Genomic DNA, 110,283 nt, shown 5'->3' with positions numbered 1-110,283 from the left:
GCAATAGAAGGGCTGATCTCAAGTGAGCTGAACTCTTTTAGACGTTGTTGATGTGAACAGGAAACCCCTTCATCTTGAGAGACTATTAGGCCTTTCTCTGACTTGAGTCAATAAAAAATGACCCCCTTGTAAAACCAAGAAGGTCATCCAATTGATATTTAGATGCCGCTGGTTAATTCACCTTCACTGTGTCCATTGAATCCAAGGCTTTCGAGACACTCCTGAAATCAAACCCCATACTCCTCAAAGCATGCCAGAAGTGGCCCTGTAGGAAGAAAAAGGCCAAGTAAAAGTGTGTATTTGCAAGCCAGGCTCTTGCCGTATGTCCATCGTTCAATACAGGCACTGTGTCACTAAAATAGGGTGAGAATGCAAAGTTGAGTTTTAGAGCTTCGCCGTAGAATTCAACTGGGTAAATCGTTGTGTTTTGTGCACACCATATGCTTGTGACAAACCCCATGAGCGCGATTCCTGCAAGTGAATAGGAAAGGATTGCCTCTCCGGAGTAGATCAGGATTTTCTTGAAGGGTCCAAATGGGCTTGTAATAATGTGCCAAACCCCACCAATAGTCAAGATAAAGGCCAATACAGCATGGCCACCCATTACGTCTTCTAAACTGCTAATAGAAAGGAAATTCGTCTGATAGCTCCACACCATTCCCAGGTCAATGTTGGGCTCAACCTTGCGAACTGCGCCAATGGCAGTGTCATAGATTCCGTGGTGCTGAGCCCATTCAACAAAAGCAATTGCACCTAGGCCTAGAAAGATGAGATGGTGGCCAAGAATAAAAGTGAGCTTTTTGGGATCATCCCATTCGAAATGGAATTTCTCTGCACGTCCTTCTGCCTTGGATAAATCCTTGGGAGCTCTGAGGGTGTGCCAAATACCAGCAGCTCCTAATACCGCAGAAGAGACCAAGTGAAATGCGGCTATAGCAATGTAAGGCTCTGTATTAGTGATAGTTGCATCTGCACCAAGGCCTAAGCCCAATGAAGCCAAATGAGGGAGAAGGATTAATCCTTGTTCCCCCATGGGCAGCAAAGCGTCATAGCGAGCCAACTCAAAGAGTGTGAATGCTCCAGCCCAAAACATGATGAGGCCTGCATGTGCTGCATGAGCAGCAATGAAGGAACCAGAGCGACTGGCGACTCCTGAATTGCCTGCCCACCAGTCATAACTGACTGATGGCTTCCCATAAGATTGCATTTGTTGATTTACTTGGGCAGTCTCAGATTAGATAGCCAAGTGACGCAAATATCCCAACCTTTAACATATTTTGATTGAACAAGTTGACCGTAAATATGATATCTAGTCCTGTTCAATTGTTTCTCTTTGCCGTTTGATATTTTTCCTGTGTTCTACTGCATGATGCTGGCTGGCGCCGCAAAATGCACTCTTTCTATCTTCAAAAGCTACTTTTGCAGGTGTCAAATAATGCCAAGGCGAGATTCATGCTCGCGTATTGTTTGGAATTACTGTTTTGAAATGGCCCTGTCAGAATTTGAAGTCATTGTCGGTGGTTTGACCTCCATCCCAGTGCTTGCAGGGATTTTCTTCTTGATTGAAAAAACATATGGTTCAAAGAATTATCTAAGGAAGCCAGTTAAAGCTTCGCCCGCTTCCAAGGCTGCTGCCCCTAAGGCTGCTACTTCTAAGGCTGCTACTTCGAAGCAAAAAGATGGAGCCGCAGTTCAGTCGGCCTCAACTAAGAACATATCAGCGAAGCCGAAGGCATCTGTTGCGGTCAAGAAAAATGCCGCTCCAACGGCTCCATCCAAATCTGCTGAGGTCGAGTCCAGTCAGTCAAAAGTTTCTACTCCAGCCAAAAAAAAATCCGTGAGCTCTAGAGACACTTCCTCTGAAAAGATTGATTCAGACATGCCAAAAAATCCTAATGAGGAGGCAAATAAATGACTTATGACTTTATCTGAATCTACTTTTATAAAGAAGGGTCAAATCTCAGTTGTCATTCATGGACATGTTATTGATGCACTAGCCTTGCGAACAACGACATGTCTATTCATTCTCTAGTGAATTTTTCGCCATAGTCTTTGTTGAGGCTATGATGATATTTTCGCCTTTATATTATTTAATTCTCTTGCCCTCTTAGATGAAAAATGTCCAAAATCTTTTCTTTACGGCAAATCGAAGCCAAAGGCCAATACTAACTAACATTAATGCTAAAAAAGTTAGGCCCATACCCCATAGGGTGGTCTTTTCAACGCCCAGAAAATCAATGCAGTGATAGTAGGCTCCAAATAAAAAAAATACGAAGCCTATCGCTCTAAAGTTTTCGAGCTCGTAAGGAGAGTTTGTTGATTGTTGCATGAGTCAATCGACGTATTGGTTGATGAATGTAAACCAAAGAATCATTATGGCTAATGCTGATGGAATAAGTGCCAGTAAAGCACTCTCTGGCTCACTTCCGTTGCTGATTAATGGAAAGACCACAAGAGCAAAGAACGATATGAATATTGCGTTGAGGATTGCTCTAGAGCGAAAATGTGATGCCATGAAACCTGCTGTTTTTAGCTTGAATGCATTCGCAAGCGTTTCCATTTATCTGGTTGCCAACTTTTAGATTTTAGTGTCTCTGTTTTGAAGAATCTGCATTCTTATACATTGTCGAGAATCATCTGATCTCTATAGGGTTCTTTTTGTTGTTTTCAAGGGGTTAGCCATTGTTAATGACAAGATATGCTGCCCTCGGCTTTGATATGTCAAAATTTAGCTCAGTTTAGGCAAGCATCTATGATTTACAGGAGGTTTTCCTCGCTCTATCCTTTTGTTAGATTTTAAAAAATTTAGCTTTTAATTGATATCAGTGAAATCATCAATTCAGTGATTTTTTGTTCTTAGCGTTTAGATTTAGAGGCTAAATTTTACCGTTAAAACCTTGATTGATTGCCTTGTCATGGTTGCAATTCGAGAGGTAGCCACTATCTTGCTGTCAAGACCGACGATTGATTCCTTGACTCTTTCTAATGTTTTGAATCATGCCTGCAAGAAGATGCCGTGACCACATTCTTATAGCTTGTGTTGCCGTAAGAAAGTAGTGCTGAAAGTAATCAATTAAATTCAGCAGTGTTGTAACTGCTCAATAACTGATCTATTCTTAAATCAATAGGAACCTACGGTTTTTGGTTAGAAAAGATTGGCCGTACTCACTAGCGAGCCCCAAAGATGGCGTATTGCTATGTTTCCTCCGATACCAAGTACAGCAATGAATGATGCGAAATAAAAGAGCTGAAAATGTCCAGCTTTGCTACTTGGCATCCAGACGTTGGTTTCTGCAGTAGGTTTCACCCAAGACCTACCTGGGAAAGAATTCCCTGTCCAGTTAGAAGCTCTGTACCTAGGCCAATTACAAAGCCCAGCATCGCAAGGCGTCCATTCCACTGCTCAGCAAAGGATGAAAAGCCAAATCTTGAATCGCTCATTGAGTTAAGAAATCTGAAGATACTGTAACAGATTATTGCGCGCGCTGGCCGGTCTGCTAGCTGTGCATCCTTCTTTCAGGTTGATTCCATGGAAGGATCCGCCTTTCTTGGTGCTTGCTGCGAGTGGTCTGCCCAAAGCGATTGTCTGAAAAATAGTGCTCTTGCTGTGCAGGCAATGAGTGATTTCCCACGTTTGCATCCCAACCAGTGGTTGTTGGCTATCTGTTCGCTAAGAATGAATTCGTTTAGGCGTGTTTGAATTTACTCTCTGTGAAGCACCATTTCTCCAGACTGAGTGTTGACCCCGTCCAAAGAGTGACCTTTCTATCTTTCTCCTGTAGCAGGCTTGTTTGGCTTGAAATGTTCTCAATAGGTGTGACTTATGGACGTAATGCTTAAGAAAGTGAGGCCGTTCCTCTCATTTCTTTGACATGTAGTATTCAGCCTTCCTAATGAATAGGAAGTTTTTGGGTCAGACTACAAAGCTAGTGCCACTAAGCCTTCTTCGCGGGCTATTTAAGTCACTTCTTTTTAAGGAGTTGGTTAGACTAATCAATATAGAAAGTTTGTGATAGATAGCCAAGTGTTGGCAAGAACTGACACAGTGTGAGCGGTTAAGACTAGGCCACACTCCCTAATAGAGGTTCAGCAACTCTGCCGATGGGATGGGTCTTCCTTTCTTGACATGGAGTTGTGACTGCCTTTACGCGCTTATCTGTTTTTTGTCATAGATGGAATCCGAGACTCAAGGAAAATTTAATTAGTTTTGATCCTCCAATGAAGCCAATTAAAAGACGTAATCATCCTCAAGTGAATGCAAGCAGTTCGATTGGCATTTTTGAAATAATCTCTAGCGACACAAGTTTAGGCCTCGATGAGTGGACACCATCAAAAGACGAGCTTGAAGGAGACATCAATGATGCTATTGAGGCTATAAGGTCTACTGTGTTAAACCTACAGTTAAAGATAAAAGCTTCTGACAAGTACATACTCGGATTGCTAGATGTCGTGGCCGATGATTACAGAGCTCAACGGCCATCAGGGACCAACTAAATAGCTTCTTTTTGATCAATGCATCACTACCACTGTGCATTAATCACATCAGGGATTGGGGCGTTTCCGATTCTCAAACTCCCAATGCATCGCCTTCCACAATAGTTAAGTGAAGAATGTATTCGGAGTTACCCAAATATTTCTAGGCTTCCTTGAGCTAGGAGGTGGGATCGGTTACCCCTGTTCAGCAAAATCACCACTAAAATGAAAAAGTGTGTTTATCAGATGTCTGGTAAGTGACAATCATGAGCGAGTTAGCTGTAAATCCAAGGTCGATCTTCTAAGCGTAGTGTGAAGTCTTGACTTGACGATCGGGGATGTACTTTAGCCTTAATGATTCGCTTGGAGTCTTGTGGATTGTCGACTATGTGCTTGAGTTTTTCCATGATTGGACCGGAACTAAGAAAGGTTATTATCCTTAATTGTGGTCTCGCCCAGTTTTTCTTTTTTCATGAAATCTAAAGGCAGTCCTCCGACAATAGTTATTATTGCTGGAATGAATACCATCCCTACTAAAAGAAGCCCTATAGGCTGCTTTTGGTCGTATTCCCTAGTCGCCGCGTAAATGGCTAAACTGCAAATGCCTGCATATACCGATATTGAAATTATAAGTTTTTGCACTTAAGTTTTTGATTGGCTTCCCAGCTTATGAAGCATCCTGCCCTTTCATGATACTGGCGACTGCTTATAAGCCTGTCTTTGGCTACATGGCCATGTGGATAATGATAGCCGTTTTTTGCTGTAAGTTTTCATCAGCAAGGCGACATTGCAATCAACGAATTTGGAGTTCTCTAGGCTTAAATCTTAGTATTAATTGAAATCAGCTCCAGATGAAATTGGTTTTAATCACGGTCAACAACAGCAGTATAAGTAATGTTCTTTACTGCAACTCGTATACGTCATATTCTGCCTATATACTCACTGGACTTTTCACTGCTCACTTCTCTTGTGTCAATGTTTGCCAGTTTTCAAAAGTGTAGTCCTCTGGATCTGGGCTGGGCGTCAGTGATATTGGCTTCAGTCTTGTCAATGGGGCTAATCCACCTGTTGTTTTCATGATGAAATGCAAGCAACAGCCTTGCGGATTACAACAAGTGCTGATTTCTAAACGCACAAAAAAAGTCGCCCTGTCCAGGAGCGACTTAGTTCATGCGCCACCGTGTTGACCAACCGGTGCCTTCTTCCATTAAAACCAGCTCATAGCCAATAGTCCGAGCGACACGAACATTTTCATTGTTCACTTGTTATTAGCGGGGGTAGCCAATGCAATTCGCTTGATCGTTCTCGAATAGATGTGATTTGGCACAAACTCAACTCGGCAAGCTTTTAGCGAAGACTTCTCTAGTGATCTGGTGACGTCTGAAACCAGTCTTACTGATGAATACTCTCGGATCTTTCGTCCTAGCCTTTGGACTAACAACTGAGCAGATATTGTCAAAAGCTGTTGGTCCCAATCAACTGTTAGCGCTGGCGCGCTTCAGCTTGATCGCTGGGTCAGGGTCTTTGATGATTCTCAGGTGAGCAGAGCAATGCAGACTATTAAAGTTGTCAGCAATTCCTCGCTGGAGTGGTGATGGATGTAGTGGAGGGGGTACGGTTTATCTTCACGAGCATAAGTTAGGTAGGTCAGGTTCTACTTTGCATATGCTCTAATACCCCAGTAATGCCATAAACGTCAGCGGCGTCTTGGTTAAGCTCTTCACTAAGTTCATCGTTTCGCAGCCATTAGAAGAAACAAAATTTTCATTTCTATGTACAGCCACAGATTTTCTCGCTTCATATGTCTATCTTGGAAAATGTATTTAATGGTTTTTTATGCCATTGATGAATTGGATCTTCAACATTCTTAGCGGCCGATAGTAGATAGACAAAATACGGCTCAAATCTTTCTATCTTTCCCATCGTTTGCTAAAACAGTTCGTAAGACTTGTCCTCTATTTGATTATCTTTGCTTTGGCTCAGCATCTTAATGGATTGGTATTTCTTGGTTAGAATCAAGAGTATGGATCTTATGTCATGAATGATTGGATTCAGGCAGACTCATAATTCTGCAAATGAACTAGAAATAATTTTACTGCTCTTCCTCTTCTTCTTCCATTTTCATTACTAGTTCTTTATTTTCTTCTGAATAACATGTTTTCATGAAATCCCCAGGAGTAAAACTGTCATAGCTCTCGGCTTCGAACTCAATTTCTCCACTTTTGATTTTTTCTAATACTTCATTTGGACCCAAGCCAGAGGGTGCTCTTACAGTGATGTGATAAACGGTGGGAAATCTTAGTGCCCAGGAGTAAATAGCCAAGTTAGAAAGATAGAGGCTCTAAGACTCTATCTTTTGCCGCTTCATTTTTGCTATGTCATCTGATTCATCTGTATGTAATTCAATTGCAACTCCCGTTCCACATCACTTCATGGGTGGTGGGCGTGATTATACATATCGTTGCCTAACCCCTATTGAGATATTTAGCCTTTAAGATTGTGCTTGTTTTCGGTTCTTGCGTCGAATTTCAGCAGAATCCTCTTTGTTAACTATTGTGGCTGAGGAGAAGTGAGTTTTGATATATTTCCAAATCATTTTTAGCAGTGATCCATTCGTCTAGAAAATTGGATGTTTGATAATCTTTCCAGTTCATTTCGCATGCAATGACACGAGCATGTAATGCTCTTTCTGTTTTGGTCCTAAATCGAGTCGTGCCGCTATCAAGAGGAGCTGTTGCAAAATAATACCAGTTTGGTGTAACCATAAACTCCTCCAATCTCCTCCATCAAAGCGTATGAATGCCATCTAAGGCTAACAAAAAATTCTCTCCGTGCATTTTATATGACAAACAGGCGTTTCATGTAAGACGCAACTAATACACTGTCTTTCCTGCTAATTGATCCACTCTGCTGTAAGAAAGGCTTTAATTATCTTGGTGGTGGTATGTAAAATATTAGTGTTAGGCATCTAAAGGCTATGGATTGGCGAATAATTGCTGTTTTTACACCTATTGTGCTAGCTATATCATGGGCTGTCTTTAATATAGGGCGTGCAGCATTGGGTCAGCTTCAGCTGGCTATCAAGAATTTCAAGAAAAACCAATCCTGAATTGTTTTCTTGGCTTCGCCAAGCCTTTCATGGCATTTTATACGTTGGAATTTCGATGTAGATATCTGAGCTTTTTCAATGATGAGCTCAAGTGTTTGAATATTCTTCAATGTTGGTCGAAAAAGTTTTAATATGTTTTTCCTCTTGCTCATTGGTAGAGTATGCTTTCTGGTTTGCATCCCGTTAGAACTTTGATTCATAGATTTAGCACCATCCTCCTGTCTTTGCTGTCTTCGTGAAGTTGTTGATGAGGTTGCTACTTTCTATCTATGATTCTTTGGGGTACTGTTAAATAGTAGTTCACCTCTTCTCCACTGCGTTGGAGAAGAGGTGAATGGATATTAATCAGTTTGTTGGTCATTTGCAGTTAGAAGCGAATAGAGTTTTAGTAGAAGTAAAATGTTTCTAGTACTTCTAGCTCATCATCAACGAGTTCCATTGCTATCACGCTCATCTCATTCTTTCTTGCAATTATGTCAGCCCAAGCCATCTTTGCTAGTTCAAGTGTTTCGTAATTGCCATAGATTTTTTCATCTTCTACATCGCATTGAAAGATTTGATAGGGAGGCATGGTCAAGCTATGTCAGGTGATTTGAGGGCTTTTTGGTCCGATCTGTAATTGGATTGATTGTAAGTGTTGTTGGCATGCATTGGTTGGTAGGTATAAGGTTATCACTCAATTTGCTGTCATCTGCTACTTTTGAATGTTGTATAGTTTAATAGTTTTGGAAGCCTAACCCTTCATGCTGGAGAAGTATTGATCCATCTATTTCTCATGGTTCTTCTATTTCTTGAGGCCTGGCCTGCTGAACTAGCTTATGGAGATAATCAAGTTTTGGTCATTGGCACATGGGTCTTTATGTTGACAACGTGTATGGCTCTTTTGCTTGGTGCGATTTCCATGTTTGAAGAGGATATTCCTGAGCCAGGTAGAAGGAATAAAGTGAAGTGATGAAGGATTAGGTCGATTTATAAAGTTATAGGTTAAGCCTTTAATAGTGCTAAGACGTTAAGAGGCTTTCGCAGAGTTGGCGCAAAGAGTGCTCTTGATTTTTGTCGACCTACGTTTTTATCTTGAATTCTTTATTTGTTGGCTTTTGGGTTGTCATTCCATCAATTTGATGTGCCGGCGATAGCAATTTTTCTGTTTTTGGCTTTCCACTTCCTTGTAGAGTTAACCTCTTAAGTGGAGATCGGCTTATTGTAGGTAGGACGATTTATGGTTTTAACGCCTTTCTTTATCGATCATGGTTGGATTATGGCTGTGAGCGAAATTGACCATGTTTATCCTTTTAACTCTGCCTCATATGCTCAGTTGGTCAGAGTGCATTGCTAATTGCTTGCACCGGTGTGAGTTTCTTCCTTTGGGGCTCTTAATTGGTAGTCAGCAGGCTTTGTGTGCTTCTGCGCGCGGCATGCTCTAACAAATCGCCAATCGATGATTGGTTTCCCTCTTCAGTGGTGGCTATGAGTGGTGCAAGCAGCGCTGGAGTTCTTAGATACAGCCTATTTTGCTGGCAAATCCTGTGCCTATTTATTACATGGTGAACCTTAACTGGGATTCCCAATCATGAACTCTCCAACGGAGCATTCGATCTTGCTAGGTATTCCGGAAGCCTGTTCAAATAATTCACTGCTTCCAAAGCTTAACCCGCATGGTGCGAGCCCAAGAGCTGTAGCGACAAGATACAGTTGTTGGTAAATTGATCCTGCATCTTTCAGGATTAAGGAATAGGCAAGTCCGGTCTCAGAATGAAGACTTGCATTCCTTTCGTAGCGTGTAGCCATCACGATTAGTACGTCAGGTTGCTTGCCTTGGCTAGGTGATATCGAATCTGCCTGCGGTGCTCGGCATGTTGTATTGACAGCCATCTCAAGCATGTTTTGGCAGGGTTTGCTGAGATCACTTATCTTCCCTAGGCAATGATCAAAAGAGTCGTAATGATAAAAACCTGGGCTAACTCCGATGCACTGTTTAATACACAGATAAAGCTCGATCGAATGGAGTCCACCAGCACTTGCGACAGGCCTCAGCAAGCCTTCGTAGGATCGAGGTAATGCCGGATCGCAGAGGATTTCTTCTCGGGTATGCATCGAATGCCAGAGCAGATTCCCTAATGCTTTGATTGAAATTGGATGTGAAGTATAGGTGCGAATTGTTTTCCTTTTTCGAATTATTTGATAGAAGTTTGAGCTTTGATTGTCGATCGATGGTTGCGGTAGTGATATTGTGCTCAGTACGATTCTTTGATTTCTGGCTGGTGGGGATTCCTTTTTGATTACTTTTGGCAATAACTCTTCTTGGTGTAGATCAATTGTATGGCGACGCGTATGGTTGTGAAAGTTCAGGTCTTGACTGCTCCAGCCAGCACTTATGGCTTCTTGGTCGATCTCTGCATTGTGCTCAGAGTTGCAGATTCCAACCACGCCCGATGAGAGAAATAGCGAAATGATGTCTTGATATTGAACGCGTAGGTCTTCTGGTAAGAGCGGGTTAATGCTTCCTAGCGTGCAGGGTGATACGAGCCTCTGGATGAGTGGGTAGAGCCGATGATCTTGTAGGCGTAATGTTGTTGGTGCTAAAGGAGATGTGATATTAAGGCCGTTAAGGCAGGGCTGAATGCTCGTAAATTGTGAAAGTTTGAATTCTCTTCCCTCCTCTGGGCAGGTTTGTTGCTTGAGCCCGGGATTGGTCGGTAGTAGCCGCATGGCAACGCCATTGCACCCACTGATTTCGTGAATCAACAAGCCTTTTTTGTAGAGCATCTTGAGCTGCATGCCATGCTCCAAATTTGGAGTGGCGGATCCTGTCTTGTTAGGTGTTTCTCGGTATCGATTGCTCTCAATTCCTTCTTGTGAAAGCTCTTTGAGAAGTTTTTTTAGGGATTCTTTTGCGTCTTTGAGGAGCAACGTTTGACGATCGGGATTGGATCGTGTGGCATAAGGGGTCGTGATAATGATGTCATTATTGTCAATGTTGATGTCTATCCCTTTGCGAAATAAGTATCTCGGCATTCCGTTGACCTTTTGACCTTGATTTGAGACTTTTGGGTGGAGTTGTGTCTTGGATGCTGAACGCTGTCGTTTAGTTGGTAGAAATTATTGGTTTGGGATTTTTCTAATCCATGATTTGCATACTTCGTTGACTAAATGATTTTGGACATTAAAAGGCAATCTTGATCAGCGCAAGCAGGCCATGGGATGACGAGGTGGCACATCCAGTGCTTTGGCAACGCCTGGATGACAAACAGACCCCTGCACCGTATTAAGTCCCGAAAGCAATTCAGGGCGTTCTGTGACTGCTTCCTCTAAGCCTCGCCCTGCGATGCCAACGATGTAAGGCAAGGTCACGCTCACGAGGGCTTCGGTGGAGGTGAACGGCACGGCTCCGGGCATGTTGCCTACGGCGTAATGCTGAACACCGTGAATGGTCACGGTTGGGTTGGTATGCGTTGTTTCACGGCTGGTGGCGATGCATCCGCCTTGATCGATAGCCACATCAACGATCGCTGAGCCTGGTTTCATCCCTTTCACCATGGCTTCATCCACCAGCGTTGGTGCCCTGCCACCCGGGGTCAAAACGGCGCCAATCAGCAGATCAGCGGTGGGGATCAGTCTTTCGAGAAGACCACGGCTGCTCACCACGCTCATCAGGCGTCCGCTCCGATAGGCCTCCAGGCTGCGTAATCGTTCGGGGGAGCGATCCAGAAGCATCACTTCTGCATCCATGGCAGCGACGAGCCGTGCTGCGTTCCACCCCACGGTTCCTGCACCAAGAACCACCACGCGCGCTGGTTGCACACCAGTACAGCCTCCAATTAAGACACCTCTGCCACCTTGCGGGCGTTCGAGTAATCGAGCCCCCACCTGCGCTGCAAGCCTGCCAGCGATTTCGCTCATGGGCGCCAGCAGTGGCAGGGTTCCGTTTTCCAGTTGCACTGTTTCGTAGGCAACGCCCGTAGTACCTGCCGCGAGAAGGGCTTCTCCCACCTCTGGGTAAGCCGCCAAGTGCAGGTAGGTCAACAGCACCATGTCATTCCGCAAAAAGCGGAATTCTTCAGGCTGCGGCTCCTTCACCTTCACGACTAAATGAGCGCCCCACGCTTGTTCTTGATCCACGATCTGTGCGCCTGCAGCGGCGAAGGCCTCGTCATCAATTCCTGCGCCGGAGCCCGCACCGCTCTGGATCCGCACCTCCAGTCCATGGGTTACGAGCTCTTTAACGGCATCCGGTGTCAGCGCGACGCGTTGCTCATCAACCTTGATTTCTGTGGGGACTCCAATGGTGGCCATCGGAGCCGTCAGTACGGATTGAGCCATGGCTGCCGAAGACGATCCTTCAATCTGACCCTGCTTAGCCGGATTGGCCACTGGTCTATGCGTCTTGAAATCAGCGGGAGGCGATCGGGAGCCTCCAACCGGTTCCAAAGGCCTGTCGACTCACTTTCAAAACAGGAGGGGCTTGGCGACGTTTGAATTCCGCGCGACGAAAGAGTTGTTCAATCCGTTGCACGTCAGCCGGGTCATGACCAGCTGCGATCAATTGAGTGCCAGAGCTGTGCTTTTCAATCAGATCCTTCAGAAGTGGATCGAGAGTGGAGTAGTCGGGAAGGGAGTCACTGTCCTGTTGGTTAGGACGTAGCTCTGCACTAGGAGGTTTATTCAAGATCTCCAGTCCGATCAAGTCGTTGTGCACTGGCAGTCCCAGCGCTTTTCGGGACGTCTTGGAATCAGGGCTGTCTAACCAGCGGCAGAGAGAAAACACCGTTGACTTGTAGAGATCGCCGATCACCGCCAACCCGCCATTCATATCGCCGTAAAGGGTGCAGTACCCCACCGCAAGTTCTGATTTGTTGCCCGTGGACAGCAACAGCTGCCCTTGCTGGTTAGCAACGGCCATGAGCAAGGTTCCTCGAATGCGCGATTGCAGATTTTCCGCCGTAACGCCTGACGGTGCTTGCTCTAATGCCGGGGTGAGGGTGGCCTCAAAGCCCTGCATCAAGTCTTGTATTGGCAAAGTTGAGGTAGATATTCTCAAGCGTTTTGCAAGCGCCTCTGCATCATCAATTGACCCAATGGAGCTCCAGGGAGAGGGCATCAGCAATGCCTGCACGCGGTCTGCTCCGAGCGCCGCTGCTGCAATCACAGCGACAAGTGCTGAGTCGATTCCGCCACTAAGCCCCAGCAGGGCGCGTTGAAAACCGCATTTAGAAACGTAGTCGCGCACGCCGAGCACAAGGGCCTGGAACAGTTGCTCAAGATCTGCGCCTTCCGAGGGGTATGTCGTGCCCACCGTTGCGGCAGAACTCCTGTAGGTGCTGTCCCAGCAGGCGATGGCTTCGCGGCAGGTTGGAAGTTGCAACTCCACCTCACCGTTGGCTGCCATGACAAAACTGCCGCCATCGAACACCAATTCATCGTTGCCGCCCACCTGGTTCACATAAACCACTGGGCAATCAAGACGTTGGGCGGCGCGGGCGGCGAGCTGATGCCGAATCGATGCTTTGGTTCTGCCGAAGGGGGACGCGGAGAGGTTCAGCAACACATCCACTTGCTCTGGGATGAGATTGGCGATTGGGTCCGGTCCCACCAAGCGTTGTGCTTGAAGCGCGTCCTCAACCCATAGGTCTTCGCAGATGGTGAGCCCTAGGCGCCAATCCTGTCCTTCAGCTTTAAAGCTCAGAACACTGGCTTGGTTGGCAGGTCTGAAATACCGCGATTCATCAAAGACGTCATAGGTGGGGAGGAGTTGTTTGCGAGCTACGACGCGCCAACCGTTTGCCTCCACGAGAGCCGCCGCATTGAAGAGTCGGGGGTGTTGCTGGTCTGGTGCAGGCTCCACCACCCCCACCAGCAGGGCAGTCTGCGGCAGGGCATGGCTTAGGCCCTGCTGCAGCTGATTGAGGGCCTCGCTCTGCTGTTGGAGATGTGCAGGACTCAACAGCAAGTCTCGAGGGGGGTAGCCCCAAAGGGAAAGTTCTGGGCTCACCACCAACGCAGGAGGTGTGTTGTGCGCCTGATCGCTGATTTCGAGACAAGCCTCTACCAGCCGCTTGGCGTTCCTAGACAGATCTCCTACCAGAGGATTGGTCTGGGCCAGGGCGATGCGCATGGCAATTCAGGAAGGTGCGTCTTGGAGTCCATAAAGATTGTGCTGCAAGAGGAGGGGCCAGAGCGGTTTTGGGATCTGATCTGCAGCGCTCGTGTGACGAATGCTTGAGCTTGCTGTTGCCGGAATCTGCAAGGGCAGCACGGTGATCTCTGCGCCGAGACGGCGGAGTTGTTCGAGGTGTTCGGGTTCCAGCGGCCACCCCTTTCGCGGCACCACCCCCAGCCGGCAGCGCTTGAGCCAGAGCTCGCTTGACCTCCACTGGGGGATCTGAACGGCCAGATCACTGCCCACAACAAAGCAGAGCTCGTGCTGAGGCCATCGATGTGCTGCTCGTTCAAGCGTGGTGATGGTGTACGGGCTGCTGAGTGTTTGGTCGATGCTGATCCGTGGGTTATCGATGGCCATGACCAAGGCCTGGAGCAGCTCGCTACGGAGATCCAGGCTGGCATCGTGGCGTTTTAATGGGTTGTCGCTTGCCCAGGTGGCGACGCGTTGAAAGTGATCCAAAAGGCCTTCAAGAAGGGCCTGATGCCCGAGCGTTGGTGGATCGGCACTGGTGCCGAGCAGGGCGATGGTTGCGGTCATGGCAAGATCCCGTCGCGCCGGGGCCGAATGGGTGGCTGTGGCCACTCTGCAAGCAGGCGTTGCATGTTGGTATCGCTGTGAACAAGGCGCCGCATGAGGGTTGTCGGTGCTGGATTGCCCCGTCGTCCTCGACCACGTTGATCGACCAGCCAGCGAGCGGTGAGCCTTCCAGTTCTGCGTGTGGTGTGCACTGCGAGAGCCGCCTGGGCGACGGCGACTGGGGCGGCTGGACCCAGGCTTAAGCCCCCGGAGAAGGGGGCGGCGATCAGCAAAAGTTGCCTGACTCCAGCTAAAGCGAGCTGAAGCCCCAGTTGGACGCCTCCCAACAGGGCGTTATGCCCGGAGAGCCGTTGCATCAGCCGCCGTGCCGCTGGGCCTCCCATCGGCAGTTCATAGAGCTTGCAGAGCTGCACCACTAGGGCGGTATCGCAGGCCATGCCTCCAGCCAGATCGATTAACACGAGAGGATTGGCCGCAACCCCTGTGGCCTTCAGCGCTGCGTAGCGGCCGATGAGGCCTTGTGCATCTTGACGTCGGCGCTCCAGTCGACCGAGTTCCAGTTGTTGTTGGAGCCGTTCGGCTTGGCGGAGCGCATTCAAGGCCAAGAGGGCTTGGCCTTGCTCTTGCAGCAGATGGATGACAGAAGCGCTTAGCGGGCTCACGACAGCTGGTTGGCGTTCGCTCCGAATTCGGCCGTCGGACCGTTGGATGGCTTTGCGAGGGGCGGCTGAAACGGCAATCGGTTGAGGAATCCGTGCGGCATGGTTGCGCTGACACCGCTCCTTGATCCTTTGGCTGATGCTTTGCCGGAGGCTGGCGAGTTGCTCTGGAGGACAACAATCACTTCGGTTCAGCACGGGAAGCACTGGTTTGCCACTGTTCATTAATGTCTCCAAGGCATCGAGCTCAACCCTGCTGATGTCGGCATCCAACACGAGAAGCACAAGATCGGACTGCAGAGCTACTCGCGCCGCCAGACGCGCTCGCGCCGCTGCTGCAACCTCATCGATTCCTGGTGTGTCGACAAGTTCGATCGTGTTGAGACCAGAAATGGAGATCGCCCAAGGCAACGCCTGTTGTTGTCGGGTGCAGCCGTGGGCGACATCAGTGGCCAGTAGTTCTTGGCCGATCAACGCATTGACGAGGCTTGATTTGCCTACCCCTACTCGGCCGAAGACTGCGACGCGCAGGTTGCGATTCGACAGGCGGTCCAATTGCAGATCCAAGCTCCTGAGCGAACCCGCCAACACGGTTTGCTCCCGTCGATTGAGCTGGAGCTGAGATCGCCAGGTTTGCAGCAGTGACAGGCACCGCTCCGTTGTGGATGTAGGCGAGGACGCCGTCATCACGACCCATTCGCTCCCGCTGATTTGCGCCACCAGCCTGCGAGCACGGCCAGAACCGCATCAGGGCCAATGACCCCAACAAATCCTCCGAATTCATCCACTACAACTCTCACCCCGCTGTTGTCGCGGCGGAAGGCTGTCAGCAGTCGATCGGCGCGAATCATTTCAGGCACAAATTCGACGGGTTCACTGAGATCTGCCGGGGTGAGTTGACCTTGGTTTTGGACGAGTGCCGCCAGCAATCGATCCCGACTTGCAACCCCCAGAACCTTGTCCACGGCATCACCCAGGACCACCCACCATTGGGCCTCATTCTCGAGCAGGGCGGACCTCAGCTGCATCAACGTGCTCGCTCCGTCCAAGCTCGGAGCAGCAACCCTTGGTGTCATCAAATCCCTCGCCGTGAGGTCGTTGAGCTGAAACACCTTGGCGATCATCGCCGCTTCATCAGCTTCGATTTGGCCGGTTTGGGATCCCATCCGTGCCAGCAGTCGTATCTCCTCTTCGTCAGTATTGAGTTCGCTTTCCTGGGTAATGGCCGGCAGCAGCCTCTCCAGCAGAAGGACAAGCGGACGCATCAGAACGCCAAGCAGGTGCAAGACCGGTGCACTAGCGAGTGAGACAGGCAGCGCCAGTCGGGTGCCGATCGCCTTGGGCAGGATCTCCCCCAAAAGAATCACCAGCACGGTGAGACCAATGGAGAACAGGGGTAGAGCCACTGCGCTGATGCCCATGTCTTCGAACAGCCAAGCGGCGTAGCCACCGAGCATCAAACTGCCGAAAATATTGAAGCCGTTATTCGCAATCACCAGCACCGACAGGGTTCGACCGAGTCGCTGACGGAGCTGGGCTAATCGCCGCGCACCGGCAATCGGTTTGGATCGACCCGCGAGTTCGAGAACGCGAACGGGGTTAACGGAGAGCAGAGCCGCCTCAACACCAGAACACAAGGCGGATCCTGTGAGGACCACGACTACCAGCAGAATCAGGATCAGCAGGTCGTGAGTCATGCCTGGGTGCTTTGCCTGCCATCCTGACGTTTACCTGGTGCACTGTCTCCGTCGTGGTTCATAGTTCGCTCCCAATTGATGCTCAGGGTTACGCCGAGCGGCGTCAGCGGTTCATGGCCCATCTTGGCGGTGCGGCTGCTGTAATTCCAGCGGCAACCCTGGTGACTCACCATGCCGACTGTGAGTGGCCCTTTCGTCAGAACAGCGACTTTTGGTACCTCACAGGGTTTGATGAGCCGGATGCCGTCGCCCTGTTTTTGCCGCATCGTCCTGAAGGTGAGCGCTACGTGTTGTTTGTGAATCCTCGTGAGCCCGGAGCCGAGGTATGGACGGGACGGCGTTGGGGTACGGAGGGTGCTGTGGATCAGTTCGGCGCTGATATAGCTCATCCGCGCTCTGAATTGGCCACACATCTGCGTGGGTACCTGAAAGATGCTGAGGGCATCGCCTTCCGCACAGGTCATCACCCGGCGGTTGAGGCCGTAGTGCTCGAGGTTTGGGCTGAACAATTGGATCGCGCCTCGAGACGGGGAGCCGCGGCTCTTGGGCTGGTGGCGCCCTGTCCGGTTTTGCATGAACTTCGCTTGCGCAAAGATCCAGCGGAGCTCGATCGGATGCGTGAGGCGTGCCGCATCTCAGCCGAGGCTCATGAGTTGGCGCGTGCAGCAGTCCAACCAGGGATGAGTGAGCGACAGGTGCAAGCCCTCATCGAGTTCCACTTTCTCGATCAAGGGGCACGGGGGCCTGCCTATGGCTCAATCGTTGCAGGAGGTGATAACGCTTGCGTTCTGCATTACATCGATAATCAAGACTTGCTTAAAGACGGTGATCTGTTGCTGATTGATGCCGGGTGCTCAATCGGTGACTACTACAACGGTGACATCACCCGCACTTTCCCTGTGAATGGCCGCTTCAGCGGTGAACAGCGAGCTCTCTATGAGCTTGTTCTGAGTGCTCAGGAGTCGGCCATTGCCACCGTCAGGCCTGGCGGAACGGCGGAGGAGGTGCATCAGACCGCCTTACGACAACTTGTGGATGGTCTGCTGGATCTCGGACTCTTGGCTGGTGAGGCTGATGGAATCATCGAGCAGGGTGCCTACCGCCATCTCTATATGCACCGCACCGGGCACTGGCTTGGTTTGGACGTGCATGACGTTGGTGCCTACAGGCTTGGTGAGCATCACGTGGAGCTTGATCCAGGCATGGTGCTCACAGTGGAACCTGGTCTCTATGTCAGCGACCGGCTACCGGTTCCGGATGGTCAGCCTGAAATTGATGAATGCTGGAAAGGGATTGGTATTCGCATTGAAGATGATGTGGCCGTTCTCAAGGATGGCTACGAGGTCTTAACCGCAACAGCCTTGAAGTCGGTTGCCTCGATGGAGCGATAAAAACGTTCAGCTCACCACTTGCAGGGAGATCCAGACCAATCCCACGGATAAGAGCATCAGGCCATCGAGATCGCTGACTCGGCCGCTGAGAGGGCGAACCAAAATCAGTGTGAGAATCAGCAACACCGATTCCATCGGATTGAGACCGAGGATCACGTTGGTGTTCGTCAGTTCTCCAATGAAGAGGACTGCTGGCACGGTGAGGCAAAGCGTTGATAAGGACGATCCATAAAGCGTATTGAGAGACCGTTGCACTTCTCCTCGATTGGCAGCTTGGAACGCATTGAGCGCTTCCGGAGTCACGACGAGAAGGCCCACCAACACACCACCCAGGGAGCTTGGGAGCCCGAGGTCGGTGATGCCAACTTCGATGAGGGTCCCCATGGATTCTGCGATCAGGACCAAGACCAATAGGCCGAGCGCCATGAAAATGGCGCTACGCATCGCCGGTTTGTTGTCGCCATCTGATGCCTCGTCCAGCTCATTAGTTGCCTTGGTTTCTTGCAACTCCAACTGCTTGGAGGCCTCAAGAAAAAGATTGCGGTAGGAGCCTGTTTGGAAGCGCAGGAAAGCTGCATAAAGCCCAATCGCTACAAAGGTGAGAAGCCAGTTGATTGGAAGTGAAAAGTTGGCTTCCGAGCTGTCAGAGCTGAAATTAGGAAGCACCAACACAAGCACGCTCATCGTCGTGATCAAGTTGATGTAGGTGGAGGCACCGCTTTGGTTGACGGTGGCCATGTCTTCTGGTTGGAAGGGTTCCGTAATCCCGGATGTTTGAAATCGTGACGCCAAAATCAAGGTGATTCCCTTCACCCCAGTGAGCACAATCATCAACACCGAGAACATCGAATCCCTTGCCAACGTGGGATTGCTTTCTCCGCTCAACATGGTGCTGGTGACAAGAGCCAGCTCGATCAAAATCACCGAACCTGTCAGTACAAGCGTCCCAATCGGTTCGCCCAGCTTTTCGGCGAGATGATCGGCTTGGCTGGCAATGCGCCTCGCTAGCAACAAAATCAAGAGGCTGAGTCCCCCTAATCCGCTTAGAACAATCGTTGGTGATTGCAGCAAGATCCACTCCAGGAGATGGGTGGTTTGCAGGCCGATCAGGACGACCACTCCAAGCAGCAAAGGCCATTCTTTGCGCATCAAATTTGATTGGGATCCCAGTTGAGTGCGGCCTTGGTATCGGTCAAGATCAACTCTGCTCCTGCGGCTCGTAAGTTCTCTTCGTAGCGCGCTCGCGCCTCAGATTGCCCTGGGCTTTGTAGGTGTGGGGGGACAACAGCCAAGCTCAGCCAACGCTGCTGTGGGAGCTGGTCCTTGGCGCGCATCACTGTTTTGACATCAGCCACGGTGTCTCCGAGATAGGCAATCAGTGGTGCGTCGGAACCGAGGCTCGAATCCAGAAGGGTGCTTGCCAGCCTGATAAGTCCTTCGGGATCTGGTTTGTCGGGTGCATCACCCATCGCGATCAGCGGGGGATCTACCAGACCTAGTCGCGTCTCCAACACGAAACGAGCCGAGGGTGGTTCTGCACCACTCACAAATCCCCATCTACAACCTTTTTGATCGAGAGTGTCAAAGAACTCTGGATTGACAAGCAAAGGCTCATCTCGGATGAACCCTGTCCAGGACGAAGGATCGCCTTCTGGGTCGCCTCCGAAATAAAAGCTGTTGAATATCTCCACCAGGTCCTCAAAGGCCGGCAGTGACGCCTGATTCTGCTGGCCATCGCCTCTACGCCGTAGCAGTTCCAACGAGGCTTTCCAATCGTTGTTCCAGCAGCCCTCAGCCTTCAGAGAATCGATCGTCGCTGATTCGGGGCGCCAGCCGCTGTAGTGATTGACTGTTTCTACAATCGCCCTTCGATAGCTGCCGCCTACGTCACGGATCACTCCGTCGATGTCGAAAAGCAGCAAAGCCCGCGGTGCAGGGGTATTGCTTGGACGGAGGTTGTCCATTGCCTCGAAACTAGGGGTTTGTCGCATCGTGCTCGAATTGCTCGGCAGCGGCTGTTGTGTGAGGGTTTTGCAGTAGGGCGCTAGCGATTTCCGGGCTGATTGTGAAGGTGTCGCAGCCGCCGGCGGCTAGGGCAACCAGATCGTTGGGGCTGCGAAGGCTCGCGACTAGCAAGCGAGTGTTTGATTCCAGCGCATGCAGTGCACGTTGCATTGTCAGCAGTTCGCTATGGCCATCTCGCCCTTGATCGTTAATGCGACCTAGGTAGGGGGCGATGTAGTTGGCGCTAAGTGCGTCTGCCAGCAAGACCTGGGCGGCGTCGTAGCAGGCGGTGAAGGTGATCTGAATTCCACGACTGATCAGAGGGCGAGCCGCGACCAGACCTGCACGGGTAACAGGCAGCTTCACTATGACTACTCCTGGTGCTATGGATGCAAGTTCAGTGGCGCATGCTTCGAGAGCATTTGAATTGGCTCCCCAAGCTTGTAAATGCAGTTCCCTCACTCCAAGTTCTAGCGCTGTTGCACTGAGCTCCTTCAGGCTTTGAAAGTTGCAGGCCCGCTTGGCGCGGCGCAACAGCGTTGGATTGGTTGTGATTCCGGTGAAAAGCCCAGTTTGCCACCAGTTTTGCCAGTCTTCAGGGTTGGCACTGTCGAGTAGCAGACGCAAACTCATAGAGGAGGGAGTTGCGACTACTGATAGGTTAGATCTTTGTCCTTCATCCTTGAGCCCTGACACCATGACGGTTTCCGAAGGTGCTGCCGTCGACCAGGAGGTCGCAACAGAGGCAGCAGCAGCTGATGCTGCACCCCAGGCCGACGCAAAACCCGCGGGTGAAGCAGCTCCCCAGGGTGAAGCTTCTGATCAGCAGCAAGAGCCGAAGGAAGGCCGTCCAGTAATGCGCGGTGGCAGTGCAGCACTTGCTTCTGCCACCATCGATGCGGATGGAGTTCCTTCTGGCTATACCCCAAAAGCTGATGAGGGACGCTTCTTGTTGAAGATCCTGTGGCTGCCTGACAACGTGGCTTTGGCTGTTGATCAGATTGTCGGTGGTGGACCGAGTCCGCTGACGGCCTATTTCTTCTGGCCTCGTGAGGATGCTTGGGAGACGCTCAAGAGTGAGTTGGAAGGTAAGAGTTGGATTACCGATAACGAGCGTGTTGAAGTTTTGAATAAGGCCACAGAAGTGATCAACTACTGGCAAGAAGAAGGCAAGGGTAAAAGCCTTGATGAAGCCAAGCTCAAGTTCCCAGACGTTACTTTCTGCGGTACCGCCTGATCGAATCAAGATTTTGGTTTCTGGATGGCCAAGCTCTTCGCCCCGTTACGACGGGGCTTTTTAATGCTTTTTACGATGTTGCATGTTTACCTTGATTCTGGATAAAACTTCAATTCATAAAAAAGCCCCCTTAAAGGGGGCGATTATTCGCAATCGGCAATCGATCGTTGCGTTTTTTTACAGCCTTAAGTTGACTTGCTTGCTTGGGCACGAGCTCTGGCCCGTTGAAAAAGTTGCTGCGCTTTTACTTTTTCAGGAGTGGAAGGCTGACCTTCGAGCTTGGTGACGGCAGTGCGAGCAGCTGAAAGATCGCTTTCAGCTGATGTGGAGTCGATGTTGACGCCGAGTTCAGCTGAATTCACCAAAACGGTGACATCATCGGACTCAACTTCGGCAAAGCCACCCATTAGGGCAATGGATTGCCAATTGCTGTTGGTACGCACTCTGAGAACTCCAACGTCGAGCGCTGCGAGTAAGGAGACGTGGCCAGGAAGAATGCCGACTTGACCGGTGGTGCTGGGAAGGATCACCTCATCGGCCGAACCATCGAACACGCTCTGGTCTGGTGCCAGAACGCGGAGGGTGAGGGACATGGAAAGAAGGCTGCGGAGAGTTGGAAAGCGTGTTGGTGGTCATGCTCGGGGCGCAAGCGCCCCGATAACGATCACTTGGATTCAGCCGCGATCTTCTCGGCTTTGGCTTTGACTTCGTCGATGTTGCCAACCAGATAGAAAGACTGCTCTGGAAGGCTGTCAAGATCGCCAGCAAGAATTTGATTGAAGCCACTAATTGTGTCTTCTAGTTTCACGTACTTGCCAGGCATGCCGGTGAAGATTTCGGCAACGAAGAAGGGCTGGGAAAGGAACTTCTCGATTTTGCGAGCACGATCAACTGTCTGGCGGTCGTCTTCAGACAGTTCATCCAAACCAAGAATGGCGATGATGTCCTGGAGCTCTTTGTAACGCTGAAGAGTCGATTGAACCGCACGTGCTGTGCGGTAGTGCTCGTCACCCACAACTGCTGGCTGAAGCATGGTGCTTGTGGAATCAAGAGGATCCACAGCGGGGTAGATCCCCTTAGAAGCCAAGGCACGGTTCAGAACCGTTGTGGCGTCGAGGTGAGCGAAGGTTGTGGCAGGTGCCGGATCGGTCAGGTCGTCAGCAGGCACGTAAACAGCCTGAATTGAGGTGATGGATCCTTCCAGCGTGGAAGCGACTCGCTCCTGAAGAGCACCGACGTCGGTACCCAGTGTGGGTTGGTAGCCCACAGCTGATGGCATCCGACCCAAGAGAGCGGAAACTTCAGAACCGGCTTGCACGAAGCGGAAGATGTTGTCCACGAAAAGCAGAACGTCCTGCTTGTTCACATCCCGGAAATGCTCGGCCATGGTCAGAGCTGAGAGACCCACGCGCATACGAGCGCCAGGAGGCTCATTCATCTGGCCGTAACAGAGAGCCACTTTTGACTTCGAGAGATCGTCGGCGTTGATCACGCCGGATTCCTTGAATTCTTCGTAGAGGTCGTTGCCTTCACGAGTGCGCTCACCCACACCGCCAAAGACGGACACTCCGCCATGTTCTTTAGCGATGTTGTTGATGAGCTCTTGAATCAAAACGGTTTTGCCAACTCCGGCCCCACCGAAGAGACCGATCTTGCCTCCTTGGCGATAGGGAGCCAGGAGATCAATAACCTTGATACCGGTCTCGAAAACCTTGGGCTTGGTTTCCAGTTCAGTGAGTTTCGGTGCTTCCCGGTGAATAGGAGACGTGACGTTGGTATTAACGGGGCCTTGCTCGTCAACGGGCTCGCCGAGCACATTGAAGATTCGGCCCAACGTGGCTTCTCCCACAGGCACGGCGATGGGTGAACCTGTGTCCAGGGCTTCCATGCCGCGAACGAGGCCGTCGGTGCCACTCATGGCCACCGCGCGGACTCTGTGGTCACCAAGCAATTGCTGAACCTCGGCGGTTAAGCCGATGGCTTCGCCTGCAGTATTGGTGCCTTCAATGCGCAACGCATTGAGAATTTTCGGGAGTTTGCCGGCTGGAAATTCCACGTCCAGAACCGGTCCGATTACCTGACGGACAACGCCCTTGGAACCGGTAGAGGCAGGAGCAGCAGCGGCCATAAGTAAGGAGATGTGAGAGGGATGCGCAACAGGACGATCCCTTCCTGAGCGGCAGAACCTTAACACTGTCTTGATGTTGCTCCGGCTGTTCGGTCACCCGCACAGCTCACCACTGGTGTAAGACCCATGAACGGATCTAGTTTTGGCACTCAGCGACTTCGAGTGCTAACTCGCATCGTTTGAGTGGCGCCGAGCGCCCTGTCCCTGCTTCTCAAATACTTATGGCAGCTGTTTCCCTCAGCGTCTCCACCGTTAAGCCTCTTGGAGACCGCGTCTTCGTAAAAATCTCTGAATCCGAGGAGAAAACTGCAGGCGGCATCCTTCTTCCCGATACAGCAAAAGAAAAGCCTCAAGTGGGCGAAGTTGTTCAGGTTGGTCCTGGTAAATCCAATGACGATGGCAGTCGTCAGGCCCCTGAAGTCGGTATTGGCGACAAGGTTTTGTACAGCAAGTACGCCGGCACTGACATCAAGCTTGGTAGCGACGAGTACGTGCTTCTGTCCGAGAAAGACATCCTCGCTGTTGTGGGCTGACCGCAAAACCTCTGAGTTTTATCTCAGAAATCACTGAATTTTCCTCTTAAAACTTTTTAATCGCCTCTTATGGCTAAGCGCATTATTTATAACGAGAACGCTCGCCGTGCTCTCGAAAAAGGCATCGACATTCTTGCCGAAGCTGTCGCAGTAACCCTCGGTCCAAAAGGCCGCAATGTGGTACTCGAGAAAAAATTTGGTGCTCCCCAGATCATCAATGATGGAGTCACGATCGCTAAAGAGATCGAGCTTGAGGATCACATCGAAAACACCGGTGTTGCTCTCATACGTCAGGCTGCATCCAAAACCAACGATGCTGCTGGAGATGGCACAACAACTGCCACCGTTTTGGCTCATGCCATGGTGAAAGCAGGCTTGCGCAATGTGGCAGCCGGCGCTAACGCAATCACTTTGAAGAAGGGTATTGATAAGGCTTCCGATTTCTTGGTTGGAAAGATTCAAGAAAATGCAAAGCCGATTGCAGACAGCAACGCAATTGCTCAGGTTGGCACAATCTCCGCCGGCAATGACGAAGAAGTTGGCAAGATGATTGCTGACGCCATGGATAAAGTTGGCAAAGAAGGCGTGATTTCTCTTGAAGAAGGGAAATCCATGGAGACCGAGCTTGAGGTCACTGAGGGTATGCGTTTCGATAAGGGTTATATCTCCCCTTATTTCGCAACAGACACGGAGCGGATGGAAGCGGTTCTTGATGAGCCTTACATCCTCTTAACCGACAAAAAGATCGGATTAGTACAAGATTTGGTTCCTGTGCTTGAGCAAATTGCTCGCACTGGAAAGCCTCTTCTGATCATTGCTGAGGATATCGAGAAAGAAGCTCTCGCCACCTTGGTAGTGAACCGCTTGCGCGGTGTGCTCAATGTGGCAGCCGTGAAGGCTCCTGGTTTCGGTGATCGCCGCAAGGCAATGATCGAAGATATGGCAGTCCTGACCAACGGTCAGTTGATCACGGAAGATCAAGGCCTGAAGCTCGAAAACGCCAAGCTGGAGATGTTGGGTACTGCCCGTCGCGTTACCATCAACAAAGACACCACCACCATTGTTGCCGAAGGCAATGAGGTTGCTGTAAGCACGCGTTGCGAGCAGATCAAGAAGCAGATGGATGAGACCGATTCCACCTATGACAAAGAGAAGCTTCAGGAGCGTCTTGCCAAATTGGCTGGTGGCGTTGCTGTTGTGAAGGTGGGAGCAGCCACCGAGACCGAGATGAAGGACAAGAAACTTCGTCTCGAAGATGCCATCAACGCCACTAAAGCAGCCGTTGAGGAGGGCATCGTTCCTGGTGGTGGTACAACCTTGGCTCACATGGCACCAGCCTTGGAGGAGTGGGCAGCCTCCAACCTGTCCGGCGAGGAGTTGATCGGTGCCAACATCGTGGCCTCAGCGTTGACTGCTCCTCTGATGCGCATCGCTGAAAATGCTGGCGTGAACGGTGCTGTCGTTGCTGAAAACGTCAAGTCCAAGTCCTTTAACGAGGGCTACAACGCGGCCAACGGCGAGTATGTCGACATGCTTTCTGCAGGCATTGTTGATCCTGCCAAGGTGACTCGTTCAGGTTTGCAAAATGCTGCTTCGATCGCTGGCATGGTGTTAACCACAGAATGCATCGTGGCTGATATGCCAGAGAAGAAAGAAGCTGCTGCTGCTGGTGGCGGTATGGGCGGCGACTTCGACTACTAAGAGCTGGTTCCCGGCCCTGATTTCAGCCCCCTTTGAAACGGGGGCTTTTTTAATGGATGGGTTGACAACCTTTGCGTTTTTCATGGTTAAACGTTGGTTCCGTGAGTTCACTGATTTTTTCTTCCAGAAGGGCAACGCCTTGAATTTGGCGATTGCCGTAGTGGTGGGAACGCAGTTTCAGCAAGTTGTGGATGCTCTTACGCAAGATCTGCTGATGCCCTTGTTGAATCCGTTGATTCGCAATGGTGGTTGGGAGGAATGGGTGCTCCCCTATGCCGGCGGGGAGCTGCTTCTTGGCAAAGCGATGAACGTGTTGCTCAATTCTTTGATTGTGGGTTGGGTTCTCTTTTTGATTGTGAAAGCGATCAACAGATCCCAGCGACTGACCTCACGTGGGCTCGATCAGATACGCAGCGTGATTCCCTCAGAGGCTGAAACCTGATCAGAGTCGACCGATTCACGAAAGCTCTTTGAAAATGTTCAGAGTGAACAGTTTGGGTGCTTTGGTTTGCAACGGTATCGATGAATACAAAAAAACTTTGTTGTCGTCTCGTCTTCGTCGATTCCTCATCGCCTTATTGGTGGTGCCAGCGCTTCAGCTCTTAAGCGCTGCCTTGCTTCCTGCCTACGCCGGAGATACGGCACTTTTGGCAGCAGACAACACCCTGATCCTGACGTCTTCGGCTTTGGTGCTGTTGATGACGGCTGGTTTGGCGTTTTTCTACGGCGGGTTCGTCCAGTCTCGGAATGTACTCAACACGATGGCGATGAGCTTCGTGATGATGGGGCTTGCCACTTTGGTGTGGGTCACCTTTGGGTTCAGTCTGGCGTTCTCCGATGGGGGTGCCTTGCAAGCTGTTGTGGGTAATCCGTTCTCCTTTGCATTGTTGGAGAACGTGCCACCGGTTTGGGATGGACTCGCGATTCCCGGTCTCACCTTTGCGCTCTTTCAGGGCATGTTCGCGATCATCACTCCCGCTTTGATCTCGGGTGCTCTGGTGGAGCGGATCAGTTTCAAGTTTTGGTGTGTGTTCAGCCCTGTTTGGTTGTTGCTGGTCTATGCCCCTCTCGCTCATATGGTTTGGGGTGGGGGCTTCCTTGGTAAAGATCTTGATTTTGCGGGTGGAACGGTGGTTCATATCAGTTCTGGAGTTTCGGCTTTGGTGCTCGCTGGGCTGATCGGCTGCCGCCGTCAGTGGCCTCACTCCGTGCGGCCACCCCACGATGTCAGTCAGATTCTTCTGGGAACAGGTCTGCTCTGGTTTGGTTGGTTTGGTTTCAACGGTGGAAGTCAGCTGGCAGTTGCCGGTGCAGAATTGCCATTTACGACAACGCATATTTCGGCTGCTGCAGGCTTGGTGGCTTGGTCTTTGATTGAGACTTGGAGGAGCGGTAAGCCCACCGTTGTTGGTATGGCCACAGGTGCTGTAGCTGGTTTGGTTGGTGTGACCCGGCTGCCGGGTTTGTAACCCCTGGTGCGGGGATGGCAATCGGGGTCATTACTTCGTTGTTTTGCTTCGCCTCAGTTCAAGTCAAGGTGAGGCTTCGATTTGATGATTCTCTCGATACCTACGCGGTCCATGGTGTAGGTGGCACGATTGGCGCGCTGTTAACGGGTGTGTTTGCCAGTTCTGAATTAATTGCTGGGCATCCAGCTGCCAAAGTGCTGGCAGAACAGGGAAGGGGTGCTTTGATCGTTGGACAACTTCAAGCCGTGTTAGTTGCGTATGGACTGGCAGCGATTGGCACGTTCTTGATCGCTTTTGTTTTAAGGGGGCTGGGCCTGCGATTCCGGGTGACAGAAGAAGCGGAAAACTTGGGGATTGATGTGGAGGCCCATGGAGAAGAAGCCTATGCCGAACGGGTTGGATCTCCTCAGTTCCAATGAAATCGATATAGCAGCTAGCTGTTCCTCTACTCATTGAGTGATGAATATCTAAGGCCAATAAATGCCTTGGGTATTTATCGCTGTTTTGGAAGATTGCGGTGCAGACTTGTGAAAACAGAATTAAATATCACTTGATTTAATCTGGTTTTGTTGCCTTTATGTTTTCTTGTAGGCCGCTTGTTTGATTTTAAAGGGATTGTGAACGGTGAAGGTGAATTGCCTCAATGGAACTCGAATTAGCCGAGCCAGCCTGCACTCAAAATGACAGCTAAGGCTAGAAAAAATGAGAGTGTTGTCCAGGTAATGCGATCGAGCGTTGCTTCTGCACTGCTAGAGCTGGTGAACGATGAGCTTCCACTTGCCGCAATCCCTCCCATTCCATTCCCTTTGGGACTGTGCAAGAGAACAAGAAGAATCAGAACGGCGCCACTGCCGATCCAAACCCAAGAGAGAACAGTTGTAAGCATGTCTAGATCTTACTTAAACGGGTTGGGGCAGTTTGGTCGTGGCTGGCGCAGAGGCTTCGATCGGTTCAATCAAGGAGGTGCCCGTCATGGCTTCGGGTTTGTCCAAATTGAGTAGCTGAAGAAGCGTTGGCGCTATGTCGGCCAGCCCCCCATTCTCACGGAGGCGAATTGAATTCCCGAACCCTGGAACCTTGCGTTTCTCTCCCTCGATCAAGATCACGGGTACAGGATTGGTGGTGTGTGCCGTCCAGGCTTGACCATCCGGTCCTTGCATCCGTTCAGCATTCCCATGGTCTGCAGTGATCAATAAGGTGCCACCCATGCGCCCCACGGCATCCAGAAGTTTGCCGATGCAGCGATCAACAGTCTCAATCGCTTGTGTAGCAGCTTCCATCATGCCGGTATGCCCCACCATGTCGGGGTTTGCGTAGTTGATCACAACGAGAGAGTGTTCACCCTGCTGGATCGCAGCAACACAGCTTTCGGTGAGAGTGTCGGCTGACATCTCAGGAGCTTGGTCGTAGGTAGCGACCCGGGGAGAGGGGACGAGGTGCCTCTTTTCTCCTGGGAGGGGTTGTTCGATTCCCCCGTTCATGAAGTAAGTGACATGGGGGTATTTTTCCGTCTCTGCTGTGCGGTACTGCTTCAGGCCGGCATCAGCGACCACCTGCCCCAAAAGCTGGTCGAGTGATTCGGGTGGAAAGACCACAGAGACCGGTAGGTCAGTTTCATATTGGGTAAATGTCACCACATCTAACGTTGGCTGATGAACGCGCCTGAAGCCTTCAAATTCCTGCAGTGAGAGGGCCTGAATAATTTGTCTGGCCCGATCTGGACGGAAGTTAAACATCAGCAACGCATCACCATCTCTAAGTGGATCGTCGGAGAAGCGAACGGGTTCTAAGAATTCATCGGTGATGCCTTTGGCATAGCTGCTGACTAATACAGACGCGGGGTCATCCTCTTGACGGTCCAAATCAGGATCGGTGAGAAGGGCATAAGCCCGCTCTGTTCTCTCCCATCGATGGTCACGATCCATCGCCCAGTAGCGCCCACAGAGACTGGCAATTCGGCCAATCCCATAGGTGCTGATTGCAGCTTGGATTTTGCTCAGATGTGTTGGTGCACTTTGGGTTGGTGTGTCTCGTCCGTCGGTGATCGCGTGGATGGCCACGTTCTTGAGACCCTCTTCTGCCGCCCATTCGAGAAGCCCACAAACGTGATCGACGTGGCTGTGGACTCCACCATCGGAGCAGAGACCAAGCAGATGGAGGGTGCCACCAGTTCTACGTAGACGTTCGGCGACTGATTGAAGAGCTGAGATACTGCCAAGTCGGCGCTCGCGCACAGTTTCACTGATACGCACCAATTCTTGACGGATGATCCGCCCGGCTCCGATGGTGAGGTGCCCTACTTCTGAATTCCCCATCTGACCGTCGGGGAGTCCCACATGGGATCCGCTCGCTTCAATAAGGGCGTGGGGATAGGCATGCCAGAGCGCATCGATGACAGGAGTTGAAGCGCTGCGGATGGCGTTGTGTTCAGCGGAGTCACAAATTCCCCATCCATCGAGGATCGCAAGAACCACAGGTGCAACGGGAGCGTTGCGGAGAAGATTTCCTTCGAGGTCGTTCGGTACGTTCACTCCGTCAATCTCAGTTCTTAAGTCCCTCTACAGAATCAAGTTACCTCCCTGCTGCCCAAAAGGTTCTGATTCTTGCCTTTCAGGTTTGCAAAAGCTGATCGTGCTGGGGAAAATCGTTCATACACTGATCGCCTTAAAAAAAAGCGATGGCTGATCGAAACGCTGGTGATGATCGGATTGAAATTCTCTCTGCGGATGAGTTGCGAAAAACCGTAACGCGTCTGGCGTCTCAGGTTTTGGAGTCTGTGCCAACCGTTGAATCTTTGGTGCTTCTGGGGATCCCAACCCGCGGCGTTCAATTGGCTGGTGTCATTGCCAGCTCCTTAAAAGATCAGAGCGGACACGTTGTGGCCACTGGCACCCTCGACCCCACCTTCCATCGTGATGATTTAGGTCGAGTGGGTGTGCGCATGGTCCAGGCCACCGACCTACCCGTGAGCGTGGAAGGAAGAGATGTTGTGCTCGTGGATGACGTTGTCTTCACGGGGCGAACCGTAAGAGCAGCGTTGGAGGCCATCCAGGCCTGGGGTAGACCACGCCGAGTTTCCTTGCTCGTGATGGTGGACCGAGGCCATCGGGAATTGCCAATTCAGCCGGATTTTTGCGGCAGGGTCGTGCCGACGCGTCGATCGGAAACCATCGAGCTGCGTCTTCTTGGCTTGGATGGAGAGGAGGGAGTTTTCCTTCGACGCGTGAATGAAAACATCCCTGAATAATCTGGCTTGCCTCAACTCGCCGAGGTCAGCTCGTCCGCGCGGAAGTGTGCCTTGTAACGGCCAAAAGCCACAACGACGGGAAGAGTTGGGCTGATTGGACGTCCCTTCCAATCGTCGAGAACCTTGAAAACCTCTCCCTCACTTCCTTCCATATCGAAACTTTCTCCACGATGTTGGGGGTGGTTGAAAACAACAACACTGGTGGAGACGACAACCTTGTCACCCGGCTGCATGGACGTCCGTTCAAGTCAGGCGATTGTCTCACGGAGAGTTGGATCAAGGTCCCTTAGTCCTTGGCCTTACACAGCGTCTCAGGGCCGTCTTCAATGATGGTTCCGCCTAGATCGCTGCAACCGGCCATAAAGGCTTCCCAAGGAGGAATTCCTTCGAGGATGTGTTTCTCCACTGCGTCGTTCAACAGATCTCTCGCCACAGTGTGAGCCGGTAAGGCTCCATGGCTCTGGTGTTCTTTCTGGTCCCTTAAATCGTCAATGGCCTGCTCTACTTCCTGACGCATGGGTTCGGCTTGGCGTTGCCACCAGGGATGATCGAGCTGGTTGAGGGCGCTGAGGGCTTCCCACCACTGATCTTGGTTCACATGCTCTCTCAGCTGTTCAAGCTGAAGGCGATTGCGATTCCAGCTTTCTTTGAGGCTGTCACTTAAGCGGCTTCCCGGTCGACCATCGTGCTTCTCTAGAGGACGAAGCATGGTCAAGGCCTCGTTTAATTGGCCCGCGCGAAATTGAGAGAGAGCTTGTTCGCGCAGCTCATTTCTCCAGAGCTTCAGCTGCTTTTGATCTTGCTCTTGTTGCTGCGGAGAGCCAACGCCTGAATTCACGAGCTGCTCTTGAAGAAGCAAAGCCTGACCTGGATCCGCTGGATCCCAAGCCTGCTTAGCCAGTCTTCGGCGACAAATGGCAAGCTCTTCAGGTGCTTTCTGCCCGAGCCAACTCAAGGCAGCTAGCTGCTCTCCGTAGCGCAAGCAGGCTGGGAGGTTATCCGTTGAGAGCGCATGACTCAATTTCCGCGGTAGCTGTTGTTCCCATAAATAAGCTCCACTGCAAATTGTTCCGACTCCACCAAGAGTCGCGATGATCCAAAAATGGGGCAGGTGGCGTCGCAGCGCCAAAATCCAAAGCCTCTTTAGACGAACTCCTTTCTATGGAGGGGAGAAAGGACTCTCAACTGTGTGTGGACGGACCGTTCACTGCACCGTTATCAGCGTGCACGGTTCGATGGCTAACCCCGTTCTTAGATCTTCTCCTCCTACGACCAGTTGAGCATCGTCATCAAGGTGAAAAGCTAGGCGCATACAGTCTTCTCCTGGTTGACCCAGTGGATCTAGCTCAAGGCGAATGGTCTTGCTCAAAAGAGGCCGAATGGTGTCCGGGACGTTGCTGTTATCCCTAACGGTTGGGAGCCCTCCGACGAACACCACTTCGTGTCGTCGGTCGCCTTGGGGTTCACCGAGTACGAGTTCAAGCTCCTCTTGATTGTGGCGGCTTGCGCTGAGGTTCAGCACTAAGGGTTGTAGAGAGGGCCATGGCTGGCCGCTTAGAAATAACGGATGCCAGTGATGGGAATTACTACGTCGATCCCAACACCGCAAATAGACACCTTTTTGAAGAAGATCTCTGATCCTTACCCCAGGGGTCAGATTGAGCGCACCAGTGGCCACCGCTTGAACGGGTGGTGGTGTCAGCAAAGGCACAGGACGCATCTTCTCTGATAACCATTGGCGCATAAGTGGAAGATGGGCTCCACCACCAACGGCGACGACGGCGTTGAGGTCTTCTGCCCTGCAGCCTTGCTGGCGGGCCGAGGCCAAGGTGCGATCGAGAAGACCTTCAAGGACCTTGAGCAATCCACGGCGCTCTAGAAGCGCGTGAAGTTGGTTGCGATTGAGCGACAAGGTGATGGGTTGTGCGAGTTCGATGCCGCTGGCTAATTCACTGAGGGTCTCCTCGTCTCCGACATCGGGGTTGCTGAGGTGGCATTTCAAACGCTCAGCTGCATTCAAAAGACTCGTCTGACTTCTCAAAATGAGTTCGGGATCGTTTGGGAGAAGGTGATCCAGGATCCAGTGATCCAGATCCCTTCCTCCAAGGGCGATCCCGGCTTTCCCTAAGACCCTTGCCGAGCGCAGAGTTTGTTTGCTGTTTTTGAGGTCTCGTCCCCGGAAGCGCAGCAGCTGTGCCAGTGGAGCTGCCCTTCCTTCGCCTCCTTCTAAGGCGACAAGGGAGAGGTCCAATGTGCCACCACCAAGATCCACCACCAACAACTTTGAGCCTGCGGGCAGTCCTGCGCCCATGGCCGCGGCTGTTGGCTCATCAACGAGCGCTACCTCTTCAACCGGAAGGCTCGTGCAGGCCTGCAACAGCCATTGCCGATAACCAAGCGCTTGATCAACCGGGGCTGTAAGCACCAGCCGCTTTACCGATAGTGTTGATGGCAGGCGTTGCCAGATCTGGTGCAAGAGAATTTCGCCAGCTTGCTCAGGGCTGAGGGGATGAGATGGCAGGTCGGATTTGTCTGCAACGCCGATCCAGCGTTTGAAGTCACGATGTAGTTCTAGAGATGTTTCATCGGTGAGTCCGCTGTCTAGGACTTGCCGTCCTACGAGAGGTTGATGATTGGCACGAGCATTGCTCCATATAAGGCTTGGAACTTCTCCCGCTCTTTGACTGATCGGTGCGAGCTCAAGGAGTTGAGGGGGGGAAGCGCTGCCATCTTGAAAGGCCACCACGGTATTGGTGCTCCCAAGGTCGATGGCAAGTGTTCCTTGAGCGGAAAGATGAAGGTTTTTCTCGTCCTTTGTGGGCTGAACCTCAGCCATGGCCATCTTGATAAGAAGTCAAGGCTACGGGGCCTAGCGATGGATCGGTTGAGACGCCTGGTGTTTTCCTTTTACAGGGAGGATCCAGAGATTGAGGCTGAGTTGCAGCCGTTGCGTGATTGCCGCATGTCCCGTAGTTGGGGATGCATTCGAATTGAGTGCATGGATGGCCAACACCTTGAAGAGGTGAGTGGTTTGATGACGCACCTGAGACGTCCACTCCTCGCGATGGGCTTAGGCCGCCAGATCGTTTTGCGAGTACCCGGTCGCCCCCAGCGGGCTTATCCGATGCAGGTTCCGTTTCACAGCGATTTGCTCACTTAGAGTGAAGTGTCGATGATTAGACAGAAATGATTTCTGCAGGTGTGGACTCAAAGGACCTCGCGAAGCGGGGTGAAAGTTTGATTCGTCAGTCCACCAATCGTTATCTAACAACAGTCAAGATCGCTTTTCGCGCGAAGCAACGTCGTTTTGACGACTTTGATGGCCTCCTCGAAGAATCAAGTGTGAAGCCGGTCCATCGTGCAATTGTTGAGCTCTCCGATGAGCAAGATCAGCCCGATCTATTGCCTGGATGATCCAACAGGAGGGGCCTGGCTGGCGTCTCGCCCGTGACTTAAGACGAAACGGCTTTCCCTTCCTTATTGGAGGGGAGTTTTGGGCCGTCGAGCTGACTGAGATGGAAGCAAAAGGGCTGCATGCCCTTCTCATCGGGCTTGACCAACAACACAAGCTGATCCGTGATCAGTTGATGGAGGAGGAATCCATCACTCTGGAGTTGGACCAGCAGGAGTGGTGGGGATGTCTTGAAGGCACCCGAGATCGCTGGGGCCTTCAGGTGGTGCTTCAAGGCAATGGGATGCAGCGGCGAGGACTGGAGGGTTCTTGGCCTCCTCCCGCCGCCCAAGCTTTCTTAGCTGCTTTAAGAACAGTGTGGGATTGAACATCTGATTAGTTGGTCTAATCAATCAGTCTTTATTTATTTCTCCACGAAGATGCAGGGCAAACTGCACAGCTTTTCCACAGGGTGGCGCGTGATTTTTGAGTTGCGAGCTTCATCCTGTGGAAAAACATAAGTTCTTGGGAATGTGTGGTATTGGCCGAGTGCGGTGCGCGGGTTCCCTGAGTAAGGCCTAAAGCCAGTTCCACACTGCGTTTGTGGCATGAATCTCGTGGAGAGAGTGGTTGCTGATTGGTGAATTCGCCTCTCTTGGTGGCCCCTTGTGCTTGTGGAGAACAGGCCATAGATTCCGGCGTGGTGATGAAGGAGACCGGAGTGGTTCAAGGCCAATTGGAGACCGATCAGATTGTTGATTCCGCAGCAGTGCTTGCGGTCGAAGCAGCGCCTGAACTGGTTCAGGGCGACGACGTCGTTAGCTTTCAAGCGGAGATGCCTTTGCCTTTGCACCAGGCAATGGCTGACTTTATTGAGCGTTGCCCAAATTGGGATCAGTACCGACTTGTTCAGGCTGCATTGGCTGGATTTCTTGTTCAGAACGGTGCCGACTCCCGAGAGCTCACCCGTCTCTACGTCGGCAACATGTTCCGTCGTGACTCTCTTCGCCACGGTGTTTGAGTCCGGCAGCTCGCCATCAATAGAAGGGCGCTAAACGGAAGGCTGAAGAGCAGCCCGAGGCTCGCAGCCATGAGACCAAGCAAGTTGATGCCTAAAAGAAGTCCTAGTAAGGCCAACACTTTGAGGCGATTGACTTGAAAAAGTTTGCGACTGTGTTCCATCGCTCGGAGTGGGCGATATCCGTGATGGATCAGTAATGGAACGGAGAGGAGTTGGCCAATCAGCCAGATGGCGATACCGACACCACCCAACATGACAACCAAGCTGGCGAGAACACCGCTGTGGGGTGCCAAAAATCGACTCAAAAGGCGAATTGAACTGATTCCACCAATGCCGATAAGGACCTCTAAAACCACAAGGCCGCAGGTCTGCTTCAGCATCCAAAGAAATCGACGTCTTGCAGTGGGTTGCTCTGGGTCTCGATCCAATCCCCCGGGTAGGTGTTCGTCTGCCAGCTGCAGCAGAGCTAACAGGGGGGCTAGCGGAACAAGTGCTGCCATGACGAGCACAAGATCGCCGGTATATCGAACGAAGCTATGACTACTGAGTTGGAGATCTCGTGCGACCACACCTAGGCCCATCAGGCAGGTCAGCATCAATGCTGTGAGCCCGATGAAGGACCAGGGAGCTTTCTTAAAGCCGATCCAGGCCCTTGGAATAATGGTGGCAATCGGCAGTCGCTCAGCAGAAATGCCTATGAGCGGATCATTGAAGTGGTCCAAGTCTTCTTAATAAATCCATCGCGATTTCTGTGTCAACCGGAAGAATAGAAAGTCGATTCCCGCGACGAACAACAGTTAGTTCATCTGCTTGGTACGACTCGCGCAGATCATCAAGGGTCAACATGTCAGAAAATTGACCGCGATAGGCGAGTTTTACGCAATCCCAGCGTGGAGAATCCTGCTTGGATGCAGGGTCGTAATATTTAGAGTTAGTATCAAACTGCGTTGGATCGACGAGTCCAGTTTCAGTGACTTCCATCAGACCCACAATCCCCGGTGGCTTGCAATTGGAGTGATAGAAAAAAGCCTGATCTCCGACTTTCATCTTTCTCATGAAGTTACGGGCTTGGTAATTTCTAATTCCATCCCATAAGGTGACTTTCTCATTCCTCAAATGTTCAATGCCATAAACATTTGGCTCGCTTTTCATAAGCCAATAGGAGGAGGTAGTCATCATAAGAGGCTTGAGAGTGAGGAATGCTGGAAGTGCATTGGAAAGATTGCATTCAAGGCCGTCCTCGAAGATTGCCTTGTGAGCCATGCAATTTTAGCTGTCAACCTTAACGATGCCAGTGTGGGTGGATTTAGTGGCTGACTGTCCAGAGAAGAGTCGTTTGGTCCTGCGCGTTTGGCCTTACGCCTTGGGCATGTGGACTGATTTTTAGAACAGGAATATTTCTGGTGAATGGATCAATAATGGCTCTCTGCTTGATGGCAACATCAGTTTTGGCGTTCTCCCTTGTCCTCTGATTGATGGTGGTGAATTGATTCCAGTGGTGATTTGTTGCCACCGTTGTTTGTGTTGTTGCTAAGTCCTTCCGGGATTTTGCTTCGTAATGGAAAGATTCGCTGGCTTGGAAGATGTCGATGATTTGTTTTGATCACGGTTCAGCTTCCATCGCTACGTTCATTGCTCCCACGATCTCGTTCTTCGATTGGTCATTTGTGCATAGTCTTATTGTTGGCCTAATGAACGGATTGCTGGATCAGCTTTTTGGAGTTGATGGCTCCACGCTGATTGAGCGTTTCTTCACTCAGTAATTGATGAATCTGGAATTTCTTGTTGCCATGTATTGCAAGTTTTCCAGCTTCTTTTGATGCTCATGATTGCCGCATGGCTTTCGTATAACGGGAAGAGTTACTCCAGGCGACATTAGGATGATCATTGCTCACCCTTTCGTCGCAATCTAGTTTGTTTTTTTTGATCAATAAGACCACGTTTTAATGGCTGGGAAGGTTTTGGCTCTTTTAAAGGGATTGTCTGTACTGAGCACAGGTGGTTTCGACTGGTTCAAATCTCTGGCCGTTTTCATTGGGTTGAAGTCCTAGGCGGTCGAGTGCTTCAACGGCGTCAATTTTGTCAGCGTTGTATAGAGCGCAGGTTTGTTGGTCTCTGGCTCCCTGCGAGCCGCAAGACATCAAGAGGCTCGTGAGGGTAAGGGGAAGAAGTTGTTTTAACATTTTTATTGAACGCGTTTAGTGCATTTGCCTGGTTCGGTTTGGAGTTTCAAAATAATTCTTGGTCGTGCGACAAAAGGTTGTATGAAGCAGGTAATGAGCTGTTGGTGATTCCTGGTGTGGGGTTTTTGATTGTTTGAATTGGTCTCAGATTATGAAAGTCAATATTGGATGAACTGTTGCTTCGGTGGGCTTTTGATTGGTGCTGGATTAGTCTGCTTGCGTCAATTGGTCGCGGGTGTGTTTCTGCATTATCTCCCTAAAATAATTTCCTCGGGCTTCGAAATCCTTGTATTGGTCGAAGCTTGCACAGGCTGGCGATAACAGGAGAGACGCAGCATTCCTGTTTCTCCCCTGCTCGATTGCTGCCGCCACAGCATCCGCCATGGTTGGGTGAGACGTCACGTCTCCTGTATAGCCGGAGTTGCGAATTAGCCCCAATAAAATATCTCGGTCGCTTCCAAAGAGGGCGATCGAACATACCTTGTCGTGTAGTAATTGCAGCCATCCACTGGCATCACCTTGCTTGGATAATCCACCAGCAAGTAACGCGATCGGGCTAGGCACGGCTTGAAGGGCAACGGCTGCCGCGTCGTAATTCGTGGCTTTGCTGTCGTTGAACACGTTCATGCCGTGGAGCGATCCCAGACTCTCTAGGCGATGTGGTACTCCCGGGAAGCTGCGCAACCCACGCTCGATCGCTTGTGCTTCTAATCCAGTTTGCAGGGCAGCTGCCGTAACGAGCAGCATATTTTGGCGATTGTGTTCGCCAAGCATGGCGAGCGCATTGGCTGGAAAGAGTGCACCTTTTTTGCTGCAAACAAAACCTTCTGGATTAATCCAAAGCTCAAGATTTGAAGGCTCACATTTGTTTTGTGCAGAGCTAATCCACTGGGCGTCTGGCCAGTCAGCATGCCTGCTTTGAAGATCAGCGTCGTCGGCATTGAGAACGGCATGCTCGGAGCGCTGAAGCAGCCCTTTTTTGATGTCTCTGTAGGCATCCATGGAGCCGTGGCGTTCCAAATGGTCAGGAGTCAGAGTGGTCCAAATACCGATGGTTGGTCTTACTTCAATCGCTGATTCAATTTGATAACTACTCATCTCCATCACGATCCAGTCCGGTTTGGTCTGGGCTGGATCCATACACTGCAGCCCTAATTCGGCGGCGGAATCGCCCACATTTCCGGCCATTGGCGCATACAGTCCAGCTTGGTTCAGAACGTGATGCAGCAAATGCGTCACGGTGGTTTTGCCGTTTGTGCCTGTGATTCCAATCCAAGGGCACTTGCAGAGGGCTTGCCATGCCACGGCCATTTCACCTCTCACGGTGACACCGTGATCTCGAAGCTGCATCAAGGTGGGATGGTCCCAGGGGATCCCTGGGCTGATCACGACTTGCTCAATTTGATCCAACCAGCGCTGAAAGCTGGAGAACTCCAGAGGGCATCCCAACTCGGTTTGAATGCCTTGATCTCTCAGTTGTTGCGCCTTGAATTGTTGTGCGGGACCGTCGTCCCTTTCGAGCACAACGACGTGATGGCCTTGAGCATGAAGGAGGCGCGCTGCGCCGACCCCGGAGCGGCCAAGCCCCACGATCAAGCTGCATGCCATTGTCCAACTCCTGTCCCTAAAGGGAAGTGGGCGATACTGGAATCGAACCAGTGACCCCTACCGTGTCAAGGTAGTGCTCTACCTCTGAGCTAATCGCCCCCAGCTCTCAAATTTGTCCTTTGAGATGGGTGGTTGATGAATGGCTCAACCAGGCACTGAAGTTAGCAGTTGGAGTGCCGTTTTAATCCACTTCACTCACTGGCGGAGGATGTCAACGCGCCATCGCTCGCGTTTTGTGCGTTCGATGTTCATGACCTCGATGCTGCCTCTGTCTTGAAGTTGCAGGCGGTCTCCCACTTTTAAATCGCGACTTGCCAGCCGTACCGGTTCCCAGTTGAGCCGCAAGCGCCCCTCTTTGATTTGTTTGACGACTTTCGATCTGGAGATGCCAAACCCTGCAGAGGCAATGGCATCAAGACGGCATGAGGCTTCAACGCTGCTCAACCGGCGAGCGACTCTCTGAACAGGCCATTGCAATCCTTCAAGTGGCAGGGATTCGCAGGTGATGATCACCTCGCGAAGGCTGCCTTGTTGCCCTTGAAGCACGGCCGCGGCTTCTGGTGTGCAAATGGCCTGGGCACCTCTATCTCCACGAATCCATAGATCACCGAGGGACTCGTCAGCCACCCCGATGCGATGCAGAGCAAGACGCATCTCATCGGGCGATGTTGGATCGAACAGGAAATTCCCCTCCACATTGAGACCAGCTAGAGGGCAATGGGGCTCAGGATCTGGGGAGGCTGCATGTTGAATGAGCAACCGTTTGCGCTCTGCTCCTGGGTAGCCGCCATCACGGCTGATCTTCAGCTCTGCAAGTGACTCCAGCTGATTGGCATCTTCCAGCATTAAAGCTGAGAGAAAGGGACTCCATCGTGGTTGCCAGGTCCGCAGAACATCTTCAGCTAGGTCGATCAACGCAGCCATCGTTGTGGGATGCCTGCAGGACCGAAGTAGATTTTCGCGCGGAAGGCTCACAGTTCGCTGAGACGAACCACTTGTTGTGGACGTGCTTTTTGGACGGTTTGCCAAGGCAATTCCATCCCAGGCCTCGTTTCTAAGAGCAGTAGCCAGCAGCCTTCGAGGTTTCGATTGCGCAGGATCCTGACGCCGTCCTCGTTTTCAGACGGGACACTGGCTGCTGCTGCATAGCTACCCATGAGGCCTGCCCCCATTCCGAGCAGTCCTCCAATAAAGGTTGCTCCCCATGGTCCAAAGCTTGCAAAGGTGTCGAGCGTGGTGATCTGGGTAAAGGTGCAACCGGCGAAAAACCCGAAGGGCATCAACCAGCGCGCCATCGACTTCTGACGTCGACGGCGCGCCAGGCTGGGGTTGAGCAGGTCGACATCGTCCATCACCTCTGCAGGCAAATCAGAATCAGAGATGGATTGTTGTTCCTGTGGTTCGGATCCTTCCCTGGGGGCGGGTGCCACGAGGGCGACGCGAAGCAATGGCGTGCCTTGGTCTTGGAGCGACAGACGAAGACGGTCGGCAGCAGTGCGCTCATTGAGTACCAGAACGCAAACGGGCATGAAACAACAGCAGCCGAATCATCATTCTCTCTCGGAACAGTTGCTCTTGGAGCCGATTCTTTTAGAACTGTTCGGGCTGGAAGACAGTTGGGGAAGAACCTTCGGGTTGATCTCTACAGTTAATGGTGGCTTTCTTCCGCCGCTGGATGACAAAAGTTCTCGTTTCAGACCCCATTGATCAGGCGGGGCTCGACATCCTTGGCCAAGTGGCTCAAGTGGATGAGCGCATTGGATTGTCATCGGAAGAGCTCAAATCGATCATTGGTGATTACGACGCCCTAATGATCCGTTCAGGGACCCAGGTCACAGCGGATGTGATTGAGGCTGCTGATCGGTTGCGGATCATCGGTCGTGCCGGCGTGGGGGTCGACAACGTGGATGTGCCAGCGGCTACGCAACGCGGGGTGTTGGTGGTGAATTCACCCGAGGGCAACACGATCGCAGCGGCAGAGCATGCGCTTGCGATGTTGCTATCGGTGTCTCGTCACGTGCCTCAAGCCCATGGCTCGATGCGTTCAGGGGCTTGGGATCGCAAAAAATATGTCGGGAATGAGCTCTATAAAAAACTTCTCGGCGTGGTGGGGTTAGGCAAGATTGGGTCACACGTTGCTCGCGTCGCAAAAGCGATGGGCATGGAGGTGATCGCATTTGATCCATTCATCTCTGCAGAGCGTGCGCAGCAGATGCAAGTGCGGCTCACCACTCTGGAAGCGCTGTTCCAGCAGGCCGATTACATCACTCTGCACATTCCTCGAACACCCGATACCGAAAATCTGGTGAATGCCGAGCTGCTGCGCACGATGAAAAGTACGGCACGGATTGTGAATTGTGCACGTGGTGGAATTGTTGATGAGCCTGCGATCGCGGAAGCCATTGAATCCGGGGTGATCGCCGGGGCAGGTTTGGATGTGTTTGCGTCTGAACCGCTAGCTCAGGACTCACCCCTGCGCGCCGTGGAGCGAGGACTTGTCTTGACTCCTCATCTCGGAGCATCCACCGAAGAGGCTCAAGAAAATGTGGCGGTGGATGTCGCCGAACAAATTCGTGATGTCTTGCTGGGGCTGCCTGCCCGTAGCGCCGTGAATATCCCTGGGCTCAGTGCCGAGATCATGGAGCGCCTCAAGCCCCATCTCCAACTAGCGGAGACCCTCGGTTTGCTGGTGAGCCAACTCAGTGGTGGTCAGATTCAGGAGTTGGAGGTGCGCTTGCAAGGTGAATTCGCCAGCCACCCCTCACAACCTCTTGTGGTTGCTGCTCTTAAGGGCTTGCTGAGCACGGCGTTGGGAGATCGGATCAACTATGTGAATGCATCGCTGGAGGCCAAAGGCCGCGGCATTCACGTGCTTGAAATTAAGGACGATGCCAGTCGCGATTTTGCAGGTGGGTCGCTGCAGCTCACCACGCGCGGTGGTCAGGGAGGTCACAGCGTGACCGGTGCGGTGTTCGCAGACGGTGATTTGCGTGTGACCAGTATTGATGAATTCCCCGTGAATGTTCCGCCTAGTCGTCACATGCTGTTCACTAGGCACCGCGACATGCCAGGCATCATTGGCCACCTTGGCTCTCTTCTTGGAGAGCACAACGTCAACATTGCCTCCATGCAGGTTGGGCGTCGAATCGTCCGTGGTGATGCCGTGATGGTTCTCAGTATTGATGACCCGATTCCGCCTGCTCTCTTAACTACCATCCACGGCATTAACGGCATTCAGGAAGCTCACCCCGTCACGTTGTGATGTGGTGGCGCCTCTCCCTTCCTCTGCCTCCCGTCCTTGAGGAGTCTCTCCTTTGGAAGTTGGAGTCCCTTGGGCTGCATCGTTTGGCTGTTCAACATGCCCCAGAGTCGCCAGATCAGCGCACGTTGCTCGCATGGCTACCGGCATCTGAGTGGCCGCAGGATCAACGTAAGCAGTTGCTGAACAGTCTTCGCCCGATGGCGGACACGTTCGGACTTGCCTTGGCAGACCCGCTTTGGGAGGAGCTGGCCGACGAAGACTGGAGTCTCAGTTGGAAAAAGCACTGGCAACCGGATCCTGTGGGTCAGCGCTTGTTGATCCTTCCTGCATGGCTAGAGGTTCCCGAGGAGCACGCCCACCGCTTGGTTTTGAAAATGGACCCAGGAAGTGCTTTTGGGACAGGAAGTCATCCCACCACCCGCCTCTGTCTTGAAGCTCTTGAGGCGATGCCGCCACACCACCAGCGGGTGGCCGATTTGGGCTGTGGGAGTGGAGTTTTGGGCTTGGCGTCCTTGGCGCTTGGCGCGGATGAGGTTTTAGCTGCCGATACCGATTCACTCGCGGTTCGAGCAACGACAGATAACGCTGCTCTCAATGGTTTGAAGGCTGCGCAACTCCGCGTTAGCCATGGATCGATCGACAAGCTTGCGACTTTGTTGAATGGAGACGCGGCGGATTTGCTCCTTTGCAACATCCTGGCTCCGGTGATCGAGGCTTTGGCTCCTCAGTTCACTTCTGTGCTCAAGTCCAATGGTCGAGGACTTTTAAGTGGCCTTTTGTTGGATCAAGCACCTCGGCTGATCGAGGTTTTGGCTGAATGTGGCTGGCAGGCAGAGCTGATCGGGGAACAAGGACGCTGGGGATTGCTCGAAATCAAGCGCATTTTTTGATAAGTCCTTCTTATTGATGCTCCGTCTTTGATTGGGCTTGAATGGAAAACCCTGATGAATCCCGTATCAAGGCGTCTGTCCGATATAGAAAGGACCGGTCCAGCAGATTCAGATCGATCCGATCTCTGCGCATTACATCCATCCATGGCTTCTTATAAGGTCACCCTGGTCAGCGAGAGCGAAGGCCTCAACAAGACCATCGAAGTTCCTGACGATCAGTACATCCTCGATGCTGCTGAAGAGCAAGGTATCGATCTTCCCTATTCCTGCCGTGCAGGCGCTTGTTCCACTTGCGCAGGCAAAATCACTGCAGGCACTGTTGATCAGTCCGACCAGAGCTTCCTGGACGACGACCAGATTGAAGCTGGTTTCGTTCTGACCTGCGTGGCTTACCCCACCTCTGATTGCACCATCAAGACTCACGCTGAAGAAGAGCTCTATTGAGCCCTTTAGCTTTGAGTTGAGGACGCCCATGGGCGCGATCGCTTTGCCACCCTTGCGGGTGGCTTTTTAATGTGAGTACGGCTCTTAGGCTTTGGTCATTTCCGTGACACCTGTTTCTGCCCTTCGTTCTGATGTTCAGGCACTGATGGAGCATGGATCGGTGCATGCCAGTCCAGGCGGACAGTACAGCTTTCGGGTGATTGGTCCCTGTTGTCGTTTGTTTGATCGTGAGGAGCTGCCCTGGCCCTGTTGTCGCTTGGCTTGGCGAAGCAAGGAGCCGAGTTGGCGCAGGGTGGGGCGCCGGTTCGTACCGGATTTGGCCTCGAGGCGCTGCCCCTCGTATTCCGTTGAGTTGCTCCAGCCCGGCTCTCGTCCTACAGCTACGCTTCTAACTCTTTTCTCGATGCGTTTGACACCTGAGTTGCAGGAGTGGTGGTATAGCCGTTTACCAAAATCAATGGTCGATTTGAATGACACACCCCCGGAGCCTTTTGTTGAAGAAAGGCGGTGAAACGACTCTTCTAGCCAGGCTTTATTATTCGGATTAGATGTTGTGAAGAGAGATGAGTTTGATCATTGTTATGCTTTTGAAACTTATTTGCTATTGAATTGTTTCTGCCATCAGCCGATGTCATACATTCTGTGATGTATAGGGTTGATTGTTGTCGATGTTTTTTATTTTGATAAGCCCATTGGAGGCGGCTCTGATGCCGTAACTCTGGCCTTTGCAAAAAAACTAATTTTTCTCTTTGAGGATAAAGTAAAGAGGCATGGCTTGTCCTCAGATTGTTGTTAATTGCTGTCTTGGTTTGTTAGCTCTTCTGTGATGGTAAGGTTGATGTCTGAATGCTGAAGCCTGAGATTAATTAACTCCTGGTATTCTTTTGATTCGTATGCAGTGACTGCTTTCTCTTTTGAATCAAACTCAACAACAATATTCACTGAGCCGGGAGTCCCTTCCCGTACATCAGTTTGAAGATCGCGAATGAGTAAGCGTGCGCCCACTGTTGGTAGCCAAGCATTGAACTTGTTAATGAAGGGAACCATTCCCAAGGGGGTGTGAATAGTGCCAGTCACAACCCAATATCCTTTTGCCATGGAATTAAAGTTTGGAAAAACATAATTTCTCTCAGGTCCAGTAGGCGTGCCCGAAAGGGACTGAGAGGAATTATGCAGTGCTATGAACGAAAAGTATTTTAACAGGTCTAAGAATTCTGTGAATCTTCCTTTCCTTTGGCTGAGAGATTTTCTTGTCTGGAGAGGAACATATCCTGCGTGCAAAACAAAGGATATGTTCCTCTGATTCGCTTCCTTAAGAAGAAAACGCGCTATAGGCAATCGTGACAATGATTCGGGTTACTTCGATGATGCCGGCAATTGTAAGAACAGTTGCTGATTTTCTGATCCATGCTGCAGGCTTTCCTCTCTTCAGGATCAGGTTTGCTCCTGAGAAATTCAGTTTTGATGCATGCGGGAAGGCAATGCTCTCTGCTTTCCCTGTTTTTAAGCCTTGGCTCAGCTTTGAGCTGATGCCTATGGCTTTATCGCTGTAGGCATATCCAAGACAGATCGCAGCCGTTCTGTTGAATGCTGATTGAGCTGATCCTGCTTGCGAAAGCCAAGACCTCATGTAAGGAACTGTATGCCGTCCGAATGTTTCTGCATATTCTGCTGAGTCCAGCATTGAATCAATCACAGCATGATGCCCGTTCGCCGCTTGGATCTCAATGTTTTTTGTGATCTCACGTTGATCATGAGGTGTTCTGCCTAAAATATGTTTGAAATCAAGCTCAATCGTTCTTTCTGGTGAGCATTTGTCGTAGAAATTTTTCTTGTAGAAATCAGATTTTGCGAGCCCGCGCACGAAATCTTGAATCGAAATGCGACCATCTTTTAATTGTGCTTCAAGAGAAGAGGATCTCTCGTTGTCCATGACATGTGCATTTCCATAGACGTGTTGATAGGCAGCGCTTATCGCTTTCTCCAGTGCCTCCGGAGAGATGTCTGGAAATTCCTCGAAAGTGACTTTAGTCCCGCATTGATCGTGAAGGCGAGGGCCGATAGCTAGTTTCATTCCTTCGCACTGTCTTCGCTGGAATTCGCTATTGCATAGTGCTGCGGACTGGGATGATTTAGTCTGTCCACTCTTAAATGAGATAGAAGGCTTCGTTTCGCGTTCACCGCCAAAGCTTGTGATGACTGACGTGGAGGACAGCATTGTTGAAGAGACTCCAAATTCCTTTCGGTAGAATTTATCTTGAATGGGTTGTAATATTAGGCAATCTGATTAAAATTTTTTGTTTCGCAAGGTAGTAACATTTTATTTAAGACAAGTTAATAGATGTTTATTGCCTTTCCGTTTTTGCCTTTGATGGGATCTCTTTTTTTGCGGTCGCTCTCTTCAAGGTTTGGGATTCTTTTGTCGCTGGCTTGCATGCGTTATCTATGCATAAATAAAGAGCCTCAGGGAAGCCCTGAGGCTCTTTGCTGATTCTTTTTGTGGAGTAATTATCTAATCAAAAGATTAGAAGTAAATTTTTCCGCCGCCCCAATCGACACCCAAGACTTTGGGAGCCACCAGGATGTATCCAGACATCAGGCGAAGATCTTCATCGGTGAGATCACGCATTGCGGGATAGAGGTCGCGGCTGCGCATGCTGGGATGTAAATCGGCAATGCTGTATTCCCCGTCATAGGACGTGGGGTCTTGGAGGTAATCCACGAGAGACGCAACGTTGTCACGGGCTGGAGTGGCCAGCGCAAGCGTTTCAGTATCCAGGCCCACATTCTGGTTGGTTTTGGTGATGCCGCCGGCATGGCAGGTGCCGCAGCTGACGTTGAACACCTTCCGCCCTGTCTTGATTTCCTGCTCACTGAAAGTGACCAGGGCGCCATCGCCGTCAGCTGGCACCGTGAGGGTCTCGGCATCCCACTGGGCGGCCTGGGCGGGGGTACTGATCATCAGTCCAAGCAGCACTGGCAGGGCGATCAGCAGTCGATTCAATGATCGACGCAATGTGGAGAAAAAAGAGGCCATGAAAGATGTCAGAGACTGACGTAGACAGCGCACCAAGTCCTTGTATCACGGGGTGGGATGCGGATGAGGCACTAGAGGGTCTAGTGATCACGAACTGTTGCAGCGCGCGACCGCTCATTTCGAGGGATTCACGTCCACATTGAGGAAATCCCTGGCCAAAATTGTGTTCGGGAAAATGGCACTAGCCTCGGCGACTAAATCGTCTGCTGTGACTGCGTTTCCAGGGGCATAGCGAGGGCTGAGGTGGGTCAGTGCCAACTGCTTAACACCGGCTTCCGCAGCGGTCTGGGCCGCCATGGTGCTTGTGGAGTGTTGCCTCTTGAAAGCCATGTCGGCTTCGGCATGGGAAAAGGTCGACTCATGGATCAGGAGGTCGGCGCCCTGAGCCAACTGCACAGCTGCTTCGCAGAAGACGGTGTCGGTGCAATACACAACGCTTACACCAGGTTGTTCTGGCCCGCATAAGGTCCTGCCATCGATGGTTCGACCGTCGTCCAGCGTGACCGATTCGCCGCGCTTCAGAGCTGCATAGACAGGCCCCGGCGGGATCTGTAGCTCTCGCGCCTTGTCGATATCAAAGCGACCTGCCCTTGGTTTTTGTTCGGCTCGATAGGCGTAGGCAGGAACGCGATGGTTGAGAGGGGCCGCGGTCACGATCAGATCGTCGTCTTCAAACACAACGGTGTTCTGTTCCGCTGCTTCGCGCACGCGATGGATTGCAAGCGGATAGCCGATGCGGGTCGAACTCGTGCGCAGAACCCCTTGGAGATAGGCATCCAAGGGGTCAGGGCCGTAGAGGTCCACCCCGTTGCTTGTGCTGCCAAGCCCCAAACTTGCCAACAGCCCTGGGAGGCCAAAGACATGGTCACCATGCATATGGGTGATAAACACCCTCCTCAGTTGGGAAAGGCGCAAGTCACAGCGCAAAAATTGATGTTGGGTTCCTTCTCCGCAGTCGAACAACCACAGTTCTGATCGCTGTGGCAAACGCAGCGCCACAGACGAAACATTGCGACCACGAGTGGGTACGCCTGAACTGGTTCCAAGAAAGGTGACCTGCACGTCTCAACGCGCTTAACCGTCAAATCTGCCATGGGGACCTAGCCGCTTCCGAATCATCAGGTCACACTGAGCTGCCTGGTTCTGCTTGCAGTGATCACTCGTACGTCAGCGTTCTTTCCTCTGCTGACTGCTTCCTTGGCCATGCCGATCGCTTTGATGGCGCTCAGCTTTGATCAGCGAGTTGCGCAGGCGGAACAGGAGCCGTCGATGCGGGTGCTGCTGTCTCAAGCTCCGGTGGTGAGGCTTCGTGCAGATGGAGATCAGCCCTTTCTGGTGCGGGGTCTGAGTGGCGGCAATCAACACATGCGCTCGCTGGAGGTGAGTCTGCGAGCGGGGCGCTTCAAGATCAGTGGTCAAATGAGCGACGGGTCGTCTCGCTCACTGTCAGCTCGCTCTGCGATCGAGGTGCAAAGCGACGATCCCCGTGGGATTTGGCTCGGCTCCCGGCGTTATCGCGGGCGGTTGCAGTTTTTAGTGCGTGGCGGCCAGGTGCAGGTGGTGAACCACCTTGGGATTGAGACTTATCTGGCCAGTGTTGTGGGGAGTGAAATGCCTCATCGTTGGCCGTTGCCGGCTTTGCAAGCTCAGGCTGTCGCGGCGCGCACCTATGCCCTCAGGCAGCGCGGGAAGGCAGGAGACTTCGATGTGAAGGCAACCGTGTCCAGCCAGGTGTACCGCGGGGTTGAATCCGAAACCCCCAGCACGATCGAGGCCGTGGAAAGCACGCGCTCTTTGGTCTTAGTACATGCTGGTCGGTTGATCAATGCTGTGTTTCACAGCAGCTCTGGTGGTGCAACGGAACCGAGTGGTGAGGTTTGGCGCAATCAACTTCCCTACCTGGTCAGCGTTGCGGATCACGATCAGCACAGTCCTGTGCATCGTTGGAACAAACGTTTTAACGATGATCAGCTGCGGGATCTCTTCCGTGAAACCGGAGGTGTCAAACGCTTGCAGGTGCTTAAGACAAGCTCAACCGGTCGGGTGCGTACGGCGCGTGTGCAAGGCCCCCGTGGCTCTTTGGTCCTAACGGGGAGGGAGCTGCGCAAGCGACTCGGTCTCAAAAGCACGATGGTTCAATTTGAGCTCATCAATGGCACCACCGCGTCTTCAACCGCATCTGCTCGGAGAGCCCGCCAAGCAGCGCCTCAAGCATCAACTCACGCAGCCCCTCCTTTGATCGGTCTATGGCAAGACTCCGCAAGTGGTCCTGACACCACATCAAGAAGCTCAGGCCGACTGGCGTCTCTATTGCCACCACCGCCTCTTCCCCCTCTCAACCAGTCAGCTTTTAATCAGCCACGTCCTGACTTCAGGGTGGGTGAGATGGTTCTCGAAGCGCGTGGTCAAGGCTTTGGACATGGTGTTGGGATGAGTCAGTGGGGAGCCCATGGTTTGGCGCTTCAGGGTGCTGATTTTCGTCAGATTCTTTTGCACTACTACCGCGGGGCTGAGATTCGCCCCTATCGCTCTAGTGATGATCCAGCTGTGGCGCTCCGGCTCCGTTCAGAGTCAGCCTGGTGGAGTTGATGTCATTGGCAGTTCATCGTGCTCAAGATTTCAGACACGATCACCATCGTGCGCAGGCGCAATCCTCTGCAGCTCATGGAGGCTGTGGTTGATCAGCTTGAGCAAGGATTGCTGGACTCTCTTGAGCACCAGGCATTTCGGCCCCTGGGCTTGGCGACTGGACGCACCATGGAGCCGCTTTATGCCGCATTGGTCTCGCGTTTAAGGGATTGGCCTAGGGATCGTCTAAAGCTGTTGCGTCAGCGTTGGCTCAGTTTCAACCTTGATGAATATGTGGGTTTGGCACCGGAGCATCCCAGTTCTTTCTCTGCCTTTATGGGGCATCACCTGGTGCGTCCACTAGGGCTTAATCCGGCTCAAGTGTCTTTACCAGATGGAGCTGCTGCCGATCCGGAAGCGGCTGCTGATCGCTTTGCGGCCGAGATCCGCAGCGCTGGGGGGATTGGCTCGCAGCTTTTGGGATTGGGCAGCAATGGACATGTGGGATTTAACGAGCCCCCATGTGGTCCAGATGTGCGCTGTCGTGTGGTCAGACTCAGCCCAACCACGCGATCGCAAAATGCCCCTGCTTTCGAAGGCAGTCCAGCGTTGGTGCCAGAGGAAGCGATCACCCTGGGCCTACAAGAGATTCTGGCGGCCAATGAACTTCACCTGATCGTGACGGGCGCGCCTAAAGCGGGGATCCTGCGCAAGGCTTTGGATCTTGATGGTGATCCAGAAGTGCCTGCCAGCTGGCTACAGCGTCACCCAAAACTTTGCTTATGGGTGGACGATGCGGCATGGGGTGCGGAAGCGTCGTGAACCGATGACGACGCCCCAATGGCGATTTTGGATTGACCGTGGTGGAACATTCACGGATCTCGTGGGTCGCGCCCCCAGTGGTGAGCTTGTGGTTCGCAAAGTGCTCTCAGAGCAAGCGATCGACCGTGGTGACCCCGCTGTTCGTGCCATCCGAGAGGTGATGGGTTTGCCTGCGGCAGTGCAGATTCCGCCGGGTTTGATCCAGGAGGTGCGGTTGGGGACAACAGTGGCGACCAATGCCCTGCTTGAGGGGTCAGGAGAGCCTGTTCTGTTGATCACCAACCAGGGTCTGGCGGATGTGTTGTTGATTGGTGATCAGCATCGCCCTGATCTGTTCGCTCTGGAGATTCCAGCTCCGAAGTCGCTGGCTGCGGCAGTTGTTGAATCCGGGGGACGATTGAATGCCGACGGGCAGGAGGTAGAGCCGCTCTGCCTCGATGCAGAGCTGGAGAAGACGCTCCGCGCTCATCGGAGTGCCGGTATCAAGGCTTGCGCCATTGCCCTAATGCATGCCTGGCGTGAGCCCAGTCATGAGAGGCGACTGGCTGAATTGGCGCAAACGCTGGGTTTCACCACTGTTGTTTGCTCCCACCAGGTGAGCCCATTGCCGCGTTTGATCCCTCGGTCTCAGACCACCGTCGTTGAAGCGGCGGTGGAACAGGTGCTCTTTCGCTATCTCCAGCAAGTGATGCAGTCACTTGGAGGGCAGACACGGCTGCGGGTGATGACGTCGAGTGGTGCTTTGCAGGGGCTTGAGCAACTGTTGGCGAAAGACACAATCCTGTCCGGCCCCGCTGGAGGAATGGTCGGGGCGGTTGCTGCTGCTCAGGCTGCGGGTCTGGAAAGTCAGGCGCTTGTCGGCGTCGACATGGGTGGCACCAGCACCGACGTGTTTTGTTTGCCAGCAGGAGCCTCTGACAAGGACTGGGAGCGCAGCGCTGAGACCAAAATTGCCGGCCTCGAGCTGACTGCTGCACGACTACCGATCCATACTGTTGCCGCAGGTGGTGGGTCGATCATTCGCAGTGATGGCGATCGTTTGCAGGTGGGTCCTCGCTCTGCGGGTGCTAGCCCTGGACCAGCTTGCTATCGCTGTGGCGGCCCCTTAACCATCACCGACGCCCACCTCTTTTTGGGTCGTTTACAGGTGGAGGCCTTCCCACCCGTGTTCGGTCCGGCGGCTGACTTGCGTCCGGATCTGGAGGTGGTGCAGCAACGCTTTGGGGAGCTTTCTTGTCGCTTGGGACGCGATCCGGAGTCGCTTGCGGAGGGAGCGCTTGACCTCGCGGTGGAAACGATGGCTGGTGCCATTCAGCAGGTGTCGTTGCTTCGTGGTCATGACATCCGTGCTGGGGTGCTTGTGGCCTATGGCGGAGCTGCCGGGCAATTGGCATGCCGAGTGGCGGGAGTGCTGGGGCTCCGCCAGGTGTTGATCCATCCACTCGCTGGAGTGTTGTCGGCTTTTGGCCTGGGTCAGGCCCGCCTGAGGGAATGGCGTCAGGTTGTTGTGCGGCGTCCTCTTGACGCGGACTTGTTGGCGACCCTCCCTGGAATGATTCGTCAGGAGGTGGGCTTTGCCGAGGAGAAGCTGCAGGCAGCTGGAGCAGGCCATGCGTCTCAATTTGAGCAGCGCATCCGCCTTGAACTTCGGGATATTGGGTCTGAACAGGGATTGCTAATTCCGATCGCTGAACTCAACTCAACTTTGCAACTTTCAGAGTTGGAAGGTGAGTTTGACCAAGCCCACCGTCAGCGCTTTGGATACAAGCCTCCTCGCACCGCAGCCTTGATGTTGGAGCGGTTGGAGGTTGAAGTTTTCACCGCATCAGCACGCATTGAGAACGACAGTCAGATGGCATCAGCGCCGCTGTCGGGATCTGGAGCTCTCAGCACAACAGCCACCGTTCACTGGCCTGGGCTGGGTTGGCAGGAGGTTCCGGTGGTGCAGCGCTGTGATCCGGCGCTGCATCAGCCTTTGCAGGGTCCAGCTTTGATTCTTGATGCCACGGGCTGCACCGTGCTCGAGCCCGGTTGGTCGGCCCGCTGTAACTCCGCTGGAAGCTTGTTGCTCAACTCTGCTGAGCTTTCGGGTCAACGGTTAGCGCTGGATCAGGTTGTGGATGTTCCAGATCCGGTGGAGCTGAGCCTGTTTCATCACCGCTTCATGGTGATTGCTGAGCAGATGGGGGAGCGGCTTCGGCAGACGAGCCGCTCTGTGAACATCCGCGAGCGGCTGGACTTTTCTTGCGCGTTGTTCGATCACAAGGGGGCCTTGGTTGCCAATGCGCCCCATATCCCAGTTCATTTGGGCTCCATGGGTGAGGCGGTGGTGGACCTGCTCAACCAAATCCAACGCGGTGAACGCTCGCCGCTCGAACCGGGCGAAACAGTGCTCAGCAACGACCCGTATCACGGAGGAACCCATCTCCCAGACATCACGGCGATGACCCCTGTTTTTGGACAGGGCAAACAGCCGAGCTACTACGTCGCTTGTCGCGGACATCACGCCGATGTGGGAGGACTTACGCCTGGGTCCATGCCCCCGTTTAGTCGAGAGATTGGAGAGGAAGGTCTACGGCTTCGCAACTGGTCACTTTTGCGGGGGGGGCGCTTGGATGTGGATGGCTGGAACGCGATCTTGAAGGCAGAGCGGCAGCCACCGCGCTCTCCGGATGTGCTTTGGGCGGATTTGCAGGCTCAGGTGGCGGCCAACCGCCTCGGCGTGGATCATCTCGAACAGTTGATGCTGCGTGAGGGACCTAAGCGCGTCAGTCGTTATATGCGCTTTGTTCAAACCCATGCGGCGGAAACGGTGCGAAGTGTGATCAGTCGTTTGACGGATCAGGAGTTCAGCGTGGAGTTAGACCATGGCGGCCGTTTGGAGCTCGCTTTGCATGTTGACCACAAAGCCCGAACGGTTTGCCTGGATTTCACTGGGACCAGCCCTCAGGGAGAGCACAACTTTCATGCTCCGCTAGCGGTCACCAAAGCCGCTGTTTTGTATGTGCTGCGCTGCTTGGTGGATGAATCGATACCCCTCAATGCGGGTTGCTTTGAACCACTCACTTTGGTGGTCCCGCAGGGATCACTGTTAAATCCCCTCCCCCCAGCTGCAGTGGTGGCAGGCAATGTGGAAACCTCTCAGGCGCTTTGCAACCTGTTATTCGCAGCGATGGGTGTGATGGCCGCGGCGCAGGGAACGATGAACAACCTCACGTTTGGAGATGAACGATCTCAGTACTACGAAACGATTTCTGGGGGTGGTGGGGCAGGTCCGGGATTTCAGGGTTCATCCGGCGTACAAACCCACATGACCAACTCCAGACTCACGGATCCTGAAATCCTCGAGCAACGATTCCCTGTGCGTTTGGAACGCTTTGAGCTGCGCCGGGGTAGTGGGGGGAAAGGACGCTGGTCAGGTGGTGATGGACTTGAGCGTGAGATTCGTTTTCTTGCTCCGATGACGGTGGCTTTGCTGTCTGGATCTCGCCGGGTGGCGCCATTTGGTTTGGAAGGTGGGCAGGCAGGTGCTCTGGGGATGACTTGGTTAAGTGAAGGTGGAGGCCCCTGGCAAGAACAACCAGGCTGCTTCGAGCAGAGGGTTCAAACGGGTGATCGACTTTGGATTGCAACACCTGGTGGTGGTGGTTGGGGGATGGCAGAACCAACGCGATCAATCAAAGGATAATTTTCTTCGAGTTGCTAAAAGCTCATCTCCCTTTTTTGAAGTTTCAAGTGGGATTGGAATTCATTATGCTGACCAGCTTGAACGAAATTTTAATTGTAATTGTTAGAGGAAATCATGGTCTTCAGAGTTTTCATCTTGACCGGCTTGAATAAATAGAGCGCTCAGGAATGGGATGATGCAGATGCCAACGAATAATTCCATGGAGCTAAGCTAGTTGTCTGCTAACCATGCACCGTGACAGCCATAGGGGGCGTATTGGTTGTTACTTAGGCTGTCTTGTTTGGTTAAATCTGATGCTAGTTTCCTGGAATGAGTATTTTGACTTTTAGGAGCTTTGTAGCCATTGATGCGAATTGCCCACAGCTGGTTTTGGCTTTCTTTGTGTAGTGGGGTGGATCTTTTGCCTTTCGAATGAACTGCGTGAACTGTCTTCAAGAGAGAAGGGGCCATCACTACTCAAGGCATGAGATTCATGATTGATTTCCTCGGCCTTTGGTTGATGTGATTAAGGTAGTGATATTGATTTATTTGAGTGCTTGTTTTAGCGACGATGGTTGCCATCAGAACTTGCTTGCTGAGGTTGTCTTGTCTTGATGAACCTCGTGGAGGTCACTCGTTCTGTAGGTCATCCTTTTGAGTGAATGGCAAGACATAGAGCTGCGGCCTCTGCACCCATTGGATGAAACGGCCTTGTCCGGAGTGATTCGGGCAGCACTTGTTGAATTTGGTGCTGATCGACCCGGTTTTGCTTGGCAAGATCCGGAGCTTGATGCCATGAGCAAGACCTACGCCGCGCCTGGATGGATTTATTACGTGGCAGTAGAGGGTGGGAATGTTGTCGGGGGAGCTGGAATTGGTCCTCTAATTGGTGTGGAAGCCACTTGCGAATTGCAGAAGATGTACTTAGCTCCTTCAGCACGGGGGAAGGGTGTTGGTTGGCGGCTTATGGGGAGCCTGTTGGAACAGGCTCGTGTGCTGGGCTATCGCTGTGTTTATCTCGAAACTCTTTCGGGAATGGCGGCGGCTCAACGGCTTTATTGGGCTTGGGGATTCCTAAAGATTGAACAGCCCCTTGGTCAAACAGGGCACGGTGGTTGTGACTGTTGGTTCCTCAAGGAACTGCATGGACCTGGGGTTTCTGGATAGCTGAGATTTACTGCTGAACATCAGGAATGAGGATGGCAAGAACAAGGAGGGCCCTTCATCCAGATCCTTTTCCCCTAAACAACTTTACTTGTTATTCTTTTTCTCCTCTTTTAGGTCGATGCCAAGATCTTTCATGGCTGAAATCGTATCGCTCACGGCTGGTACGTAGGCAATCCTTCGTCTAACTTTGTCGAGCAGATTATTGAGCTTGGCTCGCATTAATTGTATTATTTTCAATGTTGTCCTCCAGTTTCAGCTGATGGCGCCTTGAGTTTGTTTCAAGGTTAGCGCTCTTAATTGCCTGTCTTTGATGTTGTTTGTGGAATTTAATCTAAACGTTGGATTGGATTCTAGATGTCATCGTGAAGCTCTCGCCCAGGGTTGCTTTGATGCGGCAATGGTTCTTTCTCCCCTGAATGGGTGAGTCAAATGGTGTTTGCTATCACCCGTTTGGGGGAGTTTTTTTTGATGTTCATGGGCGATATTGATTTCGTTGATTGATTTTATTCTTGATGCCTAAATTGCCGGTGTTTGCTATGAAGAGAGAAAGGAGAGAGCTCATTGAGTTAATGTCTAATCCCTTTAAATGTGAACCCAACTATTGCCAGACGAAGATTTCTTTTGCGAAGTTTGTGTCTGAGATGACAGCGCCTGCTTTGCTTCATTCCCTCTCCATGATTAGGGGGTAAGTGACATTGGATCAAAAGCAACGGGCAGCTGCATATCGATTACTTGCAGCAATAGAAGCCAATGAAATCACAAAGGAGGATGCCGTTGCCTATGGTAATTGGTATTCATATTTACTCGAACACTTGAAAGCTGATGAGCAGGAGTGTGATGAATAAGGGGCATTCCTGTCGGGTGATGCCATTGCTTATGTTCATTCCATGGATTTTTGTTTGCTTTTAACAGCTGGTTTTCTATCTGTGCATAGGCAGGTTTCTATAAAGGGTTGCTGCCCAGTACCCAGTGCTGCTTGTTATGGATTGGTCTGGGGATCAGCGAGGATTGTCGTGGGCATTGCTTTCTCTCCTGCATAGAACACAACCAGATCTACGTCTACAGCTCCTAGTGCTGTCCCGGCATGAATCGTGTTCACGACTTCAATCAAAGCATCGCCTTTTCGGTAAATCTTTTGACTACCATCTTTTAATTTAAGCTCTAAGGTTCCTTCTAAAATTACTGCTGCATTAATGACAGGATGGTAGTGCCAAGGTAAGGTTATTCCGCTCGGCACCTTGATCCGAAGGACTTTGATCTTGGGCTGCCCGTCGGGATAATTCGGCAACACACTGCCATTCCACATTTTGCTGGAGTTTGCTAATTCCTCAACCTTGACTCCGTGGCTTGTGGAATGCTCGTCGTGGCTTTTTGCAAGTAATGGCGATAATAGTGATAATGTAAGGACTGAAAGTAAAGGGATAAATATTTGCGTGACTCGGCTATCTTTTAAGTATTTTCTTGCCGATGCAAAGTTCATTTCTTGGTCTTTCATTGTGGTTAAGCATGCTAATGCAAAATCTTTTTCAGATCAAATGATATGCGGAGATGATGCTTCTTGAGGAATAGAGCCCGCACAGCAAAGAATCAGCTGTTTGGCGGGTGTTCTTCCTCAACGTTGAGATTAGCTGTAAACCTTGGCCATGAAGGGGCCTGCTTGGTCGTCAGTATGAACAGGTGTTACCTCCCAATCCAGGCACTCAGCCCATTCAGCCGCGTGTTCGTAGCAGGCATCGGCATTATCTGATTCAACCAAAATCCAACCTTCTACCGAGCCAGGACCGTGAAACCGCTTCCATGATTTGCATGCTGGGAATGGTGCACCTGTTGATAAAAACTTTTTAGCCGCAATTGCGTGGTAGCCAGTTTTGAAGGTCCAATGCATCAAAAAGGTCATGAATTCTGATTAATAAAGGCTTTTATATTTTGCATGGCTTGCTGAGAGCTCATGTAGCATATAATACAGCCATTGGCGTTGTTATTGGGGCTTGTGGTTACTAGTTCTGCTCATTCATGATGAGCGGTAAATGATTTTCCTGACGATAGGAATTTCGCAGCTTGTGGCTTGCGAAAAATGATGAGAAGATAGCTATCGCTGTTGATCCCAATCCAAGTGTCCAGATTGTTTTTGCTCCTAATGCATTAAAGCTAATCATGGCTCCAGAAAGAACCGGTATGTGAATCAAATAAGCGCCAAAACTGCCCTTTCCTGCTTTGGCTATCAAATGGCTTTCTTGCTGTTCATGGCCTTGGTTAAAAGATAATATTGCAGCATGGCTTTGATTTGATCTAAAAAGACCAGCCTTTCTGTTTTGCTGATTCCACCACTGTGCATGATTAGACCTTGGCTTCTGATTGATTCGTTTTTTGGCGTTCTCTGAAATCTCAGGTATTTCCTGCACCTTCGCTGAACTTTCACCTTCAGGAAAGTTATTTGCAATCAGGTTTATTCTGATTTTATGCCTGTTCTATTGGTGCAAGGTTAGTGCTCACGCTGCAGACGTCATCGAGCGACTCCAAGGCTTCTTGTAAGCGTTGGCAGGTTTCTGCAAGATGTGGGTCTTGGATCTCCATAAGTGCCACGGGGTGCCAGCAATGCCCCCAATTCAATACTCTCCACCCGCGATCATGCAGCCCCTGTTGAAGCTGTTCGAGGGCTTCGAAGCCCCCATGAACCATGGTGCTGCCATCGCTTTGCAACACATATTCCTCTGCCTCGAGTTCAAGAAGATTCTCTAAGAGAGGTTCTTCTTCGCAATGTCCCTCGAGTCGCACCTCGCTGCGATGTTGAAACAGATAACTCACGCAACCGGTTTCTCCGAGCTTGCCTCCGTGTTTGCTGAATGCCAGACGCACTTCGGCCGCCGTGCGGTTTCGGTTGTCGCTGAGTGCTTCCACTAAGACAGCCATGCCTTCAGGGCCATATCCCTCGTAGCGAATCAATTCCAGGCTGGACGCTGTTTCTCCCTGCCCTGATCCTTTGGCGATGGCCCGCTCAATGTTGCCTGCTGGTAGGCCTGCCGATCGCGCTTTTGTGATGGCCGTACGCAATTGAAAATTGCCGTTTGGGTCAGCTCCGTTTCGTGCTGCCACGGTGATTTCCCGCCCAAGCCTGGTAAAAAGCGCACCTCGCTTTCCATCCACCACCGCCTTGGTGCGTTTGATCTGAGACCATTTGCTGTGGCCGGCCATAGGGAGCAGGAGAGGGATCAGCCGCGCGCTTCAAACACGACCTTGGGTCTGAGCTGGGCTTCGCTGTTGGCGAGGCCGATTCCCAGCATGATGTTGTCTTCACTGAGAACAACGGTGGGCCCGTCTCCATTTTGATGGGGAATCGTGCGTCCGCAGCTCCAATCGTCCCGTTCGAGCTCGGAGAGCGTGCGGATTGGTAGATGCTTTAGGGCAAGTTGGGGAGGGATGAGGGTGAGCGGCTCCAAGCTTGGACCGCTCTGTTCATTGGGATGCACTGGCAGCGCGATCGCATGGGCCTCCACGAATCCCAGCGCTTGAGTGCGCCGCAGCGAGTCAAGGCAGCCGCCGCATCCGAGGGCCTGACCAAGATCGCGAGCTAACGACCGGATGTAGGTGCCAGCGGAGCAGTGCACCTCAAGGGTGAGTTTTCCTTGCTCAAAATCCCAGTGCTCAAGAGAGAGAGAGTGGATGGTCACAGGGCGGGCAGGCAGGTCGATCACCTCACCGCGGCGGGCCCTGGCATAAGCGCGTTCGCCGTTGACATGAACCGCCGAAACCTGTGGAGGGCACTGCTCGATGGTGCCGCGGAACGGATTAAGGGCTTGATCCATCTCTTCCACGCTCAAATCCGGCCAGTTTTGAACCGCAACAATCTCTCCCTGAAGGTCGTCGGTGCTGGTGCTGGTGCCCAGCTGGATCACACCGCGATACGTTTTCTCTCCTGGAAGATAGGGAAGCAGTCGGGTGGCCTGGCCCACGGCAATTGGTAGAACGCCGGTCACGGCTGGGTCCAGGGTGCCTCCATGACCAACTCTTTTGGTTTGGAGCACGCGACGCATCCGGCTCACGCAAGCGTGGGAGGTGAGACCTGAGGGCTTGTCGATCACCACGAAGCCGAGTGGTGCATCCAAGGGGTTTCAGTGGCAGTTGTTCTGAATGTGGCATCCGGCCTGCACGTACATTGACGATGTCCGACCGGCAGAAGATGCAAAGTCTGAGCAATTCTCCCCGCGTGGACATCGATACCTTCTTGGATAGCGGCTTTTCTGTTCGTGATCATTTGGCTCAACACCTTCAGCTCACGTTGGAGCAGGTGGATCAGCGCCTACCGGATGGGAAGGATGATTTAGCCGCACTGCATCCGGGGGCTTTTCAAGCGGATCAAGCCACGGAGTTTTACGAGAGCACCGTGGGGACGGGCCATCTCTTTGAATTAGCGGCTTGGCATCTCAGCAGCTCTGACTACATCGCGGACACGCTTCGTTTGCAGGAAAATTTTGCTCGAGGCACAGTCCTTGATTTTGGAGGAGGGATAGGTACTCATGCCTTAGCTGCAGCGGCATTGGATGCTGTTGATCGTGTTCATTTTGTTGATCTGAATCCACAGAACAGGGCTTTTGTCTGGTCCAGGGCTGTCGCGCTTGGTTTGGATCAGAAAATGTCGGTTCATCGTGATCTTGCCGATCTCAGCGGCCAACGGTTCGATACGGTCGTTTGTCTTGATGTCTTGGAACACCTCCCTGATCCGTCCGATCAGCTCATGAAATTCCACTCATTCATGAATGCGGACGGAAGGGCCTTATTCAACTGGTATTTCTTTAAAGGACATAGCGGCGAATATCCTTTTCACTTTGATGATCCTGACCTTGTTGACTGCTTTTTTCGAACATTGCAATCTCACTTTCTCGAAGTCTTTCATCCACTTTTGATTACGACAAGGGTCTACAGGCCTATCGCTTCTAGCTCTTAAGCTAGAGCGTGATGTTAAATCATGACATCTTCTGAATATTTAGAACTGATGAGGTTGATGATTGCGTTGAATGTTTCCGAAGCGAGACTTTGTGAAATATATTGTCCGAGTTTTTGGTAGTCTTGGGAGCTAGGCAAAGATCTGATTCCCTCGGTTTATAGATTAACTTTCTATGCTATGGGCCGTGATGTGGATGATCATAGGTGATTAATTTAGAGGCCAATTATCAGTTCCACTTGCCACATATTGTTGGTGATTTGAACTGAGGTCTAGAGAAAGATAGGCATCGAATATATCTCAATGAATAGTTTGATTTAAACCCATTTGCTTTAATAGGTTGCTTTGAAGGGTTCCCTTTCCCTTCCTAGAAAAGCCAGCATCATTGAAAAAATTGTGCCATCTAAGATTTTATTTGATGGGGCGATGTATTCACCGCCCATTGAAGACTAATAGACGCCGCCTGCCCTGAAATCATATTCTTCTTCCTTAAGAGTTGAAGAACTACATGTAGATTGAGAATAGTGAATCAGATTTTTATAGCCAGGTGGTACTAATCCTGGACATAGATTTCCAACTTCAATGGCCTGAGGGCAAAAATAAACGCCTTTCCAGCGATTAATGAATCTCCCTTTGATTTCGTCTGAGAATTGAAAGCCACTTTCTGCGGCAAATTCTATGATCTGTTGTGGATTTAAGGATGCGAGCCGAGCACGAAATTGCTCGTCACTACGTGCTCGATCAATAAATGCATGTAATTGAGACTTAGACATAGCACAATGATCTCTTTCGGATTTATACACTGCATCAACTCAAAATTGAGGCAAAAGCATACTTACTGCGGATAATATTGAGTACAATGAAGGAATGGTAAATGTGTTTTTGCAGTTTTATGATTTTTGCAAGACAGCTTTCTTCGATTTACTGTAAATATTTATCACGTTTCGGTTGTTCGCTCAGGCTACGAGTCTGCCTGGCAAGGCAAAAGCTCTGCCATCTTAAAATGTCATAGAACATCACGATTTTTCAAGTATAAGCCAGGTGAGATTATAATATTCATTCAATAAAGTTTAGAACAAGTGCACCACACTAAGACCGTAATCAGATGAAGGCAAGGAAAGCAAAAGAATATGTTTTCAGCAACTTGCTCGGAATGGAAACATATTGCAAGAATCATTATAATGATTATTATTCCACTTCGAATTTTTCTTGCAATATTACTCAGTTAAGTAAAGGTGAATTGCAAACGAGCTCAATCTGCGCACCAATTAATAACGTACACCTTGAAATATTTAAGTCAAATCAAACATTGCTGTACGAAGAAGAGGCAAATCAGAATTCGATAGCATTCTGTTGGATAAACAATCAAGGCAAAAAGCCTGGCAGTAATACTATTATCAGTGGTCATAAGATGAGGGATTTAAGCATAGCAGGATTTAATCGGTTAAATAAAACTGGTGGAAACACTTGGGATATTGTTGGGGCAAACACTCTCCTGTGTTGCATGAGCCTGAAGTGGAAAATAATGAAAGAAAAAATAAATCAGATGAATGCCTATAATGCATACGCGAGGATTGAAGAATGCATTGGTATTGACTCCAAAAGTGCTGCTAGTATTCAGCTTAAAAGGCTATTTGATAAGCATTTTTCGAAGGGAATGACATCTGCGGATGAATTTTATGATTTAGCTATAGCAACCCTAGAGGATCCTTGCGAACAGCAGAATGCCATAACAGAGAGATCTGAATCAACGGAGCTAATAGAGGATCTTGTCAAGTTATTACATGAAGATAGAGAAGGCTTGCCACCCTTGACGATAGGGGAAATCACAAAATATTTAAACTCTGAGAAAGAATCTGTGGGTCAAGTATGTAGATCTACCTTTAATATGAATATTCTTGATCTCATTAAAAGTATCCGCCTTGAACAGGTGAAGAAGTCATATTTAAATCCACATGTTCCTTCTGGATTGAAGCAATTTACTAAGAAGCATAATGCTTTATATTATGGCTTCAAAAATTGGAATTCTTTTCAACTTCTTTATTTTAAGACGTTTCAAGAGAGCCCTGAAGAAACAATTGATAAGGCAAGCAAGATGAGTGTTCTCGTCTCTGACTTGCGTAGAGGGAGTCGAGCATGAAACTACAACTTGCTTATACAGATCCATTGCAATTGTCTGAGACTCTTCAGGCCTATGGTCAAGTTACGAGAATTACTCAACTTGAAAGCGGTGAAGGTAGTTATTCTATGTCACATAAAAAATGCTCTAGCATGGCTATAGCAGAGATTTGTGCATCAAAACCACTCTTATACGAGGGATGGGGTACAGGTTGGTCAGTAGATTTTAATTGGATTACTCCAATGCGGAAATCAAATTATCCTTTTGGATATTGTGAAGGTTATGATATGAATTTGAATAGTCTAGGAGGTCTGAAGACTTTTCATTCGAATTCAGGTGACTCATGGGGAAAATATTCAGAATCATGCTCTTCAACTGCTTGTATGTTAGATAAGACAATTCTTCTGAACAATCTTCGAGATTGCAATGCAAGTCACGCCATTGATAATCTAAGTCAATCTAGTGGATTAGATATAGATCATGAAGCTTTTGCTCAATTGCGAAGACTCACCAGAAGGGAACTTGTTAAGGGGATTTCGGATCCATCTAAATACTATGATTTAATGACTATATGCCTTGAAGAAGGAAGTAAGAGGGGCTATAAAAAGAAACAGGTAAAGAATCAGCGATTACTTGGTGAGATCGTTAATCTTTCTCATGATCTTGATAAGATGAGCTCACCATTGTCATTATCAGATGTTTGTAAGCTCTTAAACTCTGGTCAAGCTTCTCTCTATCGAGTATGCCAAGATTACTTTGGAATGGGAATTATAGAAATGATGACCCAGGTAAGACTGGAGGAAGCCAGAAGAGCGATGATTTTTCAGTCTACGACTTCAAGTTGTGACAATAATACTATTCGTGAAATAGCCATTCGCTATGGTTTTAAACATCAAGGTAGATTTTCGAGAAGATACTTTACTAGCTTTGGAGAGTTGCCAAGCCAGACGCTTAGGCGCTCAAAGCTTGTCTAAGGTTGTACATAGATATTGACCTCGTTAAAGGCAGAAGATTGATTGAATCCTTTAGGTGCCCCAGCGTTGGTGTTGGGCCAAAGCTAAGACAATAATTAAGATCCTTTTGCGGCTATCCGATTCTTACCAAAAAGAGTAGGATGTAGGGAATCTGCACCACTATTCTTGTCGAGATTTTGGCGAATTAGTCCTGCTTGAGAATGAAACGAATCACCTTTGAGTTGAATGATGAGCTTCATAAAAAGCTCAAGCTCCTTTGTTATACAGAGTCTTTGTCTATTGGCCATATTCTTAGGCAGTGTGTTTCTGAGTTCTGCGACAAGCATGATGCTCATTTGATTGAACTAATTGATAAGCGATCGAGATAAGTTGTTGATTTTTGAGCCTAGAAAACAACTTCACTCCTTGTTAATCTAGGTGTTACTTTATTGAATTAGTTGGATGTCGCTTTAATGCTAGTCCGGTAAAGCTTTATGGTTTGCGATTGGAGATCTCTTGTGGAGCTTGTCCTGCATGTTGCATGGATCTATGAAACCTGAAAGACTGCATGTATGTATTGCTTATTGTGCATTGGCATAAATAATTTATAGTCGCTATGAAGGGCGATATTGTGGTAATGAAAACCTTGATTATGTGGCATATGAATTGTGTTTTCTATGTAGATATTTGATTGTTTGAGTAGACTTTATTGAACTCATCTTTGTCTTATGGCTGAAAGATTTGATGTCCTGGTTCAGGGGATGAGTGAAAATGATGCTTCTAAGATCTTGTTGGAAAAAACTCTGAATGTTCAGAGGCCTGCAGATCGTTATTTCGCAGCTACTAGGCTTGGCTTGAGTACTACTGAGGAATCGTTTGAATTACTCCTTCATGCGGTTAATAGGCTCAAAATCGATGAATTGTATGACAGAATAACGCGTCGAAAATCTATTGAAGCATTAGGAAGAAGGAAAGATATGCGAGCAATACCAACTTTAGTTGGTGTTTTGAACTGTACTGATACCGAGGCTGTTATTAATGCAATCTCGTCCTTGGTGCGTATTGGTTGGGAACCCCTCCCCAAGGATATAGATCTTCTTTTGTCACTCTTGAATGGTGAAGTGACGATGATGCGGGCAGTGATTCAAGCTCACATCAGATTAAAAATTAGAAATTCAAAATCTCAGTCTGTTATCGATGAGCTTTGTTCTCATGAGAGTGCCTTGGTATTTGGTGCCGCTCGAGCATATCAAGCAAAGATCTACGGAAGGGTTGATCTTTTGGATCCTTTGGTTCCACAACTTACTGATTTGGTGGCTGGGAAACGACGCTCGGCCGTGATTGACTTAGGTGATGCTGGTGATGAAAGTAGGCTCTCTGATTTGGTGCGAGCACCTGTCTCCATGTCACTTAGGGCAAAAAGTTTCTTGGAGATTGTTGATGCCAATAACACTATGTATACTGCAAAAAATCATTCGCTTCTAGAACAGCTTTTAACTGATAATCCACAACATCTTAACATTAAAGGTGAATGGAAGTGCGATGTGGATCCTTCTGAAATTGAAAGGAACCTTAGTCACCGTGATGAAGCACGTCAATATGGAGCCGCTTTAAGCCTCATGACTATTGAGTCAAATACTTGTCTTGATATTATTGATAGTATGCAAGAAAGGTTGTGGTCTGATTATGTGACTCATTATTACCTTACATGTATTATTGGCTTGCGTAAATTTTACCAAAAAAGTGATTTGGTGCGAGCTGCTCTCTCAGAAACCACCCCTCAATACACGAAGTCGAGGATTGCGGCCGCTTGGGCATGTCTTGAGCTTGGGCTTTACGATCAACTGGACTTGATCTATGAGCTTTCCAAGTCTGCTTATTGGAGGCCGCTTCGTTGGACTTGCCAACAAGTTATGGCTAGATTAGTTGAAAAGCAGCAATTAGATTATCAGCACTAAATTTCTCAAAAAATAAATTAGTGGCTATTGACTGATTGTTTTGCGTGTCACTGGTCAGGAATAATGTGTAAACTATTTTATAAATGCTTTCGGCTGGATTAACGCGAATTCAAATTCAAAGTCTTATTCGCATTAACTGTCTAAAAAGAATGTTTTTTTGGATTGCTTTGTTAGTAGCTCGGGACAATCCGAACCACCGCGGCGGTTTTTGGCGCAAATTGATATTCGTGCAGGATTGCCCCTTTGTTGGTTGATAATCAGAGGCCTATTTGGCTCAGGATTCCCTGACCTGTGAGTAACTCTGTTCCAAGACCTATCACAAATCCAATCATCGCAAGGCGGCCATTCCAGGTCTCAGCAAATTCCACAAAGCCGAAACGTGAAGCTGTTTGATCAGACATAGTTTTATGAAAATGAGAACTTAATTTGTGTGTGTGAAGGGCGTTTGATCAGCCAGGAACTGCAGAGATGCTGTGGGGGGCTTGAGGGAAGCTCGTTGGCATTGGATCAGGTTTGCCTTCTGCCAGCGCTTTGGCACGCACGTACATTTGACTTGAGGTTGACCCAGCCGCTTCCATCGCTTTGGCAACAAGGTCCCAGTTGCGGATTTCGGTTGACATCTTGGAAAACCCAAAACAGATTGTTCACAAAACTTAAAGCTTTTCGAGGCTGTCCGTGGCTGCGGCGGTCGTCAATCTGCTTCTGAAGCCAAAAAATGAATGGATTGATACCAGTTTGTTTGTTTGGGTTTGGTCAGGTGTCTGCTTTGTTGTTTTTGGATTGAAATCCCTGCACTTCGCGAGTCCCTCTTTTATTGAGGTCCATTCAGGCCTCGCGGCGTTGGTTCCTCAACTGTTTCGATGAGTGTTCAAGCAAAAAAAGAGCAATGATCTCAGAAGGGATCATTGCTCTTTGATGGATGAAGTTGTGATTCCTTTTCGCTTCTGATTGGCTCGGATTACTCAGCAGCAGCAACAGTGATGCGCTTGCGATTACGGAGTCCGCGGCGGATCGACTCAAACTTGACAATCCCGTCGGTCAACGCAAACAAGGTGTCATCCTTGCCACGACCAACATTGACGCCTGGCATCACGGAGGTGCCACGTTGGCGGATGAGAATGGAGCCAGCCGTCACGCTTTCTCCGCCGTAGGCTTTCACGCCAAGGCGCTTTGAATTGGAGTCCCGTCCGTTACGGGTTGAGCCTGTGCCTTTCTTGTGGGCCATTAGAAATCAAAGAAATGGAACGAAGGAAACTGGTTGAAGCAATCAGCTGATGGCTTTACCGCCAACGGAAATGGATTCGACCATCACTCGTGTGAGCTCTTGTCTATGACCATTCTTACGTCGTGTTTTCTTTTTGGGGCGCATTTTGTAGACGATCACTTTTTGACCGCGGCGGTGAGCCATCACTTTGAGCTCCACGCTGGCGCCTTGGACGTAGGGCTTGCCAATGGTTGCTGCATCACCATTCTTGACCAGAAGCACCTTGTCGAGGGTGATCTTGGCGTCCACGTCTGCATGGAGACGGTCGAGGTCGTAATACCTATTGGGCTGTACCCAAAACTGCTGCCCAGAGGCTTCGACGATGGCGTACGTGCCTGTCTCTGGAGTGGTTTGTGAGCTGCTGCTGCTGGTTTCTGCCATGGGCTACTGGACGCGAACAGGCTCGGTGACTTGAAAGCCGCCGATTTGGCCTGTGCCGCAATCGAAAGACAAACAAAGATCTTCGACCTTCGTGCTCTCTTTCGTCAAGATTCAATTGCACACTTTTCGTTTTGGATGACCAGGCCGGCACTCACGATCGCGTTCTTGTTGAGGTCGCCTGAGCTCGAATCGGCTTGCTGTCAGTGGTTGCCAGGCAATCGCTATACCCCTGTAGATCTTGGACTGGAGGACTCAGCGGTCGATGTTGTCTCTGCTTTGGAACGACAACGTGAGGCTGTTGATGCAGTTGTGATTGAGCAATCACTCCTGCAAGAGCAGATACGGGAAGACTTGTTGGCTCGCGGTTTGCTGTTTCCAGCTGTTGTCGTGGGCGAATTGATGGGGCGTGTCGATTACCACCCCGAAGAAGTTCACCTTCCCGGCGATCAGCTTGAGCAGCTTGGTTACAACGTTGACGCAGCGATTTCACGCTTTCTTCGTCACGGGCAGAAAGATATTCGCCCTGAAGACGGATCCTCTGAATCAGATCAGGTTGGCGGGCAGCCTGAGGGAAGTGCTTGGAAGTTGTCGAGCCGCTTGCAGGAGAGGCTTGGCTATCTAGGAGTCTTTTACAAGCGAGATCCTTCGCGATTTTTGGCCAATCTTCCGCCGAATGAACAGCGCGAGTTGCTTCAGTCCTTGCAGCGCACCTATCGAGATCTATTGATTGGTTATTTCCGTGACCCTGCTGCTGCCAACCAGGCTCTAGAGAGTTTTGTGAACACCGCTTTTTTTGGCGACTTGCCCATTACCCAAACCGTTGAGATCCATATGAATCTGATTGACGACTTTTGGAAACAACTCAGACTTGAAGGGCATAAAGACGACTTCCTTCAGGATTACCGCCTTGCACTGCTGGATGTCATGGCTCACCTCTGTGAAATGTACCGACGGTCAGTCCCTGGAGATATTCCCTTAGTTCCTGCCGGGTCTCAACGACGTCAGCTACAGAATTCGGAGGTGTCCTTATGAGCCCTAGGAAGACTTATATCCTGAAGCTTTATGTGGCAGGGAACACGCCCAATTCGATGCGTGCACTCAAAACGCTTCGCAATATTCTTGAAACGGAATTTAAGGGTGTCTACGCTCTCAAGGTCATTGATGTCTTGAAAAATCCTCAGCTTGCAGAAGAGGACAAAATTCTGGCAACCCCCACGTTGTCCAAAATTCTTCCGCCTCCTGTGCGTCGGATTATTGGTGATCTTTCTGATCGCGAACGAGTGCTGATCGGACTTGATCTTCTTTACGACGAGCTTGTTGACAACGACCTCAACTCTTCCCTGATGGACGCGTTGGGAGTCCCGGATATCGAAGAGGCAGATTCTTAAGTCACGGGGTGATCTAGGGGTGCAGTGGATTTTCCTTATTAACGTTGGGGAGCAAGGTTGCAGTTATGCAGATTTCTAGCTCAAGCGGTTCCCCTCAGATGCAGGTCCAGAAGCTTCCGACAGGAATCGAGGGGTTTGATGATGTGTGCCATGGCGGCTTGCCGATTGGACGCAGCACCCTGATTAGCGGAACGTCCGGAACGGGTAAAACTGTTTTTTCCTTGCATTTTCTCCACAATGGAATTGCTCATTACGATGAGCCCGGGATTTTTGTCACGTTTGAGGAGTCGCCTCTCGATATTTTGCGTAATGCTGCAAGTTTTGGTTGGAGCTTGCAGGAGATGGTGGAGCAAGACAAGCTCTTTATTCTTGATGCTTCACCGGATCCAGACGGTCAGGACGTGGCGGGCAGTTTCGATCTGTCTGGCCTGATTGAAAGAATTAATTACGCCATACGAAAGTACAAAGCCAAAAGGGTGGCAATCGATTCCATTACGGCTGTCTTTCAACAGTACGACGCGGTATTTGTTGTGCGTCGGGAGATCTTCCGTCTAATCGCACGTCTGAAGGAGATCGGCGTCACCACTGTGATGACCACCGAGAGAATTGATGAATATGGGCCTATCGCACGTTACGGCGTTGAAGAATTTGTCTCTGACAATGTTGTGATCCTCCGCAATGTGCTGGAGGGAGAGCGCCGACGCCGAACTGTTGAGATTCTCAAGTTGAGAGGCACTACCCACATGAAGGGTGAGTTCCCTTTCACAATGGGCGCTCACGGGATCAGCATCTTCCCTCTTGGTGCGATGAGGCTTACTCAGCGCTCATCAAATGTGCGCGTTAGTTCTGGCGTGCCGCGGCTCGATGAGATGTGTGGTGGCGGCTACTTCAAGGATTCAATCATCCTTGCGACGGGAGCAACTGGTACAGGCAAGACGTTGTTGATTTCGAAATTTATTGAGGATGCTTGCAATAATAAAGAGCGGGCAATCTTGTTTGCCTACGAGGAATCACGTGCTCAATTAATGCGTAATGGCACAAGTTGGGGAATTGATTTTGAGCAGATGGAGCAAGATGGCCTTCTTAAGATTATTTGCGCCTATCCGGAGTCCACTGGTTTAGAAGACCACTTGCAGATTATTAAAACCGAGATCAGTCAATTCAAGCCCACTCGAATGGCGATTGACTCGTTGTCTGCGTTAGCGCGTGGTGTAAGCCGTAATGCCTTTAGGCAGTTTGTGATCGCATTGACTGGATACGCTAAGCAAGAAGAAATTGCCGGCTTTTTTACAAATACTTCCGAAGAATTCATGGGAAGTCATTCGATCACTGACTCTCATATCTCAACCATTACTGACACCATTTTATTGCTCCAGTACGTTGAGATACGTGGTGAGATGGCTAGGGCGATCAATGTGTTCAAGATGCGTGGGTCTTGGCATGATCGAGGTATTCGTGAATTCTTGATCACGGGTAATGGGCCGCAGATTCAAGATTCATTCTCGAATTTTGAGAGGATTATTAGCGGTGTTCCTCACCGTGTGACGATGGATGAACGTAGCGAATTGTCGCGTATCGCTCGTGGAGTATCTCCGGAATAGGGATTAACAGCCTTTGGGATAATGATGTTGAATTGAGCTAAATTGCGTCAAAGTAGTTCGATCTCTTCTTGGTCAAATCGACTTTGTCGCTCAGCTTGCAGTCTTATTTCGTCTTGGTCGGATTGAGCAAGAGGTAGGTCAAACCAGAAGGTTGTCCCAACATCTGGTTCGCTTGCCATGCGAATCACGCTGCTGTGTTTCTCTAAAATTCCTCTCACGATGGAGAGACCAAGACCAGTTCCTACTTCTGTATGGACCGCATTTTCTACGCGATAAAACCTTTCAAAAATGCGTTGTTGTTTGTCTTCGCTGATTCCATAACCTGTGTCACTCACTTCCACCCGCAGTTTTGGAAGAGGTGAAACCATTTCGCATTGCGGTGCCTGCAGTGAATCCTCTGGAAGAGGCCCCATCCAGCAACTGTCGGGCCAGGCGTAAGCGCGTATCACGATGCGGCTCCCGCTTCGGCTGAACTTGAGAGCATTCCCAACGAGATTGTCCAGCACCTGGAGGATCAGGTCCCAATTGCCAAGAATGTCTGGTAGATCGATCGAGGCTTCAAGGTCTAGCTCCACTTGTTTGTCGGAAGCGTTCAGTTGATAACTGCGGAGGGTTTGCTCTAGGCCAGGCCTGAGATCGAGTTCAGTAAACTGAACGCTGGGATGGGACTCGAGTCTTGAAAGATCGAGGACATCGTTCACGAGTCGTGTGAGTCGATCCGTTTCTGCATTGGCAATGCCGAGAAACTCTTGTTTGTCTGTGTCGCTGAGTTGATCCCCCATTTCGTACAGGGTTTCGACGTAGCTCTTGATGTTGAACAGCGGAGTGCGCAGTTCATGGGACACGTTGCTGATGAAGCGGCTTTGGGCCGCGTTGAGCTCCACTTCTCTTGTGAGATCTTGCATGGTGACCGCGATCCCTTTCAGGTTTTCTCCGCTGGGTTCTCGTACGGCTTGGAGCACGAAACGCAGGGTGCGCGGCGGCTCCCCGATGCTGCTTCGTAATTCATTGCTGTCACGGCCTTGATTCAGGACTCCATCGAGAGGCTCATGGAGCTCGTTGGCTAATAAGTCTGGAATCGAATTGAGAAAATCCTGTCCTTCAAGATTGCGACCCTCCCAGCGAAACAAGCGTCGAGCCGTTGGATTGGCCAACACAATTTGTCCTTTCTCATCCAGCAAGACCGCGCCATCCGCCATCGTTGCAATCAGAGAGGCCTGCTTTACCTGGGCAGCCTGCAACTCTTCAATGTTGGCGGCGTCGTAGTCCTGGAGCTGCAAGGCCATCGCATTAAAGCCATCCAACAACTCCCCAAGTTCTCCCCCTATGGGGAGGCCGATACGGGCTTGGAAATCACCAGCAGCAATGGATCGAACGCCGCGTAGCAGTTCCTTCACGGGTCGGGTAATGGTCAATGCATTGAACACAGCGCCAAGAATCACCAGAACCCAGATCGAGATGAAAACGGCCACGGTGACCTCGCGGGTGAGCGAGGCACTCGCAAGAGCCGAGTCATTGGGATTCACCCCGAGGGCGAGAACACCGAGGTAGCGACCCTCCTGAATCAAGGGCACAAAAACATCGGTCACTTGCCCATCAGGCGTCAAATGTTGACGGACAAGGGGATTTTTAGGCCTCGATCTCAGTTCACTGGGGAGTTCAAGACGTCGATTAAGACGTAGGTCACCTCTGGTATCGGCGTCATTCCCACTGATGGGAATGCCGAGGTAAACGACGCCTTCGGGATCAGCAAAAAAGATGTAGCGAAGGCTGCGGCTTGAACGCCAAAACTGTTCGGCCACATTGGCCAGTTCTCGGTCATGTCCGTCTGCCACTAGCTCGGTAACATTTCCCGCTAGCAGCAGCCCCAAGTCGCGGGCGTAGCGGGTGTCATTCATCACCGCATCGCGTTGGATCCCATTGAGCGCGAAAAAGGTAATGCTGGTCATCATCAGGCTCACCACGAGCGTGGCGATGGCCAGAAGTTTGGTCTGAAGGCTGAATTCGGCCCACCAGAGGCGGATGCCACTCCAAAGACCCTCTTGCTCTGGGGCCGTATCCGAAGAGACTGACCCTGCCCATGAGGATGCAGTGGAGTTCGCAGAAGCTGGTGCCGAACCGCTACTCATGGTGCATCAATGCTTAATAAAGCTTAGGTGCGCGCACTTGATGGCCAATGTCTGTCCTGAATTGCATGCCGTCGTAACGGATCTGCGAAAGTCCTTCGTAGGCCTTTGCGAAGGCCTGATCAAAATCCGTCGACTGAGCCACCATCGCCAAAACGCGGCCGCCTGAGGTCTCCAGTACCCCCTCGGCGCTATGTCGCGTTCCCGCGTGAAATAACTGAATTGCGTCAGTGGTGGTTGGGGCGGGGTTGAGCTCAAGCGCAATCGGATCGCCTTTGCGAGGGCTGTCGGGATAGCCAGCTGCCGCCGCCACCACGCAGGCACTGCACAGTTTCACTTGCGTGAGCGGTGGTGCATCTGCAAGACGTCCGAGTGCACAGGCCTGGAGCACTCGAGCGAGTTCAGGCCCCATCAGAGGCATCAGGGTTTGGCACTCCGGATCGCCAAAGCGGCAATTGAATTCGATCACCTGTGGCCCCTCGGCAGTGAGCATTAGCCCTGCATAGATGACCCCTCGGTAGATGATTCCTCGCTTACGTAAGGCTGCAAGGGTTGGTTCCAGGATCAGTTCACGCGCCTGTTTGAGACCCGCGTGATCGAGAAGGGGGGCTGGTGCATAAGCCCCCATCCCTCCGGTATTGGGTCCTTGATCCCCCTCCATGAGTCGTTTGTGATCCTGAGCAGGCGGAAGCAGAACCATGTCCTCGCCATCACAGAGGGCAAACACCGACACTTCTGGCCCTGTTAGGCGTTCTTCCAGGACAAGCCGCTCACCGGCCTGTCCGAACCGACCTTGAAAAGCTTCTTGAATGGCGGCTGCAGTCTCCTCCACGGTGTCCGCCACGGTCACCCCTTTCCCCGCCGCGAGCCCATCTGCCTTCACAACCAAGGGGCGTTGCAGTTGTTGCAGAAGAGCAATCCCCTCCTGCTCATTGGCCACGGTCCAGTACCCAGCAGTGGGAATCCCAGCTTCTTGCATTAATTGCTTCGACCAGGCTTTGCTCGCTTCAAGCTGTGCACCCTCCGCGCTCGGGCCAAAGACCGCAAAGCCCTGTCCTCGAAGCGTGTCTGCAAGACCATCGGCTAAGGGGGCTTCTGGACCGATCACCACCAAATCGATGGCGTGGTCGCTGCACGCCGCAACCATGCCTTCGTGATCCGATTCTGCGATCGCCAGTGGCGTACAGCCTCCCAAATCGCCTGTGCCAGCGTTTCCTGGGCTGATCCAGATGCCTTCGATCTCTGGACAACGTCTGAACGCCCAGGCCAACGCCTGCTCTCGGCCGCCACCTCCGACCACGAGCACATTGCGCAACGGCGGCAGCGAGAGGGGACGGGTGGTGGAGATGGACATGGGCGGGTGCGTAACGGGGGGTGACCCCTAGGTTTGGAATGCAGGCGCAATGCTCGGAGCGTTGTCCTGACCTGTCCATCTTTGTTGAACGACTGTCAGCCCATGGGGCTTTCTTCCCTGCCACTGTTGTTTTTATTGGCGGCAGCACCGCCGATGGAGGTGGTGCCAGTGCCACCTGTTGCCTTGCCGATGACCCCAGAGGCCTTCGAAACGGTCCTTGAAGCAGGTGGTATTAACGAGTTATCAGCGGCGTGTGCCGATTCGGATCGTTTTGGATTGCAAGAGCGCCTTCGTCTGCTGCGCAACCGTTTGATGTTGGTGGCACCTTCACCGCAACCGTTTGCTGTTGTGATGGCGAATGCCCGGGCGCTGATGGCCTGTAAGGCCCCCGATAGCACCCAGATCGTGCTGAGTCGATTTGGACCTGGGCCAGGAAGGCAACGAAAGGAATGGTTGCTGCTGTCATGGCAAGCCGCCAGTGCTGCCCTCGATCACGACCGAGCTGTGCTTGCGCTTCGTCGTTTGGCTAATGGGAATCTCACGCGTCTCGATACTGAGCAATTGATCGTGGGCCAATCGGATGATGGCTTGCCGCTTACTCGTTCAGCTCTTGATCTGCTGGCGAACCATGAGTTAGCAGCCGGCCGGCCCGAGGAGGCCGTCACGGTTCTCCTGGCGGGTCGTACTCCAGGTGTTGTGGCATCGCGCAGGCTTGGCCAAGTTGCTGAGTTGCTGGCGCCGCTTGATCCAGAGCGCGGTGATCTATTGCTGGAAGCGGCTTTGGATCAAGCTGCAGCTGAGCAAGCCTGGGGGCTGGCTGAAGATTTGCTCCGCCTGCAGTTGCGTTTGGCGCAGCAGCAGGGTGGCGATGCCGACCGACCTCGCGAACGGTTGCGTCGTTTGGCGAGCCGGGTTGATGACCGTTTTACGCTTCTCGAGTTGGAACAGATGTCCCCGGATTTGGATCCTCAGCGTGTGCAAGACCTTGAGGACCAGCTCCGCTCCCCTCGAGCTGCCGGTGGACATGCCTCCCTGGGAGAATCGGATTCATCCGAAGCTCCTGCTTCCAATCCATTGGCCACTCCATGACCAGCACCCGTGGGTCTCTTCTCTATGAGGGCAAGGCCAAACGCATCTATGCCTCAAACAAAGAGGCTGAGGTTTTGGTTGAATTCAAGAACGATGCCACTGCTTTTAATGCCCAAAAGCGTGCACAACTTGAAGACAAAGGACGACTTAATTGTCAGATATCGGCGTGTCTGTTCGAATTGCTGGAACGGGAAGGAATACCAACTCATTACTGCGGGTTGGAGTCGGATCATTGGATGGTGGTCCAACGGGTCAAGGTGATTCCGATTGAAGTAGTGCTGCGCAATGTGGCCACAGGATCACTCTGCCGTCAAACCCCAATTGCTCAAGGCACTCTCTTGGATCCTGCACTGCTGGATCTTTATTACAAGGATGATGATCTTGGTGATCCTCTTTTGACAGAGTCGCGCTTGTTCTTACTTGACTTGGTCAGTCCGGAAAGTCGTCAGGAAATCGAGACGTTGGCAAGACAGGTCAACGCTGTTTTGACTCCTTTCTTCTCTGCTCTCAATCTTCAATTGGTGGATTTCAAGCTCGAACTTGGATGGAACGAAGCGGGTGAATTACTTGTGGCTGACGAGATCAGCCCAGACACCTGCCGCCTTTGGGACATGAACCTTCGGGATGAAAAGGAACGAATTTTGGACAAGGATCGATTCCGTCAAGACCTTGGCGGAGTGATTGAGGCCTACGGGGAGGTCTGCAAACGGGTCCAAGGGGCCACCCCCAAACCCCGCAACTACAGGTAAGGTCACCGGACATTTCCGGCCAATTCGGCCGATATCCGCACCACCTCATGGTCAATCCCTCCTCATGCCGAACCAGGAACGCCGTTCGGCGAGGAGCTGTGGGGCTTGCTCTGGCCCTGCCGCTTCTGACCACCCTTCCTGTTCGAGCACAAGCTGAGGCTGACTCTGATCAGAGTTCGGAAGAACAGATCCAGCTCGAAGATGCGTTAACTGGGGAGACCAACGAGCCCCAATCTGCACCTCAAGCTGTGGAGGTGGAGGAGTTTGAAGGTGCGCAGGAAGCGCCAGTTGCTGCAGAAAACGAAGTCCCTGAGCAGCCCAGAGTGCTGATTACAGAGGTGATGATCGAAGGGATCGATGGTCACCCAGAGCAAGAGCGGGTGGAACTGGCTGCTTATGACGCCATGACCGTTCGCCCTGGTAGTCGCGTTACTAGGGATGAACTGAAAGTTGATTTGGAGGCGATCTACGCCACTGGCTGGTTCTCCGATGTACGGATCGAACCGGTTAATGGCCCTCTTGGCGTGCAACTGGTGGTTCAAGTTGTTCCCAATCCAGTACTCACAAAAGTTGAGCTGCTGCCTGAAGACAATGAGATTCCTCCGCAGGTCATTGAGGATGCCTTCAGTTCCGATTACGGACGCACGCTGAATCTCTCCGAGCTTCAGCTTCGGATGAAAGAACTTCAGACGTGGTATTCAAACGAGGGGTACGCCCTTGCAAGGGTCACAGGTCCAACGCGAGTTAGTCCAGATGGAGTTGTACAGCTCAAAGTTGTTATTGGCACGGTCGCTGGCGTTGAAGTGCAGTTCCTCAATAAGGAAGGCGAAACCACTGACGAAAAAGGTGAGCCGATTCGAGGAAAAACTAAACCATGGGTTGTTACGAGAGAAATCTCGATCAAGCCAGGAGAGGCCTTCAATCGCAACCAACTTGAGGGTGATATCAAACGTCTTTATGGAACGTCGCTATTCAGTGACGTCAAAGTCACATTAAAACCTGTTGCGGGAAATCCAGGCGAAGTCAATATTGTTCTGGGAATCGTTGAACAATCCACCGGTTCTCTTTCTGGCGGCTTGGGCTATAGCCAGAGCCAGGGAGTCTTTGGTCAAATTCAACTTCAAGATAGTAATCTTTTCGGTAGAGCATGGAATATTGCGCTCAACCTGACATACGGTCAATTTGGAGGTCTTGCTAATTTTACGTTCACTGACCCGTGGATCAAGGGAGATTCACACCGCACTTCCTTCCGCACTTCTATTTTTCTGAGCCGAGAAGTTCCTCAGGTTTTTCAAAGTCAGGATAAGGGTGACATCGTTACAGTCACTGATTATGAGGATAATAATTCTTCTCAGGCTTACGAAATTAATAACACAAGGAATCCTGCCGGCCGTAAATTTGATAATGTTGATGATGCTACAAAGCTTTTCCCTGAGGACAGTTGGTTTGACTACGAGGGAGATACTGTAGTCCTGCAGAGGGTTGGAGGTAATGTTATCTTCGCTCGTCCACTAAATGGTGGAGATCCCTACAAAAATGCTCCCTGGCAGATCCTTGTCGGGATGAATGTTCAAAATGTTAGGCCGATTAATTTTGAGGGTAGTTCCCGTATTTTTGCTACGCCTAATAAGCGCGACAAAAATGATATCCCTAACGAGAATATAATTTGCATTGCTTATAATTGCGCAACTGAGAACAATCTTGCTGGATTGCGTCTTGCTGCAACGTATAACTCGTTAAACGATCCGCGGAACCCTACGTCCGGAAATTTCTTTAGTTTCGGAACCGAGCAATTTTTGTCTGTTGGAGAGGATTCTCCAACTTTTAATAGAGTCAAGGCTAGTTACACTCAATTTTTTCCAGTTAACTGGTTGAAGATTGCTAAGGGTTGTCGGCCTAAGCCCGGCGAGAAACTGAATTGCCCGCAGTCGATCGGACTCCAAATTAAGGCAGGTTCGATTGTTGGTGATCTTCCTCCCTATGAAGCCTTTTGTCTGGGAGGTTCTAATTCGGTTCGTGGTTGGTTTGATTGTGACTTGGCGGTTGGGCGAAGCTATGGCGAAGCAACTTTGGAATACAGATTCCCGCTTATTAGTATATTTGCAGGAGAATTATTTGTTGACGCCGGTACTGATTTTGGGTCCCAGAACAATGTTCCGGGGAAGCCTGGCAAATTGCTCAAAAAGCCAGGATCAGGCTTCTCCATCGGTACCGGTGTGATTGTGACAACGCCAGTCGGCCCTCTGCGTCTAGAGGTTGCCAGTCAGGATTTCACTGGTGAGTGGCGATTCAATTTGGGTGTTGGCTGGAAGTTCTAATGATGTCTTGGCCTGCTGATTACAACAGGCCTTGGACGTTGGCATCCAGTGTGTCGCGCTCAGGGATTGGTTTACATAGCGGACAGCAATGTCAAGTCACCCTTGTCCCCTCCGAGCAGGAAGGTTTCTATGTGCGTTGGCTTGATCAAACCTCAGCCCCCGTACGTCTCGATCCTTCACAGGTGCGCGACAGCCAGTTGTGTACCACCCTCGATTTCGGCGAGAGACAGCTTTCTACGGTGGAACATTTGCTCGCTGCTGTTGCTGGCTGCGGGGTTTCCCATGTTGAACTTCAGGTATCGGGTACGGAAATACCGCTTCTCGACGGTTCCGCTTTGGGTTGGGTGGAGGCGATCGCTGAAGCTGGGTTGACGACAGCGTCGACACCACGTCGTCCCCCCTTGGTGCTCTCTGAACCGCTGGCTTTTTATCGCGGAAGTAGCGCCATCGTTGCGACGCCTGCTGATCGTTTCACGCTGGTAGGCGTGATTGACTTTCCTCAGGAAGCGATTGGTCGTCAGCAATTAGCCCTAGAGCTCTCTCCTCAGACGTTTATTGATGAGATTGCCCCTGCTCGGACCTTTGGGTTTCGCGAGCAAGTGGAACAACTCCGCTCCTCTGGTCTCATTCGTGGCGGCGCCTTAGATAACGCGCTCGTTTGTGATGGAGATTCCTGGGTGAATCCCCCGCTGCGTTTCCAAGATGAACCAGTGCGCCATAAGATCTTGGACTTAATCGGAGATCTGGCTCTCGTGGGTTTCCCTCAAGCCCAAGTGCTGGTCTATCGCGGATCTCACGGCCTTCATACTGAATTGGCCGCGGCACTTGCCGATCAACTCGTTCCTCAACGCTGAGCCACTTGACCGTTCTTGCCTCTAACGACCCTCCAACAGCGGTGCTGAATGCCGAGCAGATCATGGGTTTGCTGCCGCATCGTTATCCATTTGCCTTGGTGGATCGTGTGCTGGAGCACGTTCCAGGCGAACGCGCTGTTGCGCTCAAGAACGTCACCTTTAATGAGCCACAGTTCCAGGGACATTTCCCTGGTCGACCTCTGATGCCAGGGGTTTTGATTGTGGAAGCGATGGCTCAGGTGGGTGGGTTGATTGTGACTCAGATGCCAGATCTCCCAAAGGGCCTGTTCGTGTTCGCCGGAATTGATGGAGTTCGTTTTCGTCGGCCGGTGGTTCCAGGGGATCAGTTAAGGATTACGTGCGAGTTGCTCAGCCTGAAACGCAAGCGTTTTGGCAAAGTGAAAGCGGAGGCCACGGTGGATGGACAGCTTGTCTGTTCCGGTGAGCTGATGTTTTCTCTGGTGGATTGATCGTGATGAGTGAGGAGCTCTCCACATCAGTGATCACGGACGATCGCCCTGCCCAGGTCCATCCGATGGCGGTGGTTGATCCCAGAGCAGAACTCGCCCATGGCGTTGTGATCGGTCCTGGAGCCGTGATAGGCCCTGAGGTGAGCATTGGGGCTAACACCTGGATCGGTCCTCACGTGGTGCTCGATGGTCTGCTGCGAATTGGTGCGCACAATCGCATTTACCCCGGTGCTTGTTTGGGGCAAGAACCTCAGGATTTGAAATACAAAGGTGCTCCGACTGAGGTTGTGATTGGTGATCACAACACCATTCGTGAATGCGTCACGATCAATCGTGCCACTGATGAAGGAGAGCAAACTCGGATCGGTGACAACAACTTGCTCATGGCTTATTGCCACCTTGGGCATAACTGTTTGCTTGGAAACAACATTGTGATGTCGAATGGCATCCAAGTAGCAGGCCACGTGCTGATTGAAGATCGGGCTGTGATTGGTGGTTGTTTAGGAATTCACCAATTCGTCCACATCGGTGGCATGGCCATGGTTGGCGGCATGACCCGTGTGGATCGTGATGTTCCTCCTTACTGTCTCGTGGAAGGTCATCCAGGCAGGGTCCGGGGCCTCAATCGTGTGGGCTTGAGGCGCCAGGGCCTGCACCGCCTCGAGGGGGGCCAGGAATTCAAACAGCTTCAGGACATTTGGTCGTTGCTTTATCGCTCCGATTACGTCATTGCTGACGGCTTAAACCTTGCGAGGCAGCAGGCTTTGCTGCCTGCCGCGAATCATCTCTGCACGTTTTTGGAGGGTTCCTTGTCGAAAGGTCGACGGGGCCCCATGCCTCCCCCATCTAGTCGCTGATGGTGCGTCTGCTCATCAGCACCGGCGAGGTGTCAGGAGATTTGCAGGGAAGCCTGCTAATTCAGGCTCTTTGGCGTGTAGCGAAGCGTCGTGGACTCGATTTAGAAGTTCTCGCTCTGGGGGGTGAGCGGATGCAGTCAGCCGGAGCTGAGTTGCTGGCCGATACATCTCCGATGGGAGCGATTGGTTTGTGGGAAGCCCTTCCTTTGGTGGTTCCCACGATTCGATTGCAAGCCAGGGTGGATCGGGTGTTGAAAGAGCGCCCACCCGATGGGGTGGTGTTAATCGATTACATGGGCGCCAACGTGCGCTTGGGCCACAGTCTCAGAGGCCGTCTCCCGGATGTGCCAATCACTTATTACATCGCCCCCCAGGAATGGGCTTGGCGCATTGGGGAAGGAGGCACCAAAAGTTTGCTGCAGTTCACAGATCGCATCCTGGCGATTTTCCCTGAAGAAGCTGAGTTTTATTCCGGTCGAGGCGCTGAGGTCACCTGGGTGGGGCATCCCCTTCTCGATATGGTTCCGGTTTCATCCGATCGCCAGGCTGCTCGGCGTGCGTTGGGTTTGCCCTCGGAAGGAGCTCTCTTGCTCTTGATGCCTGCATCGCGGCCTCAGGAACTGCGATATCTCATGCCCGAATTGGTGCAGGCTGCCGCCACCCTTCAAGCGCGTGACCCATCTCTGAATGTGATCGTGCCTGCCGGATTGGAGCGCTTTGAGGAGCCATTGCAACATGCTCTGGATCAAGCGGGGGTTCGCGGGACCGTCATCCCCGCCGACCAGGCGGATGCCATGAAGCCCAACCTGTTTGCAGCGGCCGATTTGGCACTTGGTAAATCGGGCACCGTGAATTTGGAATTGGCTTTGCAGGGTGTACCGCAAGTGGTTGGCTATCGCGTCAGCCGTGTCACCGCTTGGGTGGCACGAAGAATTCTCCGCTTTCACGTGGATCACATTTCGCCGGTCAATCTTCTGCTGAAAGAGCGACTGGTGCCGGAGCTGTTGCAGGAGGATTTCAACGCCGAACAGCTGGTGGCATTGGCCATTCCGCTGTTGGAGAACCAATCGGTTCGGCAAAGGGTTTTGGATGGGTATCAGCGCTTGCGTGACACCCTTGGTGAACCGGGTGTGACCGACCGTGCTGCGGAAGCCATCCTTGACCAGATCAAACAGCCCTCTTGAGCTCATGCGTGCATTGATCCCACTGGTTTTGACCAGCATTGTGTTGTTGAGTCCGATGTCAGCCCTGGCAGCTGTCCAGGATGCTGTCCTTGCTGGCGGCTGCTTTTGGTGCCTTGAACATGATTTAGAGGATGTTGCAGGTGTGATCTCAGCTGAAAGTGGGTACAGCGGTGGTCATGTGGAGAACCCTACTTATCAACAAGTGAGTGGTGAAAAAAGTGGGCATCAAGAGGTGGTACGTGTTCGCTTTGATTCCGATAAAATCAGTTATGCCAACCTTTTACAGCACTATTGGCGCAACATTGACCCTCTCGATGGGGAAGGCCAGTTTTGTGATAGAGGTGATTCGTATCGGCCAGTTATTTTCACTTCTGGGGAGAAGCAGGCCGCAGCTGCTCAGGCAAGTGTTGCCTCTGCTGCAAATGAATTAGGGGTGCCAAAATCTAAGATAAAAGTGCAGATTCTTGATGCAGTTCGTTTCTGGCCTGCGGAGGATTATCATCAAAATTACGCTAATAATAATGAGCTTCGCTATCGCTATTACCGCTTCAGTTGTGGGCGCGATCGCCGCCTTGATGCCGTGTGGGGGGAGCGTGCAAGATCAGGTACAGCGTGGGTGAAGCCAGTGGCGCCATGAATCCCCCCTCTCCAGAATCCTAAGAAAATCTGTGATTTGATCATTGGTTTCATTCAGGCGTTTCTCAGTAAAGATGCGGGTTTTCCCCTCTCGACGCTCCCAGACTTTGTCCTTACCATTAGGCCAAGATTTGTGGAGGGGCTGTATGTATCTGCTGACGATCAAGGATGGTCTGGTGACGCGTCACGTGGGTCCTTATCCGTCGCCGAAGCTTGCTTCCGATGATTTGGATCGCGTGCTTGCCACTTGTTCTGAGAGGGCACGCTGGCAGATTCATGCACTTGAGTGCCCACGTGCCATGACTGCGGTTGCGTCCTAATCGGCCCGTCGGCCTGGATAACCGCTGAGAAGACCGCTTTCGATCATTAAACCGATGCCTGCATTAATGCAGATCAGGCTGAGGGTTCCATACCAGAACCAAGGACCACGGTCCTGTCCAAGCATCTGAATAATCCTTCGACTGATGGCTTCCCCAAAGAGGCAGAGTCCTGCAGGTAAAAGCAGAACTCCAAGTTGAGCTCGCACGTACCAGCGTATGGGTCTGGAAGCCATTCGTTTTGGTTGTTTCACAGTCTTGGAAAAACCTAGTTCTCGGCCTGCTGTGTTTGAGCGCACACCCAACTCACCAAGGTGCGTACTCCGTAGCCGGTGGCTCCAGCAGGATCCATTCCTCTCCCCTTGTCGCTCCACACCGTGCCCGCGATGTCGATATGCGCCCATGGAATGGAGCTTCTAACGAACTCCTTGAGGAATAAAGCGGCTGTAATGGAGCCTCCTGGACGGGGACCTGTGTTTTTTAGGTCCGCAAGGAGTGATTTGAGGCCCTTGCGATAAGCCTGGTGCATTGGCATCCGCCAGAGCCCCTCACCTGCATCTTTTGCTGCTCCCTCTAAGGAGTTGGCAAGTGAGTCGTCTCCAGTCCAAAGTCCAGCAATCTCGTCGCCAAGTGCAATCACGCAGGCACCGGTCAATGTGGCCAGGTCAACGATGGCATCGGGTTCAAGCTCGGATGCGTACACCAAGGCATCAGCGAGGGTGAGTCGACCTTCTGCATCCGTGTTGTTGATTTCAATTGTGGTGCCGTTAGATGCGGTGACGATGTCACCTGGATGCACTGCAGAGCCGTTGATCATGTTTTCGCATGACGCCACCAGCATGTGCACTTCAACCCCCTGGGGGCGGAGCTCAGCGATCGAGCGCATCGCGCCAAGCACTGCTGCACTGCCTCCCATATCGAATTTCATCATGTCGATCTGAGCAGCACCCACTTTCAGGTTGTAACCACCGGAATCAAAGGTGAGCCCCTTGCCGACCAAGACCACCCGTTTCGTGGCAGGACCGGAAGGGCGGTAGGTGAGATGGATGAACTTGGGATCCATATCTGAGCCTTGGCAGACTGAAAGGAACGACCCCATTCCCCTCGCTTCACAGTCGCTCCGCTCAAGCACCTTCAAGTCCAAGCCATGCTCGTGCGCCATCTGAGCAGCGCTCTCGGCAAGGGCGGATGGAGTCACACTGTTTGGAGGTGCCGCAACGAGCTCTCTTGCGAGTTCTACCCCTGCGCAAATGGGATGCACCGCTTCGAGGGCGCTGCTGAGGGTGTTGGGGAGGGGGCCTAGCAGTTCAAGTCGCTCGGGGTGGATGCTGGGCTCGGGTTTACTGCGAAAACGTTGATCGCTGTAGAGCGCAAGCCTGACCGCTTGCGCTGCAACGGTCACCGCTTCTGCAGGATCAACAGCGTTCCACGGCAGTAACAACCCAATGCTGCCCGTCTGGTTCTTGCTCGCCCGGGCCGCCGCAGCGCCCGCCTGTCGAAAGCTATTGACATCAAGTGCTTCAAGAGGCCCCAGGCCTATGAGTACGAGGGATTCGCAGTTGGGGTTGAGGAGTTGAAGGCTCGCGCTCTCTCCGTTTTTTCCTTGGAACTTGCGCTGTTCCAACCAGTCGCCAAGGGAGATGGAAAAGCGTTCCTCCATCGCTGGTATCCAGCCATTGGGATCACCCTCTGCAATGCCTAGGGCCAACACGGTTCCCGACCAGGCCTGTGGCTGGGCCGAAGAAAGGGAGATCTGCATGGAGATTGGGCGCGTAATCCGATGCTACGGGGCACCCTTAATTGGCATGAAAGGGCGTGGACCAACGCTCACGGGTCTCCTTGTTAAAGGGCGGTTGCCAGAGCCGAATCAAGGTTTGTTCCAGTCGTCGTCGAGGACGGGTTCCCTGCGGGACATCGGCCCAGAAACGGATGCTTGTCCTGCAATTCAAGCCTGTACTCATGCAGGCCTCTTGGTAACTCGCCAAGTAGGCCTTGCAGTCGTGCTCGCCTTTCCAGCGCCGATCAGCCTCCTTGGTTTCTCCGATGTAGAGAAGGATGGGATGGTCGAGTTCCTTCGGGCGATCCATGACGAGATAGATGGCCGACCCTTGGTGAGGACTCTTGGGCCAGCGCCAGAAGCTCAGCGGTAAGGGTCTTAGCTGAAGGGGCTGGAAGCTGCTCAATGGATTGGTGTTGTCGCTGGCAAACAGGTGCTGTTGTTGTGCGAGTTCATTCCGAGGCCCGAATTGAGCAGAAAACAGAGGTGCTTGGAACTGATGGATTCGTTCTTGCCAGCGTCGCAACAGCTCTGCGCTCAGGGGCAAGGAACGCTCGATCAGACCACTTGACTCTGCCAATGGCTGGTCGAAAAGATTGCCCTGCCCAGCAGGAGTGGTCATGGATTTAGTTCCTCGGAGGAAGGCTGGGGCCGGATGGTCGTGCCCCAAAGCTCACGCGGCCAATGAGTTGCTCAACAGCATCAGGGGGTAAACACACGCGTTCCTGTAGATCAGCGAGATGCTCAAACGGCTTCATCCGCCGCTCCTGGATCAAACGTTGGAGGCGGGGTTTTGGCCAGTTGAGAGTCTGCTCTAACAAGGTGGGTGCGGCGGCATTGAGATCCAGTGGAGGCTGCTCAGGCAGCACTGGAGTATCCCCATGCCAGCGAAATACCAGGTGGGGTGCCCAGAGTTGGATCAGATCAGCTGGAAGGTTCAGCAAGAGCGCGAGATCATCCAGCTGGCTGAATTGCACCCCACCCCGTTGCAGTCGCATCAGCACATCGACCATGTCTTCACTGCAACCAGGCAGTTGTTGCCATTGCTCAGCGGTTGCCCTGTTGACATCAAGGCTCCAGGTATCGGCTGGGCTAGGGGACGCCATCGGTTGTTGTTGTGCTTGGACAGGGTCTGGAGGCAGATCGCCGGTGGCCTGCAAAAGCTTGCGAGCCAGGGGGTCAAGCCAATGCCGGCGCGCCATCGCTTAAGGGACTTGCTTCTTGGCCAGGACCTTACCGAGCCCAAGCCTCAGTTGTTAGGGGTCCAGCGCGGAGGCAGGGTTGGGATGTCGATCAGTCCCTGTTGAAAGGCAACCACCACAGCGTGGGTTCGGTTGTTGGCTTGCAGCTTGCGCAGAAGACTGGCGATGTGGGATTTCACGGTGTCGATCGAGACGACAAGGCTGTCTGCGATCTCCTGATTGCTCATCCCTCTGCAAAGTCCACGCAGCACGTCTTCTTCCTTCAGGGTTAGTTCGGGAGGAATGGATCCCAAGGCTCGTCCCAGTCGACCGTGCCGGAGAACATCGGCGATCACGGAATCGTGATACATGCCATCGGATTCCATCGCGGTGAGCGCTGCACTGACGCCTCCCATCCCGACATTTTGATGGGAGCACAGTCCATCACAGGGCGCATCGATCGCCTGAAGGATGGTGCGCAGAATTGGACGCTGAACGAGCAGCAACGCCTTCAAGGTGGGATGGTCTTGCTTGGCACGTCGAACGAGGCTTGGGCCATTGCCACCCTCGAGTTGGTCGGTGCAGATCAAGAGATTGACCTCATCCTTTTGCAACCTCTGAAGACAGTCTTCTTCCGTCGTAGCGGCAGCGACGAGGTGCCCAAGTTCCTGAAACCAGCCGATCCAGCTGGCTAACAACACACGATCGCCACTGGCAATCGCTGTGCGACTACCGCGCAGAAGACTGTGCCCCTGCCTGCTGCGCGTTTGAAGTCTGGGGATCTGGGAGGTGAGATCCACGCCATTACGAAACTCTCCTCATGTTGGCTTTGGTGACGGGGCGTGGATCCGCACTGTGAGGGATTGCGTGAATTGTTCAAAATATGGAAGTCTCTTCTTCAGGACCATGGCCTTCTTCGATTCCGAAATCGTGCAGGAGGAGGCCAAGCATCTATTTGGCGACTATCAACAGTTGATGCAGTTGGGATCGGACTATGGAAAGTTCGACCGAGAAGGGAAGAAGAAGTTCATCGACACGATGGAAGATCTGATGGAGCGTTATCGCGTTTTTATGAAACGCTTTGAGCTCTCGGAAGACTTCCAGGCCAAGCTCACCGTCGAGCAGTTGCGGACGCAGCTGGGGCAGTTTGGGATCACCCCTGAGCAAATGTTCGAGCAGATGAATCAAACCTTGGAGCGGATGAAGAGTCAGCTCGAGCAATCGGAAGGTCAGTGAGCCGTACGATCCGTCGCACAACACAGGCCTTCCGTAATGACAATCACCCCCCATTCACTGCCGAACTGGTTGGAGCGGGGAATGGCCGATTTGTTTCCGGACGGAAATCCAGATGATGTGGATCAGGCCCTGGCTGCTCGTATGGCCGCGGCTGAGTTGGAAGGCAGACCTCTGCGGGTGAAATTGGGCATTGACCCAACGGGAAGTGATATTCACCTTGGCCACAGCATTTTGTTTCGCAAGTTGCGCGCTTTTCAGGACGCGGGTCATACAGCCGTCCTGATCATTGGTGATTTCACGGCTCGGATCGGTGATCCAACAGGCAAGAGTGCCACGCGCGTGCAGCTCACAACGGAACAGGTGGAAGCCAATGCAACGACGTATTTGCGCCAGTTAGGGCAAGGACAGCCGAAGGAGCGGGCTCTGCTTGATTTTGAAACCCCGGGAAGGCTGGAGGTGCGACGCAACAGTGAATGGCTTGGAGGCCTCGATCTGCCACAGGTGATTGGCTTGCTGGGAACGGCCACGGTGGGCCAAATGTTGGCCAAAGATGACTTTTCCAAGCGTTACGGGAGCGGTACTCCCATTGCGCTGCATGAGTTCCTTTATCCCTTGCTTCAGGGGTACGACTCTGTTGCTGTGGATGCTGATGTGGAGCTAGGGGGCACTGATCAGAAATTCAATGTGGCGATGGGACGTGACTTACAGCGTCATTTTGGACAACGAACTCAGTTCGGTTTGCTCTTGCCCATTCTGGTCGGTCTTGATGGCGTGCAGAAGATGAGTAAGAGCCTTGGCAACACGGTGGGTCTGGAAGACGATCCGTTGTCGATGTACTCCAAGCTCGAAAAAGTGGGTGATGCGGCTATCAACGACTACCTCATGTTGCTTACTGATTTGCCTGATGAGTCGTTCCCAGACAATCCCCGTGACAAGCAAAAAGCAATGGCGCTGGTGGTGACGGCAAGTCGCTATGGAATGGAAGTGGCCCAAAAAGCTCAGGCGGACGCTGCCACGTTGGTGGGTGGATCGGGAGCAGCATCAGCGGATGTGCCCGAGGCCTCCCTTTCTGCAGTGAATTTCCCTGCCAAGGCGTTCTATCTGCTCAGCGCGGTGGGTATCTGTGCCAGTAGTAGTGAAGCGCGTCGACAGATCAAAGGCGGAGCAGCACGCCTTGAGGGAGAGAAAATTACTGATCCCAACCAGGAATTTGTGTCGGCGTCGGAATTGGAAGGGAAGGTACTTCAGCTCGGTAAAAAGACATTTAGGCGATTGGTTCCTTGATGCTGCAACGCAGTTGCTGTTCTGACCCTTGATGAGCTGCTATGACTGCCACAGCTCAAAATCGGGAGACACATGTTTGATATGAAATCTTCGCGCTCAATTTTGGGAGCAGCCCTCACTTTTGTGGTGGGTGTGGGAATGGCAGCACCAGCTTATTCAGGGATTAAAGAGGAATATGAGCGGGCTCAGGAATGTGACTACAGCAAGGCTGAATATGGAAGCGATGTTGGAGTATTTGATGAGGTTAAAGTGCGTTTTTGTATCAGTAATGATCGTCGCTTCCTTGTTTACGTGATGCGAAGCGGCAAATCATGGGCTTTGCCATTTGATCGAGACTATCGCCAGGCGGGAGTGACGAGCCTGAATACAGTTGAGGGCGATAAGTTGGTTCATTATTCCAAGAAGAAAGGTGTTGTGGAGCGCGTGATTTTAGGTAGAAAACGCACAGAAAGGCCTGTTTTGTATTGATGAAAGCCATCTGCTTATTTGTGAATTAACTTGATGACATCTCGTTGTGTGTTGCCGGTTGCTGCGGGATTAGCAGAGGGTCCCTGTTGGTGGGCTGAGAGGCAAGTTCTTCTTTGGGTGGATATTGAGGCTTCAAGAATTGGCGTCTTTGATCCTGCAACTGGCAACAATGATTTTTTGTATCTTCCTGCCCATGTGGGTGCGGTCGTTCCCACATCGGTTGGAGATTTGCTGGTCGCAACAGCGGCGGGATTTATGAGGATGGATCCGAGCAACGGCTCTGTGAGCTTGTTGTCGGATCCGGAGGCCGATCGCCCTGGTAATCGATTCAACGACGGTAAATGTGATCCTTGGGGGCGTTTTTGGGCAGGCACAATGGCCTACGACTTCGAGCCGCTAGCTGGCGCTCTATGGCGGCTCGATGGTGATGCAGGCATCACGCGCCAACGCAGCCAGCTCACGATCTCCAACGGACTGGCTTGGAGCCAGGATCGTCGGACGCTCTATTTCATTGATTCGCCAACGCTGAGTGTGATGGCTTTCCCTCTCAACGGTGCTGGTGAGATCGCCGGAGAACCAAGCATCTGTGTCCACATTCCAGAGGATTGGGATGCCCTTCCGGATGGCATGTGTATCGATTCAGATGGTCACCTTTGGATCGCCCTTTTTGGCGGTGGTTGTGTAACGCGCTGGGATCCGTTGCGTGGCTGCTTGCTCGATCGATTGGTGGTGCCTTGTCGTCAAGTCACTTCATGTTGCTTTGGCGGCCCCAACTTGGATCAGTTGTTTGTGACGACCGCGACGAGGGGGATGGATGCTGATGCATTGCAGGCCGAGCCATTGGCAGGTGGCCTGTTTCAAGCCGATGTGGGTGTGAAAGGTTTGCCTGCGGATTGTTTTCAAGTTCTGGGGTGAGTGAAGGGGGTGCTCATGACGCATCACGATGAGGTTTGTGCGGAGACGGTGTGTGGCTTCCTCTTTCTCGGCTGAATCAGCTGAACGGATCATCGTGGCCCTCGATGGGATGGCCCCTGATCAAGCGCTTGCTTTCAGTGCGCAGGTGCAGGGATTGCGCTGGGTGAAGGTGGGGCTGGAGCTATTCGTTCAAGCGGGGCCAGAGGTCGTGATTCAGTTGCGGAATCAGGGTCTGCGCGTATTCCTCGATCTTAAATTTCACGATATTCCGACCACCATGGCCGGTGCCTGTCTCCGGGCGGCAGCGCTGGGAGCCGAGCTGATCACTGTGCATGCCTGTGCCGGCAGTGAAGCCCTGCAGGCAGCTCAGGCCGCGGTAGTGGAGGGGGCGCAAAGCACCGGGCAGCCGGTGCCAACGTTATTGGCGGTCACTGTGCTGACCAGTTGGGAAGAGCATCGGCTGCAGCGGGAACTGGCGGTCGAGCAAGGCATTGCCGAGCGAGTATCACAGCTCGCCCTTCTGGCGGCAAAAGCCGGTGTTGGTGGCTGCGTGTGTTCGCCGCTGGAAGTTGCCTCCCTCAGGGCTCAGCATCGAGAGCCATTCGCATTGGTCACCCCAGGCATTCGTCCTCAAGGCACTTCGGTGGGCGATCAGGTGCGAGTGATGACTCCTCCAGCCGCGATTGAGGCTGGAGCCTCTCAGCTCGTGATCGGCCGACCGATCACTCAATCTGAGAATCCAAGTGGTGCGTTCGCACAGTGCTGTACTGCCCTATCGACGTGAGCCAGTCATCCGTTCTCCCAGTGCGCTCAGCTTCTTTTCAATCCTTTTGGCCAATTTTGGGCTCGCTGCCGTCGAGGATCCTTGAAAGGTTGCTGCGGTGTCGCCAGAGCACCAAACCCATGGCCACCAGCGCGATCAGGACGTAGGAACCAATGCCTGAGAAGCGGATCATCAACAGGGGCAGGCTGACGGCGGCCAACACACTGGAGAGCGACACGATCCGGAAGATCCAAAGAGTCAACAAAAACACACCAAAACTGGCCAGTCCCACGGGCCAGGCCAGACCTAGAAACATGCCGAATCCTGTTGCTACTGCTTTTCCGCCTTTGAAATTCAGCCAAACAGGCCAGATGTGACCAGCGAGAGCGGTCAGTCCTGCTAGCACCTGAATCCAATCACCTAGTCCAAGCGCTCGGGCGACTAAGACAGCGGCGGCGCCTTTGCCTACATCGATCAAAAAAACGACCAATGCTGGAACTTTTCCCACTTGCCGGAGCACATTGGTGGCTCCTGTGGAGCCCGAACCGAGCTCGCGCAAGTCAATGCCTTTGAGCCAGCGCCCTGCAATCCAGCCACTGGGGATGGATCCGAGTAGGTAGCCGAGGATGAGAGAAAAGAAACCCATCAGAGAAGTTCGTTGTCGTCGTCGTAGATCTCACCGGGTCCAGCCGCAAAGGCCATCCACAGTGGGAACTGAAGCACGGGGATGTCGACGACCCGCTCTGCGGCATCGATCAGGATCAAAGGAACCTCACCGCGTTCTTCCAGGCGGTCAGCGCGCTCGACTAAGGCATCACCGCGTTCAAACAGGACGATGCCACTGTTTGGACCGAAGTCTTCGCGGCCTAATCCAAGGGCATCTTGCAATCCGCGCCGCCATTCTCCGAGTCGCTCTGGTTGTCCAGCCAGAACAAGGGTTTGGAACTGATCGCCGTAGAGATCGCTGAGAATGGCAATCAGGGCACTTCCTACCAATACGTTTCGCGGGCGATTGCCGCGACTGGACTGCGCTCCTCGTCCACCTTGATTGAAGAACCAGTCTTCAAGGAGGGCGATGTCGCTGTGGTCGAGGCTGCGGCGCAGCTTCCAAGGATCGGCATAGAAGTCTGGTTGCTCAGCAAAACGCTCGAGGCTGGAGCGAATTAGTGCTTCATCGGGCCTGAAGGTGTCGGCAACCGCTGGTGTTAGATCTGCAATGTTGTCCCCTTCCTGAGTGCTGGCAGCCTCTTGATCCAGAGGAGAAGGCTGCACCACAACCGGCTGGGATACCAGCTCCAACTGCTCGACCGACTGAGCCATGCCCTGAAGCGCACCGCTCAAGTACTCCTGGAATCCCTTCACGCGCCGTGCAATGGCATCGGATTGGCCGACGAAGCTTCCTGCAATCTCCTGTTCAAGCTGCCGTTTTCGTTGGTTGAGGCTCTCGATGTCTTGATGCAAAGCATCCCTGCGTTGTTGCAGCTCGGTCAGGGCAAGGCTGATCAAGGCATCGCTACCTGAATCTGCAGCAGAGTCATCGCTTTGTGGTGCCTCCGGTTCAGGCGACGACGCTTCGGCCGTCTCGTCGGAATGCTCGTGGGGCGTCTGATCGGTGTCGTCAGGCATGGTCCGCTCGTCCTTGGGTTATTTCAGCTGATTGCGCGACGCAAGTCGAACCTTCTGTTCAAACGTGTGGGAAGCGTTTCGTTTTCGTTACGCCAGGGCATGAAGAAGGAGCTCATCCAATTTTGCTCAGGATTTGGCTTGTTGTAGGTGTCCCACCCGTTTTTCCAGTTGTTCTTGAAGTTCTTCTGGATTGAACAGGATCGGCAGGAAATGAATACTTTTGATTTCACGGAAGTAAAAAAGTCCCGGCAGCCAAGGCGCGAACAGACGCCATGACATCCATTCACTGAAGGGGAAACGGCGTAGCTCTTCTTGTCCGCGCCACACCACCAGATCGTGTTCGCTGAATTCAAGTTTCAGGATGTAGGTCTGCACCAGAAGAAACACGCCAAATAACCCCACGACGAGGGGCGGCCAGGGACTGAGGGGTAAGGGCCAAAGGCTTGCACTTAGCAGCAGAATCACAAGCGGGAGCCTGGGGTTCGGGCTGATGGTCACGCTGTTGGTCTCTGGGGAGGGTGTCATGGGATTGGGCAATCAGCCGAATAAAATCTGGGTGAGCAATACATCCATCAGCGCCACGCTGACAAGGATCATGACCACAGCCCCTGTGGTGCTGGTGCCAACCTCTTTCGCTCCGCCTTTGGTGGTCATTCCCCATCCGCAGGCAATGACACCGATTTGAAGACCAAAGACCAGTGCTTTGATCAACATGAAGGGCAGGTCATCAGGTGTTAGCCAGGTCCTAACGGCTGTCCAAAACACGGCTGGAGGGATGCTGTAGAGGTTGGTGCTGCTGATTTGAGCGCTCCAGATCGCAACCCCAAAAAACAACAGGCATTGCACCGGTGCCATCACCACCATGGCGATCAGGCGCGGGACCACCAAGTACTCCACGGGATCGGTGCGCAGCATGGTGATCGCGTCGATCTGCTCGGTGACCTTCATCGTTCCCAATTGGGCGGCATAGGCAGTGGCAACCTTTCCAGTCAGCAGCGTGGCCGTGAGCAGGGGAGCAATCTCCCTGGCTAGACCAATGGCGAGAACACCTCCCACGGTGGATCCAGCGCCCATGCTGTTGAGCTCCGCTGTGATTTGAATATTGAATACGGTGCCTGCAGCTAAGGCCGTGATAATCACGATTAAAAAGCTTCCAGGCCCTGCTTCCTGGAGCTGATCAAACAAATCAATGGTGTTGATTCGACCTTTGGTTGTGGCTGAGACAGCTTGTCCGCCGATCAGCAGGCTGCTGCCAAGTCGGTTCAGCCAGCGAGGGGACTTCATTAAGAGGAGATTCAGAGAAAAGACTTAAGCGCTGTGCAGATGAGCGCCGCGATCAGGCCAGCGTCGCATCAACAGAAGCCCGATCACCACCAACACAGCCGGAATAAAACCCATGCAAAGACGAATGGCAATCAGTGCTGTTTCAGGCTGTTGGACAGAACTCAATGCGCCATCGGCTGTCTTGGTGGAGATGTAGCCAGTGAGCTGGAGCAATGTTCCAAAAACGCTCATGCTGAGGCCAATGATGAGTTTTTGTCCAAACACCATCCATGCCGTGTAGAGGCCCGCTGGGCGGGTGGGATCAGCGTCGATCGCATCAGGCAGCAGGGACCAGGGGATGAGATAAGCCGTTGAGGCCCCCAATCCAACCAGCATGATCAGGCCGATCACCGGGATCAGGGCAACCAGGCTGTTATCCGTCAGTGGCGCAAGGGTCATCGAAAGGAGACAGGCGGCAATCCAAATGCTCGATCCCCAGCCAAGTGCCTTGATTCGGCCGAACCGGTTGGACAGCACGCTCCAAACCTGGAGACCCACCAATGCGGCGATATTGAAGGCAAGCAAGAGCAATGTGGCAATTCCAGCTGGAACGTGGATGACTTGGACGAGCCAAATCAGGGCAACCACTTGCATCAGCTGTAGGCCAAACCACAGCAGTAAATACAGCCCTAGCACCATCAAAAATCGTGAGTTGGAGCGAATGCGCCGCAGTTGTTGCCGTAGGGGCTCTTTGTTGCCACTGGGGCGTTGAGCTTTTTTGGCATATGGGGCAAGACCCCAGCAGCAAAGCAGCGTGGCTGCTGCTGCGATCGTTCCTGTGATTTGTCCCATTAATAAGTAGCCCCCACTCCCCTCTCGCAAGACGAAAACAGCGATGAGTAACCCGATGGTTCCCGCCAAAATGGATCCGGTAAAACGAGCTGCATTCAGCCGCGTGCGAATCGCCGTATTCGGTGTGAGCTCGGTGGAAAGCGCCGCATAGGGCAGATTCACGCTGGTGTAGGCCGTCATCAGCAGGATGGCCATCAGCACGTAATACGCCGTGCGTTGCAAAATGCTGCCCTCAGGTACCCACCACATCGCTGCCAGGCTGATGCCCAATGGCAGTGCGGCCGCAAACATCCAGGGAAGTCTTGGGCCCCATCGAGTCCTTGTGTGATCGCTCATCCAGCCGATCAACGGATCATTGATGGCATCCCAAAGTTTGATCACGGTGAGTAGGGAGCCGGCAATGAGAGCTGGCAACCCTGCTGCAGAGGTGAAAAAGGGAAACAGGTAAAACCCCAACGTCGTGGCGGCTAGTCCGGTACCTGCATCTCCAAGCCCATAAGCGAGCATCAGACGGCGACGGGAGCCCTCGGGGCGAGCTGTTGAAGAGGTCAATCCGGAACAGTGGGCACTCGAAACGTCATAATGCTTGGGCACGCGACTCAACGGCTACCATTTTCGGCAAGCAGTTCTGGCGTACTAGTGCGGGCGTAGTTTAGTGGTAAAACCTCAGCCTTCCAAGCTGATGATGCGGGTTCGATTCCCGCCGCCCGCTTGATTCACAAACTCAGTCGGTCTGCGTACTCCTGAGCCACCATCACTACTAGGCTTCTCGCCTCTAATGGCACTCCAGATGGACTCCAACGCTCGATCCGCGTTGGGAGATCTTCTCCAGCAGGTAATGCTGTGTCAATCAATCGACACCATGGCGAGGCCGCTTCTGGTAAGTCGAAGTGCATGGATTTGAAGTACGCGTTGAATCCCATCCACAACACAGCCCCTTGATGTCCTTGCTGCAGGCTCATCGCTAAGCAGTGGGACCAGTTAGCCCAGTCAGGTTTGCTGAGCTCTACGCCATGCCACTGCCTCCACAACTCGTCTGAATCGTTTGATCGAAGCGGTTTCTTTTCAATGTGAGGCCGGATCGGATTGAATAAAACCGCAAGTTGTTGGCGCACATTCAGCAGGCGTTGCACGTAGGCCTGCAACTCGTGATCGCAGTGATCGTCTCCCCAGATCATCCAGCTGAGCGGGCTGTCCTGGCACCAAGTGTTGTTATTCCCTCCCTGACTGCGCCCCACTTCATCGCCCATAAGGAGCATCGGGACACCACGACTCAGCAGCAAGGTGCTGAGCAGATTGCGTTGTTGGCGCCGTCGCAGTGTCTGGATAGCGCGATCGCTGCTCGGCCCCTCGACTCCGTGATTCCAGCTGTTGTTGTGGTTCTCCCCATCTCTGTTGTTTTCACCATTGGCCAAGTTGTGTTTGTTGTTGAAGCTCACGAGGTCCAAGAGGCTGAAGCCGTCATGGGCCGTAATTAGGTTCACTGAGCTACCAAGGCTTGCCGCTTTTCCGTTGTACAAATCGGGACTGCCACGGAAGCGTTGTCCTAGAGGCCAGGTGCTGCCCTCATCTCCTTTCCAGAAACTGCGCAATGCATCACGGAAGTGTCCATTCCAGGTGCCAATCCGTTTGGCTGGAAAATCACTCAGCCGATAGAGCCCACCACAATCCCAGGGTTCGCTCACGAGTTTGAGTTCACTCAGCTGAGGATCAGCCTCCATCGCTTCAAACAGGGGAGGGTGTTCAAGGGGTTTCAGCTTCTCCCCGCGGCTGAGAGCAATCCCTAAATCGAAACGGAATCCGTCGATACCCAGTTCATTGGACCAGCAACGGAGTGATTCAAGGATGAGTTGTCTGGAGAGTGGATCGTTGGCAGCAATGCTGTTGCCACATCCGCTCACGTCCATGTACTCACCTGCATCGCTCTGGTGGTAGTAATTGCGATCAGCAAATCCCCTCCAGCTCAAGGTGGGACCGTTGCGGTTCCCTTCGGTGGTGTGGTTGTAAACCACATCTAAAAGGACTTCAATGCCTTCGTCATGGCAGGCCGCTACGAGGTCTCGGACCTGGTCTCGAGCCGAATGGGGATCCGAGCCCGTCGCATATTCGTGATGTGGTGCGAACCAACTGAGAGGGCTGTAGCCCCAAACATTGTCACGACCAGCGGGGGCATCGTTGGGATCGAAGGCTTGGATCGGAAGGAGCTCGATCGTGGTGACCCCGAGCTCCTTCAGGTAGGGGATCTTTTCGATCACTCCCAAATAGGTTCCGCGTTGATCTGGGCTTACACCGCTGTCGGGGCGTTTGGTGAACCCGCCGATGTGGAGCTCGTAGATCACGGTCTCTTGCCAGCTGTGGCGAGGACGGGGATGGGCTTGGAAATCGAACGGATCTCGTTCGCAAACCACCGATTTCAAGCACCTATCGGTGTTAGGTGATGCACCGGTCGCCGCTGCTCGCTGGTAGATGTTCCAGCCATCAATGGCCCGTGCGCAGGGGTCAACTAGCACCTTGGCGGGTCTAAAGCCATGGCCACCTGGCTCAATGGGGCCAAACACCCGATAGCAGTAGCAACAGCCAGCACCAACTCCTTCGACCTCGACATGCCAATAATCTGCCGAGCGATGTTCCTCCGACAGCTCAATCACCTGCTCAGGTGTTTTTGCCTCTGGATGGGAAAAGATCAGTAATTCGAGCCGATTGGCCGTTGGCGCTGCAACAGAAAAATTCACACCTCGAGGTGTGATCGTGCTGCCTAGTGGCCAGGGACTGCCGCGATGGATCGTGCTCAAAGATCCGCCCGCAGATCGCAGGACGTACTTCCCTCAAAGTAGAGGGTGTGATGGAACTCCACCGAAATGACGATGACCTCGGCTTTGGAGTCAGGCCGACCGCCTCAGCAAATTATGGACAACCTTTGGTTGTTTCCACCCAATCGAGACTGTCGCGGTGGGTCGTCTTGGTGGCTCGATGTAGAGCCTGAACCCGTACTGATTGATTGCCCGCCGCTGACTGAGGCCAGCCTTCAAGCTCTGTATGACCTGGCTTCTGATCGTTCGCCTCGGATTCTTCTCACGAGTCGAGAGGGACATGGCCGCCTTCGGCGTTTGCAGGAACGATTGGGATGGCCTGTGTTGGTTCAGGAGCAAGAGGCTTACTTGTTGCCAGGGGTTCAACCCCTTGAGACTTTTGTTGATTCCCACATCACTGCCTCTGGTTTAAGGCTGCTTTGGACGCCAGGACCCACACCTGGAAGCTGCGTTGTGCACTCTCCAGCCCCTCTGGATGTGCTGTTTTGCGGACGATTGTTAATTCCGGTTCAAGAAGGCCAGCTGGCTCCTCTTCGTCATCGACGCACTTTTCATTGGCCGAGACAGCAGCTCAGTCTTCGGCGCCTGCGCGATTGGATTCCCCCAGAATCCAGTCCAGCACTAGCTTCTGGAGCAGGGCTTGGGGCGCTCCGAGGTGGGCGTTTAGCTCCTTTTGCGAGTTGGAGTCCTGCGCAATCAGACCGTCTTCCTCAAGACTGATTCGGTGAATGCATTGCGGCACAGCGTTTTTCGGTTGCTTCAAGGCGCTGGCCTCCATACGATTGGCACGCTCAGGGAAGCCGTGCGGATGTTGACCTCCGCAACGTCAACCAGCGCGCTCTCGCTCCACACCACTCCTTCCATGAACAAAGCTGACCTCGTCAACCTCGTTGCCGCTCGCACTGAACTCACCAAAACGGACGTCTCCCTCGTGGTTGACGCCGCTATCGACACCATCATTGATTCGGTTGTCGAAGGGAAAAAAGTTTCAATCCTTGGTTTCGGTTCGTTTGAACCACGCGAGCGTTCTGCTCGTCAGGGCCTGAACCCTAAAACCGGTGAAAAGATCAAAATTCCTGCCAAGCGTGTTCCAGCATTTACCGCAGGCAAAATGTTCAAAGACCGCGTCCAGGGCTAGGTCACTAAGCCTTTGATGATGATGGGGTGGTCTTTGGACCACCCTTTTTTGTTGATCTGAACGATCAGCACTGTTGATGGCTATCCAGCTTCCTGATCACCTAAGTCAAGTCCTGCAGAACGGTCAGGGGCTAAGCCAACGGTGCTATCGGGGCCGATTTGCGCCGACTCCATCCGGTCCTCTTCATCTCGGCAATGTGAGGACGGCCCTTTTGTCTTGGCTGCGTGCCCGACTCAACAACGGGCAATGGCTGTTGCGGGTGGATGATCTCGACACCCCAAGGATTCGTACTGGCTCCATTGAATCTGTGTTGCAAGACCTTCGCTGGCTTGGACTCAACTGGGATGGACCCGTCGTACTGCAAAGCAGACGACGCGGACTCTATGGCTCATTCCTTTCCACGTTACGGAAGCAGGGTTATCTCTATCCCTGTCGCTGCAGTCGCCGGCAGCTTGACGGTGCAACGATTTATCCGGGAACGTGCAGGCGGCTTCATCAAGATTGGGGCTTTAAGGACGCGCGACTACCTTCCTGGAGACTGCGCGTTGTTGAGCCTTTTGCGACAGCGGTAGGAGATGTCGTTCTCCGTCGCGCCGATGGGGTCATTGCGTATCACTTGGCTACGTCCATCGACGAGTTGGCCTTAGGTATCAACGAGGTGGTGCGAGGACAGGATCTTGTGTCTGTCTGTGCTGCCCAGAGTGCAGTCATCACGTCCTTGGGGATGACCTCTCCGCGCTACGGGTACGTGCCCTTGCTCTGTGATGCATCCGGTCAAAAACTGTCAAAACGCGATCATGTGACAGGCCTGAGCGCGCTGCGTGATCGTGGAGAAGGTGCAGCACAAGTGATTGGCCGATTGGCCGCATCTCTGGGTCTGGTATCTCCTACGACTGCGATTTCTGCTGAAGAATTGCTAGAGGAGCTCAGAGAGCGTCAGGACAAGCTCACGTCATTGATTGTTGGGGCTGATTCTTCATAAAAAGTTCGGGATCGCAAGAGAAAAAAGGCTTCAAACTGAAAGTCTTGAAATGGCAACAGAAACGATGATTTGCAGAAGCTGCGGCGGTAGCGGAATTCAGCGGATCAATGACAAGCGTTTTCGCACATGTCTTGATTGTCTGGGTCAAGGTGATCCCATGAAAAGTCAAAATAAAGAGCTGGACATGTCACTTCCAGCACTTGGACTTCAGCACACCAAGGTCCGTTCTGAGTCGGTTAGCGCAGTTGTTTCTTCCTCTGTTGCCAAATAAAGAAGGCGGCGGTCACCACGACAGCCAGCAAGGGCACAGTGGTGAACAGCAGAAGGGCGACAGCAGTCCAGTCGGTGTACATCCGATGCGAGAAATAGCTGTCGCATCCTCTCAGGAGATTGCGATTTCTGGGGCAATTCTGTTGGTCGTTGGTGGTGCCTTCATCGGCTCTGCCTCTGCCTCTGCCGCTTCGCTTAGAAGCGTGAATCCTGTTGCGTTGGATTGTTTTCGCTTCGAGCGAATCGCCAGCTGTCAGCAAGCCTTGATTCGAGCTGAACAGCTGCAGCGCAGTGCATCAGCCCGTGATCGTTACCCGTGTCAAACGATGCTTTTAGGCCTTCAATCTGACTTGCTCATGGTGCAGCTGCGTGCCGGACGTGGGAAAGACGCTGTCAATTTTTTGACTGCTGTAAATGTTCAGTGCCAGGGCTTCTGATGGTCGATGCCGTCAAACTGGTTTCAGTTGTCCATTCGCTCATGCCGATCCATCAACGTCTTGATGCGCGTTTCATGTCAGCGGTCCCTCTTGTCCTCGGCTTCGTTTCACTTGTTGGTGTCTCAGTGAAGGGCCAGGTTCGCTTCAATGATTGCCAACCTGTTGCTGGGGGAGGCGTGACCTGCAACACGGTGCCTTATGGGAACACAAGAACACAGATGATTGATGGTCAATACGGACTTTTGGATCAAGCCAGTCCTGGATGGGCTGAATATGACCCTTATGAAGGGTATGAGGACATGCTTGGTGGCAACCAGACCTGATTTCTGATGGATCGACCGTTCTGAATAAGCCGTTTACAGACGGCTAAACGCTGCAGGCTGAACCGTGTTCGTCCTTATAAGCAGGCGTGTAAAGAGTTGATCACAACGTTTTGGATGATTTTCCACAGCTTTTCCACAGCCGCTGATAGTTGAATCTGTGTAGTAAGAGTTCAACGTTCAGGTCTTGCATCAAGAAGGCTCCTCTTGCTTTTAGCTTGCTTTATTTCGTTAATCCCTTTTGATTTAATCCAGCTCATTTGGTTTGCAGTTCAGCCATGGAAAGGGTTTATTGCGAGTAAAAGATGTCACATTGTTCTATCGCTGAAGTTGCGACATTTCATGACTGATCTTGCTTCATTGCTGTGATGAACCTGGAGAGGAGCAATCGCTCGAGCAAAAGACTGTCTTGATATGAAATTCGTGTGGAAAAACAGATGAGTAGAGAAGGATTTGGCGAATCAGGAATGATCACCTTTCAGGTTCTGTGCGGAGTCTGAAGGTCTCGATGATGTGGCCGTGGGTTGGAGCAATTTTCAACGCTTTGGGCTGAGGTCGTCGACCTAGGTTGGTTTCGCTGAGTGGCTTGTTCCTCTCTTCTGCGGGTCGCAGGATCGGTGGTGACTCAGCCCAATGTTTTTTCCATCTGGAAACGAACGAAAGGCACGCCGCCAATCATGAATGGCTCAGGAGCGATCACCGTCCAGCCTCTTTGTTCAAGCATGGGTCGAGAGAGAAGGCTGGCCTCTGTCTGCAACCGTTGGATTCCCATTCGCTGCGCATCGCCTTCAATGGCCTGAAGAAGAGCTGATCCATGCCCCTGTCGAGACGATCGACCTCGGCAATACAGCATTGACAGTCGGTTGGAGGGATAGCGAATCGCGAACCCATCATCGATCCCACTGATCCAGCCCTGGCCTTCTTCCAAGGCGCGATCCAAAACTCCTGGTAGCCAGGCGAGGTTAGTCCAAGCTCTTATCTGCTCAGGGCTGTAAGCCTTAGCGGCCTGCGTTTGAATGGCATCTACGTAAATCTCGCGTAGTAAAGGGGAGTCAGCGGGCTGGATACGGCGCATACCAGTGCTTCGCAAAACGTTGTAAACAAGGTAAAGTTTGTGTAGTTATCTGAAGTTGATGGATTCCACTTCTATGCCCCAGGGCGATTGCTTCCAGGAAGAAGCTTCAGAGCAAAGCAAGTCAGGGCGTTTTGTTGCTGCTGAGCTTCTCAACGGTCGCTTAGCCATGCTTGGCTTTGTGATCGGTCTTTTCACGGAAGCGTTGACAGGTCATGGCATTCTGAGCCAATTCACTTTTGGTGTTTTAGGCCTTAATTGATGACCGATTATTCTGTTTGGATCTACGCAATGCTGGCTGTGACTGCCTTGATTACAGCAGCTGTTGTTTACACTCTCTCTCAGCCAAGTGATTTGCCATACTTGAAGGGTAAATAGTTCTTTATCGCCAATTGTGAAGTCCCGTCGCAGTGCTTCGTGGCCCCTTCGTTAACTTCTTGAGCTCTTCATTTGCTCTAAAATTTTAAGGACTAAGTTAATTTTGTGTAAAGCATTTATTGTGTAATCTAAATCTTTTAAGATGCAAGATGTCAGTGGCAGCAAACTTCCAGGGGGATGCTGCTTCAATGCCGTGACGGCATCAATCCACGATTTTTCTTCGGTTTTGGTAATCAATAAGGAAGAAGTAAAGCTAAAAAGTGTCGCAGGCCAGCAAGCTGGTTTGATCAAGAGAGGGATGCAATCGTCTCTTGATCGAGATGGCGTTGGACTGTTGATCAAGCAACTCCAAAGAGCGAAGCCGTAGTGGTTCGGCTTCTTCGGGTTCATTATTTTTAAGCGTTCTCAACCGCTCCGAGGTGGATTTTGCTCACGGTGTCAGTGAGTTCGCCAATATCGAGGAGACCTTCGGCACTGAACCAAGGAGCGTTTGCCCAGCTAAAACCTTCCCCAAAGGTGTTGTCTGGTGCAACGACGTACCAGTGGCATGCCGTGTCAGGGACGTCTACAGCGCATTTCGACCAATCGTTTGACCATTGAGGGACTTGAACCCACATCACTGCCGCGAAAAACAGCGAAATAATCGGCCTGAGCATTTAATTCCTGGATGGCTTGATATCGTAATCGAAATTTAAGAATCTGAGGTCTTCGAGTTTTGCTCAATGGAATCAAGGTGCATCAAGTGCAAGATGCTGCAGTCTTTGTGGTCTGACGATCTCCTCTTGGAGCAACTGCAGAGTCGAGGCGAAGTTGATGTGACCGGTCGACCTGTTTTAAGAATAAAGATGATTGATGATTTAATCATCGATCAAACAGAGATCAATAGAGCAGAAAACGCTGAATGATTGAATCTTGATCAACGAGAAGGGTTTTTGGGTTGTTAATTATTGAAAAACTGTCAAGGAAGAATTATGACGTTTTGGCAGCTAATTGATAGCATAAGAGTCTTTATTCTTGGTCGAATCTTGTAAAAGATATTCACGCTAATGCTTTGGGCTGTGAGGGAAAGAATTAGCTTCCTTTCCTTGCATGCTTTTCACGAGCCTGACGTCGCTTCATGGCGTGCAAAAACCCTTTTTCAAGAGAAGTGAGTTTTGGGTTGGATTCACCAATTGCATCGTGGGCGCGTTGCTTTGCGTCGTCGATGAATTTATCGCCCTTGTCGAAGCCCATGTGGTTTTAGCGTTTGTTGCAACTTAGGCACGCTGTTTGATCTTGACATCATTGTCAGCTAACCCTGTGAAATGCTTGCGACCATTGTCGAGCTTTGTCAGTAAAGGGTTTGAAGGCCTTTATTGAATGGATCGCCAGCTCGTACTTCCAAAGAATGAAAACAGATTTCGTTTATTTGCAGCGTCTCTTTTGGTTTGGGGCAGTATTTCTGCTCTGATCGTTTGGGGAGTCAGGAGTGCGTACCCAGCAATCTGACGGCGCTCTCTGGCTCTGATTTGCTCGATGCCGTCGCGAAGCGTGGCTGTTAAAGGCTTGCCTGTGTTGATCTCAATGCGCTTGAGTGTCTCCAGGGATGTCTGATTCCTTCTTGCGTCGTTGCCTTCAGGCCCAAAACTTATGGCAGAAGACATTCAGCAAACCCATCCGCTCTATTCGTCGGATCGGGACATTTTGGATTCATTGCTTGGTTTTGAAGGTGCTCCGGGGCCGGACCAGCTGACCTCAGCAGCAAGACTTGCGACGCGATATGGAGAGTTTCCTGGGGCTGATGACATCAAGACAGACTTAGAGAAAGTGGTTGCTGGCTGGGGCTTCACTCGTGAAACTCTCAATCGTCAATGCAGAGAGATTTGGGCAAGTGGTTGGCGTCCAGGTCAAAGCCTCAGTGATGAAGTGGGCTCTGGATCCGATGTTAGTGATTCGGAAGCGCTCTAACGATTTCATTCAAGCGCGTGTAGAAAGTAAAATTTTGAGTTGCTCTCGTCACAAAGGCAAGAATGATTCCTGAAGTAAAGCCACTGTCTTGTGCTTGCTCCTAGGTTTACAAGACCCATATGGTAATCAGTGATGCTATTTGGTTGGTTTTCTGATGTTTCATGAGACCTTGTTCTTGTTTGAAATTGATCATTGATTTGAATTGCTGCTTGATACTGTGGCCGGCTCAGGATTGCCAATGCTGGCGCTTGTTGCGTGCAGATCTGTCTCGTTTTTGGGGTTTTGCTCGTGGCTTTTGCTGAGGTGTTGCCTCCAATTTTTGATGGCTGGCAAGACTCTTAAGCCTTTCAGCATCAGAGGTGAGAAGACTTGGGTGGCGGAACGCAATCACAGTCATGAAGATTGCTGTTTAGAAAGGATTTGCTTTTGACAAGCCCATGAATTTAATTGCGTTGTTTACAGCAGCTCCAGCGGCTCCTTATGCCTGGTCTCTTGTGCTGGCTGGCGCGGTTGTGATTGCAAGCATTGTTCCTCTTGGTGCGGCGCGCTCCCAGGCTGACTTCACCATGGCTGACATGGATGCGCCAAGGGCGATGTTTGATCGTCTGCCAGCCTGGGGTAAGCGCGCCAGTTGGGCCCATCAAAACAGTTTTGAATCATTTGGCCTGCATGCACCCGCAGCGTTGTTGGCTCTCATCGCTGCTCTTCAGACAGGACCTTTGCCAGGCCTTGCCGCAATTGTTGCGCTCATTCAGCCGATCCTGCGTCTTATTTATATCGGTGCCTACGTCGGCAACATTGCAGCCTTGCGAGGCTTGTGCTGGGCTTCGGCGCTCTTTTGCACCGGCATTTTGTATGTGGAGGGCTTGAAGGCTCTTCTTCAATCAGCTTGACCGGCGAATCAATGGATCCTCGCTGGGAGTCGTGGGCATGTTGAACCTCTCATGTTTGACCATTGCTTGTTATCAACGCACCCTTATCGTTGAATCACCGAATCCTGATCCTGGGGATGAGTCACATTCAGCGGGGTGTCTATTAGTCGAAAAATAGAAGGCTAACTACTTTCCCCATGTCTTCTGCGGTTCTACAACTTGCCAACAGAGTTTCACTGTCATGAAACGCGAAACAAATCAATTGATCACAACGGTTAATGATTTCTTGGTTGCAGAGACTGCTGGCGATGGGCAAGGGTAAATCGTCATGCTCAGGTTTTTCGATGAGATGGAGAACCTGATCAAGTTGGTCGCGAATTTCCGGAACTTGGCGATCGAGACTCTGTGGGAGCAGCACGGTGAGTCGTTCTCGATCAACGGCTAAGACCCCACGAATCACAGCTGCATTCACACCTTGGGAGCCAGAGGTGAGCAACGTATGCCCCTCCTGAGCCAAGGATCGAGAGATCAGCTCCACTAAGTGAATTGCGACAACCGGCACGTGGCGGCTGCCAAGAATGGCAATTCTCCGTTTTCCCTTGTCCTGAAGTAGGGCAAGTTCTTGGGCAAGTGTGTCGACCCTGTCGAGTGCAGGAAGATCAAGAGAGCGGCTCAATGACATCCCACTGGCGATTGCAAACGCTAGCAGCGCCCCTTGAGAGAGGCGTGACCCGGAGAATGCTGCGGAAACGCTCAGCTAATGGCACGAAATAATTCGCTCAGGTGGCAGTGCTCTTCGACCAGTCGGAAGGCGTAGGTGGCCTTCACTGTTTCGTGAAGTCGAACGTGTCCAAAGGCCTGTTCGATCACTTCAACGGTGGCCAGCGTGTCGTGCTCAACCTTCAGAAGTGGTACCTCTAATTCATCGGCACGATTGACCAGTTGGGGAAGAGGCTCTCCAGCGCCGGTGAGGATGAGGCACTGCGTTGAGGCCTCCAGAGCTGCGAGCTGAATATCGGTGCGATCCGCTCCTGTCACCACCGCCATGTTGCGCCGCCGCCTGAAGAATTCCATCGCGGAATTCACATTCATAGCTCCGATACTCAGGGTCTCAACCAGGAGTTCGAGGCGTTCTTTGCAACAAATCACTCTGGCATCAAGACGTCGCACCAGCTCTCCAACGGTGACGCTGCGCAGCAGAGGAGACCGCGGCATCACCCCGAAGACCTCCAATCCCAGCGCCTGGAGAGCCGGCACAACATGTTGGTTCAGCTCCTCGACTTCATCCGGTGTTACTGCATTCAAGACAACACCTGCTAGTCGATCTCCGAGCTGATGCTGCGCTGCGAGTAGGGCATCAACACTCCGGCTGTCTTGCCAAAGATGCACAAGGATCACAGGAGCATCGAGTCCCTGAGCAAGTTGTACGAGGCTGAGGCCGTACATCAAACCTTCATGGAGGCTTCCTGCTGCTTCGAGCATGGTGAAGCTGTCTTGATCGTTTTGCAGATCCTTCAGCAGCATTTCGAGCCCCGTTCCCGCTTCCAAATTCCCTTGCCTCAAGCGAGTGTCGGCTGTCTCTGGAGAGAGCAGGTGGAGAGACGGAATCAAGCGGGTCTCGTCGAGCCCAAGGGTTGTGCCAACGAATCGCACGTCGTCATCAATCAGCGGGTCAGGCAGAGGAGAACCCTTGGCTGTCCACTCAAGACTCGTGGCCAGTGGTTTGCCAAAGCGAACAGTCTGGCCTTCAGACTGGAGATGGCGGGCTAATCCAAGTACGAGAGCGGATTTGCCGCTGAACGGCTCACAGGATCCGATCAGCAGTGTGTTGCCCATGCAGGAGATCCCGGCGTGTTCAGCAATTTAGAGGTCAAGCCCCGTTGTGCTGTCATCGTTGAGGCGGAGAAGGGGTGAATGGTTTCGGCCAGGTTGCTTTCCCCCGATTCAAGTTCCCTCTCATGGCCAATCAGGCGTCTCCCTTTTCTGATCCATCGCTGTCGGGACGCTGGACCGGCCGAACAGTGGGAATCACTGGAGCGAGTGGCGCGCTGGGACGGGCTTTAACCAAGGCCCTCATCGCAGAGGGCGCTTGGGTGATTGCTCTGAGCCATAGTCCTCGCCCCCAAGACCAAACGTCAATGGATGAGGCTCAAGAGTGGGTGTGTTGGTCTTGCGGAGATGAGCATCAGCTGGATTCCACTCTCAAAAGAATTGATGTGTTGTTGTTGAACCATGGCATCAACCCTGGTGGTGATCAGTGTCCCGAGACTCTCTCTAAAACCCTTGAGGTGAACGCGTTAAGCCACTGGCGCTTGATGCAGCAATTCGAGAGCATTGCGGAACGAGACCAAACGTGCGAACAGCCAAGAGAGCTCTGGGTCAATACGTCAGAGGCTGAGATCCAACCGGCCTTGAGTCCTGGCTATGAGTTGAGCAAGCGATTGATCGGTGAATTGGTCAGCTTGCGTTGGAACAATCAAACCGCGACGCAGCGTCAGGCATTGCGGTTGCGCAAACTCATCCTTGGACCGTTTCGCTCCAACCTCAATCCGATTGGAATTTTGACGTCTGGATTCGTCTCCAAACAGGTGATTTGGCAAGCAAATCTCGGGGTGAACTTGATCATCGTCACCCCCAATCCACTGACTTACTTCCTAATGCCTTTCGTCGAACTGGTCCGAAGGGTTTATTGCCATGCTTTGAGGGTCAATTCCCACGATCGGTGAGGATTTCACAACCATCAGATGTCACCACGATGGTGTGCTCCCACTGAGCGGAAAGACTGCCGTCCTTGGTCACGACGGTCCATCGGTCTTTGAGGGTGCGACAAGCATTGCTTCCTGCATTGAGAATCGGCTCAACGGCAAGCGTCATACCTGGACGCAATTTGACGTTGGGAAGATCGTTCGTACGGAAGTTGAACACCGATGGCTCTTCATGGAGATTTCGTCCGACTCCATGGCCTGTGTAATCCTCCACCACACTGAATTGATTGGCTTTGACGTGATCTTCGACTGCTCCGGCGATATCAAGAAGCGTATTTCCGGCGCGGATCTGGGACAGTCCAGCCATCAGTGATTCCTGAGCAACCCGACTGAGCTTGCGTGCTTCTTCTGAGACGTCACCGACGCAAACGGTGATGCAGCTATCTCCGTGATAACCATCGAAATAAGCCCCCGTATCCACTTTCAGCAAATCGCCAGCATGGATGACCCGTTTGTTGCTGGGGATGCCATGCACCACCTCATTGTTAATGCTGGCGCAGATGCTCGCCGGGAAGCCGTGATAACCCATAAAGCTTGGGGTTGCGCCCATTTCCCTGATGCGGCGCTCAGCATGAGCATCGAGGTCCCCTGTGGTCTGTCCAGGCTCCACCAGCTCCATGATTTCGCGCAGAACGGTGGCGACGATGGAGCTGGCTTTCGCCATGATTTTCAGCTCACGGGCCGATTTGATTTCCACGCCACGCCGCTGCTGGATGCGTGGACCGGTGGAGGTGACAGTGGGCTCCTTTGTGGAGGCCAGGAGGTCAGCGAACAAATTCATCGTGTTTCAGCGTTTCTTGTTTCAGGCCCTTAAAGCAAGCCGCATTGGCGGATGCTCATCAGACAGTCTTCCTGTCACGCTATCAATTGAAATGTAGGGATCGACGGTGGCCCGCTTGTTGGTTCGCGTACGCCAATGGCATCGCTGGATTGCTCCTCTTGTTGTGCTCCCTTTGCTGGTAACTGTGAGTACCGGTGTGACCTATCGGTTAGCGAAGGACTGGGGAGGGTTAAGTCGTGAGCAGGTTCATTGGTTGATGGCCATCCATGAGGGCGAGTGGCTTGGGCCTGTCCTCGAGCCAGTGGTGGTTCTTCTCAACGCGCTCGGCCTGTTGTGGATGCTTGCAACTGGTGCTTGGCTCCTCTTGCAAAGCTTTCGAAGGCAATGGATTGCGTCTCGTAAGGAGGCTGGGGGTTAAGGTGGTTGTTTGGCGTGTTACCAGGAGCTGGGATGGCGGTGGACCCGATAGAGACGTCTGTGGACGAAGCCACTGAGGCAACCAGCGGAACAACTGCTGTTGCTGAAAAACCAACGGCGAAAGATTCGAAGAAGTTGGGTGCTTCCGCACTCATTAAAGAATTCGAAGACGCACAGCTAAAGAGCGATCTTCCTGAGATTTACGTCGGCGACACAGTGCGTGTTGGTGTTCGTATCAGCGAGGGCAATAAAGAGCGTGTCCAGCCCTACGAGGGCGTCGTGATCGCTAAGCGCCATGGAAGTCTCAACCAAACCATCACGGTGCGCCGCATCTTCCAAGGCATCGGTGTTGAGCGGGTTTTTATGCTCCACAGCCCCCAAGTTGCTTCGGTCAAAATTGAGCGTCGCGGTAAAGTAAGGCGTGCGAAGCTCTTTTATCTGCGGGACCGAGTGGGCAAGGCCACTCGCGTGAAGCAGCGCTTCGATCGCTGAGGCTTTCGCTTCAACGAATTAATGCCATCGTTTTTCGATGGCTGAGGGGTTCATCGCCTTGCGCCGTTAGTTCAGTTGGTAGAACGCAGGTCTCCAAAACCTGATGTCGGGGGTTCAAGTCCTCCACGGCGCGTCCGATGACCCCTTACTTGCAGTTTTCCTGATTTCGAGCATGGAGTTGGATCTTCAACCTGGTGATGTGGTCAAAGTGCTCGAATCAGCCGCTCTAGGCTGGGTTCGTGCACGAGTGATTCGCGTCAAATCTGGTGGACGAGTCGTCGTTCAAAGTGACCAAGGCCGTGAATTCACGGCCCGAGGTAATCAAGTGCGTTTGATCGAACCAGCTGGATTTCGCCCTTAAGTCCAATTGCTGAGCCCTTTTTAGGGCATTTGTCCTCTCCTTAAGGGGAGGATTTTTTTTGCCAACGTGTGCGCGATCGCGTGGAGGACTTGATTCTCCAATGAGGGTTGCTTGCGTTCACCAGGGAGATGAATCTTGTCAGTTGCTTGAGCCTCAAGATCACAGCTGAAAAGCTCAGAAAACATTGGTGTCTCTTCGAGTGTGTTGACGGAGGGCAGGGCGGCAGTTGATACTTACCAAGTCCGCGTGAGCGGCGAAGGTCACTCGTTTTGGGTAAAGCTCCCTCAATTGAGTTCAGCCTGGGACCGTAGTTCAATCGGTTAGAGCACCGCCCTGTCACGGCGGAAGTTGCGGGTTCGAATCCCGTCGGTCCCGTTTTCATTCTTCCGGCTTAGTGACGGTTCGCGTTCGTCTGGCCCCAAGCCCCACCGGCACACTACATATCGGAACAGCTCGTACTGCTGTTTTTAATTGGTTGTTTGCCCGTCACCAAAACGGCAAATTTTTGCTGAGAATTGAAGACACGGATAAAGAGCGCTCCAAGCCAGAGTTCACTGAAAATATTCTTGATGGCTTGCGCTGGCTTGGCCTTGACTGGGATGAGGAACCCGTCATCCAAAGCGAGCGGATTGAAGTCCATCGCCAGGCCATCAGCCAATTGCTCGCTCAAGGTCTTGCCTATCGCTGTTATGTCAGCGAGCAGGAATTGGATGCCATGCGTGAAGCCCAGAGGGCTTCAGGTCAGCCTCCCCGTTACGACAACCGTCATCGCCATCTCACTGGTGATCAGGAGGAGGCCTATCGGGCTGAAGGGCGAGAGGCGGTGATCCGTTTTCGGATTGATGACGAAGCCACCATTGCTTGGACCGATATGGTGCGTGGTCCGATGCAATGGCGCGGCGCCGATCTTGGTGGTGACATGGTGATCGCCAGACGAGCTCCTGCGACCACAGTTGGCGACCCTCTGTACAACCTCGTGGTGGTGGTTGATGACGCCGCTATGGCCATCAGCCACGTGATTCGAGGTGAGGATCACATCGCAAATACGGCCAAACAACTGTTGCTATATCAGGCTTTGGAGTTGAACTGCCCAACGTTTGCCCATACGCCTTTGATCCTCAATCCAGAGGGACGAAAGCTCTCGAAGCGTGATGGAGTGACTTCCATTGGTGATTTTCAGGAGATGGGTTACACAGCTGAGGCCTTAGCCAATTACATGACCCTGCTCGGTTGGTCTGTCCCGGAAGGAACAGAGGAACGGTTCACGCTTCGACAAGCAGCCGAAGTTTTCAGTTTTGATCGGGTGAATAAAGCAGGTGCCAAATTTGATTGGGACAAGCTCAACTGGCTCAATGCCCAGGTTTTGCATGGTTGGTCGCCAGCCGAACTTCTCGCAGCACTTGAGCCCCGCTGGCAGAAACAAGGTTGGGTTGTAAGCGACCCTCTTTGGGCCAATGACTTAGCCGTTTTGCTTGGACCGTCACTCACTTTGATCGAAGACGGAGTGACGCAAGCCAGGCCCTTTTTTGAAGAACCTCCCTTGGAAGAGGATGGGCTGAAGCAACTAGAGCAAGAGGGTGCCCGTCCTGCGCTTCAGGCACTCCTTTCCGCTCTTGAGCTGAACGCCTGGGATGGTCTTGATGTTGAGCGCGCCCAAACCTTGCTCAAAGAGGCGGCTGCCTCCGCTGAAGTGAAAAAGGGTGTCCTGATGAAGAGTCTTAGGGCCGCGTTGCTCGGTCGCCTTCAGGGGCCAGACCTCATTACTACATGGGCGTTACTGGCCAGACTCGGGCATGATCGGCAACGCTTGCGTCGTTGCCTCTGACACGGCAGAGGTCGTGGCGTCAGATTCTTCTGGACTTTCTGCAATCAGGCCAAGAGCGCGCGCCAAGGGTTGCGCTGTTAGTCCTTGGATTCCCACTGTCATCAAAATTGTGAGGAAGACCAACCCTTGCAAACGCCCTGCACCCAAAATTCCAGCCTGCTCAAGGCGGATGGCGAACAAGGAAGCCACAGCTGCTGTCACGATTCCTCGTGGCGCCAGCCAGGCCATAAACAACTTTTGACGCCATACCAAGGGCAAACCGACTGTGGCCAGACTCACGGCGACTGGACGCACTACAAACATGAGCAGCAAGACACAGCTCACACCGCCCCATCCAAGAGGACTGAGCTCAGTCCAAGACACGTCTGCTGCCAGGAGTGGAAACAGCATGGTGATGGCGAGTGAAGCCAACTCTCGAATCAACTCATCGAGCTGACCAGCTTCTTCGGTTGACCGACGACCGACCACCACCCCCGCGGCAACGGATGCAGGTAGCCCTGATTCAGGAAGGAGCCATTCGGCAATCCCAAACATGAGGAACAACGCTCCAAGTGTGAGCTGTAATCGCAATCCGACGGGTTGCAAAGACGTCAGGCGTCGCAATCCTTCTGACAACAGCCAACCAACAGTGACACCAATGAGCACTCCCCCTCCGAGGCGTGCCAGCAGACCCTGGGCCAATTCACGCCAACCGTGAAGGTCTCCCAGGGCTAGTTCCAGGAGCAGCAAGGCCAACACAGCCCCGATGGGCTCGAGCACCAGTCCTTCCGCTTCCAGCACATCTCCAAGGGGATGGGCTAAGCGGATTTGTTTCACGATCGGGGTCACTACGGTTGGCCCAGTGGCCAGCACAATGGCGCTAAAGACGGCAGCTAAAGACCATCCAAGGCCAGCGAGCCAGTGCGCAGCAAGGATTCCCGCACCGAGAGAAATGAAGATTCTCAGGACTGAGATGCGAAGCACGGTTGCTTTGATCGTGTCTCCTGGCAGACGAAGGTTGAGACCTCCGTCAAACAACACCAAGCTCACCAACAGTCCGACAATGGTTTGCAGCCCTTGCCCAAGATCGAGAGGTTCAACGAGTCCTAG

At 52.0% G+C, this 110,283-nt stretch carries 120 protein-coding genes, 4 tRNA genes and 1 pseudogene (1 of these 125 cut by a window edge); 63 read left to right on the top strand and 62 right to left on the bottom strand.

Translation table 11 applies throughout. The annotated features are described in order from the left end of the window. Nucleotides 1–172: 172 nt before the first annotated feature. The gene (locus tag SYNC_RS10570; RefSeq protein ID WP_011620215.1) at nucleotides 173–1,207 is read right to left on the bottom strand and encodes a chlorophyll a/b binding light-harvesting protein; all 1,035 of its coding nucleotides are present in this window, start codon (nucleotides 1,205–1,207) and stop codon (nucleotides 173–175) included. 279 nt (nucleotides 1,208–1,486) lie between these two features. Between SYNC_RS10570 and SYNC_RS10565 the strand changes: the two genes are divergently transcribed. Then, nucleotides 1,487–1,915, top strand: coding sequence for a hypothetical protein (locus tag SYNC_RS10565; protein WP_041426692.1), 429 nt, complete (start codon nucleotides 1,487–1,489; stop codon nucleotides 1,913–1,915). 412 nt (nucleotides 1,916–2,327) lie between these two features. Further along, nucleotides 2,328–2,582 (top strand): hypothetical protein, encoded by a 255-nt coding sequence (locus SYNC_RS10555; RefSeq protein ID WP_041426690.1) that lies wholly within the window; start codon nucleotides 2,328–2,330, stop codon nucleotides 2,580–2,582. Nucleotides 2,583–3,303: 721 nt separating this feature from the next. Here SYNC_RS10555 and SYNC_RS13895 read toward each other — a convergent pair. Then, nucleotides 3,304–3,441 carry a high light inducible protein gene (locus tag SYNC_RS13895; RefSeq protein ID WP_011620213.1) on the bottom strand — a complete coding sequence of 46 codons (138 nt, stop codon included), beginning with the start codon at nucleotides 3,439–3,441 and terminating at the stop codon, nucleotides 3,304–3,306. Between the two features lie 693 nt (nucleotides 3,442–4,134). On the opposite strand from SYNC_RS13895, the gene SYNC_RS10545 reads away from it, so the two are divergent. Further along, complete coding sequence (locus tag SYNC_RS10545) at nucleotides 4,135–4,494, top strand: hypothetical protein (protein WP_148201898.1); 360 nt, start codon at nucleotides 4,135–4,137, stop codon at nucleotides 4,492–4,494. Between the two features lie 2,071 nt (nucleotides 4,495–6,565). On the opposite strand, the gene SYNC_RS14395 is transcribed toward SYNC_RS10545, so the two are convergent. Together SYNC_RS14395 and SYNC_RS14390 are read right to left on the bottom strand one after the other, a co-directional pair. After that, complete coding sequence (locus SYNC_RS14395; RefSeq protein WP_167897221.1) at nucleotides 6,566–6,727, bottom strand: hypothetical protein; 162 nt, start codon at nucleotides 6,725–6,727, stop codon at nucleotides 6,566–6,568. 292 nt (nucleotides 6,728–7,019) lie between these two features. Next, entirely contained in the window at nucleotides 7,020–7,238 is a 219-nt protein-coding gene (locus tag SYNC_RS14390) for a hypothetical protein (RefSeq protein ID WP_148201897.1), read from the bottom strand. A gap of 212 nt (nucleotides 7,239–7,450) precedes the next feature. Between SYNC_RS14390 and SYNC_RS13890 the strand changes: the two genes are divergently transcribed. Beyond that, a complete protein-coding gene (locus SYNC_RS13890) occupies nucleotides 7,451–7,582 on the top strand; it encodes a photosystem II protein Y (RefSeq protein ID WP_011620208.1) in 132 nt (43 codons plus the stop codon). 385 nt (nucleotides 7,583–7,967) lie between these two features. On the opposite strand, the gene SYNC_RS10530 is transcribed toward SYNC_RS13890, so the two are convergent. Then, nucleotides 7,968–8,159 carry a hypothetical protein gene (locus SYNC_RS10530; RefSeq protein WP_011620207.1) on the bottom strand — a complete coding sequence of 64 codons (192 nt, stop codon included), beginning with the start codon at nucleotides 8,157–8,159 and terminating at the stop codon, nucleotides 7,968–7,970. 198 nt (nucleotides 8,160–8,357) lie between these two features. Here SYNC_RS10530 and SYNC_RS14770 point away from each other — a divergent pair, with 198 nt between their 5' ends. Next, nucleotides 8,358–8,534, top strand: a complete 177-nt coding sequence (locus tag SYNC_RS14770; protein WP_167897219.1) for a hypothetical protein — start codon at nucleotides 8,358–8,360, stop codon at nucleotides 8,532–8,534. 599 nt (nucleotides 8,535–9,133) lie between these two features. Here SYNC_RS14770 and SYNC_RS10525 read toward each other — a convergent pair. The 6 genes from SYNC_RS10525 to SYNC_RS10500 all read right to left on the bottom strand — a co-directional run bounded on the left by SYNC_RS10525 (nucleotide 9,134) and on the right by SYNC_RS10500 (nucleotide 16,635). Further along, a complete protein-coding gene (locus tag SYNC_RS10525) occupies nucleotides 9,134–10,597 on the bottom strand; it encodes a SagB family peptide dehydrogenase (protein WP_011620205.1) in 1,464 nt (487 codons plus the stop codon). Between the two features lie 165 nt (nucleotides 10,598–10,762). Beyond that, nucleotides 10,763–11,902: an alanine dehydrogenase gene (gene ald / locus SYNC_RS10520; protein ID WP_041427092.1), complete on the bottom strand. Its 1,140-nt coding sequence runs from the start codon at nucleotides 11,900–11,902 to the stop codon at nucleotides 10,763–10,765. A 70-nt stretch (nucleotides 11,903–11,972) separates the two neighbouring features. Continuing rightward, a complete protein-coding gene (locus tag SYNC_RS10515) occupies nucleotides 11,973–13,694 on the bottom strand; it encodes an NAD+ synthase (protein WP_011620203.1) in 1,722 nt (573 codons plus the stop codon). Between the two features lie 6 nt (nucleotides 13,695–13,700). Next, entirely contained in the window at nucleotides 13,701–14,279 is a 579-nt protein-coding gene (locus SYNC_RS10510; RefSeq protein WP_011620202.1) for a nicotinate-nucleotide adenylyltransferase, read from the bottom strand. Next, the gene (locus tag SYNC_RS10505) at nucleotides 14,276–15,625 is read right to left on the bottom strand and encodes a GTP-binding protein (RefSeq protein ID WP_011620201.1); all 1,350 of its coding nucleotides are present in this window, start codon (nucleotides 15,623–15,625) and stop codon (nucleotides 14,276–14,278) included. Before SYNC_RS10505 ends, SYNC_RS10510 begins: the two co-directional genes overlap by 4 nt. Further along, nucleotides 15,625–16,635, bottom strand: a complete 1,011-nt coding sequence (locus SYNC_RS10500; RefSeq protein ID WP_011620200.1) for a CNNM domain-containing protein — start codon at nucleotides 16,633–16,635, stop codon at nucleotides 15,625–15,627. The genes SYNC_RS10505 and SYNC_RS10500 overlap by 1 nt, the downstream gene beginning before the upstream one ends. A gap of 53 nt (nucleotides 16,636–16,688) precedes the next feature. Here SYNC_RS10500 and SYNC_RS10495 point away from each other — a divergent pair, with 53 nt between their 5' ends. Then, a complete protein-coding gene (locus SYNC_RS10495; RefSeq protein ID WP_011620199.1) occupies nucleotides 16,689–18,026 on the top strand; it encodes an aminopeptidase P N-terminal domain-containing protein in 1,338 nt (445 codons plus the stop codon). A gap of 6 nt (nucleotides 18,027–18,032) precedes the next feature. Here the strand turns inward: SYNC_RS10495 and SYNC_RS10490 are convergent, their stop codons facing one another. The 3 genes from SYNC_RS10490 to SYNC_RS10480 are packed head-to-tail and all read right to left on the bottom strand — an operon-like array spanning nucleotide 18,033 to nucleotide 20,663. Then, complete coding sequence (locus SYNC_RS10490; RefSeq protein WP_041426685.1) at nucleotides 18,033–19,175, bottom strand: calcium:proton antiporter; 1,143 nt, start codon at nucleotides 19,173–19,175, stop codon at nucleotides 18,033–18,035. Then, nucleotides 19,175–19,990, bottom strand: a complete 816-nt coding sequence (locus SYNC_RS10485) for a TIGR01548 family HAD-type hydrolase (RefSeq protein WP_011620197.1) — start codon at nucleotides 19,988–19,990, stop codon at nucleotides 19,175–19,177. The genes SYNC_RS10490 and SYNC_RS10485 overlap by 1 nt, the downstream gene beginning before the upstream one ends. Before the next feature lie 10 nt (nucleotides 19,991–20,000). After that, the gene (locus SYNC_RS10480; RefSeq protein WP_041426684.1) at nucleotides 20,001–20,663 is read right to left on the bottom strand and encodes a transaldolase family protein; all 663 of its coding nucleotides are present in this window, start codon (nucleotides 20,661–20,663) and stop codon (nucleotides 20,001–20,003) included. Between the two features lie 64 nt (nucleotides 20,664–20,727). Between SYNC_RS10480 and SYNC_RS10475 the strand changes: the two genes are divergently transcribed. After that, a complete protein-coding gene (locus SYNC_RS10475; protein ID WP_041426683.1) occupies nucleotides 20,728–21,267 on the top strand; it encodes a 30S ribosomal protein PSRP-3 in 540 nt (179 codons plus the stop codon). Between the two features lie 185 nt (nucleotides 21,268–21,452). Here SYNC_RS10475 and atpC read toward each other — a convergent pair whose 3' ends face one another. Beyond that, nucleotides 21,453–21,860 carry an ATP synthase F1 subunit epsilon gene (atpC, locus tag SYNC_RS10470; protein ID WP_011620194.1) on the bottom strand — a complete coding sequence of 136 codons (408 nt, stop codon included), beginning with the start codon at nucleotides 21,858–21,860 and terminating at the stop codon, nucleotides 21,453–21,455. Nucleotides 21,861–21,931: 71 nt separating this feature from the next. Continuing rightward, complete coding sequence (gene atpD, locus SYNC_RS10465; RefSeq protein ID WP_011620193.1) at nucleotides 21,932–23,395, bottom strand: F0F1 ATP synthase subunit beta; 1,464 nt, start codon at nucleotides 23,393–23,395, stop codon at nucleotides 21,932–21,934. 221 nt (nucleotides 23,396–23,616) lie between these two features. On the opposite strand from atpD, the gene groES reads away from it, so the two are divergent. From groES to SYNC_RS10445, 4 genes and pseudogenes are all read left to right on the top strand, one after another. Further along, nucleotides 23,617–23,928, top strand: coding sequence for a co-chaperone GroES (groES, locus tag SYNC_RS10460; RefSeq protein WP_011620192.1), 312 nt, complete (start codon nucleotides 23,617–23,619; stop codon nucleotides 23,926–23,928). Between the two features lie 69 nt (nucleotides 23,929–23,997). Beyond that, nucleotides 23,998–25,629, top strand: coding sequence for a chaperonin GroEL (gene groL, locus SYNC_RS10455; protein ID WP_011620191.1), 1,632 nt, complete (start codon nucleotides 23,998–24,000; stop codon nucleotides 25,627–25,629). An 82-nt stretch (nucleotides 25,630–25,711) separates the two neighbouring features. After that, a complete protein-coding gene (locus tag SYNC_RS10450; protein ID WP_041427090.1) occupies nucleotides 25,712–26,071 on the top strand; it encodes an MscL family protein in 360 nt (119 codons plus the stop codon). A 34-nt stretch (nucleotides 26,072–26,105) separates the two neighbouring features. After that, nucleotides 26,106–27,517 (top strand): annotated as a pseudogene (locus SYNC_RS10445) (ammonium transporter). A 236-nt stretch (nucleotides 27,518–27,753) separates the two neighbouring features. On the opposite strand, the gene secG reads toward SYNC_RS10445, so the two are convergent. Both secG and gpmI read right to left on the bottom strand, forming a co-directional pair. Beyond that, nucleotides 27,754–27,984, bottom strand: a complete 231-nt coding sequence (gene secG / locus SYNC_RS10440) for a preprotein translocase subunit SecG (RefSeq protein WP_011620186.1) — start codon at nucleotides 27,982–27,984, stop codon at nucleotides 27,754–27,756. 13 nt (nucleotides 27,985–27,997) lie between these two features. Further along, the gene (gene gpmI, locus SYNC_RS10435) at nucleotides 27,998–29,629 is read right to left on the bottom strand and encodes a 2,3-bisphosphoglycerate-independent phosphoglycerate mutase (protein WP_011620185.1); all 1,632 of its coding nucleotides are present in this window, start codon (nucleotides 29,627–29,629) and stop codon (nucleotides 27,998–28,000) included. A 146-nt stretch (nucleotides 29,630–29,775) separates the two neighbouring features. Here gpmI and pyrR point away from each other — a divergent pair, with 146 nt between their 5' ends. Further along, nucleotides 29,776–30,345: a bifunctional pyr operon transcriptional regulator/uracil phosphoribosyltransferase PyrR gene (gene pyrR, locus SYNC_RS10430; RefSeq protein ID WP_011620184.1), complete on the top strand. Its 570-nt coding sequence runs from the start codon at nucleotides 29,776–29,778 to the stop codon at nucleotides 30,343–30,345. Between the two features lie 11 nt (nucleotides 30,346–30,356). On the opposite strand, the gene SYNC_RS10425 is transcribed toward pyrR, so the two are convergent. From SYNC_RS10425 to SYNC_RS10415, 3 genes are all read right to left on the bottom strand, one after another. Further along, the gene (locus tag SYNC_RS10425) at nucleotides 30,357–30,578 is read right to left on the bottom strand and encodes a ferredoxin-thioredoxin reductase variable chain (protein WP_011620183.1); all 222 of its coding nucleotides are present in this window, start codon (nucleotides 30,576–30,578) and stop codon (nucleotides 30,357–30,359) included. A gap of 53 nt (nucleotides 30,579–30,631) precedes the next feature. Further along, complete coding sequence (locus SYNC_RS10420) at nucleotides 30,632–31,474, bottom strand: hypothetical protein (RefSeq protein ID WP_011620181.1); 843 nt, start codon at nucleotides 31,472–31,474, stop codon at nucleotides 30,632–30,634. Nucleotides 31,475–31,549: 75 nt separating this feature from the next. Next, entirely contained in the window at nucleotides 31,550–33,181 is a 1,632-nt protein-coding gene (locus SYNC_RS10415) for an Hsp70 family protein (RefSeq protein WP_041427089.1), read from the bottom strand. A gap of 39 nt (nucleotides 33,182–33,220) precedes the next feature. Here SYNC_RS10415 and SYNC_RS10410 point away from each other — a divergent pair, with 39 nt between their 5' ends. The 4 genes from SYNC_RS10410 (at nucleotide 33,221) to SYNC_RS15275 (ending at nucleotide 34,757) form a co-directional block, all read left to right on the top strand. Then, entirely contained in the window at nucleotides 33,221–33,505 is a 285-nt protein-coding gene (locus SYNC_RS10410; protein ID WP_011620179.1) for a hypothetical protein, read from the top strand. Between the two features lie 26 nt (nucleotides 33,506–33,531). After that, a complete protein-coding gene (locus SYNC_RS10405) occupies nucleotides 33,532–33,759 on the top strand; it encodes a DNA-directed RNA polymerase subunit omega (RefSeq protein WP_011620178.1) in 228 nt (75 codons plus the stop codon). Then, entirely contained in the window at nucleotides 33,756–34,124 is a 369-nt protein-coding gene (locus SYNC_RS10400) for a DUF1818 family protein (protein ID WP_011620177.1), read from the top strand. The genes SYNC_RS10405 and SYNC_RS10400 overlap by 4 nt, the downstream gene beginning before the upstream one ends. A 333-nt stretch (nucleotides 34,125–34,457) precedes the next feature. Continuing rightward, a complete protein-coding gene (locus SYNC_RS15275; protein ID WP_011620176.1) occupies nucleotides 34,458–34,757 on the top strand; it encodes a DUF2811 domain-containing protein in 300 nt (99 codons plus the stop codon). Here the strand turns inward: SYNC_RS15275 and SYNC_RS10390 are convergent. The 6 genes from SYNC_RS10390 to SYNC_RS10355 form a co-directional block, all read right to left on the bottom strand. Then, a complete protein-coding gene (locus SYNC_RS10390; RefSeq protein ID WP_011620175.1) occupies nucleotides 34,709–35,479 on the bottom strand; it encodes a hypothetical protein in 771 nt (256 codons plus the stop codon). The two genes, SYNC_RS15275 and SYNC_RS10390, sit on opposite strands and share 49 nt — an antisense overlap. Continuing rightward, the gene (locus tag SYNC_RS10385; protein WP_011620174.1) at nucleotides 35,463–35,933 is read right to left on the bottom strand and encodes an EVE domain-containing protein; all 471 of its coding nucleotides are present in this window, start codon (nucleotides 35,931–35,933) and stop codon (nucleotides 35,463–35,465) included. Before SYNC_RS10385 ends, SYNC_RS10390 begins: the two co-directional genes overlap by 17 nt. A 1,214-nt stretch (nucleotides 35,934–37,147) precedes the next feature. Next, nucleotides 37,148–38,548, bottom strand: a complete 1,401-nt coding sequence (gene murD, locus SYNC_RS10370) for a UDP-N-acetylmuramoyl-L-alanine--D-glutamate ligase (RefSeq protein WP_011620169.1) — start codon at nucleotides 38,546–38,548, stop codon at nucleotides 37,148–37,150. 27 nt (nucleotides 38,549–38,575) lie between these two features. Beyond that, nucleotides 38,576–38,647, bottom strand: a tRNA-Val gene (locus tag SYNC_RS10365). A gap of 96 nt (nucleotides 38,648–38,743) precedes the next feature. Next, nucleotides 38,744–39,523: a photosystem II S4 domain protein gene (locus SYNC_RS10360; protein WP_011620168.1), complete on the bottom strand. Its 780-nt coding sequence runs from the start codon at nucleotides 39,521–39,523 to the stop codon at nucleotides 38,744–38,746. After that, entirely contained in the window at nucleotides 39,520–40,077 is a 558-nt protein-coding gene (locus tag SYNC_RS10355; RefSeq protein ID WP_011620167.1) for a hypothetical protein, read from the bottom strand. Before SYNC_RS10355 ends, SYNC_RS10360 begins: the two co-directional genes overlap by 4 nt. Between SYNC_RS10355 and SYNC_RS14385 the strand changes: the two genes are divergently transcribed. From SYNC_RS14385 to SYNC_RS10335, 5 genes are all read left to right on the top strand, one after another. After that, nucleotides 40,076–40,255: a hypothetical protein gene (locus SYNC_RS14385; RefSeq protein ID WP_148201896.1), complete on the top strand. Its 180-nt coding sequence runs from the start codon at nucleotides 40,076–40,078 to the stop codon at nucleotides 40,253–40,255. The two genes, SYNC_RS10355 and SYNC_RS14385, sit on opposite strands and share 2 nt — an antisense overlap. After that, the gene (gene serA, locus SYNC_RS10350) at nucleotides 40,224–41,810 is read left to right on the top strand and encodes a phosphoglycerate dehydrogenase (RefSeq protein WP_011620166.1); all 1,587 of its coding nucleotides are present in this window, start codon (nucleotides 40,224–40,226) and stop codon (nucleotides 41,808–41,810) included. The genes SYNC_RS14385 and serA overlap by 32 nt, the downstream gene beginning before the upstream one ends. After that, on the top strand, nucleotides 41,810–42,700 hold the full coding sequence (prmA, locus tag SYNC_RS10345; protein WP_041426682.1) for a 50S ribosomal protein L11 methyltransferase: 891 nt from the start codon (nucleotides 41,810–41,812) through the stop codon (nucleotides 42,698–42,700). The genes serA and prmA overlap by 1 nt, the downstream gene beginning before the upstream one ends. Nucleotides 42,701–42,844: 144 nt before the next feature. After that, nucleotides 42,845–43,144, top strand: coding sequence for a ferredoxin (locus tag SYNC_RS10340; RefSeq protein ID WP_006043345.1), 300 nt, complete (start codon nucleotides 42,845–42,847; stop codon nucleotides 43,142–43,144). Nucleotides 43,145–43,289: 145 nt separating this feature from the next. Continuing rightward, the gene (locus SYNC_RS10335; protein WP_041427087.1) at nucleotides 43,290–43,655 is read left to right on the top strand and encodes a hypothetical protein; all 366 of its coding nucleotides are present in this window, start codon (nucleotides 43,290–43,292) and stop codon (nucleotides 43,653–43,655) included. 281 nt (nucleotides 43,656–43,936) lie between these two features. Here the strand turns inward: SYNC_RS10335 and SYNC_RS10330 are convergent, their stop codons facing one another. From SYNC_RS10330 to SYNC_RS10315, 4 genes are all read right to left on the bottom strand, one after another. Then, complete coding sequence (locus SYNC_RS10330; protein WP_011620162.1) at nucleotides 43,937–44,242, bottom strand: DUF1330 domain-containing protein; 306 nt, start codon at nucleotides 44,240–44,242, stop codon at nucleotides 43,937–43,939. A gap of 214 nt (nucleotides 44,243–44,456) precedes the next feature. Then, a complete protein-coding gene (locus tag SYNC_RS10325) occupies nucleotides 44,457–45,362 on the bottom strand; it encodes a phycobilisome rod-core linker polypeptide (protein ID WP_011620161.1) in 906 nt (301 codons plus the stop codon). A 306-nt stretch (nucleotides 45,363–45,668) separates the two neighbouring features. Continuing rightward, the gene (gene psbV / locus SYNC_RS10320; protein ID WP_041426681.1) at nucleotides 45,669–46,181 is read right to left on the bottom strand and encodes a photosystem II cytochrome c-550; all 513 of its coding nucleotides are present in this window, start codon (nucleotides 46,179–46,181) and stop codon (nucleotides 45,669–45,671) included. A gap of 114 nt (nucleotides 46,182–46,295) precedes the next feature. Continuing rightward, nucleotides 46,296–47,243, bottom strand: a complete 948-nt coding sequence (locus SYNC_RS10315) for a ribonuclease Z (RefSeq protein WP_011620159.1) — start codon at nucleotides 47,241–47,243, stop codon at nucleotides 46,296–46,298. A gap of 141 nt (nucleotides 47,244–47,384) precedes the next feature. Here SYNC_RS10315 and SYNC_RS10310 point away from each other — a divergent pair, with 141 nt between their 5' ends. The 5 genes from SYNC_RS10310 (at nucleotide 47,385) to SYNC_RS14765 (ending at nucleotide 55,250) form a co-directional block, all read left to right on the top strand. Continuing rightward, nucleotides 47,385–48,770 (top strand): SpoIID/LytB domain-containing protein, encoded by a 1,386-nt coding sequence (locus tag SYNC_RS10310; RefSeq protein WP_011620158.1) that lies wholly within the window; start codon nucleotides 47,385–47,387, stop codon nucleotides 48,768–48,770. A gap of 75 nt (nucleotides 48,771–48,845) precedes the next feature. Next, entirely contained in the window at nucleotides 48,846–49,571 is a 726-nt protein-coding gene (locus tag SYNC_RS10305) for a glucosamine-6-phosphate deaminase (protein WP_011620156.1), read from the top strand. Nucleotides 49,572–49,575: 4 nt separating this feature from the next. Then, on the top strand, nucleotides 49,576–53,259 hold the full coding sequence (locus tag SYNC_RS10300) for a hydantoinase B/oxoprolinase family protein (RefSeq protein WP_041427086.1): 3,684 nt from the start codon (nucleotides 49,576–49,578) through the stop codon (nucleotides 53,257–53,259). 633 nt (nucleotides 53,260–53,892) lie between these two features. Further along, entirely contained in the window at nucleotides 53,893–54,405 is a 513-nt protein-coding gene (locus SYNC_RS10295; protein WP_011620151.1) for a GNAT family N-acetyltransferase, read from the top strand. 695 nt (nucleotides 54,406–55,100) lie between these two features. Next, on the top strand, nucleotides 55,101–55,250 hold the full coding sequence (locus SYNC_RS14765) for a hypothetical protein (protein WP_237699208.1): 150 nt from the start codon (nucleotides 55,101–55,103) through the stop codon (nucleotides 55,248–55,250). A gap of 134 nt (nucleotides 55,251–55,384) precedes the next feature. On the opposite strand, the gene SYNC_RS15050 is transcribed toward SYNC_RS14765, so the two are convergent. The 5 genes from SYNC_RS15050 to truB all read right to left on the bottom strand — a co-directional run bounded on the left by SYNC_RS15050 (nucleotide 55,385) and on the right by truB (nucleotide 58,508). Further along, entirely contained in the window at nucleotides 55,385–55,900 is a 516-nt protein-coding gene (locus tag SYNC_RS15050; RefSeq protein ID WP_011620147.1) for a cupin domain-containing protein, read from the bottom strand. 129 nt (nucleotides 55,901–56,029) lie between these two features. Next, nucleotides 56,030–56,302: a DUF3303 domain-containing protein gene (locus SYNC_RS10280; RefSeq protein WP_011620146.1), complete on the bottom strand. Its 273-nt coding sequence runs from the start codon at nucleotides 56,300–56,302 to the stop codon at nucleotides 56,030–56,032. A 100-nt stretch (nucleotides 56,303–56,402) separates the two neighbouring features. Next, nucleotides 56,403–56,807 (bottom strand): hypothetical protein, encoded by a 405-nt coding sequence (locus SYNC_RS10275; RefSeq protein WP_041426677.1) that lies wholly within the window; start codon nucleotides 56,805–56,807, stop codon nucleotides 56,403–56,405. Between the two features lie 55 nt (nucleotides 56,808–56,862). Further along, complete coding sequence (locus SYNC_RS10270) at nucleotides 56,863–57,597, bottom strand: YebC/PmpR family DNA-binding transcriptional regulator (protein ID WP_011620144.1); 735 nt, start codon at nucleotides 57,595–57,597, stop codon at nucleotides 56,863–56,865. 17 nt (nucleotides 57,598–57,614) lie between these two features. Further along, entirely contained in the window at nucleotides 57,615–58,508 is an 894-nt protein-coding gene (gene truB / locus SYNC_RS10265; protein WP_011620143.1) for a tRNA pseudouridine(55) synthase TruB, read from the bottom strand. A gap of 74 nt (nucleotides 58,509–58,582) precedes the next feature. Between truB and SYNC_RS10260 the strand changes: the two genes are divergently transcribed. Next, nucleotides 58,583–59,347 (top strand): bifunctional 2-polyprenyl-6-hydroxyphenol methylase/3-demethylubiquinol 3-O-methyltransferase UbiG, encoded by a 765-nt coding sequence (locus tag SYNC_RS10260; RefSeq protein WP_011620142.1) that lies wholly within the window; start codon nucleotides 58,583–58,585, stop codon nucleotides 59,345–59,347. A 446-nt stretch (nucleotides 59,348–59,793) separates the two neighbouring features. On the opposite strand, the gene SYNC_RS13885 is transcribed toward SYNC_RS10260, so the two are convergent. After that, nucleotides 59,794–60,117 (bottom strand): Nif11-like leader peptide family natural product precursor, encoded by a 324-nt coding sequence (locus SYNC_RS13885; RefSeq protein WP_071813691.1) that lies wholly within the window; start codon nucleotides 60,115–60,117, stop codon nucleotides 59,794–59,796. A gap of 332 nt (nucleotides 60,118–60,449) precedes the next feature. On the opposite strand from SYNC_RS13885, the gene SYNC_RS10255 reads away from it, so the two are divergent. The 3 genes from SYNC_RS10255 (at nucleotide 60,450) to SYNC_RS10240 (ending at nucleotide 64,374) form a co-directional block, all read left to right on the top strand. Further along, complete coding sequence (locus SYNC_RS10255) at nucleotides 60,450–61,484, top strand: AraC family transcriptional regulator (protein ID WP_011620140.1); 1,035 nt, start codon at nucleotides 60,450–60,452, stop codon at nucleotides 61,482–61,484. After that, complete coding sequence (locus SYNC_RS10250; protein WP_011620139.1) at nucleotides 61,481–62,437, top strand: helix-turn-helix domain-containing protein; 957 nt, start codon at nucleotides 61,481–61,483, stop codon at nucleotides 62,435–62,437. Before SYNC_RS10255 ends, SYNC_RS10250 begins: the two co-directional genes overlap by 4 nt. A gap of 707 nt (nucleotides 62,438–63,144) precedes the next feature. Then, nucleotides 63,145–64,374 carry a HEAT repeat domain-containing protein gene (locus SYNC_RS10240; protein ID WP_041426675.1) on the top strand — a complete coding sequence of 410 codons (1,230 nt, stop codon included), beginning with the start codon at nucleotides 63,145–63,147 and terminating at the stop codon, nucleotides 64,372–64,374. 257 nt (nucleotides 64,375–64,631) lie between these two features. Here SYNC_RS10240 and SYNC_RS10235 read toward each other — a convergent pair whose 3' ends face one another. The 4 genes from SYNC_RS10235 to rplU form a co-directional block, all read right to left on the bottom strand. Continuing rightward, entirely contained in the window at nucleotides 64,632–64,775 is a 144-nt protein-coding gene (locus SYNC_RS10235) for a high light inducible protein (protein ID WP_011620137.1), read from the bottom strand. Between the two features lie 48 nt (nucleotides 64,776–64,823). Beyond that, a complete protein-coding gene (locus SYNC_RS14760; protein WP_011620136.1) occupies nucleotides 64,824–64,994 on the bottom strand; it encodes a hypothetical protein in 171 nt (56 codons plus the stop codon). A gap of 338 nt (nucleotides 64,995–65,332) precedes the next feature. Continuing rightward, the gene (gene rpmA / locus SYNC_RS10225; protein ID WP_011620134.1) at nucleotides 65,333–65,599 is read right to left on the bottom strand and encodes a 50S ribosomal protein L27; all 267 of its coding nucleotides are present in this window, start codon (nucleotides 65,597–65,599) and stop codon (nucleotides 65,333–65,335) included. Between the two features lie 42 nt (nucleotides 65,600–65,641). Further along, a complete protein-coding gene (rplU, locus tag SYNC_RS10220) occupies nucleotides 65,642–66,019 on the bottom strand; it encodes a 50S ribosomal protein L21 (RefSeq protein WP_011620133.1) in 378 nt (125 codons plus the stop codon). Between the two features lie 135 nt (nucleotides 66,020–66,154). Here rplU and SYNC_RS10215 point away from each other — a divergent pair, with 135 nt between their 5' ends. From SYNC_RS10215 to kaiC, 3 genes are all read left to right on the top strand, one after another. Next, entirely contained in the window at nucleotides 66,155–67,051 is an 897-nt protein-coding gene (locus SYNC_RS10215; protein ID WP_041427084.1) for a circadian clock protein KaiA, read from the top strand. Continuing rightward, nucleotides 67,048–67,407: a circadian clock protein KaiB gene (kaiB, locus tag SYNC_RS10210; RefSeq protein ID WP_011620131.1), complete on the top strand. Its 360-nt coding sequence runs from the start codon at nucleotides 67,048–67,050 to the stop codon at nucleotides 67,405–67,407. The genes SYNC_RS10215 and kaiB overlap by 4 nt, the downstream gene beginning before the upstream one ends. 65 nt (nucleotides 67,408–67,472) lie before the next feature. Further along, nucleotides 67,473–69,008 carry a circadian clock protein KaiC gene (gene kaiC / locus SYNC_RS10205; protein WP_011620130.1) on the top strand — a complete coding sequence of 512 codons (1,536 nt, stop codon included), beginning with the start codon at nucleotides 67,473–67,475 and terminating at the stop codon, nucleotides 69,006–69,008. 47 nt (nucleotides 69,009–69,055) lie between these two features. On the opposite strand, the gene SYNC_RS10200 is transcribed toward kaiC, so the two are convergent. Beyond that, entirely contained in the window at nucleotides 69,056–71,137 is a 2,082-nt protein-coding gene (locus tag SYNC_RS10200; protein WP_011620129.1) for an ATP-binding protein, read from the bottom strand. Between the two features lie 13 nt (nucleotides 71,138–71,150). After that, nucleotides 71,151–72,488: a phosphoribosylamine--glycine ligase gene (gene purD, locus SYNC_RS10195; RefSeq protein WP_011620128.1), complete on the bottom strand. Its 1,338-nt coding sequence runs from the start codon at nucleotides 72,486–72,488 to the stop codon at nucleotides 71,151–71,153. Between the two features lie 102 nt (nucleotides 72,489–72,590). Here purD and SYNC_RS10190 point away from each other — a divergent pair, with 102 nt between their 5' ends. Genes SYNC_RS10190 through msrA form a run of 8 tightly spaced genes read left to right on the top strand, consistent with a single transcriptional unit; the run spans nucleotide 72,591 to nucleotide 80,646 of the window. Continuing rightward, entirely contained in the window at nucleotides 72,591–73,577 is a 987-nt protein-coding gene (locus SYNC_RS10190) for a hypothetical protein (RefSeq protein WP_011620127.1), read from the top strand. Beyond that, nucleotides 73,574–74,326 carry a phosphoribosylaminoimidazolesuccinocarboxamide synthase gene (gene purC, locus SYNC_RS10185; protein ID WP_011620126.1) on the top strand — a complete coding sequence of 251 codons (753 nt, stop codon included), beginning with the start codon at nucleotides 73,574–73,576 and terminating at the stop codon, nucleotides 74,324–74,326. Before SYNC_RS10190 ends, purC begins: the two co-directional genes overlap by 4 nt. 47 nt (nucleotides 74,327–74,373) lie before the next feature. Next, nucleotides 74,374–76,644 carry a BamA/TamA family outer membrane protein gene (locus SYNC_RS10180; RefSeq protein WP_041426674.1) on the top strand — a complete coding sequence of 757 codons (2,271 nt, stop codon included), beginning with the start codon at nucleotides 74,374–74,376 and terminating at the stop codon, nucleotides 76,642–76,644. Continuing rightward, complete coding sequence (lpxC, locus tag SYNC_RS10175) at nucleotides 76,644–77,498, top strand: UDP-3-O-acyl-N-acetylglucosamine deacetylase (RefSeq protein WP_041426673.1); 855 nt, start codon at nucleotides 76,644–76,646, stop codon at nucleotides 77,496–77,498. Before SYNC_RS10180 ends, lpxC begins: the two co-directional genes overlap by 1 nt. A gap of 41 nt (nucleotides 77,499–77,539) precedes the next feature. Further along, nucleotides 77,540–77,968: a 3-hydroxyacyl-ACP dehydratase FabZ gene (fabZ, locus tag SYNC_RS10170; protein ID WP_041427083.1), complete on the top strand. Its 429-nt coding sequence runs from the start codon at nucleotides 77,540–77,542 to the stop codon at nucleotides 77,966–77,968. 5 nt (nucleotides 77,969–77,973) lie between these two features. Beyond that, nucleotides 77,974–78,825, top strand: coding sequence for an acyl-ACP--UDP-N-acetylglucosamine O-acyltransferase (gene lpxA / locus SYNC_RS10165; protein ID WP_041427082.1), 852 nt, complete (start codon nucleotides 77,974–77,976; stop codon nucleotides 78,823–78,825). After that, nucleotides 78,825–80,009: a lipid-A-disaccharide synthase gene (lpxB, locus tag SYNC_RS10160; RefSeq protein ID WP_041426672.1), complete on the top strand. Its 1,185-nt coding sequence runs from the start codon at nucleotides 78,825–78,827 to the stop codon at nucleotides 80,007–80,009. Before lpxA ends, lpxB begins: the two co-directional genes overlap by 1 nt. Before the next feature lie 4 nt (nucleotides 80,010–80,013). Next, a complete protein-coding gene (gene msrA / locus SYNC_RS10155; RefSeq protein WP_041426671.1) occupies nucleotides 80,014–80,646 on the top strand; it encodes a peptide-methionine (S)-S-oxide reductase MsrA in 633 nt (210 codons plus the stop codon). Between the two features lie 315 nt (nucleotides 80,647–80,961). Here msrA and SYNC_RS10150 read toward each other — a convergent pair whose 3' ends face one another. From SYNC_RS10150 to SYNC_RS10130, 5 genes are read right to left on the bottom strand one after another with little or no spacing between them, the layout of a single operon-like run. Next, complete coding sequence (locus SYNC_RS10150; protein WP_011620119.1) at nucleotides 80,962–81,198, bottom strand: hypothetical protein; 237 nt, start codon at nucleotides 81,196–81,198, stop codon at nucleotides 80,962–80,964. Nucleotides 81,199–81,230: 32 nt separating this feature from the next. After that, on the bottom strand, nucleotides 81,231–82,721 hold the full coding sequence (locus SYNC_RS10145) for a leucyl aminopeptidase (protein ID WP_011620118.1): 1,491 nt from the start codon (nucleotides 82,719–82,721) through the stop codon (nucleotides 81,231–81,233). Between the two features lie 37 nt (nucleotides 82,722–82,758). Further along, a complete protein-coding gene (locus SYNC_RS10140) occupies nucleotides 82,759–83,361 on the bottom strand; it encodes a hypothetical protein (protein WP_041426670.1) in 603 nt (200 codons plus the stop codon). A 4-nt stretch (nucleotides 83,362–83,365) separates the two neighbouring features. Continuing rightward, nucleotides 83,366–83,941 carry a hypothetical protein gene (locus SYNC_RS10135; RefSeq protein WP_011620116.1) on the bottom strand — a complete coding sequence of 192 codons (576 nt, stop codon included), beginning with the start codon at nucleotides 83,939–83,941 and terminating at the stop codon, nucleotides 83,366–83,368. Nucleotides 83,942–83,988: 47 nt separating this feature from the next. Continuing rightward, nucleotides 83,989–84,720: a response regulator transcription factor gene (locus SYNC_RS10130; protein WP_011620115.1), complete on the bottom strand. Its 732-nt coding sequence runs from the start codon at nucleotides 84,718–84,720 to the stop codon at nucleotides 83,989–83,991. A gap of 106 nt (nucleotides 84,721–84,826) precedes the next feature. Here SYNC_RS10130 and SYNC_RS10125 point away from each other — a divergent pair, with 106 nt between their 5' ends. From SYNC_RS10125 to pyrF, 5 genes are all read left to right on the top strand, one after another. Then, a complete protein-coding gene (locus tag SYNC_RS10125; protein WP_006853572.1) occupies nucleotides 84,827–85,156 on the top strand; it encodes a DUF1825 family protein in 330 nt (109 codons plus the stop codon). A gap of 36 nt (nucleotides 85,157–85,192) precedes the next feature. Further along, complete coding sequence (gene tyrS / locus SYNC_RS10120) at nucleotides 85,193–86,440, top strand: tyrosine--tRNA ligase (RefSeq protein ID WP_011620113.1); 1,248 nt, start codon at nucleotides 85,193–85,195, stop codon at nucleotides 86,438–86,440. A gap of 81 nt (nucleotides 86,441–86,521) precedes the next feature. Next, nucleotides 86,522–86,908 (top strand): hypothetical protein, encoded by a 387-nt coding sequence (locus tag SYNC_RS10115; RefSeq protein ID WP_071813717.1) that lies wholly within the window; start codon nucleotides 86,522–86,524, stop codon nucleotides 86,906–86,908. Between the two features lie 33 nt (nucleotides 86,909–86,941). Then, the gene (locus SYNC_RS10110) at nucleotides 86,942–87,823 is read left to right on the top strand and encodes an SMP-30/gluconolactonase/LRE family protein (protein WP_011620111.1); all 882 of its coding nucleotides are present in this window, start codon (nucleotides 86,942–86,944) and stop codon (nucleotides 87,821–87,823) included. A gap of 28 nt (nucleotides 87,824–87,851) precedes the next feature. Next, nucleotides 87,852–88,607, top strand: coding sequence for an orotidine-5'-phosphate decarboxylase (pyrF, locus tag SYNC_RS10105; protein ID WP_369791611.1), 756 nt, complete (start codon nucleotides 87,852–87,854; stop codon nucleotides 88,605–88,607). 37 nt (nucleotides 88,608–88,644) lie between these two features. Here the strand turns inward: pyrF and plsY are convergent, their stop codons facing one another. The 5 genes from plsY to SYNC_RS10080 all read right to left on the bottom strand — a co-directional run bounded on the left by plsY (nucleotide 88,645) and on the right by SYNC_RS10080 (nucleotide 92,834). Beyond that, the gene (plsY, locus tag SYNC_RS10100; RefSeq protein WP_011620109.1) at nucleotides 88,645–89,232 is read right to left on the bottom strand and encodes a glycerol-3-phosphate 1-O-acyltransferase PlsY; all 588 of its coding nucleotides are present in this window, start codon (nucleotides 89,230–89,232) and stop codon (nucleotides 88,645–88,647) included. Beyond that, a complete protein-coding gene (locus SYNC_RS10095; protein WP_011620108.1) occupies nucleotides 89,232–90,212 on the bottom strand; it encodes a DUF3086 domain-containing protein in 981 nt (326 codons plus the stop codon). Before SYNC_RS10095 ends, plsY begins: the two co-directional genes overlap by 1 nt. Before the next feature lie 126 nt (nucleotides 90,213–90,338). Continuing rightward, entirely contained in the window at nucleotides 90,339–90,737 is a 399-nt protein-coding gene (locus tag SYNC_RS10090) for a DUF3119 family protein (RefSeq protein WP_041427081.1), read from the bottom strand. Between the two features lie 12 nt (nucleotides 90,738–90,749). Next, entirely contained in the window at nucleotides 90,750–91,511 is a 762-nt protein-coding gene (locus SYNC_RS10085) for an ABC transporter permease (protein WP_255322044.1), read from the bottom strand. A gap of 9 nt (nucleotides 91,512–91,520) precedes the next feature. Continuing rightward, on the bottom strand, nucleotides 91,521–92,834 hold the full coding sequence (locus SYNC_RS10080) for an MFS transporter (protein ID WP_041426667.1): 1,314 nt from the start codon (nucleotides 92,832–92,834) through the stop codon (nucleotides 91,521–91,523). A gap of 134 nt (nucleotides 92,835–92,968) precedes the next feature. On the opposite strand from SYNC_RS10080, the gene SYNC_RS10075 reads away from it, so the two are divergent. After that, nucleotides 92,969–93,039: transfer RNA gene (locus SYNC_RS10075), tRNA-Gly, on the top strand. Between the two features lie 4 nt (nucleotides 93,040–93,043). Here SYNC_RS10075 and SYNC_RS10070 read toward each other — a convergent pair. Next, complete coding sequence (locus SYNC_RS10070; protein ID WP_011620104.1) at nucleotides 93,044–95,119, bottom strand: glycogen-debranching protein; 2,076 nt, start codon at nucleotides 95,117–95,119, stop codon at nucleotides 93,044–93,046. Between the two features lie 66 nt (nucleotides 95,120–95,185). Here SYNC_RS10070 and SYNC_RS10065 point away from each other — a divergent pair, with 66 nt between their 5' ends. The 5 genes from SYNC_RS10065 (at nucleotide 95,186) to SYNC_RS10040 (ending at nucleotide 98,287) form a co-directional block, all read left to right on the top strand. After that, nucleotides 95,186–95,857, top strand: coding sequence for a hypothetical protein (locus SYNC_RS10065; RefSeq protein WP_041426666.1), 672 nt, complete (start codon nucleotides 95,186–95,188; stop codon nucleotides 95,855–95,857). A gap of 142 nt (nucleotides 95,858–95,999) precedes the next feature. After that, entirely contained in the window at nucleotides 96,000–96,275 is a 276-nt protein-coding gene (locus SYNC_RS10060) for an HU family DNA-binding protein (protein WP_011620102.1), read from the top strand. 82 nt (nucleotides 96,276–96,357) lie between these two features. Further along, on the top strand, nucleotides 96,358–97,257 hold the full coding sequence (gene gluQRS, locus SYNC_RS10055) for a tRNA glutamyl-Q(34) synthetase GluQRS (RefSeq protein ID WP_041427080.1): 900 nt from the start codon (nucleotides 96,358–96,360) through the stop codon (nucleotides 97,255–97,257). A 200-nt stretch (nucleotides 97,258–97,457) separates the two neighbouring features. Beyond that, a complete protein-coding gene (locus tag SYNC_RS13880) occupies nucleotides 97,458–97,964 on the top strand; it encodes a hypothetical protein (protein WP_167897217.1) in 507 nt (168 codons plus the stop codon). Nucleotides 97,965–98,038: 74 nt separating this feature from the next. After that, on the top strand, nucleotides 98,039–98,287 hold the full coding sequence (locus SYNC_RS10040) for a hypothetical protein (protein ID WP_041427079.1): 249 nt from the start codon (nucleotides 98,039–98,041) through the stop codon (nucleotides 98,285–98,287). A gap of 622 nt (nucleotides 98,288–98,909) precedes the next feature. Here SYNC_RS10040 and SYNC_RS10035 read toward each other — a convergent pair. After that, nucleotides 98,910–99,359 carry a GNAT family N-acetyltransferase gene (locus SYNC_RS10035; RefSeq protein WP_041426664.1) on the bottom strand — a complete coding sequence of 150 codons (450 nt, stop codon included), beginning with the start codon at nucleotides 99,357–99,359 and terminating at the stop codon, nucleotides 98,910–98,912. 58 nt (nucleotides 99,360–99,417) lie between these two features. On the opposite strand from SYNC_RS10035, the gene SYNC_RS10030 reads away from it, so the two are divergent. Then, nucleotides 99,418–99,618 (top strand): chlorophyll a/b-binding protein, encoded by a 201-nt coding sequence (locus tag SYNC_RS10030; protein WP_041426663.1) that lies wholly within the window; start codon nucleotides 99,418–99,420, stop codon nucleotides 99,616–99,618. 167 nt (nucleotides 99,619–99,785) lie between these two features. Here SYNC_RS10030 and SYNC_RS14380 read toward each other — a convergent pair whose 3' ends face one another. After that, nucleotides 99,786–100,025 (bottom strand): hypothetical protein, encoded by a 240-nt coding sequence (locus SYNC_RS14380; protein ID WP_148201894.1) that lies wholly within the window; start codon nucleotides 100,023–100,025, stop codon nucleotides 99,786–99,788. 104 nt (nucleotides 100,026–100,129) lie between these two features. Beyond that, the gene (locus SYNC_RS10020) at nucleotides 100,130–100,390 is read right to left on the bottom strand and encodes a hypothetical protein (RefSeq protein WP_011620091.1); all 261 of its coding nucleotides are present in this window, start codon (nucleotides 100,388–100,390) and stop codon (nucleotides 100,130–100,132) included. 126 nt (nucleotides 100,391–100,516) lie between these two features. Here SYNC_RS10020 and SYNC_RS15170 point away from each other — a divergent pair, with 126 nt between their 5' ends. After that, nucleotides 100,517–100,639 carry a hypothetical protein gene (locus SYNC_RS15170; RefSeq protein ID WP_255321984.1) on the top strand — a complete coding sequence of 41 codons (123 nt, stop codon included), beginning with the start codon at nucleotides 100,517–100,519 and terminating at the stop codon, nucleotides 100,637–100,639. Nucleotides 100,640–100,805: 166 nt separating this feature from the next. Here the strand turns inward: SYNC_RS15170 and SYNC_RS14755 are convergent, their stop codons facing one another. Further along, nucleotides 100,806–100,967 (bottom strand): hypothetical protein, encoded by a 162-nt coding sequence (locus tag SYNC_RS14755; RefSeq protein WP_006853551.1) that lies wholly within the window; start codon nucleotides 100,965–100,967, stop codon nucleotides 100,806–100,808. A gap of 396 nt (nucleotides 100,968–101,363) precedes the next feature. Here SYNC_RS14755 and SYNC_RS10015 point away from each other — a divergent pair, with 396 nt between their 5' ends. Further along, complete coding sequence (locus tag SYNC_RS10015) at nucleotides 101,364–101,681, top strand: DUF3288 family protein (RefSeq protein WP_041426662.1); 318 nt, start codon at nucleotides 101,364–101,366, stop codon at nucleotides 101,679–101,681. Nucleotides 101,682–102,118: 437 nt separating this feature from the next. Next, on the top strand, nucleotides 102,119–102,574 hold the full coding sequence (locus SYNC_RS10005) for an MAPEG family protein (RefSeq protein ID WP_011620085.1): 456 nt from the start codon (nucleotides 102,119–102,121) through the stop codon (nucleotides 102,572–102,574). 142 nt (nucleotides 102,575–102,716) lie between these two features. On the opposite strand, the gene SYNC_RS10000 is transcribed toward SYNC_RS10005, so the two are convergent. Both SYNC_RS10000 and SYNC_RS09995 read right to left on the bottom strand, forming a co-directional pair. Beyond that, complete coding sequence (locus SYNC_RS10000) at nucleotides 102,717–103,235, bottom strand: hypothetical protein (protein WP_011620084.1); 519 nt, start codon at nucleotides 103,233–103,235, stop codon at nucleotides 102,717–102,719. Nucleotides 103,236–103,306: 71 nt separating this feature from the next. Then, nucleotides 103,307–104,389 carry a phosphotransacetylase family protein gene (locus SYNC_RS09995; RefSeq protein WP_011620083.1) on the bottom strand — a complete coding sequence of 361 codons (1,083 nt, stop codon included), beginning with the start codon at nucleotides 104,387–104,389 and terminating at the stop codon, nucleotides 103,307–103,309. Nucleotides 104,390–104,511: 122 nt separating this feature from the next. Here SYNC_RS09995 and SYNC_RS09990 point away from each other — a divergent pair, with 122 nt between their 5' ends. Next, nucleotides 104,512–105,279, top strand: coding sequence for an SDR family oxidoreductase (locus SYNC_RS09990; RefSeq protein ID WP_011620082.1), 768 nt, complete (start codon nucleotides 104,512–104,514; stop codon nucleotides 105,277–105,279). On the opposite strand, the gene map is transcribed toward SYNC_RS09990, so the two are convergent. Continuing rightward, nucleotides 105,260–106,099, bottom strand: a complete 840-nt coding sequence (map, locus tag SYNC_RS09985) for a type I methionyl aminopeptidase (RefSeq protein ID WP_041426661.1) — start codon at nucleotides 106,097–106,099, stop codon at nucleotides 105,260–105,262. The two genes, SYNC_RS09990 and map, sit on opposite strands and share 20 nt — an antisense overlap. A gap of 106 nt (nucleotides 106,100–106,205) precedes the next feature. Here map and SYNC_RS09980 point away from each other — a divergent pair, with 106 nt between their 5' ends. The 6 genes from SYNC_RS09980 (at nucleotide 106,206) to gltX (ending at nucleotide 109,194) form a co-directional block, all read left to right on the top strand. After that, entirely contained in the window at nucleotides 106,206–106,517 is a 312-nt protein-coding gene (locus SYNC_RS09980) for a hypothetical protein (RefSeq protein ID WP_011620080.1), read from the top strand. A gap of 32 nt (nucleotides 106,518–106,549) precedes the next feature. Then, nucleotides 106,550–107,008 (top strand): 50S ribosomal protein L19, encoded by a 459-nt coding sequence (rplS, locus tag SYNC_RS09975; protein WP_011620079.1) that lies wholly within the window; start codon nucleotides 106,550–106,552, stop codon nucleotides 107,006–107,008. Between the two features lie 60 nt (nucleotides 107,009–107,068). Beyond that, nucleotides 107,069–107,141: transfer RNA gene (locus SYNC_RS09970), tRNA-Trp, on the top strand. Between the two features lie 39 nt (nucleotides 107,142–107,180). Then, nucleotides 107,181–107,369: a hyperconserved protein Hcp gene (locus SYNC_RS09965; protein WP_006043540.1), complete on the top strand. Its 189-nt coding sequence runs from the start codon at nucleotides 107,181–107,183 to the stop codon at nucleotides 107,367–107,369. 301 nt (nucleotides 107,370–107,670) lie between these two features. Further along, nucleotides 107,671–107,744: transfer RNA gene (locus SYNC_RS09960), tRNA-Asp, on the top strand. 19 nt (nucleotides 107,745–107,763) lie between these two features. After that, nucleotides 107,764–109,194, top strand: coding sequence for a glutamate--tRNA ligase (gene gltX / locus SYNC_RS09955; RefSeq protein ID WP_011620076.1), 1,431 nt, complete (start codon nucleotides 107,764–107,766; stop codon nucleotides 109,192–109,194). Here gltX and SYNC_RS09950 read toward each other — a convergent pair. Further along, nucleotides 109,144–110,283: the 3' portion of a sodium:proton antiporter gene (locus tag SYNC_RS09950; RefSeq protein ID WP_011620075.1), read on the bottom strand. Its footprint extends 138 nt past the window's final position; only the last 1,140 of its 1,278 coding nucleotides appear in the window; its start codon lies off the right edge, out of view; the stop codon is at nucleotides 109,144–109,146. The two genes, gltX and SYNC_RS09950, sit on opposite strands and share 51 nt — an antisense overlap.

Origin of the sequence: Synechococcus sp. CC9311, assembly GCF_000014585.1 — a bacterium.
Lineage (GTDB): Bacteria > Cyanobacteriota > Cyanobacteriia > PCC-6307 > Cyanobiaceae > Synechococcus_C.
Note: the sequence above shows the minus strand (reverse complement) of the source record. Positions and strands in the feature narration are given on the sequence as shown.

Bases quoted from the DNA above. Each gene is read 5' to 3' on its own strand.
- SYNC_RS15050 (WP_011620147.1), bottom strand. From the start codon at position 55,900: ATGAAAGACCAAGAAATGAACTTTGCATCGGCAAGAAAATACTTAAAA.
- rpmA (WP_011620134.1), bottom strand. From the start codon at position 65,599: ATGGCCCACAAGAAAGGCACAGGCTCAACCCGTAACGGACGGGACTCC.
- serA (WP_011620166.1), top strand. From the start codon at position 40,224: ATGACAAAAGTTCTCGTTTCAGACCCCATTGATCAGGCGGGGCTCGAC.
- SYNC_RS10095 (WP_011620108.1), bottom strand. From the start codon at position 90,212: ATGCCTGACGACACCGATCAGACGCCCCACGAGCATTCCGACGAGACG.
- SYNC_RS10505 (WP_011620201.1), bottom strand. From the start codon at position 15,625: ATGACGGCGTCCTCGCCTACATCCACAACGGAGCGGTGCCTGTCACTG.
- SYNC_RS10300 (WP_041427086.1), top strand. From the start codon at position 49,576: ATGACGACGCCCCAATGGCGATTTTGGATTGACCGTGGTGGAACATTC.
- rplS (WP_011620079.1), top strand. From the start codon at position 106,550: ATGGCGGTGGACCCGATAGAGACGTCTGTGGACGAAGCCACTGAGGCA.
- SYNC_RS10415 (WP_041427089.1), bottom strand. From the start codon at position 33,181: ATGGCTGAGGTTCAGCCCACAAAGGACGAGAAAAACCTTCATCTTTCC.
- SYNC_RS10340 (WP_006043345.1), top strand. From the start codon at position 42,845: ATGGCTTCTTATAAGGTCACCCTGGTCAGCGAGAGCGAAGGCCTCAAC.
- kaiB (WP_011620131.1), top strand. From the start codon at position 67,048: ATGAGCCCTAGGAAGACTTATATCCTGAAGCTTTATGTGGCAGGGAAC.
- ald (WP_041427092.1), bottom strand. From the start codon at position 11,902: ATGGCTCAATCCGTACTGACGGCTCCGATGGCCACCATTGGAGTCCCC.
- SYNC_RS10200 (WP_011620129.1), bottom strand. From the start codon at position 71,137: ATGAGTAGCGGTTCGGCACCAGCTTCTGCGAACTCCACTGCATCCTCA.
- SYNC_RS14760 (WP_011620136.1), bottom strand. From the start codon at position 64,994: ATGTCAACCGAAATCCGCAACTGGGACCTTGTTGCCAAAGCGATGGAA.
- SYNC_RS10030 (WP_041426663.1), top strand. From the start codon at position 99,418: ATGGATTCCACTTCTATGCCCCAGGGCGATTGCTTCCAGGAAGAAGCT.
- groL (WP_011620191.1), top strand. From the start codon at position 23,998: ATGGCTAAGCGCATTATTTATAACGAGAACGCTCGCCGTGCTCTCGAA.
- rplU (WP_011620133.1), bottom strand. From the start codon at position 66,019: ATGGCAGAAACCAGCAGCAGCAGCTCACAAACCACTCCAGAGACAGGC.
- SYNC_RS14755 (WP_006853551.1), bottom strand. From the start codon at position 100,967: ATGGGCTTCGACAAGGGCGATAAATTCATCGACGACGCAAAGCAACGC.
- map (WP_041426661.1), bottom strand. From the start codon at position 106,099: ATGAATTTGTTCGCTGACCTCCTGGCCTCCACAAAGGAGCCCACTGTC.
- atpC (WP_011620194.1), bottom strand. From the start codon at position 21,860: ATGTCCCTCACCCTCCGCGTTCTGGCACCAGACCAGAGCGTGTTCGAT.
- SYNC_RS10250 (WP_011620139.1), top strand. From the start codon at position 61,481: ATGAAACTACAACTTGCTTATACAGATCCATTGCAATTGTCTGAGACT.
- SYNC_RS09995 (WP_011620083.1), bottom strand. From the start codon at position 104,389: ATGGGCAACACACTGCTGATCGGATCCTGTGAGCCGTTCAGCGGCAAA.
- purD (WP_011620128.1), bottom strand. From the start codon at position 72,488: ATGTCCATCTCCACCACCCGTCCCCTCTCGCTGCCGCCGTTGCGCAAT.
- SYNC_RS10450 (WP_041427090.1), top strand. From the start codon at position 25,712: ATGGTTAAACGTTGGTTCCGTGAGTTCACTGATTTTTTCTTCCAGAAG.
- SYNC_RS10570 (WP_011620215.1), bottom strand. From the start codon at position 1,207: ATGCAATCTTATGGGAAGCCATCAGTCAGTTATGACTGGTGGGCAGGC.
- SYNC_RS10005 (WP_011620085.1), top strand. From the start codon at position 102,119: ATGAATTTAATTGCGTTGTTTACAGCAGCTCCAGCGGCTCCTTATGCC.
- SYNC_RS14390 (WP_148201897.1), bottom strand. From the start codon at position 7,238: ATGGTTACACCAAACTGGTATTATTTTGCAACAGCTCCTCTTGATAGC.
- SYNC_RS10485 (WP_011620197.1), bottom strand. From the start codon at position 19,990: ATGGACAACCTCCGTCCAAGCAATACCCCTGCACCGCGGGCTTTGCTG.
- SYNC_RS10090 (WP_041427081.1), bottom strand. From the start codon at position 90,737: ATGACACCCTCCCCAGAGACCAACAGCGTGACCATCAGCCCGAACCCC.
- pyrR (WP_011620184.1), top strand. From the start codon at position 29,776: ATGGCTGATCGAAACGCTGGTGATGATCGGATTGAAATTCTCTCTGCG.
- SYNC_RS10260 (WP_011620142.1), top strand. From the start codon at position 58,583: ATGCAAAGTCTGAGCAATTCTCCCCGCGTGGACATCGATACCTTCTTG.
- SYNC_RS10140 (WP_041426670.1), bottom strand. From the start codon at position 83,361: ATGACCACTCCTGCTGGGCAGGGCAATCTTTTCGACCAGCCATTGGCA.
- SYNC_RS10480 (WP_041426684.1), bottom strand. From the start codon at position 20,663: ATGAGTTTGCGTCTGCTACTCGACAGTGCCAACCCTGAAGACTGGCAA.
- lpxC (WP_041426673.1), top strand. From the start codon at position 76,644: ATGATGTCTTGGCCTGCTGATTACAACAGGCCTTGGACGTTGGCATCC.
- SYNC_RS14385 (WP_148201896.1), top strand. From the start codon at position 40,076: ATGAAACAACAGCAGCCGAATCATCATTCTCTCTCGGAACAGTTGCTC.
- SYNC_RS10555 (WP_041426690.1), top strand. From the start codon at position 2,328: ATGAGTCAATCGACGTATTGGTTGATGAATGTAAACCAAAGAATCATT.
- SYNC_RS10255 (WP_011620140.1), top strand. From the start codon at position 60,450: ATGAAGGCAAGGAAAGCAAAAGAATATGTTTTCAGCAACTTGCTCGGA.
- SYNC_RS10125 (WP_006853572.1), top strand. From the start codon at position 84,827: ATGGCCTTCTTCGATTCCGAAATCGTGCAGGAGGAGGCCAAGCATCTA.
- SYNC_RS10565 (WP_041426692.1), top strand. From the start codon at position 1,487: ATGGCCCTGTCAGAATTTGAAGTCATTGTCGGTGGTTTGACCTCCATC.
- SYNC_RS10000 (WP_011620084.1), bottom strand. From the start codon at position 103,235: ATGTCATTGAGCCGCTCTCTTGATCTTCCTGCACTCGACAGGGTCGAC.
- SYNC_RS10240 (WP_041426675.1), top strand. From the start codon at position 63,145: ATGGCTGAAAGATTTGATGTCCTGGTTCAGGGGATGAGTGAAAATGAT.
- SYNC_RS10190 (WP_011620127.1), top strand. From the start codon at position 72,591: ATGGGGCTTTCTTCCCTGCCACTGTTGTTTTTATTGGCGGCAGCACCG.
- SYNC_RS10410 (WP_011620179.1), top strand. From the start codon at position 33,221: ATGGATCGGTTGAGACGCCTGGTGTTTTCCTTTTACAGGGAGGATCCA.
- SYNC_RS10065 (WP_041426666.1), top strand. From the start codon at position 95,186: ATGACGATGACCTCGGCTTTGGAGTCAGGCCGACCGCCTCAGCAAATT.
- SYNC_RS09965 (WP_006043540.1), top strand. From the start codon at position 107,181: ATGGAGTTGGATCTTCAACCTGGTGATGTGGTCAAAGTGCTCGAATCA.
- SYNC_RS10080 (WP_041426667.1), bottom strand. From the start codon at position 92,834: ATGCTCGCTTATGGGCTTGGAGATGCAGGTACCGGACTAGCCGCCACG.
- SYNC_RS13890 (WP_011620208.1), top strand. From the start codon at position 7,451: ATGGATTGGCGAATAATTGCTGTTTTTACACCTATTGTGCTAGCTATA.
- SYNC_RS10490 (WP_041426685.1), bottom strand. From the start codon at position 19,175: ATGCGCAAAGAATGGCCTTTGCTGCTTGGAGTGGTCGTCCTGATCGGC.
- SYNC_RS10215 (WP_041427084.1), top strand. From the start codon at position 66,155: ATGACCAGGCCGGCACTCACGATCGCGTTCTTGTTGAGGTCGCCTGAG.
- SYNC_RS10325 (WP_011620161.1), bottom strand. From the start codon at position 45,362: ATGCTGTCCTCCACGTCAGTCATCACAAGCTTTGGCGGTGAACGCGAA.
- lpxA (WP_041427082.1), top strand. From the start codon at position 77,974: ATGAGTGAGGAGCTCTCCACATCAGTGATCACGGACGATCGCCCTGCC.
- SYNC_RS10405 (WP_011620178.1), top strand. From the start codon at position 33,532: ATGATTTCTGCAGGTGTGGACTCAAAGGACCTCGCGAAGCGGGGTGAA.
- SYNC_RS10335 (WP_041427087.1), top strand. From the start codon at position 43,290: ATGGAGCATGGATCGGTGCATGCCAGTCCAGGCGGACAGTACAGCTTT.
- SYNC_RS10020 (WP_011620091.1), bottom strand. From the start codon at position 100,390: ATGCTCAGGCCGATTATTTCGCTGTTTTTCGCGGCAGTGATGTGGGTT.
- SYNC_RS10475 (WP_041426683.1), top strand. From the start codon at position 20,728: ATGACGGTTTCCGAAGGTGCTGCCGTCGACCAGGAGGTCGCAACAGAG.
- SYNC_RS10425 (WP_011620183.1), bottom strand. From the start codon at position 30,578: ATGCAGCCGGGTGACAAGGTTGTCGTCTCCACCAGTGTTGTTGTTTTC.
- SYNC_RS10035 (WP_041426664.1), bottom strand. From the start codon at position 99,359: ATGCGCCGTATCCAGCCCGCTGACTCCCCTTTACTACGCGAGATTTAC.
- kaiC (WP_011620130.1), top strand. From the start codon at position 67,473: ATGCAGATTTCTAGCTCAAGCGGTTCCCCTCAGATGCAGGTCCAGAAG.
- msrA (WP_041426671.1), top strand. From the start codon at position 80,014: ATGCGTGCATTGATCCCACTGGTTTTGACCAGCATTGTGTTGTTGAGT.
- groES (WP_011620192.1), top strand. From the start codon at position 23,617: ATGGCAGCTGTTTCCCTCAGCGTCTCCACCGTTAAGCCTCTTGGAGAC.
- lpxB (WP_041426672.1), top strand. From the start codon at position 78,825: ATGGTGCGTCTGCTCATCAGCACCGGCGAGGTGTCAGGAGATTTGCAG.
- tyrS (WP_011620113.1), top strand. From the start codon at position 85,193: ATGACAATCACCCCCCATTCACTGCCGAACTGGTTGGAGCGGGGAATG.
- pyrF (WP_369791611.1), top strand. From the start codon at position 87,852: ATGAGGTTTGTGCGGAGACGGTGTGTGGCTTCCTCTTTCTCGGCTGAA.
- SYNC_RS10330 (WP_011620162.1), bottom strand. From the start codon at position 44,242: ATGGCAAAAGGATATTGGGTTGTGACTGGCACTATTCACACCCCCTTG.
- SYNC_RS10270 (WP_011620144.1), bottom strand. From the start codon at position 57,597: ATGGCCGGCCACAGCAAATGGTCTCAGATCAAACGCACCAAGGCGGTG.
- SYNC_RS10305 (WP_011620156.1), top strand. From the start codon at position 48,846: ATGGAGGCTGTGGTTGATCAGCTTGAGCAAGGATTGCTGGACTCTCTT.
- SYNC_RS13885 (WP_071813691.1), bottom strand. From the start codon at position 60,117: ATGTCTAAGTCTCAATTACATGCATTTATTGATCGAGCACGTAGTGAC.
- SYNC_RS10510 (WP_011620202.1), bottom strand. From the start codon at position 14,279: ATGACCGCAACCATCGCCCTGCTCGGCACCAGTGCCGATCCACCAACG.
- SYNC_RS10040 (WP_041427079.1), top strand. From the start codon at position 98,039: ATGTCAGCGGTCCCTCTTGTCCTCGGCTTCGTTTCACTTGTTGGTGTC.
- SYNC_RS10525 (WP_011620205.1), bottom strand. From the start codon at position 10,597: ATGCCGAGATACTTATTTCGCAAAGGGATAGACATCAACATTGACAAT.
- SYNC_RS10145 (WP_011620118.1), bottom strand. From the start codon at position 82,721: ATGCAGATCTCCCTTTCTTCGGCCCAGCCACAGGCCTGGTCGGGAACC.
- SYNC_RS10150 (WP_011620119.1), bottom strand. From the start codon at position 81,198: ATGGCTTCCAGACCCATACGCTGGTACGTGCGAGCTCAACTTGGAGTT.
- prmA (WP_041426682.1), top strand. From the start codon at position 41,810: ATGTGGTGGCGCCTCTCCCTTCCTCTGCCTCCCGTCCTTGAGGAGTCT.
- SYNC_RS10355 (WP_011620167.1), bottom strand. From the start codon at position 40,077: ATGCCCGTTTGCGTTCTGGTACTCAATGAGCGCACTGCTGCCGACCGT.
- psbV (WP_041426681.1), bottom strand. From the start codon at position 46,181: ATGGCCTCTTTTTTCTCCACATTGCGTCGATCATTGAATCGACTGCTG.
- murD (WP_011620169.1), bottom strand. From the start codon at position 38,548: ATGGCATGCAGCTTGATCGTGGGGCTTGGCCGCTCCGGGGTCGGCGCA.
- SYNC_RS10110 (WP_011620111.1), top strand. From the start codon at position 86,942: ATGACATCTCGTTGTGTGTTGCCGGTTGCTGCGGGATTAGCAGAGGGT.
- SYNC_RS10500 (WP_011620200.1), bottom strand. From the start codon at position 16,635: ATGACTCACGACCTGCTGATCCTGATTCTGCTGGTAGTCGTGGTCCTC.
- SYNC_RS10115 (WP_071813717.1), top strand. From the start codon at position 86,522: ATGAAATCTTCGCGCTCAATTTTGGGAGCAGCCCTCACTTTTGTGGTG.
- SYNC_RS10015 (WP_041426662.1), top strand. From the start codon at position 101,364: ATGGCAGAAGACATTCAGCAAACCCATCCGCTCTATTCGTCGGATCGG.
- SYNC_RS13895 (WP_011620213.1), bottom strand. From the start codon at position 3,441: ATGAGCGATTCAAGATTTGGCTTTTCATCCTTTGCTGAGCAGTGGAAT.
- SYNC_RS10060 (WP_011620102.1), top strand. From the start codon at position 96,000: ATGAACAAAGCTGACCTCGTCAACCTCGTTGCCGCTCGCACTGAACTC.
- SYNC_RS10400 (WP_011620177.1), top strand. From the start codon at position 33,756: ATGATCCAACAGGAGGGGCCTGGCTGGCGTCTCGCCCGTGACTTAAGA.
- SYNC_RS10310 (WP_011620158.1), top strand. From the start codon at position 47,385: ATGCCGATCGCTTTGATGGCGCTCAGCTTTGATCAGCGAGTTGCGCAG.
- SYNC_RS10515 (WP_011620203.1), bottom strand. From the start codon at position 13,694: ATGCGCATCGCCCTGGCCCAGACCAATCCTCTGGTAGGAGATCTGTCT.
- atpD (WP_011620193.1), bottom strand. From the start codon at position 23,395: ATGGCCGCTGCTGCTCCTGCCTCTACCGGTTCCAAGGGCGTTGTCCGT.
- SYNC_RS10235 (WP_011620137.1), bottom strand. From the start codon at position 64,775: ATGTCTGATCAAACAGCTTCACGTTTCGGCTTTGTGGAATTTGCTGAG.
- purC (WP_011620126.1), top strand. From the start codon at position 73,574: ATGACCAGCACCCGTGGGTCTCTTCTCTATGAGGGCAAGGCCAAACGC.
- plsY (WP_011620109.1), bottom strand. From the start codon at position 89,232: ATGGGTTTCTTTTCTCTCATCCTCGGCTACCTACTCGGATCCATCCCC.
- secG (WP_011620186.1), bottom strand. From the start codon at position 27,984: ATGCTTACAACTGTTCTCTCTTGGGTTTGGATCGGCAGTGGCGCCGTT.
- SYNC_RS09990 (WP_011620082.1), top strand. From the start codon at position 104,512: ATGGCCAATCAGGCGTCTCCCTTTTCTGATCCATCGCTGTCGGGACGC.
- SYNC_RS14770 (WP_167897219.1), top strand. From the start codon at position 8,358: ATGGTTCTTCTATTTCTTGAGGCCTGGCCTGCTGAACTAGCTTATGGA.
- SYNC_RS10180 (WP_041426674.1), top strand. From the start codon at position 74,374: ATGGTCAATCCCTCCTCATGCCGAACCAGGAACGCCGTTCGGCGAGGA.
- SYNC_RS10280 (WP_011620146.1), bottom strand. From the start codon at position 56,302: ATGACCTTTTTGATGCATTGGACCTTCAAAACTGGCTACCACGCAATT.
- SYNC_RS10385 (WP_011620174.1), bottom strand. From the start codon at position 35,933: ATGACTACCTCCTCCTATTGGCTTATGAAAAGCGAGCCAAATGTTTAT.
- SYNC_RS10135 (WP_011620116.1), bottom strand. From the start codon at position 83,941: ATGGCGCGCCGGCATTGGCTTGACCCCCTGGCTCGCAAGCTTTTGCAG.